The organism is Spirosoma oryzae (assembly GCF_003002825.1).
GTDB lineage: Bacteria > Bacteroidota > Bacteroidia > Cytophagales > Spirosomataceae > Spirosoma > Spirosoma oryzae.
The window spans coordinates 1-89101 of sequence record NZ_PVTE01000025.1; the positions used below are offsets into that span (position 1 = coordinate 1).

An 89101-nucleotide genomic window follows, 5' to 3' on the forward strand; every position below is an offset into this window, starting at 1 on the left:
ACCGTCACGCTGACGGGGCCTAACAACACCACCCTGTGTACGACCACAGCCAGCGCGTCAGGTACTTACTCGTGCAACGTGACCTTGCCGGCTGGCCCTGCCAGCATCACGGCGGTCGCCAGCAACGCGGGCGGTACGTCTGTACCAGCCGTGAGCAGCTTTACGGTCGTTGGCCCGGCCAGCCTGACGGTGGCCCAGCCCCAGCCGGGTCCGACCACGCAGCCCATCTCGGGCACGGCCACGCCGGGCAGCACGGTGACCATCACCGACCCCAACAATGCGACCCTGTGCACGACCACGGCCAGCGCATCGGGCACCTTCTCGTGCAATGTGACGGTGAGTCCGGGGGTAACACCGGTGACGGTAACGGCCTGCACCAGTGGCGGTTGTGCCACCCAGTCGGTGAGCGTGACGGCGGTCAGTCCACCGACGGTGGGTATCACCAGCCCGGCCAACAACGGCACGGCCACGACCAGTCCGACTGTCTCGGGCACGGCTACGCCCAACAGCACCGTCACGCTGACGGGGCCTAACAACACCACCCTGTGTACGACCACAGCCAGCGCGTCGGGTACTTACTCGTGCAACGTGACCTTGCCGGCTGGCCCTGCCAGCATCACGGCGGTCGCCAGCAACGCGGGCGGTACGTCTGTACCAGCCGTGAGCAGCTTTACGGTCGTTGGGCCGGCCAGCCTGACGGTGGCCCAGCCCCAGCCGGGTCCGACCACGCAGCCCATCTCGGGCACGGCCACGCCGGGCAGCACGGTGACCATCACCGACCCCAACAACGCCACCCTGTGTACGACCACGGCCAGCGCATCGGGCACCTTCTCGTGCAATGTGACGGTAAGCCCAGGCGTAACACCGGTGACGGTGACGGCCTGCACCAGCGGAGGCTGCGCCACCCAGTCGGTGAGCGTGACGGCGGTTAGTCCGCCGACGGTGGGCATCACCAGTCCGGCTAACAACGGCACGGCCACGACCTCGCCCACGGTATCGGGTACAGCCACGCCGGGTAGCGTGGTCACGCTGACAGGGCCTAACAACACGGTTCTGTGCTCAACGATGGCTACGGCGGCTGGTAACTACAACTGTTCGCTAACATTCTCGCCTGGTCCGAACAGCGTCACGGCTGTGGCTTGTAACGCGGGTGGCTGCTCGTCACCAGCAGTAACCAGCTTCACGGTAACGGGTTCAGTGCAACTGGCGGTACGCGTATTCCTTCAGGGGGCGCTGATCAACAGTACGACTACAGGCCGCATGCGGGATGATCTGCGATCGAAAGGGTTGATTCCAACCATCGAGCCGTATAGTGCTATGAACTATACGCACATCGGTGGCGGGGGCGAATCGATCACCAGCCCATCGGTATTGTCCGTAACGGGAGCCAATGCCATTGTCGATTGGGTCGTTGTCGAGCTTCGCGATGCGAACACTCCGTCGACGGTCATTGCGACCCGGTCTGCCCTGGTGCAGTCAGACGGAGACGTCGTGGCTACGGATGGTGTGTCGCCGGTTACGTTTGGTAGTGGTGTCGTATCTGGCCCTTCGTATTACGTGGCTGTGCGCCATCGTAACCACCTGGGCGCAATGACGGCCTCCGCGCTATCGACCAGTGCTAATTCAACGATTGTCGTTGACTTCACCAGTACGTCGACGCCCGTCTACCAGTATCCGGTCGGTAACCCGCTTCGTACGTCGGCACCAATGGCAATGCAGAGCGGTGTACCTGCGCTATGGGCCGGTAATACATCAGGTGATAGCCGAGTGATTATGCAAGGACCTGGTAACGATCCCGATCCAATTTTCTTCGATGTGATAAATGATCCGAACAACACCAGTGGATTCAGCAACTACGTGCGTAACAACGTGTATTCGCTGAGTGACGTTGACCTGAATGGTCGGGTGATTTTCCAGGGCCCCAACAACGAAGTCGATATTATCTTCTTCGAGGTGATGAGCCATCCGGATAATCAGGCGAACCAGTACGTCAACTTCATTATCCGCCAGCAACTTCCCTAGTCGGGGTGGCTCTCCGGCGATCCCGGAGAGCCACTACTAATCTTGTATTCACATCGCTCCCATGAAATATACTTATTTGTCTCATTTTGGCCGGATACTGCTTTGGATACTGCTGTGTCCATTGGCAGTGTCTGCTGCCACACCGGTCAGGTTTAAGATCGACCGGGACGCGACGGGCACGTACCGGGTCTATATGAACTCGACGACAGCCTACACGGGGAATCCGGCTCGGGTTGCGTCAGCGCAGGTTACGATTCAGGTACCTACCGGAAGTTTCACTGCTATTCCGCAGGGAACGGGTACGCCGACCATTACGGGAAACAATGGCATGGGATGGACAGCGTCGACCCGGGTGAACGCACCGTCTGAAAACCCTGGCGCTGACTATATTTCCTTTGGGTTTAGCCAGAGCGCTACGCCTACGCTGTTTAACATACCCGCCAATACGGATGTCCTGCTCTTCTCCTTTTCTGATAATGGCATCTGTCCGGGCGTAATCAAACTTTGGTCGCCGAGGGACCCTTTTCAGGGTTTCTCGACCACAACGAATCCTGGTAATCAGATCACGATCCTGGGGAACGGGGGGGACGCCTACGGTGGTAATCTGATTGATGCAACCAGTTGCGGTAGCCCCGATTTGATTAGCAGCGTGGGTCCCGTACCAGCACTGACAGCGGGTCAGACCTCAAGTCTGCCGGTGAGTTTGAGCAACGTAGGCACAGCTGCGGCACCTGGTCCAATTGGCTTTGCCACGACGCTGCCTACGGGGGTGAGTGCGCCCGCTACCTTCACCAGCAATGGCTTCGGTTGTACGACCACGGGTCAGAGCGTCAGTTGTAGCAGCCCCAGTTCACTGCCAGCTGGCGGCAACACTGCGTTTGCCATTCCCATCACGCCAGCCGCGTCGACGGTAGGCACCACGCCTGTTTTCTCGGGTACGGCCACGGGTACGTCGCCCGAGAGCAACACGGCTAACAACGCAGCTACACCGGTTGCTGCAAGTGCCCCCGTTCAGGCGGCCGGAGCCGGTTGTACAGCCCTGGATTGTAATACCGGTGTCCGTTACGGTCTGAAACTGGCGGCTGATGGGATCACCTATACGGTCTACATGAAGTCGGCTACGGCATATAGCGGTAGTCAGGCCCGTATCGCTACGGCGCAGGTGACAGTCAACTTCCCTGCTAGCACGCAGATCACCAACCTGCAAAACTTACAGACTGGTATGAGCTGGGTGATGAACGCACAGGTTAACACGCCGACGGAAGCCCCCAGTCGGGAATACATGTCCTTTGGCTACAGTCAAAGCGCCAGTCCCAGCCTATTCACGATTGCGTCGAACGCGGAGATACCGTTGTTTAGCTTCCAGCGGGTTGGTGCTTGTTCCGGCGACGTCCAGTTATGGAATACAACCGATCCATTCCAGGGACAATCAACGTCGACGAACCCCGGTAACCAGATGACTATCCTGGGCAATGGGGTAAGTAACGCGTGGATGTGTAACTACACATGCCCGGTTGTATGTCCGGCCCCCGTGCTCAGTCTGGTGAAGCAGGCTCCAGCCAGCATTACCCAGAATACACCGTTTGATTACAACTTTACCGTAACCAACAGCGGTAATCTGGCTACCAGTGGTGCCATTACGGTGACAGACGTACTGCCTGCCGGTTTGCAATTCGTATCAGGTAGCGGGAACGGCTGGACCTGTTCGGCATTGGGACAGACCGTTAGTTGTACGACGTCGAATCCAATTGCCATCAGTGCCAGCAGCAGTTTTATCATGACGGTGAATCCCACGCAGCTGGGCACTATCTCGAACAATGCTACGGTAACGGGCGGAGGCTCTACGACGGTTACGCCGTCGCAGCCCTGCGCTATTTGTCCACCCGGTTCGACCACATCGACCGTTGGTGCGCAGCCTTCGGATCTGTCGATTTCAATTACTCAGCCCGGTGCGCTGGTCGCTGGACAGGCGAACGCGCTAACGATTCCGTTGACAAATCTGGGACCAGGTGTCGCATCGGGTCCACAAACGATTACGCTGACAATGCCAGCGGGCGTAAGTGCTCCGGCGACATTCACGTCGGCAGGCGGTTGGGGTTGTTCGACGGCTGGTCAACAGGTCGTGTGTAGCAATCCGGCCAGCCTGAGTGCTAACCAAACCCTGCCGCTGGTGGTGCCTGTTATACCGTCTAGTACGCTCATCGGTAATACGCTGGTGTTCAGTGTGACGGCCGCAGCATCCAGCACGGAAACCAATCTGGCCAACAACACCACGACGATCACTACGTCGGCACCCGTGGTTGGCAGCGATCTGGCGATAGCGTTTGGTCAGTTGCCTACGCTGATTCCCGGTCAGGCGGGTTATCTGCCGATTACAATCACCAATGTAGGACAGGCCACCGCGCCCACTACCCTGACGGTAGCGGTAACCTTGCCTGCTGGCTTTTCGCTCAGTGCTGGCTCGTTGCCAGCGGGTTGGTCGTTACTCAGCAGCACGGCTGGCGCGAACGGCACTACTGTCGTTTCGTTGCAGTATACAGGCAGCACAGGATTGACCTCTGGCAGCAGTTTGTCCGCCAACCTGCCGGTAACGATTGCCGCCGGTACGTCGGGTACGGCTAATTTTGTAGCTACACTGACGCCAGTTGCATCGGAAAGCAACACGGCTAATAATACGGCCACGACGTCGGCTACGTTGGGATCGCCTGATTTGCAGGTTACCCTCAGTGGCCCCGTACCCGCACTGGTTGTTGGGCAGCCTTCTACCGTGACTGTAACCGTTCAAAACGTAGGGAATGCCGTCGCCAATGGGCCGATAACGGTTAAAACCAATATTCCGGCCGGGTATTCGATCAATCAGTCGACAATTCCGGCCGGTTGGTCTGTCCAGTCAGCGACTACAAACAGTGATGGTAGTACCACACTTGCGCTGGTTAGCAATGCAGCTAGCCTGACACCGACGCAAAGCGTTAGCTTCGAACTGGGAATTACACCCGGTACCAGCGTAGCAAACGTCACCGGAACGCTGTCGACAACGGCTGTTTCTGTCAATGGTGAAACCAATCTGCCCAACAACGTAGCCAGTGTTACGGTGACACCGATTGCTCCGCGTATCGTCACGAACCTGACGCTGCCTGCGCAGTTTACGGCGGGTCAGCCTACCAGCGCAACCATCGCGTTTAGTAACGCAGGTACGGCGGGCTACACGGGTCCGGTAACGGCGCAGATGACAATACCCAGTGGTGTCACGGCTGGAGCGCTGCCAACGGGCTGGTCGTACGCCGGACAGGTTGTGAACAGTAACGGGACAACGACCTATACGATTACCAATCCAAACGTCAGTCTACCGATCGGGGGTAGTACAACTGTCCTGGTACCGTTGACCGCGCCAACTAGTCTGGTGGGTCAGCAGCTTCCTGTAACGGTAGTGACGGCACCGAATCCGTCGATGCCATCCAATACGACGAGTACGACGCAGAGTAGTCCGGTAGTCGCGCAGCCGGCACCAAACGTGATTGTATCCATCGGTGTACCGAATCCAGGGCTGTCGGTCGGGCAGGTGTCGACCATACCCATTAGCTTCACGAACATTGGTAGTGGTAACGCCAATGGACCCATCAGCACGACAATTAGCTTGCCTGCCGGCGTATCCGTACTGGCTGGACAACTGCCTGCCGGCTGGGTCATCAGTGGTACCATGCCAGGACCGAACGGTAGTACGATCTACACGTTGACGAATCCGACAACGTCAATTCCGGCCAGTGGTGGGCAACTGCTACTTAACCTGCCGGTAACGGTTAGTCAGGCAGCGGCTGGCTCGAACAATCCGACGACTGCCACTATTCAGCCGACTGGCCAAACTACGCCAGGTACGACGACGACCAATGTGGTGGTAACGGCACCGAACGTAATACTCACGGTAGGGCCGCCGACGCCGTCGCTCGTTGTCGGGCAGACATCTGTGATCCCGGTCACAATTCAGAACACCGGGAACGGATCGGCTTACGGTCCGCTGACGGCGCAGGTGACACTACCCGCCGGAGTTACGTTTAATCAGTCGCAACTCAATTTGCCAGCCGGCTGGACGCTGGTTAGCAATACGCCTGGTCCAAACGGAACGACCAACCTGGTCTTCAGCAATCAGAATTCAACTGGGTTTGCGCCTGGTAGTTCGACGGCGCTGAATATTCCGGTTACACCGACCGGACCGACCGCCGGAACGACGGTTCCATTCAGCGGCACGATCGCACCCGTTCAGGGACAGACGACTGGTTCCAGCCAAACCAGCTACGGAACCGTACAACAAGCTCCGGCAGCTGACCTGACAATTAGTGGTGGACAGCCCCAGCCGAATCTGGTCGTTGGTCAAACATCGACGTTGCCCATCACTATTCAGAACGTAGGTAATGCAGCGTCGACGGCTCCGCTCTCCTTCTCGATGAGTTTGCCAGCGGGGGCAACGATCAACACGGCGCAGTTGCCGGTAGGTTGGAGTATCCAGTCGCAGTCGACGCAGTTGAATGGGTCAACGGTCGTGACGCTGGTCAATACAAGCCAGAGTCTGGCGGCTGGTCAAAGTACAACGGTAAATGTGCCTGTAACGCCTGCTGCCAACCTGACCGGTGCTACCCTGACCATCGGGCTGTATGTAAACCCAACCACGGGTGAAACGAATCTGAGCAACAACGCGGCTACCGTAACGACCACTGTACCCGTACAGGTGGCCCCCGCACCGGACCTGGCTGTAACGGTTCCGAATCAGTCATTTACGCTGATAGCCGGGCAAGTGTCTTCGGTCGCGTTCAACGTAGCGAATATTGGGAATGCAACGGCAACTGGTCCGCTTACGCTTCAGTTCACGATGCCGATCGGGTTCAGCACGCAGCCTGCGACGTTCTCGACGGGGGGCTGGGGTTGTTCAACCACGGGCAATGTGGTGTCCTGTACAAACACGACCGGTCTGGCAGTGGGCGCGTCGACGGCGCTGTCGATTCCTGTCCTACCAACGGGTACGACTGCCGGGATGACCAATCCTTCATTCGCCATCAACGTGACTCCGGCAACGGGCGAAACGGTACTGCCTAACAACGTCGGTGCGATCAACTACCAGGGTACGGTGCAGGGTGCCGATCTGGCAATTGGCTTCCCTAATCAGTCGTTTACGCTGACAGCTGGTCAGACGGCCAACGTGCTTGTGCAGGTGACCAATACCAGCCTGCTGGCACCGGCAACCGGTCCGCTTTCAGCAACGTTTACCATGCCGGTGAACTTCTCGATAGCCGCCAGTACGTTTATGACGAATGGCTGGACCTGCTCGCTGAGTGGTACTACGGTGGGCTGTACAACGCCTAATGGGTTAGCGCCGGGGGCGTCTACGACGCTGACAATGCCGGTGGTACCGCTGGCTGCTGCCGCCGGATCATCGAATCTGATCTTCGGCGCTGCTGTTGCGCCTGTGGCGGGTGAAACCAACCTGGCTAACAACGTCGCCAATCTAACGTATGCTGGTAGTGTATTGCCAGGTGGTGTTGTACTGGCTGTCAAAGCACTGTTGCAGGGAGCCTACGAATTGTCTACGGGCTTGATGCAGGATAAACTGCGTCAACAGAGTCTCGTTCCCTTAACGCAACCGTATGGTACGGTTGCTGGCGGTAATGCTGTCTATACCTTTATCGGTAGTGGCTTGGAGACGACGACGGCCAGTGTGTTGGCCATAACTGGTGCCAACGCCATTGTGGATTGGGTAATGGTTGAACTACGCAGCGCAACCAATTCGCAAACGGTGGTAGCGACGAAGCCCGCGCTGATTCAGCGGGATGGCGACGTCGTCAGCTCGACGGATGGTGTATCGCCCGTTCAATTCGCTAACCTGACCAGCGGCTCGTACTACGTAACAGTTCGCCATCGGAATCACCTGGGTGCTATGTCGGCACAGGCAATTACGCTGACCCCTAACCCGACCACCGTGGATATGACGAACATCGCCAACGTCTACAAAAAGCCTGGCTACGGTAATTACCCAGAGTATGTTCAGAATGGCAAGGCCATGTTGTGGGCAGGTAATACCGATGGCGATGCACAGGTGATCTTCCAGGGGCCGAACACGGATGTCGATCCGATCTTCTACCGTGTCATGAGTGCGACCGGGAATACGGGCTACATCGCCAACTATATCACGACCGGCTACGACGTAACGGACGTGAACATGGACGGTACGACGATTTTCCAGGGGCCTAACAACGAAGTTGACGTAATCTTCTTCAACGTTGTGGGGCATCCGGAAAATACCGGCCTGCTGGCTAACTACATTATTCAGCAACAATTGCCGTAGCGCTATGGGGGTTGGTTATCGGCCGATGACCAACCCCCATTCCTAACCAACCAAAATAAACTAGATCATCATGAAAAAGGTATTTCTCGGACGGCTCGTACTCGGGCTTGCAATAGCCAATACGTATTTCACAGCCCAGGCGCAGGTAAAGTTCAAACTAACCCGTGCCGATGAGGAAACATACATTGTCAGTATGGTTCCTCAGCAGACCGTTGCCGACCGTGGGTCAATCACGGGTACCATGCAGGTCAGCATGAAAATTAGAGCCGCTGAGGGCTTTGAACTGGGTGCTATCACGTCTCTTCAACCAGATGTAGCCTGGGATAAAGGAACATTGATAAAAAGCCCGGATGGTGCTCGGGACTACGATTATTTGTCTGTGGCACTACAGACGATGGCAACCCGGGGGCTTGCTTATGAGAAAGGAAAAGAAGTGCCCCTGTTCTCGTTCCGCAACGTTGGGCAACCCATATCGTCCATTCAGTTGCTTGACAACAGTACGGACCCGCTGCTCAAAGCGGCAACGAACCGCTTCAACGTACAAAATCACATCAGCGTGTTGGGGTACGGTCAGAAAAATGCCTACGTCGGCAATCTGGCCGATGAAAACCCCGGTAGTCAGAAAGTAGGGCTGCGGCAGATTTACCCGAACCCGGCAAAGGATCGTGCTACGGTTACCTGGGTCAATTATCTCGATGGCTTCGAGGGGCAGGTTACACTATTGATTGCCGATGCCACCGGGAAAGTAGTAAGTCAGGAAACAGCGTACATGCGGAGTGGTTCCAGCGCGAAGGAGATTACTGTCGAACAGCTTCCTGTAGGGCACTATATGGTCTACCTGGAGCGGGGCGGAGTTCGGCTGGGCGTAGGCCAGAAAATGCTGATAGCCCGGTAAGTGCTATATGATCCGGCAAGCTAACGCACAAATTCTACGATAACTACGGGGCTATTATGAAGAAATTAGGGATGCTTTTGTGGGTATTGCTGCTCGTTTCGATAAGCAGCAGATCTGCACTCGCGCAGGTAAAATATCGTGTCGGTCTGGACGCTGACAAACAGACGTACCGGGTTTATATGACATCTACGGACTCGTATACGGGGAATGCAGGGCGGATTAGTACGGCTCAGGTTACGCTACTGGCCCCACACAGGACAGGCAACGCGCAGTTCACGATTACGAACCTACAGGGTAAGGTCGTTGGGAACCAGTCGATGATCTGGAGCCAGAATGCCCGTGTCAACGCGCCGACCGAGAACCCCAGCGTCGATTATATATCATTCGGGTTCAGCGGTAGTGCCAGCCCCGTTTTGTTCGATATCCTCGCTAACCAGGAAATCGAGCTGTTCTCGTTCAAGAACACAGGGGGATGTTTAGGAACGGTAACCCTGTTTGAGAACCAGACCGATCCGTTCCGCACACCTAATTCGCAGAATACGAACCCAGGTAATCAAATGACCATTCTGGGCCGTGGCCCTGGTAATGCCTACACCGGTAACTACGGGGCAGGGGCTACCTGTACCGTCGACGTTCCGGACTTGACGGCCAGCATAACAGGCCCGTCAACACTGACCGCCGGCACGTCTGGGAATTATACGATCCAGGTAACGAATGTAGGCACGGCAAGCACGAGCGGTATCAGTACGGTAACGACCAATCTGCCCAATGGTCTGGCGTACGCCGGTGCGTCGGGAGCGGGCTGGGGTTGTAGCGTTGGTACACCGTCGGGCGGAACAACCCCCGTTAGCTGCACCACGACGGCTGTTCTGTCGGCGTCTGCCAGCAGTAGCGTGAATCTGTCACTGACGACTTCACTGACGACAGCGCAGACACTGACTATCGCAGGCGCGGTCAACGGTGGTAACGAAAGTAATACGAGTAACAATGCCTTCAGCCAGACGGTGTCTGTTCAGGCTACTCCGCCAGCGGGTACTGCTGACGTAACGGCAACCATTGCCGGTCCTGCAACGCTTGCTCCGGCAGCACCCGGTACGCTGACGCTGACGGTTAGTAACATAGGGAACAGTCTATACAGCGGGACAACGACGACTCAGACACTAGTGCCTGCGGGGCTTACCTACACGGGGGCTACGGGAACGGGCTGGACATGCGGAGGGGTGAGTCAGACGGGCGGTACTATGGTTACCTGTACGTCGGTGCAGCCAATCCCAGCCGGTAGTTCGTTGCCACCAATTTACATAGCTGTTTCGGGCGGTACCAGTCAGACCACTACAGTTCAGGTGCCTGTAAGCGGAACCGTGACGGGCGGTCCTAACGACAACGCGGCTAATAATACGTATGGACTCTCCATCAGTGTATCGGGTACGCCGACAGTGGGTATCATCACACCTGCCAACAATGGTACGGCGACGACTACACTAACCGTGTCGGGCACGGCTACGCCGGGTAGCCAGGTAACCATCACGGGACCAGGTAACAATATATTGTGCACCACCGTAGCCAGTGCATCCGGTAGCTATAGCTGTGTGGTAACGGTGTCGTCGGGACCTAATACTATTACGGCAATTGCCTGCAATGGGGGCGTTTGTTCGTCACCGGTAACAAGCAGCTTTACCGCCATTACACCGGTCGGTCCGCCCAGTCTGACGGTGGCTCAGCCCCAGCCAGGTTCCACTGTCCAGCCGATCTCGGGTACGGCTACGCCGGGTAGCGCAGTCGTTATCACCGGTCCGGGTAACATGACTTTGTGTGCCACTACGGCCAGTACATCGGGTACCTTCACGTGTTCCATTACAGTAAACCCCGGCGTAACGTCGGTAACGGTAACGGCCTGTAATGCGGGTGGCTGTGCCACGCAGCCGGTGAACGTGACGGCAGTCGGTACGCCGACAGTAGCTATCATCACACCCGCTAACAACGGTACGGCGACGACTACGCCAACCGTGTCGGGCACGGCCACGCCAGGGAGCCAGGTGACTATCACGGGACCAGGTAACAACATATTATGCACCACCGCAGCCAACGCATCAGGTAACTACAGTTGCATGGTAACGCTTTCACCAGGCCCTGTCAGTATCACGGCGGTCGCCAGCAACGCGGGGGGGACGTCTACGCCAGCGGTGAGCAGCTTTACCGTCGTTGGCCCTGCCAGTCTGACGGTGGCCCAGCCTCAGCCGGGTCCGACCACGCAGCCCATCTCGGGCACGGCCACCCCGGGCAGCACGGTGACCATCACCGGTCCGGGTAACGCCACCCTGTGCACGACCACGGCCAGCGCATCGGGCACCTTCTCGTGCAATGTGACGGTAAGCCCAGGCGTAACACCGGTGACGGTGACGGCCTGCACCAGTGGCGGTTGCGCCACCCAGTCGGTGAGCGTGACGGCGGTCAGTCCACCGACGGTTGGCATCAGCAGTCCGGCTAACAACGGTACGGCCACGACCAGCCCGACGGTCTCGGGCACGGCCACGCCCAACAGCACCGTCACGCTGACGGGGCCTAACAACACCACCCTGTGTACAACCACAGCCAGCGCGTCGGGGGCTTACTCGTGTAACGTGACCTTGCCGGCTGGCCCTGCCAGCATCACGGCGGTCGCCAGCAACGCGGGGGGGACGTCTACCCCGGCCGTGAGCAGCTTCACCGTCGTTGGGCCGGCCAGCCTGACGGTGGCCCAGCCCCAGCCGGGTCCGACCACGCAGCCCATCTCGGGCACGGCCACGCCGGGCAGCACGGTGACCATCACCGGTCCGGGTAACGCCACCCTGTGCACGACCACGGCCAGTACATCGGGTACCTTCTCGTGCAACGTGACGGTAAGTCCGGGGGTAACGCCGGTCACGGTGACGGCCTGCACCAGCGGAGGCTGCGCCACCCAGCCGGTGAACGTGACGGCAATCGCTACGGTACCGACTAGCGGAACGGCTGACCTCTCAACGACAATCAGTCTGTCTACCAAAGCGCCCAACCAGTTCGACGCGCTAACGGCAACTATCGTGGTAACTAACAGCGGCCCCAACTCGGCAACCGGTGTTGTCGACAGGATTACCTTACCCACCGGGCAACCCCTTACGTCACTATCGACCTTGGCTGGTACGTTCAATCAGACAACGGGCTTGTGGAACATCGGCACGCTTGCCGCTGGTCAGAGCGTGACGCTGACGATCGGTCTGTCGGCGGCTACGGGTGGCGTGTCCACGATACAGTCGGAAATTGTCGCATCCGGTCAGTATGACCCGGACTCGACGCCCAACAATCAGCAGTATGGCGAAGACGATCTGGCGGTGGCCTGCTTTTCGGTTCCTGTCGATCTATGCCAGGGCGAAACGTTTACCTTCTCCATTAGCGGCTCGTTTACATCGATCCAGTGGTACAGAAACGGGCAGCCAATCGCTCAGGCAACGACGACTAGTCTGGTAATCAATCAGGAAGGGACGTATACGGTCAGTACAAACGTGAACTGTCCAAGCGGTGGCTGCTGCCCACTGATCGTTCGGCTGCGACCTGCCGGTAGCTGCTGCCAGCCCGCCCGTTGTGTACCAATCGTTATCACCAAGCGAACCCGTTGAGTGGTATGGCCGGTTTGGGTGGACTACACGTCTGCAGGCACCTCGTCAGCGCGACTACCAGGTGGGGCCGGCTGGGCCTCACGCTGGTGTTCGTGCTGGCCGGGTTGCTGGCCAAGGCACAGGTAAGTTTGCGACTGGCGCTGGACGCAGATGGGCAAACCTACAACGTGTATATGCGCTCGGCGGTCAGCTACTCCGGTCGGTCAGCGTTGATGAGTACGGCGCAGGTAACGCTGGTCGTTCCTCACGGGTTAGGTGCGGAGCGGTTTGGTGTGGCCGATCTGACATCACCGATTCCGGGTATGATCTGGCGTCAGGGAGATCGGGTCGACGCCCCGGCCGAAAATCCGGAGCGGGATTACCTCTTTTTCAGTTTTATCAACAACAGTTCGCCAACCGTTTTATTCGACATAAAAGCAGGGCAGGACATCCTGTTGTTTCGATTCAAACGAACCGGTCCGTGTTCAACGCCAGCGCAGCTGATCAATAACAAGCTGGACGAGTTCAGGACGCCCAATTCGAAAGGAATAAACACCGGAAACAGTGTATCCATTCTGGGGGCTGGCGGAAATGTCTATTCAGGAAATGTCGGCGGGTTACCGACGGTCCAGATTCGTACGTCCGCCGATTCGGCTTGCGGCAATCAGCCGCTCGATCTGTATGCTGACTTGCCACCAGCGACACCTGCTGTTGTCTACAAGTACCAGTGGTTTGCCGACGATCAGCCAATCAGCGTACAGCTAGACGTGCCGACGTTCTCGTACGTTTTCCCGAATCAAGTAAAAGGGTACCAGGCGCGAATCCGGGTGAAGGTAACGGCCACGGGAACCGCAGCGTGTGACAATCAGCTGATTACCAATACTCGGTTCGTGTACGTCAAGGCCAGTCCCAACGCTCAGCTACTGTATACGGGTGAGAATTGCACACCGTTGCCTGTCACGCTAAGGGCTCAGTCAGTGTCGAAGGCGTCGTATCAGTGGGTACGGGACAATCAAGCCGTACCCACGGCTAATCTGCAATCGTTTACGGCTACGGCAAACGGGGTTTATTCGGTAAACGTGACGGTCAATGGGTGTACGGCTCCCTCCAGTACAGTCCGTCTGATGGATGTCAGTAAAGCGGAACGTACTCTGGTCAGTATTGGGCGAGTGCCCCCGTTGGTTGCCGGGCAGCCGGTAAAGCTGAATCCGCAAATTACGAACGCAAGCTCCTTTACCTGGTCTCCGGCTGATGAGCTGAGTTCGGCTGAGGTGGCTGATCCGGTCGCGACCCCGCAGACAACGACGAGTTATACGCTGACCGTACGAAGTGATCTGGGGTGCATGGCGAGCGATACGGTTACGCTGACGGTTGTACCAGCGCTTTTTATTCCGGGTGTGTTCACACCCAACAACGACGGGGTGAATGATACATGGCTCATACAGAATATCCGCTATCATCAACCGTGTCGGCTACAGGTTGTCAATCGGTGGGGTAATACCGTCTACGAAGCGTCGCCTTACCAGGAACCCTGGAATGCTGCCCCCAATGGCGAACCCGTAGAATCGGGATTGTATCAGTATGTATTGACTACCCCCTACATATCCTACTCGGGTAGTATACAGATAATCCGTTAACATAATCCGTAACCACTTACCAATCAATCCCTGTATGAACGAGGTCAATCAACTCATTGCATCCTACTTAAACGCGCGTGCTGCCGTATTGCGGATTGTCGAAGATAAAAAACTGAAGGCTTCCGGCCTGTCGAAGGATTTGCAGCTGTCCTGTAACGTGCTGAGACGAAAGCTGAAAACATCAGACTGGCGGGCCGACGAGCTGACTCAGCTTGCCAAGATTACAGGTATCTCTGTCGAGCTGGAAATATACCTCAAGCTGCTCAACGAGCGATTGCAGACTTTACCGGAGAACGACTGGAAACAACTTGTGCGGGAAACGCACATCGGTCAGCAGCGAATACAGTCGCTAATGAATGACTACTGTATATGGCAGCATGCGGAACTCTACCAGGTAAGCAATTTTCTGAACAAATACGTACCGACGACCACTACGTAGCGGAAAACCTGCTGCCTACAAATAATCGTTTCTAACCTCCTCAACCAACCGCTACCCATACCATGAATAGTTTTCTAGTCATATGGTCACTTACTGACCCGGCGACCACCAATAGCATTACTCCGTACACAAAATCCTGGTGGCTCTGGACTGCCTCCCTATCGTTAATTGGGCTGGTCTTCTTGTTGACTGTTGTTCTTATCATGCTGATTCATAACAGCGATAAGCTTTTTTCCGCGCTTGTTCCTGAGAAGCGCAGCCAAATACGATCAAACGAAGAAGTACACGAGCTACTGAGCGAATCTGCAAAAAGTAGCCTGTACTAACGTCGTAGGTATTGACTGTATTTACCCACTGATCGCTACTAAAATAGACAATACAAACGCGAACATTATATGGCCTGTAGTTACCACTTGATCGGTAGCTACAGGCCATATAGTTAGTAGCCCGGCTGACTTATTACACGCCCTTTCGTGCGCTGCGTGCGTCGTTCTGTTTCTGCCGTGCCCACTGTTGGTCGCTTTCACCAGGCCGTACAATCGGTACCTGTAAGCAGATGCTATGTGCCGGTAGTACCTGCCGCCAGTCGGCAATGAGCTGTTTATACGCCTGTCCGACCGGCCTGATCGTTCGGTTCAGGTCATAAAGACCCAGCGGATTAACGTTTCCGTTGGGTTCGCGCAGTGCCGTGTCCCAATCGACCTGATCGGTGAGTGAGTACCAGGTAAATCCCACGATTGGCACCCCGTCGTTGCGTACGCGTAGTACGTTAGCCCATTCCTTCCAGAGCCAGTTTACGGCTTCGTTCCCGTTCGGCCCCTGCCACAGATTTGTTTCGGTATGCATCACTGGCAGCCGGTATCGGTCATGGTACTGCGTTGTAATGACGTGGTAGCCAAATACTTCCCCGGATGCTACCGTAGTCCCATCGGCCGACACGCGGTGCTCGTTGGTTTTGTAGTAGTCGTTGCCCATAATGCAATACTGCTTCATGCTCTGCCCGAAAAAAAAGCTATATTCCTCGCGGGTCATGCCGTTGTCCATCAGGTACTCATACATCTCCGAATCGACCCGACGGCCGTAGTTTAAGTCGAGCGACAGAAAGCGTCGGGCGTTCATCAACTCCGCTGGTTTTATCGCGGCCGGATTTTCCGCGTGGAAATACTCCGACGATTCACTCTGAATAAAAATGGCATCCGGGCGTACGTCCAGAATGGCCTGCATAGCCAATACGTTCGCTTTTACAATGTGTTTCAACGCCGTCACGAAAGCCCGGTCGGTCGCCAGTTGCTCGTTCCACCAGCCATACAGCGCGGAGAAGGTAGCGCAGATATACATTTCGTTGATGGGCGTGTACAGTTGTACCCACGGATACCGTTGGGCGAACGCTTTGGCGTAGCCGGCAAACAGGTGGGGGAAGTCGGGGTTCTGGAAATTGCCCAACCAGTCGGGTAGCCCAAAATGACACAGGTCAACGATGGGGATGATGTCCCGGCGTAGTAAGTCGCCAAAGGTCTGATCACAGAATTCCCAGTCGTAGCGGCCGTCACCCAGAAATGTAGAAAAGATTGGCGGGCCGTAACGAAGAAAGTCGATGCCTAACTCCTGAACCAGGTCAAAATCGGTTTTCCAGTGGGTATAGTGGCCACATTTTGCCAGTTCGTCCACACGAACAGTCCCGTTTCTGATGGTGGGGTTACTGTTCTCGATACCGGTAGCAAACAGAAATTGCGTAACCATAACAAAGGAGGGTTTACACGTGGTTTAGTAGTGTGTGAGACTTCCTTTGTCACAGTTTGTTTTTTAAGAATCGATTAAAGCCATTTATGACGTTACGTAAACTTACTGCCCTTATGAACGACTCATCTTTCCGTGGTGGCCACTCATCACACGCACCGCCCCCTACTACCAGCCGAAGCGCTCCCGTTATAGACTATCCATACATAACCTACGTCAAGCTAGTAACCTCATCTATACCTACTAAAACGACGGCAATATGGAACAGCCCGTTCAATCCATAGTCGATGTATTTAAACACGAGAGCTGGTACATCGACGATTGGCAAATTCAGTTTCTACTGTCAGAAGGCCATCTGCACGAAATCCGTAAACTAGCACCGGTCAGCAACTGGTACGAGGATCAGACAATCGCTGCCGACTGTATGAACAAGCTGGCGGTTTGCTTCAACAGCGTTTATAAGTTTCATAAAACCTTTGGTTGTCTACCGATTATTGGCGACCGGCTATTCGATGAAGACACCGGGATGAAGATACATGATCGCTCTATCGACGGTACGCAGATGACCGTGACGTTTATTTTAGGTAGCTAATCAATTTGAAATGAGTAGGATAAAAGCGGTCTATACTACAGACTGCTTTTGTTTTGAACACTAAAACTAATATATTAGTTGTGAAACTAACTCATTAGTCATACCTTTCGACACAAAGACATTTACCAGCCATACCCAAGCCAATGCGCGAACTAACTAAAGCGGAAGAAGAGATCATGCGGGTGTTGTGGCACCTCAAAAAAGGATTTGTTAAAGACGTGTTGGCGGAGTTACCCGAGCCAAAGCCTGCCTATAACACGGTGTCGACAATCGTTCGAATTCTGGAGAAAAAGGAACTGGTTGGCTACACGGCTTACGGCAAAACGCATGAATACTTTCCGCTCATTTCGGAGGAGGAATATCGCCGTTTTCAGACGGAGCAGCTCATGGAGAACTATTTCGACAACTCGTTGAAAAAGTTGGTCTCGTTCTTCGTACAACAGAAAAATGTCAGCCTGTCGGAAGCTGACGACATCATCAAACTACTGAACCAGGAAAAAAAGCCATGAACGCGCTCGACTACCTGCTCAAAGCCAATATCTACGGGCTGCTCTTCGCCGGCTGCTACTTCCTGCTGCTACGTCGGCATACGTTCTTGCTGCTGAATCGGGCGTATCTGTTGTTGGCCGTCATACTGACGCTGACCTTGCCCTTGCTCAGCCTGACGCCCGAAGAAACAGCGCAACTGCCAGTGGCCGTACCAGTTGGCGTGTTAACGCTGCCCGTTGCGTCGGCATACACGGCAGTAGCGCTGCCCGTTCCTGACAAACCAAGTAGTCCTGACTGGACACAACTAGTGGTCATAGCCTACGGGCTGACCGCGCTTGGCTTACTCATGCGTTTAGGCAGGCGTGTTTACCGGATACACCAGTTGATTCGTCGATCGGTACGTCAGTCGTACGGTCGCTATACACTGGTGCTTCCGACTGATGCCAACAGCATAACCTTTTCCTTTTTTCGGTACATCGTTCTCAGTCCTGCCGACGCCGGTAATTCGCTGGTGCTTCGGCATGAGCAGGTGCATGCGCGGCAGTGGCACAGTGCCGACGTGATAGGCCTGGCTATTGTACGGGCGCTGGCCTGGGGCTGTCCGGTATTGTGGCTGTTTAACCGGGCGTTACGACAAGTCCATGAATTTCTGGCCGATAGATACGCGATCGAACAGGTTACACAGCCGACTGAATACGCCCGGTTTCTGGTCGATTACGCGTTCGGACTACGCCCCGAACCATTGACGAATGGGTTCTTCAATCCAACCTTGCTCAAGCAGCGGATTCAGATGCTGCAACGGCAGGCCACAACGCGTTGGGCACTGGGCAAGTACCTGGTGTTAGTACCCCTTTCATTGTTGCTGGTGGCGATGACGTCTGTACCGCACGAACTGAAAGCGCTGGTGCAGCAGGTTACTGATCAACGGATCGTTGTCAAAGGCCGGGTAACGAGTGCAATCGACGGAAAGGCCCTGCCCGGTGCGGACATCTATGTGAAGGGGAAACAAAGCGGCACGTCGACCAAGGTAAACGGAATGTACGCCATTAACGTAGCCGCTGACGAATCGCTGGTGTTCAGCTACGAGGGCTTCCAGACCGATATAGTGGCACTCGGTAGTTTGGCCAAGACCATAAAAAATGGTGTACTGGTGTTAAGCCCCCGTTTACGGCCGACGCCTGAAGACGAACTGCCCGCGATGGGTGCTACAGCCGATTATAAAGCCGTAAAGCCCAATCCAGCCATGCCGCTTTCTACTGTGCCACGTAGTATTGTGAAGAATGGCGAGACATACACGGCAACTTCGGAGCAGGCTACCTTTCCAACGGGCATTCCAGGGTTGATGAACTACGTAGCGCACAACCTGCGCTACCCAGCGAAGGCCAAAGCGGCTGGGGTCGAGGGCGATGTGTATGTTTTATTCACGGTTTCACCATCGGGCAAGGTAGTCGATGCCAGAGTCAATAAAGCGATCGCTTCACCCGGTGGCGGTTGCCGGGAGGAAGCCGTACGCATCGTCAGAGAGATGCCCGACTGGAGACCGGCCAAACAACAGGGACGCCCCGTAGCAGCCCGCTACCAACTGCCGATTCGGTTCGCGCTCGACCATACAGCGAAGATGCCGAAAACTCCGCAGGCTGTGCCGACTGACTCAGTACCCAGGAGCGGTAAGTTGTGGGCACCCAGCGGTGATTATCCCAGCTATTCAGCCAGTAAAGAGCGGCACAGCCTGCCACTGCCGGACTCGCTGCGGCTATTTCCCCATTCGAAAGCAACTGCACATTTCAGTAACCTTTCACAACCCGAGCCGCTGTATGTGATTGACGGTGTCATTCTAGAGAAGGGAAACATACGTGATGTATTCAAGCCTGAATTGATTGACAACGTCAGCGTATTGAAAGGCGATGCAGCAACGGCTACGTATGGTGAAAAAGGAAAGAATGGAGTGATTGAAATAACGACGAAAAAGCCATGACCATACTCGACTATCTATTTCGCTCGACATTGTATCTGCTACTGTTCGCGGGCTGCTACCAGTTATTGCTACGCCGAACTACCTACTTTGGATTGAATCGGGCGTATCTGTTGCTGACCCTGCTGGCGTCGGGCCTGTTGCCATTCGCCACTGTTCCTGAGTCGGCGGGGGAGACGTTATCGACGGGCGTTATTACGCTACCGGCAATCACCGTTGGTCGCGAGCCGCAGTTAGCCGATACCAACTGGTCTGTGCTTACGGTGCTGTGGGCTATCTATGGCGCAGGGGTACTCCTGATGCTGCTGCGACTAGCCTGGCGACTGGGATCGGTGCATCAACTGATCCGGCAGGGGGCAGCACAGCCACAAAATGGGTATACACTAATCCGGTTAGCCCATAATCAGATCGCGTCGTTCTCCTTCGGGCAGTATCTCGTCCTGAACCGCACCGACGCGCACAACCCACCCGACGCTTTACTCCGGCACGAGGAAGCGCATATTCGGCAGCGTCACACCATCGATGTACTGATTGTAGAATTTGCGCAGGCGCTGTTCTGGTTCAATCCGACGCTTTGGTATTATAAGCAAGCCGTGCAGGAAGTCCATGAATTTCTGGCTGACCGGGTTGCCGCCATACAGCTCCGTACGGGTTATGCGCATCAGCTTGTGTCTTACGCACTCGATACGCCGGTTGCTGCACTCACCACTCCTTTTTATCTATTCTCAACCCTCAAACAACGCATAACCATGTTACAAAAACCCGCTTCCCCCCGTCGGTTCCTACTCGGCTACGCACTGGTATTACCTTTGGCCGCTACCCTTGTGATGTGTACGCAATCGGAACGCGATCAGCCACTGACGCAGGACGAATCAACGAACAATGTATCCGTTCGCAAACCAGCGCGTATTGACGGTGAAGTGTACACTGTCGTTGAGCATCAGCCCGAATTCCCAGGTGGTATGAAAGCATTAAGTAAATACCTCTCGGAAAACTTAAAGTATCCATCTACCGCTGTGAAAGCCAATGCAGCAGGTAAAGTGTTCGTCAGCTTCATCGTAACCAAAACAGGAGAAATTGCGGATGTTCAACTCGTGAAGGGTATTGGCTTTGGAGCCGATGAAGAAGCCGTTCGAGTTGTTAACAAAATGCCCCGTTGGAAACCTGGGCGGCAGGGGGAAGAGTCATTAAATGTGCAGTATGTTTTACCAATCGATTTTGAGCTTGACTCGGTCAGCGAGCCGGATGGCTACCTCAAGGATATCAAAACCATCGTGCTGAATGGTAAAGAAGTAACCAAGGATGAGTTTAAGAACGTATCGACGGATGCCATAAAAAGCGTCGACGTCGATAAGGCGAATAGCACGATCAAGGTCACAACGAAATAGTCGGGCTTACGGCGTCGGTTGCCCGAAGGTAGTCTCGTGCAGCTGAACTGACCGCCCAAATGGTGTCCGGCGAATACGTAACTGAAGCAGGTTGTCGAAGTCGGTTCCCTTAATTATTGTCAGCGTTGGTGTAGCTCCTAATCCGCGTGCCAGTTCGAGTATGGTATTGCTGTGCCCAACGACCAGTACGGTTCTGTTGCGAATGAGGTTGATCTGGTCAACGCCCGCGCGGACGGGCGCTGCCGGGTAGCTTCCAATGGGAAGGTGCAGGCGTTGGGCAAGTGGCTCAGCCGTCTGGCGGGTTCGGCGGTACGGCGTAGTCAGGATCAGGTCGACATGGCGGTTCGCCAGCGTGTCGGCAAGGGCAACGGCCCGCATTTTGCCCGTGACTGACAAGTCTGTCGAATCAGATTCATCAACTTTTTCGGCATGACGTGCTACGTATACAGTTGTTGTTGAACAACTGGCGAACAAAGCGAACAGACCGATCATAACTAGTTTCATGTGTCCAATCGTTTGGAGTAGAACTGGTGTCAAAATGAGCTAATTAACTAATAGCGACATCGCTACGCTGAACGATTGGACAAATCAACGTGTACGTCTAATCGTCGCGGCCAAAGAGTGGCAATAAATTTTCTAGGTAAGGTCGATACGAAGGACCGATCGGAATTTTCGACTTGCCTATCCAAAACGTATTTCTATCGTACGTGGTTATCTTGTTAATGTTGATAATGTACGACTTATGAACCTGAATAAAAGCATGTTCCGGGAGCAGCTTTTTTATCGATGAGAGCCGCTCATTCGTCAACGTATATTGATTGTCTACATACAGTTTGGTGTATATACCGAAAGCCTCTATATAATCTATAGACTCATAATTAAAGCGTTGTACCTTTCGCCCTGTCTTTAAAAACACAGACGGACTTTCAGAAACAACAGTATGAGGTGCATTGATTTTAATCGTGCGGGAAAGGGCTATTTGCAATCGCTCATCGGTAAACGGTTTTAACAAATAATCAGACGCTTTACCAATTCGATAGCTCTCTACTGCGTATTCCGGATAAGCACTGGTAATTATGACGGGCGGTAAACGCATATCTACTTTGAGAAAGGCTAGTCCGGATTGATCCATAAGCCGAATGTCAAGGAACACTAAATCAATAGCTTCTGTCTTTAACATATGCGTAGCTTCATCCAACGTAGATGCAACACCAACGGATCTGAAAAAGAATAGTCTATTAAGCATGTTAATTAGATGGTCAGCATCGGCTCTGTTGTCGTCAATGATTAGAAATTGTCTTGTTCTCATAGGGAGTACGGGTGGATATGACTAATAATTGTGTTAACAATAACACACCTTTATTTGTGATACGTTTAGGGGGCATTATTGCCAGTAGGGGCAGATGTAGTGGCATTATCGGACAGGGCGTCGAGGTCGCCATCCAGCACCGACACCACCTTCTCCAGCCCGGTAAAAATACCCGATAACAGGTGCCGAAACTTCGCCGTGATGATTTCCTGATCTCCCGAGAAAAACTTTCTCGCCATCCGTCGTTCGTTGTCGGGCCTGCCGACCGTAAGCCGGGCTGGGTTGAGTACCGCATGGGTGGCGACGGTGTTGCGTAGCAGTTCCTGTAGGTTGGCCGGGTAAGTATCGACGGCTGCCGGATTGTACAGAACCAGTAGGGCTTGCAGGTCGGTGCGCAGGGGGCGCAGTACTTCCTTGGCGACCCGGTCTATCTCTTCGCCGTACAGGGTGCGGTGGGTGGTTGTTTCCTGGTTGCGAAGATGGGTAAGTACGTCCGAGATACGGGTCTTGTACCAGCCCATCTGTTGACAGATGATCTCGGCTTTCAGATACCCGGCTCCGCACAGGGCCAGTAGCTGCGACAGCACCAGCACGCGGTTGGGTGTGGTGTTGTTTTTGTGTAGCGCCAGCTCGTCTGGGATAATACCCTTTTCGCGCCACTGTTCGATGTCTTCTTCTGATTTACCCCACTCACGAGCGGTAATATGGGCGGCTAGTGCGGTGTACTGCATTATAGATCGGTGTCGTTGTCTTGTTTGATGAATACCTCGTCAATGAATTTAGCAAACCCAGATAGTATTGCTAGTGCGAGTGTTCCGAATAAAAGCACCATTAGTATATCGCCCATAGTATCACTGAGCAGAGCGTTTTTTACAAAGTCACGCAACATAGGCGTATAGGGTTATCCGTTGGTTCTGGCAGGCTTGGCGTGCTCCGGTTTGAGTACGACTACGTCGCGCACTGCCCCACCTGCGTTGATCTTGGCAACCATTGCATCGAGTAAGGGTACGGCCCACGACGGTATGTATTTGTCGGTGGTTTCGATAAAGACTTTGGGGAAATCGTACAGCCCACGACCCAGGCCGAACTGCACGGCACATCGCTTCATGGCGTCAATTATCTTACGCATATTTGAAATAGTAACCTTTGAGTGAACTGATTTGTCCTCTACATACGGCTGATACAGACCCATGAAGAAAGCCAAGCGCCTGTGCTGCGACTTGGATTGAACTGAATTGAGTTGATTCATTTGTCGCTATGTTGGTGGCAATGATCGGCTTAGTATTACCGGCTGGCTTATTGGTCTTGTGTCCTAGCCTGCCGCTAGGCTTACCTTTCTTGGCTGCTGATAGCTTGGCGCGTACCTCTGGGTTTGCCATGCCTCTCTTAGTGGATTCAGATACGACTCGACGATATTCATCTGTCATCTTTTTGCCTTTATTCCAAGGTTCGTGCAGCGACTTCATACCCTTGTTTGTTCCGGCTAGAATGCGACGATTAAGTCCGCCTTTGGATACGTGTGTTTCTAATTGTTCGATAAACAAAGTCTCTTTGTCGGTCAACTCATTAGCGGTGCAATGGCAAAGAATGGAGAATGTCAGATCATCGCTTCCATACTGTTTGCTGTGAACGTTGAGTAGAGTTGACGTATGGACTCCGGTAACGAGAGAATGCTTGTGTTGAATCTTTCTTCGATTCAGATTCTTCGTTGCGCCTACGTACATAGCGCGATTCATAGCCTTTGAGTATAGGCAATAGATACCCGGCGAACTGAAACAGTTCGGATTTTTGTGTGCTGCCATGATTTTTGGGAATAAAAAAAGCCCGGCCAATTTGGCCGGGCTACGTAATAGTGTATGTTGTTTACTTACGCGGGTACAGACGTGCTGGCCGGTAGCAGCAGTATGTTCGTGTCGTATATGTGTGGTCCGCCTATATAACTCTTTGATCCGAACAGGTTCATAAATTTCCACGTCTGCATTTTGGTGTAGCCATTCTCGTCAGCTTCGGCAGCAAATGAATCAGGGTCACGAAAAAAAGATAGATCACTGTATCTGTTGTGATCTTCTGCTAATAGTTTATACCCTTCACGGGTCAGCTTGACAAGCAGGTAATCGTTGAGATTGAATGGTATTGGTTCCATTGGAATGGTTTGTTTACATACTAATGATCGTGCAATGTTAAGCAGCAAGGGTTTGAGGCAGGGTTAGAAGTTTTGCGTCCGACCTGTGTACTAGACAGTGCCGGGCGTTTTTTATTATGCAAACGTTACTTCGATTTCACCGTACCGATCTTCCAGCACTTCTTGTATTTCTGTCTCGTCGGTTAATGGCGTGACGGGGTCAGCATTGTTGGTTAGTCCAGCTTCGTAAAAGTTGCAGGTGTTGCCATTCATTTCTACGGTTTTTGTTGCGATGTTTACAATTGCGGCTTTCATCGTGTTAGAAGTTTTCGTCGTCTGCTGTGTTGCTGACCGGCTGGGTTTGTAAGATAAGTTGATGGTGTGACAGCTAGTGTCACGTTCCGATTGGCTATTGCGTTGCAATGATTGTATCAATATCCAGTAACAGGGATTCGAGTCGCTGCCGTATCAACAGGAACAGCCACTTGTCATCCTCATCCAGCGGGTGGATGCGTGAACCACTGACGAAGTTACGCCAGCGCCAGGCGGCGGGTCGGGTGTCTTCGTCTTTCATCTCGTCGATTACCAGCCCCCTGGTGGATAGTACTTCCTGCGAACGCAGCAGATTCCTGATGGCTTCCTGCTTGGCGTCGTATGGCATGACCTTATCGAGTGCCTGGTGCATGGCGTCAGATAGCTGGGACAAACGGTTGATAACCGTGCGTAGTTCGATCGGTGAGAAATTAATCATTGGGTTGTTGGGTCGGTTACGGACCAGCTTGCGTTCTTCCCGCTCGGCCCGGCGAAACACCAGCATCTGATTGATTTTCTTCATCAGCTTTACCTCGGAAGCGAACCGATTGGAAACCAGCAGCGTAGACTCCAGCAGTACCAGTATATTTTCCTGTTGCCGTTTCTGCTGGTCGGTAATCTTTTCGGGCAGGCTGTAGCTGGGGTCGGCGTAGTAGTCCGGTATGACGCCTGATCGTCGCCAGTTATAGGGGGCGGAGCGCGAGAGGCCGAGCCGTCTGACGATTGTTTCGGCTAATTCTTCTGAGTAAATCATGGCGGTAAAGATACTCGCCATGATTTCACTTGTCAATCTGCTAATAAGCTGATAATTAACAACTTAAATACAGAAACTAGGACCATGAATTAGCTTGGCCTGCCAGTATTTGCATGTCCGAAGCGATCTCGCCGATCACGTTGTCGAGTAGAATCGCCTGACCCGTCGCCTGTCGGCCCCAATACGTATTGTTGTAGGCTTCGATGATAACTTCGTCTTTGGCTTTCAGCTTCTCAGCGAACCAGCTATCGACCATCCACCACTCATACACTTCGGGATACTTTGGGTCTGCCTTTTCCAGATCGTAGATGTCAGACTCTAACTCGTCAATCTCTTTTTGTAGTTGGTCGACGACAAGTTGATCTGGATAGCCATCTTCTGAATCCTGCACATCGGAAAGCTCATCTTCTTTGTCAGACAAGAGTAGTCTGAGTCCTATTATCTTATCTTCCTTTTCCGAATAACTACCAGTCCATTCTCCGGTAGATAAGTCTGCTGTGAACCCCTCCGGGTAACGATCCTCGAACGAGGGTACGTCGACATCGTTGCCCTCGTCTTTCAGGCGGAATAGGGCTTCGATCAGGCTGGTCTGTGGACCGCCGATGATGTAGCGGTTGACAAGTTTTTCGCAGATGTTTTGGTTTTCTATTGAGTGATAATCAATACGGTTTTCCATAATGGTACGAGCAAGAAAATTGATTAGAAAGTGACAGTTACTGTTGGTTTTGCTTTGAAAGACTCGGAGAGTGACTTGATCCACTCGTCTGCTGCGTCGGGTCGCAGGATCACCGACAGATCAGTGCGCGGTTTGGCGGTAATGCCGTCCCACTCGACCACGTACAGGCGAACGTTCTTTTTTAGCGGCAGCAGGGCGTAGGCCAGGCGTGGGTGTTCGGCGGAGAGTAGCCCTGATTTGGTAGCCGCTTCGACGTTGTGCTGGCCGAGCAGCCACGCGGCAGACGGCAGGTGCTTGCGACCCGTCAGCCGGAACCGGTCGGCGGGTCTGCGCAGGGGGATGCCGTGAATGACAGGGTGTTTACGCTTGATTTTCATGCTGCTACGGTACGGGTTGGCATTTGGAAGGTTCTTACTGTAGACTGTATCGCGTTGAGTGTCGATTCCAGATTATCGGTAATGTCATTTTCTGTCAGCCAGTCACGTTCGGCATAGTAGACATCGCGGCTGAATAGTGGCTCTATGAAACTGGTCTTACTTCGACATATCCGAACGTGAACCTGTCCGACATGGCCGCTCAACCAGTAAAAAGCACACATATCGGTGTCGTTGTTGATCTCGCAGCAGGTGCGGTGGATTTTGTCCAGTAGTAGCTGGTTTTGTGGGGTGGTTTTCATTGCGATAGTTGATTAAGAAAATTGATTGGCTGTCCGGTGGACGGTCCGCCGCAGCGGTCACGAACCCAACGTGGTCTGGATAGCCAGCCGGACAGTATGTACTCACATAAAGAAAAGGGCCGCTACAATCACGCAGATCATAACGGCCCGGCATAGCAGGTCAAACGTGTCATCGTTCATGGCGATGGTGGGTTATTATGGATACACTTTGTAGGGGTTGTTGACTGGGATGGGGTTCTTGAAGAACCACCAGAAGAAGAGCACCATGAAAATTACACCCAGAAAAGACAGCAGGTAGATCAGCGTCCAGGGGCCGGGGACGATTCGTTTCAGGTTCATGCTTCGTTCAGGCTTTGAATGGCTGGCAGGATGCGGTTGGCGGTTTCTTCGTGCAGGTCTGACCAGTCGAGCAGAATAAATTCGGGCAGGCTTTCTCCCACGGGCAGGTAGGTGGGCTTACCAGCTGGGGCGTAGTAGAATCGACCATTGATGCGGACGTACTCGAACGTGCCGTCGTTGGCGTACAGGTCCTCTGTACGGGTAGCGCAGGGTGCAGTTGCTGTTGACATGACAGATAAAATTGATTGGATTTACTGATGTTTACCCGTTTAGCTTATTGATTGCTGATGTTACATCATCCTCCCAGTTTGGGTTGAGTGTCTCCCACTCCAGATCAACAGGTATATCATCAATAGACACGGCTGCGAAGTTCAGTTTTCCTGTGTCAGAGCGATATGTTTTACCATCAAAGAGGACGTACTCGTGCTCCTGTTCACCGTCGTAGGCATAAAGGTTTCCGCTATGATTGACTATTTCTTGTGTCTTTGCCATGATAGGTATAATTGATTAGGCTGCGATTGACGAAAAAAGTGACTGCTGATTGATAGATGACAGGTACGCGGTGTACTGGTCTGCCATTGCATCGGCTACGCCTTGGTAGGTTTCAGAGCGAACTTTCCAGCGGTCTTCAGACGGGGGAAGTCTGTTCTGTCCCGAATCGGTCTGATTAGCCCAGCGTGGCTTGCCGTCTACCCAGCGCGGTTCTACGTAGGCTGTTCCGGCAAGCAGGGGCAGATTCTTTACCCAAAGGCAGGTCTTTTTACTGGCGTCGTGGCCGAACTGGTACGGCTGGATAATCTGATTAGGCTTGCCGATGTGCGTAGACAGACAGCCCACCGGATTTTCCATGCAGATGCTGTCTACCTTTGCTTTCCATAGTTTCTTTGCAAAATCGACGGCTTCTTCTCTGGCCTTGCGACGGGCTGCGCCAATCAGCGTTCCGGGTTTGATGTTCTTTGTCTGATGGTCTCTGTAAGCCCATTCAGCCGCTACTGTCAGGTAGGTGCATGGTGGGTGGCAGATAAATAGATCAAACCGGGCAAAACTGTGGTCATTAATTATATCCAGTATATCGCCCTGATAATGTGGACCTGCTACGTCAGATGGAAGCAGGTCGCAGCTCATGGCATCCCAGCCAAGCCGGATCAGCGCGTCGCGCACTTTGCCCGACGTTTCGCAACCGATGAGTGCTTTCATGTTTAATAAAATTGATTAACTACCAGATAAAGGCTCGGTTGCGCTGTTGTTGCTGGCGCTTTCTAATGTGAGTGATATTCAGCCGTGGTAGCCGCGCCGGAGTGCTGTTGCGTTTGGCGTAGCGGGCGGTGTTGTCGATGCGAAGTGATACAATGGCGTACATGCCGGAATCAGTTGACAGACTGGAGGGGTGGATGTAAACTCGCATAGGGGTATTGTTTATGGGGTTGAGCACGGCGTCGTTGCCGTAGTCGCTGGCCGGGGCGCGATCCCGATGCAGTCTGGTGCCGACGTGGCACGGGCTGATCCAGCGAGAAATAATTGTTAATCGTGTATATTGATCCAGCCACCGGCTATCCATCCGATAACCAGCAGTAGCATGTCTGCGGGCGCTTGATCGGCGGTCATCGTTACGTTGCCAGAGCGAATCAGGTATGAGACTTCTGCGTGGCTGCTATCTGCGTTGTAATCTACCCTTCTTTCGACGCCATCTATTCGGCAATAATTGTAAAGAAACTCATCGTCTGTGAAAGTTAATTTACGATTTTTATAAAGCACATCCTCGATTATATCGGTGAATGTGTGATACACGTCTTGCCATTTTACGGGTTTATTTTTCATGTTTTTAACAGGTTTTTGTGCGTATAATATGACAGAATACTAGTGCATAAAAAACACTGGCAATTGATAGTGCCAGCGTGAAAAGTTTGCCACCAGAACCGGCTATTATTCGCCCGATTGTTGAGCCGAAAGCGACGCAAAATAGGAGTGCGACAAGGCACAGAATAGGTAATTTAAACTGCTTCATATTTCTACTTTTTGGGCGAGTGATTAATAATTAACCACATCTGTTTTGCGGCGGCTCTCACTTTGTCGTACCAGGATTTATCCTTAAAAAAATAATCGCCTAAGTCGTATCCTAAGTCATATTCAATCTGCTCTAAAGATTGGTCGTAGTTGACTCGTTTTAGGACGTGAAAAAACATGTCCTGTTCAGATGCATGATCCATTTAAATAGTCATTTAGAGTCGCGGAGTTGCGATAGGGCCAGCAATCGGTTCGACCGTAGCAGCGTGTTTCACTGCGTTGCTGGCTAAGAAAATTGATTAGAAACGGGCAAATCTGGCGGCGGCTCGGTGCGCTTGTGGGTTGGTGTCGTACTGCATGAACTCGCCGACTGTATCGACGCCACACGTTGCCATATTGAACTGACGGACGGTGTAGCGTCGCTCTGTGTTCCATTCGCGCTGTTCACTGGTAACGAAGTAGATACCACCGGGTCCAATGTGAATTTTATCGCCAACGCGAGACCGAAAAGCGCGCATTGTGTTCCGGGAGAAGTAATAGCGGCCAGCGTCTCTGTCGGCGCGGCGTATGTCATCGACTGACCAGATACGTCTGCCGGGGCAGGGGCTTGACGGCAGGCAGGTGTTGAATGAGGGGTCCATTGCGATAGTGGTTTATAAAATTGATTAGATAGCTTACCCGCGCGGCGTCCGCTCATCAGCGTGACCGTAGCAAGCGGATCACGGACAGCCTTGCGGCTGTTTCGGTAGTTACTCGACAGTCATTGGTACACCCCAAAGGTCTTCGTCGTGGTGGAGTGTTATCTTGACTTCATCCTTGCCCTTCGGCATCGTGAGTCGTAGCTGATTGAGGAAAGAATCCCACGCATCCCAATACCATTCGTCGTCTGGCCCAGCTAGTAGTGACGCCATGTTTTCATCGAAATGAGTGTCTTTACTGTCTTCGTCGATGAATGTAGCGTAGGTTTTGGCGAATAGTTGAGGGATGTACTGGCCGTGATGACTGTCGATCATAAGCATCGAATGGGCCAGAAAATTGCCGTCGTCGTCGATCGGTAGTAAGTCTGCGTTTTCTTCTGAATATGCTGACATTGCGATAGTGGTTTACTGACTTGCCTCGTCAGCGCATAGGGTGTCATCCTATACGGACAGTGCCCGACACGGTGAGTATCGGGCACTGTTTCGGCGGTATTATCCTACCCATTGTTGAGGTTCAATTGGCATATTGAAATCTGCTAAGGCTTTCTTTTTGCCGAAGTTTATGGTATCATCGAATACATCTGAACAGTTCATGTATTCGCCCGAATCAACCCATTCCGTTGCCCATTACCATATTTTTTGTAGAATCTCTTCGTAGAGTATCTGTTCTCCTTTTGTATAGGTGAATATTGGACGAAGTAAAGAGCCGCTAATAATTGCGGCAGCATGAGCGTATGTGTGAGGTATTTCTTTGCAGATAAATGACATTGCCGTAGTGGTTTATGCAACGGCTTGAATAGCCATTACGGTGAAAATAATTGCGCCGATAAGGCACACGGCCAGAATAGGCCACATCATTTTAAGTCCATTCATTGCGATAGTGGTTTGTCTCATCAGCGCATGAGTTACCGGCTCATACGGACAGGCCACGCACTAGGGTAGTACGTGGCCTGTTTCGACAGTTTACAGATGTCAACTATTTTGCAGCAGTTGTTAGGATTGGCTTGCCGTTCTCAAAGCCGATGTTTTGAGAAGCGAAGTAGGCGGCTTTTGCAGCAGCAGCAGCAGCCGTAGCCGCCTTACGTTGGGTCGATGTCAGGCCGTCTTTGCCTACGACTTCCGGCTTTGCAGCTTTCTCCTTTTTGGGTTTGGCTGGTTTGCTCAGTTCGCGCTGTAAGCCACCGAGCAGACGGTTCTGGATCGTGTTGGACTGGCGCAGCGTAGCTATTTCGTCTACAATCGTATCGGCGTTGTCGATAGCCTGTTTGCGATAGTCGGATAGCATCCCGCCGTAGGCGGCTTTTTCAAAGGCCGTGCGGTACTCTTTGGTCGATACAAGGTCGGCGGAAGTGATAGCCGTCAGGTTACATTGATCGGCCAGGTATTTCTTAATACCTCCCTTAAAAAACTCCCACCTACCAGCCTTCAAAGGGCGTACAGATTCGATGGGTGCGCCGGTAGCCGTAGCGCCATACTGTTGAATTTCGCCTTTCTTGTCAAAGCGGATAGATACTTTGCTACCGTCTTTTTTGGTGCCGATAAAGAACGAAACAGCCGTAGGTAATGCGAAGGTGGTTTGGTTTTCCATTGTCGTAACTGATTTGATAAGTGAAATTGATTAGGTGATATGACGCAAAAGTCATAGTAGTCAGTAGCCGGTTCGACCGTAGTATCGTAGAGCAACACTACTGACTATACTCGTTAGAATCCTGTTCTAACCTACTTCCGATGTCCCGCCGATTGCCATATCTTGCCCGTTTCTAGTAGTGTAAGTACGTTGCGGGGATCACTGTCAACCGGATAAGTTAGTGCGGTTTAGGTAGGTGCTATCTGTATTGCTGTCGTAGGATTGTGTAAGGGTTTTGCCGTTCTTGGTTCGTCGTCGCTCGTCGGTCGCACTGAACGAATCAGGCAGTAGATAGAACGAAAGTCACCCGGTTAACTAGCAGTCAGCTAGATCATTCCCGCTTGCGTCGTAGTACGCAAAACAGACCGTTTTGTATGTCAAAGAACTTAGAACGGAATCGCTAAACCGTTCGCCTATCACTGTACGCCCCGATAGTTGAGCATTCTCATAGTCCGTGCCGTAGCACTTTCTATCCTGGTTTGACTCCCTGCCGTAGCAGTTCGACGACCAGAGGGCTAGCTGTCTTTCGACTGCCTTCCCGGTGAGGACAATACAAAGGTAGGAGAAAAAGTCCGGAATCCAAGCAGTAATCTATAGATAAGTAGAATAATTTCATTGAATAAGCAGAAGTCTATACGCGCATATATAGTACCCGTGGGCGCGGGTAGGTGACGTAGATCAACACGAACGATCAGGATGGGGCGAACTAGGCAGAACGAACCAATAAAAGCAGCAGGAGGAACAAAGGGGAAGAAAAGATAGAAAAGGGATAAGCCGTCACTTACGATCACTTACGATTACTTACAACCTATCCATATCATATCGTACACAGATAGTCAAGATAAATGACTGATTATCAGATATAATACCGTAGCCAATTGTAGCTGTAAAGCGTACACAATGACCACACAACGGCAGATCGGTACGTATGTATACGGGGTACGGGGTGCAGCAAAACGGGCAGAAAAACGGGAAGTGGCGGGGGGTGTTGACCCAGGCAGGGGGAGGGGGGCGAAAAACACGGGCTAACCCAGCATTTTCTGAACAGATCATTCTGCTCTTCGCTGGTGTTGTCGTCGTCTTTTTTCGCCGTGGTGGTTTGTGCAGGTTGATGGATGAAATAGTATCCTAAGAATACTAAGAAACAGGTCGTCGCAACTGGTTGATAGTCAATAGGGGGTTGCACTCATGGTGAGTGTACAAAATACTCTTGGTGAGTGTATGGGTAGTAGTATTGATTAGATCGGAAGAGTTGCTATCTTTGGTGTGTACACTCATGGTGAGTGTATGAGCTAATCAATTTTATCCTACAAACATGGCAGTACTAGCAAAACATCTCTTGGCAGCATTGAGCAAGATGACGCCAGAACGGTTGAATCAGCCTATAGCTGTGAACCGTGACGATATGGGCATCTCTGGTGTCGTCACCAAAATTCGTAAAGCAAAGGCTGACTTGCTTTACGATGGGGAGGACGATCCATCAATATTGAAGACTCGGAGTCAGCTTCGTGACGAAGGTTACGATAAGGAGGATATTGATCGGATGAGTGTCGAGATTCCGAAGGGGGCTTTGTATTTGGAGTTTTAATCAATACTATTTACCAGCATGGCTTTAGATGCGCGAGTAGTCGATGTAGTCGAGTATATGGGAGGTATAACGATTACACTGGAAGATAGAGAGAGTGGGAGTAATGAACGGGGGCAGAGTAGGATGGAGATACTAAACCATACTGTTGTTCCTAGGATGGGAGATTTGCTTTGGGGTGGATCGGATTCGGCTACCCTGGAAAGTGGCGGGGTGCAGTTTCCATACGTTCGGGAGGGATATACGAAACTCAGACAGAACTGGTGAAATGAAGAGCGAAGAATATTACACACTCGATAAGCTACGGCATTTAGTGGAAATCGGTCAGTTCGGTATGCCTATGGAGCAGGATCAATATTATGTGAGGATACTATGCCCGCTTGGTGTAATTGGAATACGGCCAATGAGTGTCTGTGTAGATTTTTGGGTTGAACGGGATGGTCGAGCTTGGGTGGAAACGAACGTACCATTCACGCCAACACCTAATGCGAACTTCGCTAAAGCTATTCGATGGACAGTACAACAGATTGTCAATCAGCTAACACAGCCAGACATTAAACAAGACTGACGAGCAGATCAACGCCTGCTACCAGTGCCTGCTCGATAACGGATTTTTGTAAACTAACTAATCAATTTTCTTATGCTACTTGGAGAGATGAATCAGCGGCTGGAAATGAACCGGCCAGAAGTGATAATGCGAATGAGTATGGGTGAACTATCGGCTCTACTGTTGTTCGTCGACCGGGAAGTGAGCATTGCCAATAAAATTGTTCGCAGGCATGAACGGCTCGCGCAGATGAAAATCAAAGAGAAGGTCGACCCGCAGGCGTATCAGCGGGCGCGTGACGATGTCGACTACTGGGCGATGGTTACCATTACGGTACAGAATGAACTTCGCCAGCGCGTGAAAGCCAACTTCATCCTAGAAAGACTAGTCGGTGAACAGCTCCCATCCTCAACGAAGATTGACTTCTCTGTATGAATCTGACCCAACATGAAGTTGACCTGCTGATCGGCAAGAGCTGGCCGGAGATCGTTGCCGTCAGGGAGGAACTTGACAAACTCGACAGGCGGCGGGATGAACTCGATCACCTCAACAGCGAGTACGAAGCTGGGGAGCCGGTGGCGGTATTGCTCATCGACCGGCATGGCATCGCCTACTTCAAACACCGCACCACTGGTCCCTCCGAACTATTCGAGCGGATCGTGCAGGAGTGCGCCGGGAGCTTGGTCAAAGAGCGCATCGCTATCTTCGATCAACACCGCACCAAAGTTATATCCGAAGTCATCGGTGATATAAGCGTTAAGCCAAAAGGCAAACAGGCGATAACACTAAAGGGAATGAACCAGAAACTGGACTCAATCAACAATGGTGACATAGTGGACCTTGCCAAATCAAAGCTGGCGGATGATGCCAGAGAGTGGCTGACAACGGAGCAGGTCGTTGACAGGGCAGGTATCGTCAAAGCCTACGTCAGTGCGTGGACAAAGAACAAAGGCTTTCATCGTAAGCGGGATGGACAGCGAATGCTGTATGGCGTGCCAGATGGATTTCAATTCAACCAATTATTCCTGAAAGGAGAGGGACTATAGCTATGGAAAAAGAAACTACAGTCAGTAAGTGGCGGATCGCCTTTCGGTGGGCGGTCGTCATTGCAGGTACGCCACTATGGCTCTCTTTGATGGTCGGTATGCAATGTATTCTTGGCGCTATATCAATGCCATTGGGCTTTATTGCTGGTATTGAGAATATGATCAAATACTGGGCAACAGGAAAGAAAGAATATCTATCCGAAGCCAAAGATGGATTTATCGCTATCGTTATACCCAGCGGATTTATCCTCTTCGGACTGATTCGATTTATCAAGACAGGGACGTTCGACGATGAGTAAGCCTAAACGTCTACAGGACTTCGAGGCTACCGACGAAAACCCCTTTCCACCCGAAGGAGTGGAGCATCGTACCAGCTACAAGAAAGGCACGACACGCGAAGTAATCGACGGGGTAGGTGAGGTGATGCAGCTCACCGGCCTTGCCCAGACTGTCAGCTACCGCGTCGACACGCTGCCCTTCGTCAAGGTGTACATGGGTAGCCTGCGCCAAACGTCGGAACTGTCGGTGCCCGCCACCAACCTGTACTGGTACGTGCTGGGTATGCTGCAACCGGGCCGGGACCGGGTCACCCTCGACATCGGCGAGTTCCTCGACTTCGCCCGATACACCCCGCCTGTCGCCACCGATGATGGGCCGGGTCGGCGCAGTACGGTCCACTACTACCGGGCTATCGCTGAACTGCTGGATCGGCAGTACTTGGCCCGCTGCCTGGGAGCCGAGCACACGTTCTTTATCAACACCAATCGCTTCTTCAACGGAGACAGGACGAAGCTATAAAAAAACAGCCCACTGGTAATACCGGTGGGCTGCACAAACCAATTGTTATTTTCTAGCTACTTGATCGAGAAATTACAATTGTCAGTAGCTCACGAACCTTTTCTTTCTGCCTAGTCAGCTTGTGTGATATACCTTGGTGGTGATCTATCAAGAGCAGTAACTCATCAATCTCCTTGATTTCTTGGTCGTAAACTACGCCACCGGCTACCATGCGTTCACCTTCTCGTGGTGCCCGAACGATTAGATGATACTCCAAATCAGGCTCTCCCTGATCTGTTGCTATCCGCTTCTGATCCAGATACTCAAATATCAGCCCCATGTTATTGCCTTGACTGTGCAGGGATGCGGACTGAAAGAGTGATTTGAGTAGTGAGTCACGAACATCGTCGCTGTTCTTCACTACCATCCGAAGGGCTGGCTCCAAGCCATGTCCTTTGCCACGGTCGATCACCGTGGATAGAATTTTACTTAGCATAACAGTTTAGTTTATGGGTGGCTACATTGCTCGAACCCGTATTAAAGTTACGCCAATGTTGTAGTATTATCAATATTTGTGTAGATAATTTTCTGTTTATAAGTTGATATTCTGATTGATAGTCGTAGCTTCGTCAAAAAAATGACGATTATGATTTCAATGCGAAACGGCCAATCGAACTACACCCCGCCCACAAAATTCAAAGAAAGAAAGGGTAAGCCACGCGTCAAGACCATGACTGTTCGCCGCGACACGCGCTTGTTTACAGGTAACATGCCCGGCGTCAGCACCCCGCACACACTGGATCAGGCGATCCGAAACTGCATCCGCGCAATGGGCAACCCCGGCCATATGCACCACCGGTTCTGGAATCAGGACAAGCTGGATATACTGCTGGCGGTTCAGAAGGGTGATCTGGCCCACGCACGTATTCGTTAGCGAAGTAATGTCTAATCAATTTTACATATCATGGTTACACTTGAACAAGGAATTGCTGAACACCGGGATCGGGTGAAGTTTGTTGGGTCGGAAGCTGTATCGCTGGGCGTGTTTGATCTTGGCATTAAAGAGATGATGTGCTATCTCTACCTGCCAGTAAAGATGATCGACAGTCGTTTGGTCGATATGGAGCCACGACTGGAAGTTCTCTATCCACTGCTGGATGCGGCTATTGATGATTACACGGCCAACTACGGTGAGGTGTACGAACGCTACATCTACGTCACTGCCAAGCGGCTGTTCGTAACGCCGGACAATATCGGCAACCGGCCAGGCTGGCACTGCGATGGATGGGGTACTGATGACATTAACTACATCTGGACCGACACACACCCAACGGTCTACAACCGCAGCAGCTTCTTTGTGCGAAAGAACGATGTCGATGCACTGGCCGATCTGGAGTCGCAGGCTATGCCGTCGAATGACTACACCCTCCCGGTGAACTCGCTGGTGCGTATCGACAGCCTGACACCACATCGGACACCAACGATTAACGAGTCAGGTATGCGGACGTTCGTGAAGATTTCCATCTCGCGTCACCGCTATAATCTGGAAGGCAACAGTCACAACTACCTCTTCGACTACGACTGGACATTGCATAGTCGTCGGGAGGTTCGCAACATGGAAAACGGTGATTTTATTGAGAGTAACTAATCAATTCAATTAATCATGGATCAACAACACGTACTGTTTATCGCAAAGGCTTGTCACGAAGCCAACCGGGTATGGTGCCAGTCAGAAGGCGACAACTCGCAAATGCACTGGGATTATGCCGAACAGTGGCAGCGCGACTCCGCCATCAAGGGGGTCGAGTTTCGTTTGAAAAACCCAGACGCTCCGGCATCTGCCCAGCACGACGCTTGGTCCGCTGATAAGAAAGCCGATGGATGGGTGTACGGCGAAGTAAAAGATGCTGCCGCCAAGACTCACCCCTGCTTGATTCCCTTCAACGAACTACCGGTATTTCAGCAAAAGAAGGACCGGCTGTTCCAAGCTATCGTCGACGCACTCAAATGATTATCCAGAAGCAGGCGCTGGTGTCAGAGTGTGGAACCTACCGCTATCACCTTTCCCGTAGCTGGGGAAACAATAGCGGTAGGAGTGTCCTCTTCGTGATGCTCAACCCATCGACAGCCGATGCCAGTATCGACGATCCGACCATTCGTCGGTGTATTCGATTTGCGCAGGACTGGGGCTATGATTCAATGAGCGTAGTAAATCTATTTGCGCTACGATCTACCGATCCGGGCCAATTGAAAAAGCACGACAACCCAATTGGCGAAGAGAACGAGGACTGGATCAAGTTCTTTTTCTACAACACCGATACGGTCGTGTTTGCGTGGGGTGCTCACGGCAAGCTGAATGACAGAGATAAACAGGTGATAGCTATAGCCGAGCACTGTAATGTCACGCCGTACTGCTTTAGCAAGACTAAAGACGGGCAACCTAAGCATCCGCTTTATATCGCAGCGTCTACACAACTTATTAAATTCTAATCAATTCAATTAATCATGGAAAAGACAATCGGAGAAACCCGTGTACGTACAGCGTTCAACCCCTCGGCAAACGGAGAGGTAGATCAGATCAAACAGAAAGCCGCCGAGCTTATCAATCTGATTGATGGAATGCGTACCGAAAAGCCGGGCATAGGCGGAGAGTTCGGCAGATTGAAAGCATTGGCGTTGACCTCAATCGAGGAGGGGGCCATGTGGGCGGTTAAAGCAGCGACAATCTAGTGCTGAACGAAGCTGTACTCGGCAAAAGGCCCACCTCGATGCCGGGCCGGGAAGAAGGGTACACCGTGCAGGTGCTCGTCTCGGAGAGCCGTCGCCTGCTGCTGTCCCGACTTTCCGGCCCCGCCCCACTACTGTGGACATGGGTGCAGCAGCAGCTAAAGCCGGGGCAGAACTACATCGAGATCAACCGCAAAACGTTCCTGCGTGAAACGGGCTACCAGTCGCCGAACACCTACAAGAAAGCCCGTGACCTGCTACTCTATCACAAGCTGCTGTACCCCACACGCCGGAAGGATGTCTTCTGGGTCAACACAAACTTTATCACTGCGCCATGACACTACGTCTATTCTCCTGTGTTTCTATCAGTGCCATGTTTGTCTTTATCCTGCTTGGTCAGGAGGCTCCGGCGTGGGCGGCCTCAATTGCTGGGGTCATGTGCTTTCTTGTGCTCCTGATCTGTCTGGTCTTGTCTGACGTACTTTCGGCGGTTCATCAGTTAATCAATATTCTTAATCAAAAAAGGAATCGACATGAATGACAATCAAAAGCAACTCGTCAATAAATACTTCCATGAGCTTGCGGTGTTGCCGCAGGAGGACCGGAGCATCATTGCCGAAATGCTGAACGAAGAATTTAATATGCGTCGCACTGGTCGGTCTACTCGTCAGATCGACGGCTGGGTTCAGGACTTCTTTACAAAGGGCTATTGCGATGTAGTCGATCATAGTAGCAAACTCAGTGGGCATAACGACGTTGCTGAAATCTGGATTGAAAGAATTATCCATCGACTCAATAGCGAGCACATGATGGACTCTAGCAGTATTCAAATTAAGGGGTGCCGAATAATCAACACATGGCACCGATCAAATAAACAATCAAACCAATAACACAATGCCAAACTGGTTCCTTGGAAAAATCCGCTACCAACAGCCCGTTGATGACGCTACGGTAGGCACGCGAAACGAAGAGTTCGCCAAGCAGAAGAACGTCACCGAGGCGTATCTGATCGACGCTGTCAGCTACACCGACGCCGAGACGCGGCTCTACGAAGAGGTGGCTGCCAACACGCCGGAGTTCGAGATCGTCGGTATCACCCGTATGAAGCTCGCCGACGTGTTACAGGTCGAAGATGGCGGGGATGTGTGGTACAAAGTGAAGGCGGTCTTTATCACAGAAAGCGAGAAGACCGGCAAACAGAAGCGCCACGCCACGGCAATCCTCATCAACGCACTCACGCCCAAGCAGGCATACGAACTGGTGGAGGCGTCTCTCAAATCATCGCTCGATCCCTTCGAGATCACCGACGTAAACGTGACCAAGATTCTCGACATCTTCCCTTACATCAAAAAACCAAATGAAGGAACAGGAGAAAATTGACCAGCTTGTCGCTCGCAAAAATGACGAGTACGCCTACGCCACCATGAGCCTGTGGATGGCCATCAAGTCAGGTCGTAACCTATTTGAGTGGTGGAAACTTCGGCGGCAATATGTTCGGACTAAAAAGTGGGTTGAGTTCAACGGTCGATGGGGATTCCGGTTGATGTTTCACTCCTGCGAATACGGCGACGATGGACGACCCTGCTTCAATATCCAGTTATTCTGGGGGTCGATCTGGTTGTACATCCCACTCTTCGTTAGTAAGTATCGGTGGGATAGTTTCGATGCTCCGCAGTACGGGGTGTACTGGTACGGGGAGTCCGGCCACCACTCGCTGGTTTTCGCTTGGAGTAGAAAGACCTATCATCTTTTCATGCCGTGGAATCTAAAGTGGTATCGCACAAGCCGACTGCTTGTCGACGGACAAACATGGGAGCATGAGTTCTACGACGAACGTGCAGACCCAGGCCAGTGGCAGAAGAATTGGGACTTAAAGAAAAATGGCGGGCACTACTGGAGTCAGGTATATCCATACACATATACCCTGAGAAACGGCACCGTGCAAAATCGTATGGCCACATTACATCAGGAGCAATGGGAATGGCGACCATCTTGGTTAATGTGGACAGATCGCTTCAACTTTGTTAGAACATGGATTTCCATTCGTTTCGACGGAGAGGTTGGCGAACGAACTGGTTCATGGAAAGGTGGCACTGTTGGCTGTAGCTTTGATATGGAGCCAAACGAAACTCCAGAAGAGGCTCTTCGTAGGATGGAAGCAACTAGAATTTTCAAATAAACAACATGAGCAAGCTACTATTTCTCTGGCTCTATCTGCCCCCACTGATCCTGATCGGCCTGCGGGTGCTGTCGTACTTCGCGCTGCCCGACCGGAAGATGAAGTATCGCACGATCCAGGAAGACATGCTGGATCATTCGGGCCTACTGCGCCGCATTCCGGCGTGGCTACTGATTCTGCTGCTGACCGTCGTGCCTTTCGTCAACCTGATCGTGGCGCTGATAATGCTGCTTATCCTGGTGATTGATCTGGTCGACAAGTGGCGGACGGCACGGGCCGCGCAGCAGGAATGGAATAAACAAAACAGGGTAGCCGACTCGACTACCCTGTAACCAATCTAATCAATTTCACGTATCAAACCGGACAACGGGCGGCAGGGTCAAATAAGTTCGCAGTTGCTACGTTGAATTGATTGATTGCAACTATAAGGTATTCTGGAAACGCCATCTCCGCTGGGGATGGCGTTCTTTTTTCTAATCAATTTTGTATATCGTATAAATTTCCCATCTGTCACCACCCCTTGGTGACCAACTGCATTTCGGGGCTGACTACTTTCGCCGACAGGCGAAAACAGGAAACGACGATGCGACCCATGCTGGTTGACTTTCGGGATGATGGAAAGGTCGACATCGACCGGGCCGTCTATGCCCTGCCCGAAATACAGGAACTCATCAAGGACTTTGGCAACCGCCACTACGTCGAAGTGCTGGTGCGGCTCTATATGTACCGCACGCCGATCAATCCCTACGCCCCCGCTGCCGAACGGGAAGCCAGAGCCATCGAGGATACCAACCGCTTCAACAAAGACGCCAAGGTTCATTCAGTGGTCTTCAAGTCGGGTCTGTGGCGTAAGGCCGTCGACCGCTTCAACCTGGAAAAGTACGACCCGATCTTCGATTCATTTATTGGGTTAGAACAGAAAATCGACGAGTTCAATCAGGCCATTGCCGCCACGCCAGTTTCTGAAATGGTTGAAGTTGAAAGTCCTAAGCGTGGACAAAAACAAAAACTGGTCGGCAGAGGAAAAAAGTCTATCGTCGAACAGGTGTTCACTGAACTGGCGACAGAAGAAGAGCCAGAAAAGATCACAAAGCGAGTCGATAACACAGAGATTATTCAGCGGATGGTTCGGGCATCAAGTGATGTTGAGAAACGCTACGAAGAACAGCGGGAGAAACTGTTGCGCACCAAATCAAGCAAAGGAGGGTCGGCTCAACGAGCTGCTGACTTCCGCCGAAACCTGAACCCAAATGGCTGAGACGAACCCCTACACAACCCCGCGTGCGCTCGCCGAGGACATTCTGGAAATGGCAGTTGGTGGCGGTATGCGCTCGGACGATCAGAACCTGGGGATGCGGCAGGTGCTCTACTGGATCAGCACGTTTGCCGCCGAACGCTACGCCGTGCTGGTCGAACAAGCTGGTGGTATCGCCAGCGCCATCGACTACCGGCTGTGGTCACCGCTTCGACTTGCAATCAACGAGGCTCCGCAGACCAGTGGCCCGCTCAACAACTATCCCAAGACGCTGGTGGTCGCCGATCTGCCAGCGGGCATTCTTTCCAGCGGCGGCAAGCTCATGCTCAACAATCTGTTCTGGGGAACCTACCAGCTTACCGAACTGCCACTCGACGTAGTGCGGCAGGGGTCGATTGCCTGGGGCCGGTTTGGAAAAGAGCAGTACGGCTGGGCCGTCGAAGGTAAGCGGCTTTACGCCAACCTGCCGCTGACGGCAGAGGGCGTCGGATTTCTGCGCGGACAGGCCGTCGTACTGCCGGAAGCAAGCGGCATGATTGACAATCCTGACATACAAATCCCGTGGCTGTCGGAATGGACAGCCGGACTGCGCCAGCAGTGTCTGACGCTCCTGCAACCAACCCTTTCACAAGCCCCCGACCAGATCAACAATGGAGCCGATCAACAAGCCGACAAACGTTAGACAAGCTATCTGGTGGACTATCAAGTGCCTGCTCGGCCTGGGTAGTATCCGCGACGGCAGTATCTGCTGGTTCTCGCGCACGTTTTTCGACGTACATGACTACCCACTCGACAAGGGTGGGTCGGGCTACCCAGATCATTTTTTCTCGCATCAGTGCCCAAGCTGCAACAAATCATTTTTCATCTAAACCATGAACTACCAGACACTGGATCAGCTTCGTCAACGCTGTGCCGCCGAACTCGTCGGCTTCGAGCCGGTGCGTGACGATCAGCTCCTGAGAACGTGGGTGTGGGATGCGCTGCGCAAGATCGACTCTGACCGCATCGGCGAGATTAAAGACACCTTCGTCGAGGTGATCGGCGGGTCAGGGATACTGCCCAATGATTTTCTGGGGCTGGTGGGTATGACCAGTGAGATGCCGGGCTACGACATCCGCCCCGGCCAGCGGCAGATCAGGGGTTGCCACGACGGCAGTGTGCATCTACACTACTACGCCCTGCCCCTCGACGAGCAGGGGTATCCGCTGATTCTCGACATCGCCGAAGAAGCTGTACTGGCATGGGTGAAATACAAACACATGGCACTCATGCAGCAGAAGATGACCTTCGGGCAGGGTAGTAACTTCCGCGCCGACCGTAGCTACAGGATCGACCGGGGGCTGGACGCCCAGAATAAAGCCGAAGCTGAATCACTGCTGGCCTCGGCCCGTGGCGAGGTAAATATGCTTTCGCTCTCCGAAGCGAATCGGCTGCGTCAGTTCCGCAGCAATGTAATGACTTATCGCAACTACCCCTAATGGCACCGATCCAGCGAGCTACCAATATCTTCACGTCGGGAATGCGGCAGGACTTACACCCCTCGGTTCAGCCAGCAGGGACGTACGTTCATGCCAATGGCTTCACGCTGCGCTTTGCCGAGACGGGCGGAATGGTGCTCACCGCCGAAGCGCCCCCGCAGCTACAGGCTATCCTTCCCTACGGGTCGGTCGTGCGGGGTGGGGCGCTGCTGCCCGACGAGCGGATATTGTTGCTTTTGAACATCGGCGGCTCGACGGCATCACCCGGCCCGCGCCGGGGTATGGTCGCTGTACTGGCGGGCGATCAGGTGTCGATACTCTTCGACGACCAGTATGATCCCAACGGTGACCGGCTGGCCTTTCCCGACGAGGAACTGGTGCGCGTCATCGTCGAGAAAGAATCGGCCTCGATTACGCGGCTGTATCTGAACGATACCGTCAACCCGCCCCGGTGCATCACGCTCGGCGAATACCCCGGCCCGGGTACTACCTACCCCCGCTCGTGGAGCGTTCACAGCTTTACCAACCAGCCGCCCGTTCAGTATGATCTTATCTACTTTCTGGGTACGGTGGCGGGCAGTTGCCAGACTGGCTTCTACCGGTACACGTACCGCTACAGCCGCCCCGGTGTTGTCTCGACGCCGTTTCCGCTGTCAACGCCGCTGACGCTGGCCGAGAAGTCGGGCACCGTCGACGTGCAGCTCGGCGCGTCGGGTATCACCACCGGTATGGGCCTTTCGTTTCGGGTGGACAGCCCCGACCGGCGCTGGCCGATGGTCGAGCTGCTGGTCAGCTACTCGCCCGATGGGACGGCATGGAGCAACCTGGTAGTCGGCGAACGCAAGGCAATTCCAGACAACGGTTCGGTGACGCTGAACCTGACCCGCCCATCGGGTACGGGTCTGTCGGTACCCCTCTCCGAATTGTCGGCCCAGACCTACCAGCAGATCGTCACGCGGGCCGCCGACATGGTTGCCGTCAAGCACAAATTGTTATTCGGAAATATACAGCTTTCGGTGCCCGGCCAGCCACCGGTCACGGGGGTGACGCTGTCGCCCGCCATCGAGAGCATGAGCTGCGACGACGTGCCCGACCTGATTCGTCCACCACTGGCCTACACCATCGCTGACTACACGTCGATTCTGGAGCGGCAGTACCAGCCCCGCAGTGGCTCGGTGGTGCGTACGCGCAGCTTCGCCGTGGATGGTGGCCTGCGCGACTACCGGTCGATCCAGTACGGCAATCGTCGGGTGGGGCTTCGCCGGGGAGAGCGGTATCCCTACGCGGTCGTGCTGTTCGATTTGCTGGGACAACCCAGCTTCGCCTGGCCGATCGGCACCTTCGAGGTGCCACAGTATTACGACGGCAGTAGCGGCACCGATGCCCCCAACACACCGCTGATTCAGATCACTACGCCCACCGGCCCGGCCTATCGGCTGCGGATCATGGGCTGCCGAGTCGATGGGCTGCAACTACCCGAGTCGATCCTGTTCGATTCGACGGGCAGACTGATCGTGTCGGGCTTCGCTATCGTGCGGGGTGATGCGTCGGGTCTGATCCGTCATCAGGGCGTCGTGCTGCCAGCGATCAGCGGGGTTGATAATCCCGACGAGATCAGTATGCTGCCCGACTGGCACAACACCTTTACGGCCCAACCCGAGAACGGACGCTTTCGGCTGCTGGGCAGTTCAGCCCAGGACGGCAAAGCCTATGTCCACCAGCCCGGCTGGGTGACCTACCACAGTCCCGACCTGCTGCTCGACGGCCTAATCGAAACCCAGCCAGTGGGGGCCAACCTGCGGCTTGTCGGTTCAGCCCACGGCCCCGACAACGGGCGGCAGGGCACGGTCATGCTGGCTGGCGGAAAGGATCACTACTACGTCAAGGCGTACACGTTCCGGCCCGACAACTTCCGGCCCGACGCGCCGGGACGCTGGAAGGTGAGCGAAACGTCGCCCGTCGCCTACGGCTACCGGCTGTCGACGCCGACCGACCTGGAGAAGTTCTACGCTGAAAATGCCAATATCAAGTTTCGCAATCAACTGGCCCCTAACATGGGCTACCCTACGGGTGGCGGGTTCAAGCAGGCCAAGGGAATCGGTCAGCTCGGCGCATGGCTGCTGCGGCTGCGGGGTAGCTCGCTGGCCGACAGGGGTGTCAGTGAGAGTCAGCCAGCGGGCGTAGGTATCGTCAACTACGAAGTGGCGACGCCCGACCTGAACCCGCTGGCGGCTAACTACGCCTGGACGGGACACTACCAGCCGATCACCCAGGCCGTACTCGACGACCTGCCGGTGACGCAGGACAGCGTCGGCAGGCGTACCTGGACGGTCAGCAACGTCGATGTATGGGGTGGGGATACCTACCTGTGCCGGGCGGATATGGCCCGCGTGCTGCCGCAGTACGACACGGCCTACGCCAGCGAGAACGACTACGCGCTGGGCTTGTTTCTGCCCATCGAAAGCAAATACAATCTGTACCTGCGCTACGGCAGGCGCTACGAGAAGGTAGCGACGATGCCGCAGCTCACGGCCCGCGACGGCTCACTACCCGAGTTCGCCCGTGGTATCAACGAGTTTCAGCCCGAAGAGTGGTTCATCAACCGGGGCGTGGTCATCAAAGAGTCAGTACATACTTTTCCTGTACTGCCGCCCGATACGCGGATCGAGACAAGCTGGTCGCAGGGTATCGCTTGGTCGAAGCTGAAAACCGATACCGAACTGCTCGATAACTACCGGCGCATCCCGGCCCAGAACCTGTTTCTGCTGGAAGGGGAGTACGGCGCTATCAACGGGCTGATAACGCTGTTCGATAATCTGTACGTGGGTCAGCAGCGGGCCGTCTCGCAGGTGAGTGTCGATCTGCGCGAGGTGATTCCTACCCAGTCTGGTCAGCCACTATCGGTGGCGACGGGCCGTGAGGTTGGCCCCGCCGAGTACCTGAGTCGGCAGACGGGATGGCAACGTCGGCAGCACGCCTGGTCATCGCCCCGCAGTTTTTATTTCGTCGATGCCCGCCAGCATAAGTTCTTTCGTTTCTCGCAGGCGGGCCTGGAGCCGATCAGTGACCGGGATGGCTATCATAACCAACTGTTGAGCGACGATCTGAACGGCTACACCGGCTGCTTCGACAGCCGTGACGACACGGTACACCTGCTGGGTCCACTTGGCCGGGTGGCCTACAACGAAGTACTCAACTGCTTTGTGTCCACCCACGAGAATAACCCCTCGGCCTGGCTCGACATCGGCGGAGTGCCCATGACCCAGCCAGCGGGCGAATACAATGTCGTGGTGCCCGGCAGGCTGAGTCGGAACCTGAGTCTGTCGTTTGTAGTCAACCCGGTGCCGGGCCAACCCAAAACGTTTGGCACCGGCATACTTACCTGCTCGCGGGCACTGTTCGATAGTCTGACAAACATTTCCGTGTCGACTGACCAGCAGCCACCGGCCATCATCGAAAAAAACCGGATGCGCTGGCGCGAAGGCCGGGTGTGGTTGCCGCTGCGGGCTATCGACGGCGGAGAGCCGCTGCGGGGCAGCACGATGAACGTGACCATTAACTTTTCCAATGTCGGCGGGCAGCCGGGCTACTGGCTGCTCAAATGGGAAACCGACTTTCGCATTCCTTTTCGCGCTTAACATACGACTATGCTATTCGATACCACCGCCCCCTCCAGTAGCTTCTGGACGCCACCCAAGCTGGCGACGGGCAAAGATAAATTCCTGCTCTCGCTGATGGGCTACGGGGCGGACGGCAGCCAGAACGGCTGGGGTAAGATCAGCTCGTGGATACCCGGCCTGAACGTGGCCGCTAACAACTCGGCGCAGATCACCGCCCGGCAGGCGGGCCTGGGTGACGTAGCCAACGCCATCGGCTCGGACATGGACAACCGGATGCAGAAGTTACAGGCGGGCGTCAACGTAGTCAAGGGGGCTGTCGGTGTAGCGACCGCCAACCCAGCCCTGATTCAATCGGGCGTGCAGGGGTTGACCCAGTCGATCTCCGGCCTTGCCAACGCGCAGGACGACCCGACCCAGTACACCAGAGGTACAACTGCCTACCAGCGGTTCTTCGATGGCGGCAAACTTTCTGTCAAGCCTGTGGGGCGGATGCCGGAAAAATCAGCAGCCCAGAAGAATGTCGATCAGGTTACCCGTCAGGCACAGGACAAAGCGGATATGTTCATGGTCGCCAATGGCTTTCGTCCGGCCAGTAGTCTGACCGGCATTAACGCCGATGAGTCCTACAGCAGCGACTACCAGCCAGTGAATATGACCGCGCCGCCCGTGCCGGTGAAGAATCCCGTGTCGGCTCCCGCAGATGGGTCACTACCCACACCCGCTGTCGGCACGCTGCCAACCCGGTCGAATGCGCGTAACTTTATTCGTGTCGATGACGAAACGTTTGGCGTTGCCAACGGGCAGCCGGTATCATCGGTGACGGGCGTTGTTGCGCCAGGCAAATCCGCCGTACCCAACGACCTGCGTGGTGCTATAGACACCGGCACTGACTGGACCCGTACTTGGATGGCCCGCCAAGCCGCACTGGGCAACGCCGCACTGCAACGAGATGACATGCAGGCCAGTACACGTATTGGCAAAACAGAGATAACGGCACCTTCCGACATGAACGCGATGGGTACAACCATCGGTGACGCGGCTGGTTATTACAATCCGAACACGGGGAAGTCACACATTTCTTCTGCTAACGACCCCGCCTATGCGTCGACGGCAGCAACCCACGAAGCAACCCATAACGCACAGGACCTACTGACGTATCGTAAGGACGGAAAGGACAGTGGCGCACTGCATAAAACGTACCAAGAAATTAGCGCCCGAATCCAACATCCAACTGGTCTCGCTAAAATGCTCACCTCCAAGCGCGCCCAGAACTACAACAGTTATCTGTCGAAACCAGAAGAGGCGCACGCCCGTATCATGCAATTGCGCCGTGAGCTTAATATGGCCCCCGATGCCAATATCGACAGAGAGACATTGTCAAAATACTTCAAGGGAAAGCCCAGTCAGGCAGCCAATGACCTGCGGGCTATACTCAGCGAGGATGACATCTACCAACTGCTGGACCCGAAGAAAGTGGTGAGCACACAACGGGAACGAAACGACGGGCAGCTCTATGCCGCATCGGGCGGGAAACTGCCGGGGGAGAATCGGTACCCGGCGAGCGACAAAGTATCGGAGGATGCGGTGATTATCGACAAGGCCACCGGCCAGAAACTCGGCGAGATGCGGCATGGGGAGCGCGTCTTCGACCAGGACGCTACCCGCACAATGGAAGCCCTCGTCGACAGGGGTGACCACGCATCGCTGGGCCGTTTCGTGCTGGCCGAAATGCTGACCCATCCCGACTACCAGGATCGGAATGCAGTGGCGGTTGCGTTTGCGGGTGGTGGGAAACTGACCGGCAGGCCCGTTGGTCGTTTGCCGGAGAAAGACAAAGCACAACGATACGCGGAACAGTCGGCATTCAACCGGCGCATTGACGAGCAAATGTTCAATGCGATCAATGGCTACGCGCCACTCAGTTCGTATACCGGTATTCAGGCGGGCAGTCAGCCCGTACCGGTCCCGGTTGATCGACCCGCCCCAATCCTGCCAGACCCAACGGGTAATGATATACCCGAGGTAACCGTCAGCGGCAAACGGACGACGGCTACGCAGCGACCCTACACGATGCTACCCGAAGGGGCGGCTTCCGCTGCCAGTCTGACGGGTATGGCTGACCGCGTTGTTGCGCCCCCCGTACTGGCTACACCTGCTGTCCCTTCTCATCCTTCTCCCGCTACTCCCGCTACTACTGCCACCTCGGAAAAGGTCAAGAAAGCAGGTGGTGGAGTCGATTGGTGGGGTATGGGCAGTGACGCGCTGCGAGCGGTGACAGCGGCAATAGGTGCAGGCCAGCCCCTGCCGACCCGACCCGTCAACCCAAATCTACAGCAGATGAGCCGGGAGCTGGCCGACCGCCAGAACGAAGGACTGTCGGGCCTGGAGCGTACCAACCTGCTGCGCCAGCAGGCCGACCAGCAGGGGCGTGACGTGCAGATGATCCGCGATACCATCGGTGGTGGTGGCAATGCAAACGCAGTACTCGCTGCCGTTGGAGCCGCCAGTGATCGAAGTAATGCGATGACCCAGCAGATCGAGGGGGTGGATCGCAGCCAGCGCCAGCAGAACCGGGAGAACTACTACCGCGACCTGATCGGCTCGCAGGCGGGCAGCGACGCCATCTTCGCCCAGCAGTACGCGCAGGCCGTGCAGCAGAAAGGAGCGTTCGCCCAGGCGATGGCTGCCAACCTGCAAAGCATGGCCGATCGCAGCCAGTACGACAAAGCCTACGGTGAAGGCTCGACCTACCACGACCTGATGACCCAGCTCCTGAAACGTACCGGCTCCCGGCGCGACTACGCCGACGCACCTGTCACCAGCCTAACCCCCAAACTGCCGTGAGAAACCGAGGATGGGGTGACGGAATGATCCGCTTCACAAAAGTAATGGCCATCTATACGGGGCTGTATTGGTGGAATTTTTTCTGGGCGATTGTTTTCATTCACTTACTGGGCATTTTAAAATGATAACTAACCCGTACTTTAACCCCTACAATGCAGCCCAGCAGTACCGACCGGGGATGCAGTCATCGCTGGCGCTGGCGCTGATGCCGACCGATAACTTCGCCCAGAAACGGGCGGACGCGGCGGCTACGTTCCAGTATGCTCAGTACGCCAACCAGCTCGCCGAGCAGGATGCCGCCCAGAAGGACAAGGCACTGGCCGATACGCAGGCCACGCTCGACGCCATCGACAAGCAGGGGCTGTTGCAGACCGACACGCGCCGGTTGAACGCGATGTACACCGAGCGGTGGCGCAAGCAGATTGAAGACGAGATCAAGAACAACTACGGGGGTGACATCGTCCGCTTCCAGCGGGAGCGGCAGCCGTATCTGGTCAAGAGTTTTCTATCTCAGCTCCAGAATGCACCGGAGTTTGCCGATGCGCTGGAGAACAAAGTTGCATATGCGCAAATCAAAGATGCGCAGGCGAAGGGTAAGCTGTTGATTGGTAATACCGATCAGGACTGGCGCGACTATCAGGAGGGTCGCCTGACCCGGCTTCCCTTCCGTGGGGCGTATGATGCGCCCAAGGAAGGATTCGATTACTTCGATAAGAACGTTCACCCCACCGCCCCATACGGTACGCGTGACGGCAAAGCTATCGAGGTAAGCCAGCAGGATTTGCTGAATCACTTGCTCTCGCAGGGTATGACCCCGCAGCAGGCAACCGACTACGTGGGTAAGCTCGGTTACCGGGGTGGTCGCTTCTGGAAGATGGAATCGCAGAAACCGTGGGATGCGCAGAAGACCGCCTTTGATCAGAATATGGACATTGCCAAGTTCAAGCAGACGGGAGCTAGTCAGGCGGAGACGGCCCGCCACAACCGGGCAATGGAAGCCCACGCCCGTCGCACCGAAAAGCAGAACGAGTCGAGTGGTGGCACCGGCATCGGTAACTTGACTACGGCAGACATTCTCTTCAATCCTCGGGCGGGCGGTGCTGTGCAGGACAACCGCTACGGGCGGGCACTGCTGGTCACCAAAGGCGTGTCGGGTGAGGTGGCCGACCAGGCAATGCGTTCAGCAGGCATCGACCCGCGCAACCGGGTGGCGGCACTCGACCGAACCGGCCAGCCCGAACTCAACGGCCGGCAGGTGTATCAGTCGAACGTAAAAGAGGTCTACACCCTCGACGGAAAACAGCGCATTCGATCGGAGAAGCCGATCATCTTTCAGCGCGTCGACGCCAGTGAGATCATTCACGATCCCGTCAGCGGCCAGCCTTTCATCAAGGGTAGCTACAAGGTAGCTGGTGGTGAGGGTCAGGAGCGAGAGGTGCTGATCCCACTCGCCAAATCCGTGGCTGCCTACGCTTCTGCCAATGCCCAGTCACCGGTCAACGACTCCAAGGCCGAAGCTGCCCAGAATGCCAGCTCACTGAACCGGGAAGCTGCCCGTCAGCAGCAACGCACCGGCAACGTGGCTACGGTAAATGATATTCTAAATTCCACCTGGTAGTATATGATGCCTTCCCCTACAACCCAAACTGTTTCGTCTAAACCCTCGCCCGGTGGCGCACTGCCTGCGACCCCGCAGCAGGCGCAGATCAACGCGGTCGGTATTCGTCAGCTTAGTCAGGCACTCCAGAATGCCGGGATGGACGGGGCGACCGCCCTGCGTCGTTACAACGATGCCGTCCGGCAGGGGCCACAGCAGACCGAGATCGCCTTGGGTAAACTCCAGCAGGTAGCCGACACCATCGGCTACGACGCGGACATTCGCTACGGGGTGTACCAGGCACCAAAGCCAGTAAGGCCCGCACCAACTCCAGAGCAGGAAGCGAAGTCGAGTACAGCAATAGAAACCGGCAAGGCATTCTGGAATGGACTTGTCGATGCAGCATCGGGTATTTCACGCTTGCCGCAGGCGGCTGTCGATACGTTTGTGATGGCTGATGCGCTGCGCAGCCCGGTACCAACACTGGCAATGCAGATCGCCGATAATCGTCCAGCGACAAAGGTTGTATCGGGAGGATTACAGGCGGTGGGGGACTTTGCGACCGCCATGCTCGATCACGCCAAAGTTGATCTCGATACGTCGGGCAAATACGATCAGGGGCTTATCGTCTCGGATGGCGAGGGAGGGTATAAGCTGGGTTCGCTCGAAGGGGCAGCCCACAGTATCGGTTCATCGGCGGCATTCATGGCGAGTATGCTGGGGCCTGGCCTTGCGGGAAAGGTCGGCACCAAACTTGGTATCGTTGGTAAAGCCCTGAAAGCGGCGCAGGCCGAAGGTAACGTCGAGCGGGTTGCCGAACTAACCCGGCAGGCGATCGGTACCGACAAGGCTACCCGCTTCCTCGGTGGGGTCGTCTCGCAGCTCCAGCCGCTGTATCAGGATGCGCTCGATGCCACGGGCAACCCGCAGCAGGCGGCCCGTTTCGCTGGACTGGTTGCGCCCGTCGTGGCCGCCGTCGATGCGTTTACCGGCGTAGAGTCGATGCTGGGCAAGAGCGAGCTGGCTGCCGCCCGTAAGGGTATGATCCGCGAGGCGCTGGGCCGGATGGGTACGGAAGTAACTGAGGATGCCATGATCCCTGCCGCCCGCAGCTTCATTGATAAGTTCGTCAAAGACCCACTGGTTACCGGAGCCAGAGAGATGGCAATCGAGGGCATCACCGAGACGGGTCAGGAAGCCTACACCAAACTCGTCGAGAACATTTTCGACGCTACCGACAAGCAGAGTAAGTTCGCCGAGCAGACGGGTGACACCACGCTACGGATGCTCAACTCACTGGCAATGGGCGGGGCGTTCGGTTTCGCGGCGGGCGGGGCGGGGCGGATGGCGCAGAATATCGGCGCTCACCACCCGGCAGCATTTGCTATGCTCCAGGACGCCTACCGGCAGGAGGGCAAAGTCGGCCTGCAATCGGCGCTCGATGATCTGGCCGATGGGGCCGACCGCATCAGTCGGGAGGGGGGCGACGGAGAGGGCATGAAGCAGCAGCTCGGTAAGATGGCGTCGGTCATTCAGAGTTTCAAAAACCCCTATACCGTAGCGCCGAAGACCCAGTTTCAGTACTACGACCTCAACTACAACCAGCTTCCCGATCAGCAGCAGCAGCTCGATGAACTGAGGGTTCGACGCGATGGACTAATAGGTGACCAACCTACCGACATCGACGAGCAAGGAAACCCCTACGCCGTCGATCCGGTCGTTGCCCAGCGCGAGCTAGCATTGCTCATGCCGCAAATCGAAGACCAAGGACGGCGGGTGTCGTATCTGGAAGGGGTGCGCGACCGGCTGGCCCAGACCGGCACCTATCAGGACTGGGGCAAAGGATTCGATCTGATCGGTAAGTTCCAGCCCGGCGACCGGGTGCGGGGTACCGACGCCGATACCCGCGACGATGTCGACGGAACGGTGGCGCAGGTATCACCCGATGGACAGACGGTAACCCTGGACGTAACAAACCCCGATGGTACAACCAGGTCTGTCGACGTTCGCGCTACCGAGGTGCGCGACGGGCAGATCGGCCCGGCCACTACGCCCGTGCAGGATACCGCGATGGGTGACATTGCGGTGGGTGACAGTATCCGTGACGGATTTCAGAACTACCAGCAGGACGACCGGGTCTACCAGCCCGGCGAGCGGGTGGTGCTGGCATCGAATCCCGATGCGTCGTTTCCGGTAACGGACGTAACGCCCAACGAGCAGGGCGACCCGGTGCTGACCATCCAGGGGCCGCAGGGTGAACTGTCCGGCACGATGGCCGAACTGACCGACAAGGCCAACCCGAACCGTCTCGTTGGTAGCTACTCGCCTACGCAGGCGCTGGCCGCCGAGGATGGCCGCAAGCAGGCAGCGGAGCGGCAGAAGAAGATCGACTCGCTCAACAAGAAAGTGCCCGCTGCCGTACGCACCGCGCTCGATGCGATGACGGACTCCGATCTGATCGCCCGCTATAATCAGGCTACCGATGCGAGCGAAAAGCAGTATATCGAACTGCTGGCCGAACAGCGATTCGGTACAGTCAATTTAAAATCAGTAACAGCAACCCAGGCGTCGGCAGCCCCCGACCCACTCGAAGCCGACACGCCTACGGTAGACCCCTACAATACGACCGCCGAAGACATCAGCGATGAGCAGTGGAATCAGCTCGCCGAAACCGACGAGATACCCGACGCCGTGGTTAACGATATGGCTGTGCGGCTGCTCGATGAGGTAAACTTCTCCGAGCGGCAACAGATGGTCTTCGAGCAGATGAACGACACCGAACTGCTGCGTTTGCAGGCGGCACTCGATTCGCTGACGGATAAACTTGCAACCGAACCTACTACCGACAATGGAAACCAAGACATCCCGATTTCAGAAAATCCAGACCGTACCCCAGACCCCATCGGAAGCCCTGGCGAAACTGCGCCAGTCGCTGTCGGGCCTGCCGCCGAAGGAGCGCCTGTGGGAGTCAGCGAAAGCCTACCGGTCGATCCTCAGCCAGTACGTACCGGGCTGGAAGAACAGCAGTCTGCTGATGTATCCGGCCAAAGTAGCCCTCCAGAGCCAGCGCCAGCAGCGGAGCCGGTCTGGCGTGACCCGGTTCGCCCGAATAAGCGGCGTGCCGCCCGTCCTGTAGAAAAGAAAGCCGCTGCCACTACAGCGCCGCTGACCGACACGGTGTACCGCGAGTTCAGACAGTCGCCCGCCGACTATGCCTTCCCCGCTGGTGTACTGGAGGGGATCGCCACGCGCATTCTCGATGGCTCGGTGACCAACCGAGACATGGCCGTCTACCAGAACCGCCGTACCGAGATCGACAACATTAAGGCCACGCTGCCCGCAACCACGGCGCAGGGAAAGGCGATCGACCAGGCCGAGGCAACGCTCGACGAGGATAGCGACGAGCTGGGAGAAACCATCGACCGATACGAACAGGAGCGCCAGCGGCGGGCGGCAGAAGACAGCGCCCCGTCCGATCAGCAGATCGACGAGCAGCTACGGAAGCTGGCCGCTGGCGACAAGAAAGCCCGCAGGCAGGCGGCAGTCCAGGCCATCAGCGAACCCATCGCTGATGGCGAAGAGATTGACATCGATGGCGACCTGTCACCCGAAGAGATCACTAGTGAAGCGGCTACGGCTACGCCCGCCGACGAGGTGAGTGTCGGTACGATCGGCACGACGGTGAAGGTGCTGCTGTCAGGGGGTAAGGCGACGCAGGGAGTAATTGTCGGTAAAGGGAAAGATGGCGATGTCATGGTGCGCCGGATGAACCGGCAGGGTACGATGGAAGAGGACTTTCCCCACCCACCGTCGAGCCTACTCTCGCCATCGGGTAAAGCGATCAGCATCGACCCAAGCCTTCCCGCCTACAACCCACCGACCGCGAGTGGACTCGACGCAAAAAAACTGGCCGCTGGTCAGCGCGTCATCGTGCCGGGCGCTACTACGCCACGGGTAGTAGCCGACATAGTATCGGTAAATCCTGACGGCAGCGCCGACGTGCGTGTCGTACTGTCGGGCGCTACGCGCACGGTTCCGGCCAGTCAGATGAGTGAGCCGACCGCGACTGAACTGACGCAGCTCAAAAATAAACTCGCCGAGCGGGCCGACACCGAACGACGACAGGGTATTCGTCGGCAGGTCGCGGACCAGGCCGCCACGCCAGTTGGCGAGCAGGCACTGTCTGAACTGAGTAAACAACTGCGCAAAGCGTTCCCCCGCCTACGGGTGGTGTTGCTGTCGGGCGCTGCCATGCAGGAGCAGTTCGGCACCAACGACCGGGGCCGGATTCAGACCGGTACGGTATACCTGAACACGGACGGAGCCACTGCCGATACGCCGATCCACGAGTTTGCCCACGCCTACATGGGGGTCATCAAGCGGGATATGCCATCGGTCTATGAACGCGGCCTGTCACTCGTTGAGGGAACCGAGTACGAAGCCCGCGTCAGACAGCAGTACCCCGAACTGACGAGCCGGGAAACGGTGCTCGACGAGGCGCTGGTCACGGCCATCGGCGAAAAGGGGGCAGGGATGCAGCAACCCTCGAAGCTGAGAAATTTTCTAACATGGGCCAAAGCGATGCTAACCAAGATCGGCAGTCGCCTGGGTATCCCTGTCTCGCTGGAAACCACACTGGACAGTTTCGCTACCGCCCGCGCCAGTGAACTGCTGTCTGGCTATAAACTCTCCGACTCGGCAGGGGAGGGGATCGACGCCAGCCACAAGGCGGGCGTTCCGCTGCCATCTGTCGTCGACGAGAACTGGCTGGTTGCCAACGGGTCAAATCTCGACAGCGCAGGCGGCAAGGAACTGGTCGAGAGTCGTCAGGTAATCTACGACCCGGTGACGGATACGTACAGCAAAGTGGAAGTCGACCTGACTACCGAAACGAACGACATCCGTAGTAGTCTTGGTGCCATAAAAAAGGAGGGTGGCTGGACGAACTGGCTGGTCGACCACGCCAACTTTCTCGACCCGCAGAATATGGGCCGGGTGCTGTTCGGCGAGAGCGAGCGGGGTAAGCAGTGGAAGGCGCTGATCGAAGGGCAACTGGCGATGGTGGCTCCCATGAAAGTGGCGGGACACGAAGCGTTCAAAACGTTCTACGCGCTGCTCGACGGGAAGACGACCTACCGGGGGGCGGCCAGTGCCGAGAGTGTCGAACGCTGGGATGTGACCGGTAGTGTGGCGGGGCAGGCAGCGAACCTGAAAATTCCTGTCGACATCGCCGTCGACATCGCCATGCAGTACCGCACGATCATCACCACCAAGGGGCACTTCGATCCCAAGCACCGGGAGAAGACGCGGGCCGGTATCGCGCCGACGATGCAGGTGCAGCTCCCCAACCCCGAAGACCCCAAGAACCCGATCATCGTCGATCTGGACAAGCAGCAGCTACGGGCGCTCGAAGACCGGGTCTTCAACCAGGACGCGTCCACGATGGCGCTCGTGCAGAAATGGAACGATCATACCAAAGCGATGTATGGCCCGCTGGCCCGCATCCGCCTGCTGATGACCGGCCAGACGCTCGATAACATCGCTGACTATTACCCGATTACCACGGCGTCGACCGAGCAGTCGATCATGGGTCGCAGCATCGAACGGTTCATCGACGATGCGGGCTACCTGAAAGACCGAAACTCCGGCGCTCCAGCCCGCATCCGTGCCGATGGGTTTCTGGCATCAGTGAATCGCTACCAGAATGCCGCCGAGGATTACGTGCAGCTCTCGCCGCTGTGGCAGAACCTGAAGGGACTCGCCCAGCGTCAGCAGCCACTCTTGAACCAGCTCGGCTACGACCGATTGCAGGGAGCCATCAACAAACTGGCTGACTCCTACGCAGCCCCCAACGCCGGGTCTATGAAGGTCGACTCGTGGTTCAGCTACGATCTGCGCAAGCTGCTCAAACTGGCAACACTCTCCCGATTTGCCTTCAACGTGGCGATTCCCTTAAAACAAACGACAGGATTTCTGTCGGCCTACGGATCGGGAGCCATCAAGCAGGAGTATCTGAACCGGGAGTGGTTCAACTACATGAAGCTGATCGGTCAGTCCTACGCGCTGGTCGGCAGGGGCGGGGCCGAGGGTAACTACGGATGGCTGGGCGGCGGCGACACTGCCTTCGACACCGGACAGGCGGAACTGCGCAGTATCGGCACGCCGGACGCTGCCGTACTGCTGTGGCGCTCACAGGGGCAGACCCATCCCGACATTCACTTCGACGAGTGGAGTCGGCTGAAAGACAACGCCGGAGCCAGATCACAACTGACTGCCAAGCTGCGCTCGTTCCTGGAAGAGTACGGATTGTCGATCTCCCAGCGAGCCGACTCCGCCGTGGTGTACGCGCTGTTCAACGCAGCCAAAGCGCAGGTCGCTGCCGAGTCACCGGAGATGCCACCTCAGCAGCAGCTCGCCGAAGCCGCCACCCGCGCCAAGGAAGCCCTGTATTATTCCAACCAGACCTTCGATAAGACCGACAAGGCAGCGGTGCAGTTCACGCAAACACCGGTCGAGCAGTACCTGCTGCTCTATAAGGGGCAGGGAGTAAAAATATTCAATACGCTCGCCCGTCGTCAGATCGAAGTCACCCAGGCGAAGAGTCCCGCCGAAAAAGCCAAAGCAAAGAATCGGCTGTACGCGGCCCTGACGATCAATGCCCTGATGGCTCCACTGATTACTACGGCGGTCGACATGAGCGTGGCGGCCCTTCGGAATCTGACGGCTCCTGGCGACGATAAAGACGAGGGGCTGTCGGAGGAAGAAAAGCAGCAGCAGGCGTTCGTCGACGGCGGGTTCGCCTACCTCTCGTCGGTACTCTCACAGGTACTACCCGCCGAGCTGGGTGAGATGGCGTCGGGTGTCGCTTACATGGCATCCAATCCCGTGTCGCGCCGGGAGTATCTGGACTCCAACCCACTGGGTAGCTACGCCGATCTGTACACGTCGCTGGCATCACTGGGGGTTGGGGCTACGATTCGCCGGTTCTCGACCGAAGAACGCTGGCAGAAAGAAATGACCAAGTCGTTTCAGCAGGCACTGCGGGCGGGGGCGGTCTTCACCGGTATGCCGATGGAAGCGGTGCGGCAGATCAACAACGGCATCGGCCAGCTATGGTTACCAGAAGAGAGGCCCCGTCGTCAGGGACGGCAGCGCGACAACGACTACGCCATCGAGTATCTGACCGGACAGGCAGGTAACTAGACAAGGAAGGGTGCTTTTTAAAAAAAGCACCCTTCCTGTTTGGGGGCTACTATCACCCCACACTCGCCATGCCAACCTCTATCGACCCGTTAACGACACTCGGTCGCTACCTTTTATTCATTGCCACGATTTTCTTATTCATGTTCGCAATAGACATAATTGTCCTTGTGCTCATGTGGTACATTTACAACCTCGGATTTCTGGCGGCCATAATATCTCTGTTAGTTGGGAGTGGCATCGTGTTAGTTGGACTGGGTGCGGCATTTCTATTGGGCATTGATTGGATACTTAGCCTGTGTCCATCTATCAGAGTAACGAAAATTTTGGTTCCAATTTTTTCAGTCATAAACCTGCTATTGATACTATTCCTCTTAATCAACACAAGCGTCAGGTTAAAGTCCTTTAGTTTTTATCCAATCCTTTGCGCCATCGCCTATTCGTTACTAACCTATGGGTACATGAAGGCTGCGCGAGAAAAAAATCAGTAAAAAAGTCGGTGTCATTGGTTTGAGTGGCAACGTCAGACCAGTTTAAAAAGAATGCCACAAATGATTCATAAGGGCAAAATCCGCTACCGTCCTCTCGGCAAATAGACCAATTACGTAGGGACAGAATGTATCGTTCGCCGTATCGATAACCAAGCGAATCTTGTCCAATAAATGTCGCCTGTATTTTCACTTTGAAAGGCGCTCGTTTATTTCGTTGATTACGTATTGCCAGATCGCATCATTGCTGCGCTTTTTATGGCTCTTCGCCACTAACATTGCGATTCGCAGACGCTGCTTCCTATCATTGGTAATTTCGAGACAAATTACATCACTGTAGATTTCGTCTACGATTTCCTTTGCTCTTGCTACAGTCATGGCGCTATTTAATTTTAGTGGAAGATAGTTTCTGTTCGTTGTAAATATAGCTAATCAATTTTATTATTCGCACCGGGGGGGTGGTGACGTTCACGGAGCCAGTCCCTTCTACTTTCGGTAGCTGTAGCTGCCGCCCCTGCTGGGCGGTCAGCCAGCCCCGATGCTCCAGCCAACGCTCTGTTTACAGCCGACATCTGACGCCACCCCCGCCCTGCGGATAACCGACACGACGCCGAACTACGACGCGCTCCGGTTTCGCTCCGGCTTTGGCGGGGCAAACCCGGCCCGTGATGCGGTGCGAGTAGCGATCAGCATCCTTTCCGCTCTTGACAATCAGCCCCGACTCGCCGAGACGACACTGCCGGGCGACATCTTCACGGGCGACAAAAGCTACGATCTGGCCTACCAGTTCGCCGATGGTTCGTATCAGCTCGTCGTCAGCGCCTATGGTACGTCAGGCATTCCGGTGATGCTCTATGACTACGTGATTTCCGCGATTGCCTATCCCGAAGGGGGGCGGCTGGAGGTCATGCGCGATCAGGTGTGGGTCGACGTAACGAATGTGTCGCTCATTCAGAACGGAGCGATCCGCTGGTCAGCCCCTTCATCGGCGAGTAGCTGGACGCTCTGGCGACTGCTGAACGCCGATGGGTCGACTGCTACCAGCGGGGTGATCGTACCGGTTAACCCAGTACCCTCGCCTGTACTGACTACCTCGTCGGGTGACGAACGACTCATTAGTCGGATGGTCTACCCGCTGCTTCTCGACGGACGCCTGCGCTATAAAATCGCCACGGCAGCTACGGGACTCTCCCGCGAATACACCCAGCCCGACTCGACGCACAATCAGGCGCGGCAGGCATCGTGGGCCAGACTCTACTACGCCTGGCAGGCGCTCGTGCTACGTGCGGACTGCGAAAGCCCCCAGGTAATCGAAGCCACGCTGGCCCGCCTGCATCGTCAGGCCGACCGGCTCTTATCGACTGTGCCATGTCCACTGAACTGATCGACGTACTACTGGCTGACTCGCCGCGCGATTATCAGCGTGACATACTGGTGATGCTCAAACTGGCCTGGCCGCTACTCAATGACTCCATGCGCCTACAGGTGCAACTCAACCTAACCGGACAGCGCCGATGAAATGCAACTGCAACTCGATCTACTGCGGCACGGACTGTCCATTCGGTGACGGCTGCCGGTCGCTACCTGCGCCGATGCGCCCCGTGGGTTTCAACCTTACGCCCGCTGCGCCAATCAGTCACGTATTCTCGGCGGTCGGTAAGCCCGACGATCCGGGCACAATTGATCTGCTGCTGCGCATCATCCGTACCCTGGGTGGTGGTACGCCCGTCACCCAGCCAACGCCCGTCGATCCCAGCATCCCGCCCGGTACGGGCAGCGGCTCGGGGTCTGGCACGGGAACAGGGTCAGGATCGGGCAGCGGTAGTGGGTCCGGCACCGGAACGGGTTCTGGTACGGGCGGACAGGGCGATCAGGGCACTACACCGGTAGTTCGCTACACGCCATCGACGGTAGCCCGTCAACCCGGCAGCTCCATCATCCTGCTGAATACCAACTACGGTAGTGCCAGTGACAACCTGACCTATTCGCTGCGCTTGCAGGCGGGCACGGACGGACTGGCTGGGGCCGTCGTCGCTTCCTTTGTCGAGACAGGTGGACCAAAATCCTTCGCCGTCGTACTGCCCGATACGTCGCTCACCTACGCGCTGAGTGTACAGCGCACCGGCCTGTCGATCACCCGCGTCAACGAACTGGGCCTGACTGTAACCGGCACGGGTACGGGTAGTGGATCAGGGTCTGGTACAGGGTCAGGATCGGGCAGCGGGTCCGGCACAGGTACGGGAACGGGCACGGGTACCGGATCGGGCAGCGCAGCGGGTCCAGCTAATCTGGTAACGCGCTTCTACGCAGCCACGAACCCCGATAACTCCTTCTCGTTTTACGCCGAAGGGTCGGGTGTCATCTACGTACAGGTCTACGGCATCAACGGCTCGCCGACACCCAACCCGTCCAAGCGGGCGATGGTAAAAGACAGCCGTGGTTACGATCGTCCCGGTCTGTTCTACGGCTACATGCCCTACGGTGGCTACTTCCCGGCAGGGGAGATGCCCAGTGGCGTCTACCAGGTGCAGGTCATCGACGAGACGGGCGGCATCGACCTATACACGATCACCATCACCTCGCAGGGTGTATTCACCCAGTTGAAGGGAACGCCAACCCCACCTCCACCACCGACCGGGTCGGGCAGCGGTTCGGGATCGGGTAGTGGATCGGGCAGCGGTAGTGGATCGGGAACAGGTAGCGGTAGTGGTGACGGTTCGCAACCAACGATTGTCTTCCAAGGGATCGTCACCGTCGACGAGTCGCAGCGCCCCGACCTGATGAACCTGCAAGCGACACCTTTCCAGAAGGCGGACGGTAGCTGGTGGTTCAGAGTGAAGGACATTGCCACCGGCAACTTCCAGAAATCTTACCGGAACATGGGTAGACACTATGTCAACCAGGCCCAGCTCGAAGCGGGTGAGTGGCCCTTCGGATTTCCGTTCGCCCCCACCTGCACGGAGATGTCGGCTCCATATACTGACGACAAGCTGGTGGGCATGGACAGTAAGGCCCACTGCGTACAAAAGATTTTCACGCGCTAATCAATAGTCTATAGCATGGCAACGCCAACCATCAATCGGATACTGCCACCCCGCGTGCCGGGAAATATGGGCTATCACGAAACAGCGCCCGACGTAACGGACGGTTCGCTGAACCTGAACTTCAAGAACGGGGAGCGGCTGATCGTCTCGCCCACGCGGGCCACGCCGAGCAGCAACTACACCGACAAGGGGGTAGCTATCAGTCTGAATATTGGCCAGCCGACGCCTCCCGAACTCAACGCGGGCAGGCGGTCGATGTTCGCCAATTTTGCCGCCATCCGCGACATCAACCCAGGCAAACACCTCTACGAGTTCACCAAAGAAGAATGCTATCAGGTTGCCCAAAATCTCTGGGCGACAAAGGGTCCGTTCAGCTTTGTCTGCGGAGAGGCAGGCGAGAACGAGAGTCAGTGGAAATTCCAGTATGACTACGCCCCCCAGCAATACCGGTGGGTGTACGAAGGGCTGGCAGTGCTGGCATCGCAGCAGCCGGGAATGGTCAACGGCGGACTGAACTACGCATCGGTGACAACCATCTGGCCGGGCAAGAGTAACGGCAACGGCGTTGTGGCTGACTACAATACGATTGTCGATGGGCTATCGTCGCCCGACAAAGCCCGCAACCTGATGGCTGCCTTCGAGTGGTACTTCAACCGGTACTACACGGGCAAACTCTACGAGACAGGGACGGTGCCGCTGACGAACGCCTACATCACCCAGAACGATACGTGGCTCCAGTACTGGATGTTGCGCCTACAGATGGAGCTGATTTCGGTGGCTAACGTAGGGGCGTTCCCCGATCCGCGCACGATGACGGTCTTTACCTGGCTGCGCTCGCAGGCGGGCCTGGACCCCTACACCGAAGCCTACCAGATGAATATAGGCGGACTACCCGCGATCGGTCGGGACTTCGTTACAGCTGACCCTAACATTCAGATGGTGCAGGTTAGGCGCGGTCTGCGACAGGGTAAGTATGTTTACTGCTGGGAGAACCCGTACCTGTTCGGTACGGATACCAACTACATCGGCGAGCCGAGCGACCGGATACAGTACCTGGCCTCGACGGGCGGCCGGAATATCATCTCGATCTACAACGCTGCCCCCTACAGTCCGACCCGCGCTCCCTACCCGCACCCGCAGATTCCCTACGGCTACAATGACATCGCCCTGATCTCGGGCAAGATGCACTGTCTGCAAACGGACTTCCTCAATAAGCGGCCCCAAGCCGTGCAGTGGAATGTCGACGGGGTGGCGGGGCCAGCCCCGAACCTGGGTTATATCCCGGCCTGTATCGACGGACACCTGCCGCACGTCGAAGCGGCAGTAGATGGCAACCGGGCGATCGTCGACATCTACCAGCCGGAAGGCAATGGTGGGCACGTCACCGTCCAGCTCGGCGGTAGCTTCGGTAACGTGACGCTGGACTACTGGCCCGGCGTCGACAATCAATTCCACCTGCAAATCTAAGTCCCATGTGCTGCAACGGACAACGCGCTTATCCCAGCGAAAATACCAATAACCTGATGCTGGTCATCGACAACCTGATTGCCCAGAGCAAGCAGCCCGGCAGTGGTGGTAGTGGCCTGATAACGATCACCCAGACGCTTGGTCCTGGCACCACGGCACTGGCGGCGGCTACCGTACCGGGTAAATGGAAAGCCTACCTGAACCTAGCGGGCACAAGTTTGCAGGCTTCGTTTTCGCTAACGATCACCCGGCCAGCCGGTGGGGGCAAGGCGGAACTGTCGCTCGACGAGTCGTCTATTTTCAGTAACACCAGTAACTACCAGGTCACCTTCGACAGCGACTCTTCGGGGCGGCTGTTGATTAGCTGCCCCACCTTTCCGGCAGCGGGCCTACCCGGTGCCGTAACCGCCAAGCTGGCAACCGAATCGCTACTGACACTAACTGCCTAGCCATGATCGCCTTTCTTTCCGGCGCGGCCAGCGCCATTTTCAACGTAGTGAAACTACTCTTTTCGAGCCGGGTGTTCCTGTTGCTGCTCTCTGGACTGCTGCTCTTTGCGCTGCTCTACGTCCTGCGCGATAAGTCGTCGGACAGGACCATAATCGCTTGGCAGCAGAAAACGATTCGCGGGCTGAAAGCCGACACGGCAGCCCGCAACGCTGAACTGCGCGTCGCCGATCAGCAGACGGTGCGGATCATCGTTCGTCGTGACACGATTATCAAGCGCCAGCGGATACTCGTTCAGTCGGCCCCCGTACCGGTACTGATCGACTCGGTGAGCAAAGTGCTGGATAGTCCGGTGCAACTTGTTTCGATTGAGCGTAACATTCACGGGCCGGACAGCTTGGTGCAGATCAGACTACCCGTGCCTGGCTTTCGACGGGCAGCGGGACTACTGCTGCTGGCAAAGACCGACTCGCTGGCGATGGCGCAGATGATCGACGGCTATCAGAAGCGGGACACTGCCTACCACCGGCTCGGCGAGCTGATCCAGTCGGTCAGGCCGACTACCCGCTGGAGCTGGCCTTGGACCTACTGGAAGCATTGGCGGCAGATCGACCAGCTCTACCAGTCGGTATACTACCCCATTTCGCAGCCCTACACACCATGAATACCATCCCAACTATCAACTCTTTTTCAACAATGCACCATGCAAGCGTTTCTGGCGCAACTCGAACTGCTCCTGTCGACCTTTCCGCCGACCGTCCTAAAGATTCTCTGCCCGATGGCGGGCAGTCTGTGCTCGGCCATTGTGCTGGCGATTGCCACCGATGTGGTCGCTACGCCCAAGCAGATCGCCGGGCAGTTCGTGGTGGGCTGGCTGGCGGGGGGCTTCTGCGGTCCACTGCTGTCACCCTACCTAAAGCTGCCTGACTACACGCTCGGCTTTGTGACGGGCGGTGTCGGATACTGGGGCTTTACCGAGTACCGAAAGAAAAAACTCAAAGAGATTATCGACAGACAGCCACCGCAAAACAACGCGAACGATGCTACTCCTTAACCCCGCCTACCAGTCCATCGCCGAATACATGCGGCTCTTTTCCAGTAACCTCTGGGACTTCTTTCTTTTTTTCTGGTACGGCTGCATTTGCGGCGGAGTGCTTATCTACTGGATGCAAACGTACCGCATCAGCAAGGGGCACAATATTTCGGGCATGACAGCAACCACGCTGACCTGGATGTACCTGCCGGTGATCTTTACCGCCAACGGGCACTGGCTGGTTACACTGTCGTTTCTGCCGATGATCGGCCTATCCGCCCTGCTGGGCTACAGTGCTATCTACCTCTACAACTGGCCGCTATACGAACAGTGGCTGGACGACAAGGAGGATGGTAAGGTAGCCGACCGACCACCGGTTGGCTACTGGACGAACTCGCGCTTGGGCCGTTACGCCCTCCAGACGCAGGCGGAGAACACATCCTGGCTAGTGCGCCACTACAGGCCACTGTTAGGTGCCGTAGCTTTCGTAGCCACACTATTCTTCGGCTTCTACCGGAGCGTGGAAAACTTTACGGCGGGGGTGGCTTCGGCGAGCCAGCAGACCAAGCAAGAAGTGAAGGCAGTGGTAAAAACCGAATTAGGGCAGGCTAAACAGGACATCAAAAAAGACATAGCTACTTCGACGGCATCGGTTACGGCTATCCAGACCGGCATCGCCGAAGACGTAGCTATCGCCCAGCAGCAGGTCGACACACTGAAAGGGCGGGTGGCTGGTACCGAAAAGAAAAGCGACGAAGCTACTCGCAGGTCAAAGCGGGCGGACGCCAAAGCCGACCGGGCCATGCAGTCGCCCTCGCTCTATGTCTACCCCATGCACCCACGAGTGCCGAACGGAAATGCGAATGAACGGCTGGACGTACCACCAAAACTACGGGGCCGAAAGACAGGCATGGTACTGGATGCCGATTCACTGGAACGGATACAGATGGCCCGCTACAACGTAGACGACTACAGCGATGCGAACCAGTAAAGAGATCGCCGATCAGCTCAATAAAAAAGGCTGGGCTACCGATGGTAGTCCTGGTTACACGGTGAAAGATAGCCTGCGCCGGTTTCAGGCGTCGCGGGTATTGCCCAACGGCGAACCCCTGTCTATTGATGGCGGCTACGGAGATCAAACGGAGGCGGCCCTGTTCGGTAGTTACATCCCTACCGGGATCAGCCTGCCAGTGCTGGCCGTTAAGGTAGCCACGGCGCTGGTCGGCGTTCGTGAAGTACCACTGGGTAGCAATAAAGGTCCGCAGGTAAGCATGATCCTGAACTGGGTAGGATTGAGCGGTGGCTACCCCTGGTGTGCCGCGAGCAGCTTCTTCTCCTACCAGCAGGCAGCCATGCAGCTTTGCATAAAAAACCCGCACCCCAAGAATGCGGGCGTGCTCAACCTTTGGGAGCTGGCTGGTTACAATGTACCGGGTATGCGCCGTATCACCAAAGCCGAAGCCATTACCAATCCATCACTGGTAACCATCGGGGCGCAGTTCATCCTCAAACTGGGCGATACGGCGGGGCACACGGGACTTGTGAGTGGGCGTAGCGGCCTTCGATTATCAACGGTGGAAGGCAATACGAACAATGATCTGGTGAGGGAGGGTGACGGGCAGTTCGCTATCAATCGCAGACGGATCGACGATAAGTCACTACTGGGCTTTATTCTTTACGACTAGAACAGTATTACCCGTTACGACATGGACGAACAAACCGAAGCCCTGCTTAAAAAAATTCTCGACGCTCTGGAGTCGGCTATTGTTGCTGCGCAGGCAACCCCTTAACTCACACTCGCTATGCTCTACAACAACGCCCTACTGGTCAAGATACTGGATGCGGTCGGTCGGCTAACGGCGGCAATCCTTTCGCGTCCGTCCGGCAATACCTCACGCGTCAAGAACTTCTACGATCAGAGTAACATTAGTTCCGGCCAGTCGTATCAACACAATTTTCAGACTGACTTTGGACAGCTACCGAACAGCTACCGGCTGCGGGTGACGGCTTGGGACACGGACGGCTACCAGATAGCAGGCATCAGGGCGACGCCAACTGACGGCAACAATGCCAAGGTGTACTTCGATGATGGGTCTAGTCCATTCACGGGCGACATCCAGTTCTACATAACCACCAATCCGTAAAATGAAGCCGATCCTTATCCTTACGCTACAGATAGTGCTCTCGTTTGCCGCTACGGCGCAGACCAAGCCGGTGACGACGACAGCGTTTCGCTCCTATAGCATAGCAACGGGCACCCGCCTGAACGCGATGTCCGACTCATTAACAAAACAGAGATTCGACATCAACGCGAATAAGACGGCGCTGGCGGCAACTGTGTCGGGTACGGCGGTTCAGTCAGCAGACGGCATCACGACGAGCTTTTCGATTGCCCACGGATTGCCGACGACGCCTGTTTTTGCCCAAGTGCAGGCCGAATCGGACGACGCCGACAATACCAATATCCTGAAAGTCACCAAGTCGTCAACGACCCTGACGGTATTCTATAAGGTCGCCCCGCCACCGGGCAACAACAATTTGCGCTGGAACTGGATCGCCCGGCTATAATCCCCACCACAACACACGACTATGGCAACAATAATCAAGACATTAGCCGAACTGAAAACCCGGCGTGGCACGGCAAACGCGACAATAGACCTAATCGGGCGAAACAATGCAACGGACGGTCTTGCGGGTGGCTGGTACTGGGACGATACGGCGACGGATGCCCCTGACGACAATCAGATCGTTCAAGTGACGGGCGTCGCCACGGGTCGCTGGAAACGGCTCAACGGTCTTGCGCCCGCCGGACTCACACCGCGCGGAGCTTGGGTAGCCAATACTGCCTACGCAGCCAACGACATCGTCACCAACGGGGGCAACACCTACCGGCGACTATCGGCGGGCACATCGGGGGCTAGTTTCGACCCGGCGATGTGGGAAGTGCTGGCCGCCAAGGGGGATACGGGTGAAATTACGAAAGCTGCTCTTGACTCAGCTATATCGGGGGTGTTTTCTCCACCTACGGTTGACGGCTATCTCTACCGAGCGAAGAACAACAACCTGAACCTAGTACAACCCTGCTTCGCTTTCGACCTGTCGGCAATCGCCTGGTCATCAGGGGCCAGTTTCACGTTTTCCTGCAAAATTGTTTCCAAGTCGGGCAACATCGTTTCGACTCCTCAGATTCGCACGTTCTGGAATAGTGTTACTACAATCAACGATATTACTGGGCCGTCACTTAACATATCGAAGTCCACGACATTACCAGCTAATCAAACCATTAGCTATACGGTAATCGGCACTACCAATTTCGCGAAAACAAGCTACGTACATGTGTTTCTGGACGTAATGTTGAGCGATGGGACGCTGGCTAGTGAGCTGCTGATCTACGACGCAGCATTCACGATTGCCGGTGGTACGGGCGTAAAACTGCCGGGATCGGACATCTACCGAGCGAACGGTACGGACACGATTACGGCTGTTACGGCCCTGACCGAAGCGGCAGCTACGAAAACGTACGTGGACCAGAAAAAGGTAGAGGCACTGGCCTATACCGATGCAGTGGTTGGACCCTTGAAGTCTACTCCGGTTGTCGCGAATCGGTATATAGGGGTGGCGAACACGGTCAATCCTACCTTAATGCAGCCGATTGTTGTGTTCGACACGAACGGCATTGACTGGGCTGTTAATGACACGGTAGCTTTCACCTGTAAGCTAATCTCCCGCAGTGGCAACATCACTAATATTGCCACAACCCGCGTGTTCATCAACGATGTGTCCGCACTTGACAGCACGAGTGGAAGCTCTGGCAACATGGGATCGGCTTCGGCCAGTCCGGTGACGGGTACAGCATTAGTCTACACGGCAACCAGGGCAGCAGCGGTGAAGGCTCGTTATATCCACGTCTATATCGACGTGACACTAACCGCTCCGACGACTCCAACTACGTTCGACATCTACGATGCAACCCTGACGGTGAAGGGTGTTCCAACCGTGCGGGTAACCGGGTCGGCCCTCTACATGGCTAACGCAAACGATACTGTTACTTCGTTTTCTTACTTCGATGATCAGTTAGCCAACGTTGGCTACGTCAATACACAGCGAGATGCCGCAAAAGCCTATGCTGATAGCCTGACCACTAACAAGCTGAAAGGAAAAAAATGGAACGCGTTGGGTGATAGTATAACCTACGGGCATGGCGTCGGTGTGAACGGGACCTACCGGGCAATACTGGCAACCCGGTGGGGTATGACGGCTCGAAATTACGGCATTTCGGGTACTTGTCTGGCGGGCACCAGTAACAGTTTCGGTGCGAGCATGGCGACTCGATACGGCGATATGGACGCAGATGCGGACTACATTACAGTGTTTGGCGGCACAAACGATTGGTCGGCAGCGATTGCGATTGGCACCAACGCAGACACGGTAGTCGACACGTTTAAGGGGGCGTTAAACGTGCTGTGCAAGGGGCTGATTGAGAAATATCCCACCAAGAAAATCGGGTTCATTACGCCCCTGAATCACCGCACGGCTACCAATTCAGGGGGGCTATCCGTGCTGAACTACGTAGACGCAACGATCGAAATATGCGCGCTGTGGGCAATCCCTGTGCTGGACTTGTATCGTCGTGGTGGTATTCTGCCAATCAATGCCACTCAACGGGGGTCCGTAATGTATGACAGCAATAACGACGGAATAGGCGACGATGTGCAGCACCCCGGCGCTGTTGGTCACGCGATATTGGCAGATCGAATCGAAGCCTTTCTACTAACCCTATAGCCACCCCTGCCATGCTCACCATCTTATCCGCACTCCGTTCTGTAACCATGTACACCCGTCCACTCCTCCCGTTCGTCCTGCTTGCCTGCACGAAATGGTAACAATCAAATAAACAGTTGTGAACCTACGATCCACCTTTCTTTTCGGCTTTCTGGTTGTCTCACTATCGGCTGTCGCCCAAACCAGACCGGTTACAATCAGCACGTTTCGGTCCTACACAATGGCAACGGACACCAAGATCGTATCACTATCGAATACGGCAGCACTGGCACTGTCGGCAGCTAACTCGGCGACGCTTACGGCGGCCAACGCATTGACTGCCGCGCAGGCCCGGCTATTGACTACTGACTTTGCTTCATGGACAACAGCACAGGCAACGACCGATCAGAATCAGAATACGGACATAGCCAACCGGTTGCTGACAACGACCTACAATAATAATCGGACAACCGACCAGCAGGCAACGACGAATGCCCAGTCGACAGCTACAAATGCACTCACGCTGGGACAGACCAATACCAGTTCGATTGCTAGTGTGTCGAATACTGCGGCCAACACGGGGTCAGTAGTAACGTCTGGCCGGTTAGCGAACACGAGTGGAACTAACACGGGGGATCAGCAGATCGTACTCAACGGTACGCAGCTTTATATCACCGGACCAACGGGCACGACGGTTACGCTGCCCAGCTCATCGAGCAGCGGTGCCAGTAATTTTGCGCTATCGTCGGCTTCACCCTGGATACCGGTAACGACCGGGGCTAGTTCGGCAACGATTGGCGATCTGCTGACCAGCGGCCTTGGCCTGCCGATCTTCAACCGAACACAGGCCACTCTGCAAACCTACATCAACGGGCTAGCAAACGTCACCACAAGCATTCCCCGGCTGTACCTGTACGGTAGTTACGACTTCTCTGCGCAGGCCAATACGCCCCTGACGATAAGCAAGAACATGGAACTGATCGGCGCAAACGGAGCGACATTCGACGGCGGCACGACGAACGGATTTCTTATGCTGTTCAACAACATCAACACCCGGCTGCTGGTCGAGAACATTACCTTTCGTTCCCGCGCCACGACGAGTCCATACGCGCTGGTGTACGCCAATGAGCAGGGTGACTCGCGCAACGTCACCTTTCGCAACTGCCGCTTCTCGGCACCGATGGGCAACTACAATGCCTTCGGGGCGAATACCTGGAACGGCTCGTCGGGCTGCTTCTATGACAACTGGCTGCTGGACAACTGCGTCGTCGACTCCGTTGGTCGGATGGGCTACGAATTTCTGGCGCACAAGAACGACGGGGTTATCCGCATTCGCAACCTGACTATGAATAACTGCCAGGCAAACAACGTCGGACTCTACAACCCCGCCAACGTAAGCAAGGCCAGCGCGACCATTAACGGCATGGGTGTCTCGCTGTCGGGTGATCTGGATGGCGTGCAACTCAAAGCGTTCAAGTCGCTCAATTGCCTGATCGGTATTGAGTCAGTATCGGCAAAAAACGTGTCGATCACCGATCCGTTCATTACCGGCACCCGGTCGATGACATACCTGGATGGCGGTGTGACGACGATCATCGGCGCGACAGGATTCTCGTTGACCGATGGCGGGAGTACGGACGGAGGATTGCCGGGTCGGTCGACAAGCAACGTGACCATCACGGGTGGTGAGGTGAACGTGGTCGGCAAAGGACTGGGTACTTACTACGCCGACCGGGTGACCATCACGGGCACCAAGTTTCTGGCCGGAGCCTACATGGAAGTGCAGCACGCCACGCGGCTAAACTTCAACAGCTTCGACTACGAGATGACGGGCCGAAACTTTATCGCTTCGTTCGAGGATGTCAAGAACAGTCAGATCAGAAACGTTCGGTTCAGTCGGGAAAACAACACGGTCACGCCCATCTACCAGCCGATCAATCTGGATGGCAATACCGCAGGTAACGTATTCTCCAATATCAGCATTATTACCAACACAGCCTACAACGGCGGCAACCCCGACAACTATTACAACGATCAGCAGCCGTTTCGGCTCCGCTACATCAACGAGGCCGGAACCAATAACTCGATTCGCGATATATTTCTGAACGGCATTAAGCAACCCGATTACGTCATCGAGAATATTCCGACGCTGGCTATTACAGCAGCGGGATCGTACACGGCGCTGACGCACATCGCCCGCATCAACATCAATCCCACGTCGGCAATAGCCTCGCTCACGTTGGTACTGCCGACGACTTCGCTCGACCGAAAAGACGTGGAGGTAAACTTCGGTGGCTCAATCAACTCGGGTACGGTAGTGACTACGCTGACTATCAACGGACCTGGCGGCACGACGCCCGTACAGAGCAACACGCCCGGCGCAGCATCTGCCGGGCAGGTATTCACCTACCGATGGGATTCGACGATAAGCCGTTATCGACGCATCAACTAATCAATTAACTTGTCCATGAAACGTTTCATTGCCTGTCTTTTTCTGTTCGCCAACGTGGCGATGGGCCAGAGCTGGGGGCCAATGCTGGACCAGCAAAACACAATGCTCAGTCAGCAGAACAACATGCTGACTAACCTGACTACCGATGGCTACATCACCCTGCCCGGCAACCTGACCACGCTGCTCGGCACCGGAACCCGTCAGCAGGTTCGTAACACATCCATCGGTAACGCCCACGAGATATGGGCAGGCACGCCCGATGGCAACCAGTTACTGACCATGCGGGGTGGTGAGTTTAGTATCACCGTTGCTGCTGCCGGGCAGGTGATCGCTATTCCTCACGGGCTGGGCTACGAGCCGAAGTTCTACATGGTCAACGTACTCAGTCCGTCCGGCTACGCCTACACGGCAACCAAGACGGCGACCTACCTGATCTTAACTATACCGAGTCAGCTTACACTGGGTACTACCTTTAAAGGACTCTGGCTGGCCCGGTAGTTATCATCTGAGCAGTACTGCTTATCTTGCTGTCTAATCAAAAATAATAACCAAAACAATGAAACAACTCCTGCTCACGCTCACCGCTGCACTCATTACACTGGCGTCGGTAGCCCAGACGCTACCCAAAGACACGACCGTTCGCGGCACGCAACCCAGGCTGGCAGCGCCCAATGGAGTCGACATTTACAGTGTGCCACCGGCTGGTCAGGGTCCAGTGTCACTTTTGTTTCAAACGGCTAGTAAAAGTGTCGCCGAGATTAGGTCTATGAACAGCATCACCCGTCAGCAGGCTCCGCAGGTTATCACTACGCCAGGCACCTATGCAGGCGGGTCTTGGTATCTGGATGTCACCGATAGATCATCCCCCGACAATACTGGAACGGTACTGGTCACCAGTAATGGGCTACGCTACAAACGACAGGGGGTAGATGTTATGGACCCTGGCTGGTTTGGCGCTGTACCCAATGACACTATTGACGATGCCCCCGCTATCCAAGCCGCTGAACGGCAGGCATTCATGGTTGGTGGTGTGGATAACTATCGCCGCCTTCCGGTGAAGCTGCGGCCCGGCGTCTACATCATTGGAACCACGCTAAACTTTACCAATGGGAATGGTATGATACTGATGGGTACAAAGGGGCGCTACCAGAACACGTTCCTGCAAGGCAGAACGGGCAATAAGCCTATCGTTGATTTTACGGGCGCTACGCTGTCCGGTCTGGTCGACATCAACCTTGGCTCGTTCAATGCCGATGCGAATGCATCGACCATTGGGGTTACTTTTGCACTATCCGGCGATAGCAATAACAACCAGCTTGGTGGTCTAAACTCCATGATGCGGAACGTGTCGATCATTCTCGCTGACATTATCGGGGCCAATGGTGGCATGGGTTCGGTCGGCCTTATCAATGTGCGCAGCGAAGAGTTTACGATGGAAGAAGTCTTTATTCGAGCTAACCTATCGACTGTATTCACCAATACCGCTTCGCTCCAGCCCGCTACCGGGTATGCCTTTACCGCCACCAGCGACTACGCCAATTTATTACAGGGAACCGGGAGCATGGGCGTAGTCAATATTCGCGGAGTTTCGTTCCAGAACTACGAAAAGACGAATCCGGCGATGTTGCTTAACGGGACTAACTCGGTCGACTTTCAGGGTTTTATCAGCCGAGCCTTTGTGACGCCTGGCCGCCCGCAGGATACCTATGAGACGGCCATTCGATGCACGCAGACAACGATTGGTCTACGGGTAAACGGTACGGTGGAATCATTCAGTCAGCTCCTGTCGGTTCAGAATGACTTTCAGAATGGTGAGTTTAACGTAGCCATCGCCAATCAGAGTAATCCATCTACGCCAGTCGTCCAACTGGACTCGGCTTACGGACGCATCAGAGGGAGTGTATTTCGTATTGCCATACCCAATGTATCGGAAAGGGATGGTCGCTATCTATTTTTCACAAAAGCCAAGACGGACGGAAACGAACCCGTGGCAGCCAGTATCGTCGATACGGACATTATCTGCCACGACATTTTCAACAATGCCTACCTATGCAGCCCACACCTGCTCAAAAATTGCGACGATGTAACATTCAGGGGGGCACTATCCGTTTCTGTCGATGGCGGCGTCGTTAAACAACTCGTCTCCCGCCCGGTCATCAGCGGTGGCGTGGGAAGCCTGAGCGCGGTAACCGTGTCGACATTTACCGTCGCCGACCGCACTGTCAGGTCTTCGCAGAATGCGGGCAGTTACACGGTACGGCTGACAGGTACAGTTACGGCGGGTGGCTACGGAGCGGGCTGCCGGGCAGTGGCACGTTATGTTGTGACGGCAAGCTATGTACAGAAGGCAGACGGAGCAGCCAATAATAGCTGGGTAACTACGGTTACGCTAGTGGACAAAACCAGCTATGCTCCGTCCTGTTTATCAATTGATGGGCTGACCGCCACCATCGACGAGTCGAATCCGAACGTCAAGAAGATAAAGCTGCTACCAACTGTCACTGGATTTGGCAATGGCGAACCAGTAAAGCTAGACTTCCGAACAGAGGTGCAGAGCGACTTCTACGTCAACCGATCTATGCTTATCGGTAACTAGGGCAACATGAATGGTGTCGTTCATGTTGCTGTCCGTGGAAATATTAACGGTACTTTGTATATTCACCCAAACCTACTCAATACTATATATCGTGAACGAAATCGTCCTTCATTCTGAATCTGAATCCGTCGAATCACTTTGCCGCCATGTTAGCAATTTACAGCGGGACAGGCGGGAGCAGGACGAACGCATCACCGAACTGGAGTTGATGCTCGACGAGTTGGCCGACGAGATGGGTAGTAAGGTGGGCCATCGCAAGGAGTACAAAAAGCACCGCCGTATCGTCGAACACCTGCTGGTCGACGCCTACGAACTGACCTCAGCGCAGGACATGTACTGGGTAGAGCCACCGACCATCGGCGGGGCAGGGGTGAAGCTGGAGTTGGGACCAGCCGGTGCGGGCGACCGCATCGGCTTTGGTACCGATCGCCGCCGACCCCACCGCACCGCGCAGGTCACGCTCTACTACCTCTTGAACCAGCACTGCGTTCACGCCAGTATGCGAAACCTGGAAAGTCTCTATGGTTACTCTCGCTTCCGCTTCCACGAGATCATGTCGCGGCTAGACGTAACACCCGGCCACAGGGCTATCCGGCTCCGTGTCGAGCGCGACTACCTCGATCAGCTCGGCCTGTTCAATGAGCCGCTAACCGACTACGACCCCCAGCTTACCAAGCCCATCAACGATCTAAAGCAGTACTGTCTGAACCGGGGCATAGCCTACCGGCGCTCGCTGCTCGATAGCCATGATTAAGCCCCTGCGGTTTCATTCTGATAACGGCGGTGGTGGCCTCGGCGAGATCGTCGACTTTCTGAATCACCCAGACTCGGCACAGGTGCGCTACCGCCCCGTGCTGCACGAGGAAATCCCCGAAGTCGGCGAGCCGGGCGACGTAACCTCGGACTCGGCCAGATGGTGGAGCCGTGAGCTGCTGCGCTGCACGACCCAGGGGTGGTCAGCCCCCGATGGCGTGTGGTTCAACCCCATCTATTATTTCTACCTCAACCACGTTCGTATCAGCTTCGTCGACGAGCAGACCCAGCTTCCGGTCGAAGAAGCCCCGCTCTACAACGATTCGGACAAAGCGGTCTTCGACGAGATATACTGGTCGCTGGCCCACAACCTACCGCTGGGCGCTATCCCCTCACTGCCGGGCGAAGAAGGAAAGAGGCTAACACGCAAAGAGAAGAAGGCCGAGAACAAACGGCGGTGGGCGCTCTACCGATCGCTGGAGAAGACCATGTCGGGTGTACTGAAAATGCCCGCCACCGATGTTATCGCCACCAAGGGTCGACGCAAACACTGGTCCTACAACATCCTCTGCGGGGTGATGGTGTGGGCTTTCTGCGTGCATATAAACGGCGATCTAGGATGCGGCTTCGACAGCAAGGATTCCCGCGAGGAAGGGCAGCGCGTCTTCCGTGGGGCGTACGATCGGCTGCACCCGTTCTGGAAACACCCCGAGCTGTACACCGACAAGGAGGGGGAGCTGTCTGCCTGCGTCTACCGCTACGATCAGGATGGTAATCTGGAAAAGCGGGAAGGCAACGTCATCCACTTTAAGGAACTCGACAAGCGGCCCGGTGCTTTTCGAGGACGTATCTACCGGATCGTGCTCTTCGACGAGGCCGGAAAATACCTGAACCTGAACAAAGTCATCGGCGCTACCCGCGACTGTCTGCGGGTGGGTACGTTCAAGTTCGGCACGATGCTCATCGGGGGTACGTGCGATCCGATTACCAACAAGTCGGATAGTTACCAGAAACTGTGGGAGCAGGCGGTACGCAAGGGCTGGAATAAAATCTTCATCCCCGCCTGCCGGATGGCCCCGCCGAACGTAAACTGGTTCACGGGTATCTCCGACGAGGTAGCAGCACGGGCGGCCTACATGGCCGAGCGGCAGCAGTTCATCGACGCGGGGGATATGGAAGGGTACTACCTGACCGTGCAGGAAAACCCGCTCGACGAGTTCGAGCTGTTCATGCTGCCGACGCTCTCCAACTATCCCTCTCACAAACTGCTCGAAGCAACGGTAAACATCGCGGGCTTCGGCGAGAACCTGCCCGTCAAACGTATTCGCCTGGAGTGGGAACTGAATACATTCGGCAAAAAGACCGGTACGGTACTGACCTACGACGACCCCAACGGGCCGTGGCTGATGCATGTCGACTACAGCCCCCATAAGGAACTCTCCGATCTCGATGTGGCGGGGATTGACTCGGTCTATAAAGACAACGCGCCACACTCGGAATCCAAGTGCGCTGTCGTCCTGTACCGGCGCGAGCATCACCGGCTGGAGCGGAGCGACCGGCCCATGCTGGTCTACTTCGACCGCCCGCTGCTTGACATCTTTTCCGATGAGGTCAAAAAGCTGATGGTCTGGACGGGCTGCCGGGTGATTCTGGAGCACAACGATAAATGGCTGGCCGACGACATCCTCAAAGAAAAGATACCCTCACCCAACGGTCCCGTGCTGCTGGGCGAGCAACTCATGTACTACAACGAAGAGCCGGGGCTTCGTAACTCGGACACGACCATTCTGACCCAGACCAAGCTGGCGCTCAAATGGATCAACGACGGTGGGTTGATGCGGGTGGTGTTCCAGTCGATTGTCGACGCGCTGAAAAACTGGCGGCAGAAAAACGACGACATAGCCAGCGCCCTGCACCTGTGTCTGATGGGCGTGGACACGCTGCGCGAAACCACCGTCGACGGCGAAGTCGAAGCGCAGACTGCCCCCCAGCCGTACCAGTTCGGCAATAATACCATCGGGACTGTCGCCGTGATGTCGGGCGGCATGGGTCTGATGGAAGCCATGAACTGGAACGGCGAAGGACTCGCCCCCTTCGGCATGGACAACCCCGCTTGGAACAACCCCTTCGCTAGTCGCAACCGGATGGCTGCGTAACGCTCGGCAAAGACTTGATAAGATCAATCATTGACTTCAACGTATAAGACATTGCCATTCCATCTGCTATGTCTGCTTCTTTGTCGGGGGTTGATTTGTAATTTCCGTTATACGGTATCGGTGTAATAGAGCACCAGAATGCTTTTTCGCGGGCCGATCTGCGTGGTCGGACGTAGTCATACTGATCGACTCTATATCCTTTATCGGCAAAAGTCTTTCTTATAATTGCTTCTGCATTCATAGTTAGTGTGAAGTTTCATATACACTGCAATATAGCTAATCAATTTTATTATTCGCACCGGGGGGGTGGTGACACTCACGGAGAGTGCGGTAAGGAGATTTGAGGTCATCCAGTCGGCAAACCTCGCAGGGTAATCAGCGGGCTGGGTAGCCCAATGAACGACGACCTTCAACCGCTCATTCCCCAAACGTCTTTCGAGACTACCGACCCGGTAGTCGCAGCCCCGGCGTCGGCACCTGTCGCGGCTCCGGTAACCACTGCACCCGCAGCGCCCATAGCAGCAACGCCTGCCGCCGAGCCAGCCGCCCCGGCTAATGACGCGGCTCCGCTCATTACCTCGGCTCCCGCCGAAGAGCCGTCTGCCGGGGCGATCATCGCCACCACCGCCGAGCCAACCGCTGATGCAGCCCCTGCCGCTACGGAAGCTACGCCCGATCCGGTAACGATTGCCACGGGCGAGAATCCCTTCGATTCGATTGACTTTGACGAGATGGAAACTGTAGCGCCTGCCGCTACACCCGCCGCCACTGCCGAGCAGACGCAGTACGATCTGATCGCACAGACGCTGGGTCTGGAAAAAGCGCCGACCAGTGCCGATGAGGCCCGTGCTGCGCTCGACGCCGAAGTGAACCGACGTATGGCTGTGGCGGGTAGCGATCCCATCCGGCAGATTGATGCCATGCTCGCTCTCGACAACGAGTCGCTGGTGCGCGGGGCGATGCTGCAAACCAAGAGTCCCTACCAAACTGACGAGATGGTCAATGCGCTGGTAGACGACATGATTACCAGTGGACAGATCGAGACGATGGCGGCTCAGATTCGCCAGCAACTCACCACGAATCGGGGCGTAAAGGAGGTCGAGATCAGCGGGCAGGTTGCCCAGCAGCAGCAGCAGCAGCAGGAAGCCCAGCGTCAGTACGAAGCGTCACGGCGCGAGGGGCAGCAGAAAGTCACCGAAGCTATCGTCGGACTGAAAGACCCGATGGGCCGGGCGTATCCCGAACGCATCCAGAACGCGATCACCAACTACATCCTGCAACCCGGCGAAGATGGCATCTCCGGTTACATGGCCGCTTTCATGGCTATGCCACCCGAATGGCACGCGCAGATGGCTGCCCAGCTTCACCCAAAGATCGGCCCGGTACTCACCCAGCAGATGGCCCAGCGCCAGCAGATGGCGGGGCAGAGCAACCTGCTAAAAGAACTCGAACACTCGACGCCCGACAACGGCGCTGGCGGTGCCGCATCGACGGGGCCAAAAGTGGTTGGCTCGGACGCCTTCACATTTTAAACCAATAAACCGAATTAACGACAATGGCCCGTATTAGAACTGCCCAATTTGGCTCCGGTACGATGAACATGGAATTTCTCGGACTGGCCCTGCAACGCCAGCCGCAGATGCTCCAGGAGTTCATCGTGAGCAAGTTCGGCTACTTACCGATGACGAGTCTGCTCTCGGGTATCTACGGCGATTCGCCTGCCGAAGAACTGACGCCCTCGAACATGATCCGCTGGCAGGTAGGTGGTATTCCCCAGAAACCCTTCTACGTCCTGTCTACCTCGGGTGACTTCCGCGTGGGTAGCAAGAACGCCGAGATCACCGTCACCGACTCCCAGCTTTGGGCGGGCGCTACGCTGCGACTCGAAGATGGACAGACGCTGCTTTACGTCACCGACCGAAAAGCGGGCAACGGTAACTCGTTCGCTCACTCGGTTCAGGTAGTCGGCAACAACGAAGCGGACACCGTCGATATGTCGCTGCTGGAGCGGGGCCGGGCGCTGAACTACGTCACCGCCCACTACGAGGAAGGCTCGGCAACGGGTCACCCGATTCACTGGGGCACGAGTGACCACTACATGGGGGCGCTCAACATCCAGCGCCACAAGTTCGAGATCACGGGCGACGCTATCACCGAAGCCATCATCATGGAAGTGATGAACGCCAAGGGCGAGATGTATCAGGGCTGGTTCCCCAACATCAAGACGGGCGGCAAGTCGCTGATCGACTACCACATGCTGGCGGGCGAGCGCGACCTGGTGTGGGGCAAGGCCAACTTCAACTTTGAGACGGGTCAGATTTTCAACACCACGGCGGGCGGCAAGCCTGTTCTGATGTCGGATGGCCTGGTGCGCCAGATGGACCAGTCACCGGTATGGAACTACTTCCCGACTGACTCGGCCAGCTCGATCCGGCAGATGCTGCAACGCATTCTTGTCCATATGTCCTACAACCAGGGGCAGGACACCATCGACTACATCGTGACCGGTGGGTCGGGGGCGAAGGCAGTGTTCGTCGAAGCGATGCGCGACTACATCGTCAGCGGCGGGGGCCGCATCAACATGACCCCCGAGAAGGCGGTCGTGAAGGTAGCAAACCTCGACGTGACCGAGTTCACCACGAGCTTCGGGTCGATCAAGTTCGTGCTCTCGCAGGCGTTCAACAACCCGATGCAGAAGACAACGGAGGTGACGATCATGGGCGTCAAGCTGCCCGCAGAGTCCTTCGATATGTACTTCTTCCCGGTCAAGCGCGAGAGCAACGGTAAGAACAACATCCGCACCTTCGCCAAAGCCAAGTCGGTGAACGGGCAGATGGTCAACCGCTCGCTGGTCGTGGGTCACATCCAGGGCATGACGGGCTTCGGTCTGCCGCAGTCGGATCGCAACCGGGCCGAGACGGCGATCTACAGCAACCTGATCGCCACAGGGCAGGACTCCGAGCAGTTCGAGGTGCTCTCGCAGAAGGGGCTGATTCTGACCAACCCCTCCGAGTGCGCCCGCTTGCAGGTGTTCCGTTCGTAAGTCTACGCAATTTTCTGTATCATTACAGGGGCGAGTGGCCTCATTCGCTCCTGTAATTTTTTCACGCTAACCACCTCGCAGGGTATCAGGCATGGCTATTGTCCACGTAATTCGATTTTCCAACAACCCGCAGATCAAGTCGTTCGGCGACACGCATCTGCCCGAACGCTTCACCGCCAAAGACCCCGACACGGGACTGGTGCGGGAGTTCACATTTAAAAACGCTTACGGTGCTGTGCAGGGCTTCACCATCGCCAATGGCGGGACGGAAGTCATCGACACCGAGAAGGACTACAACGAACACAACTACCAGTCGCTGCGGGCGCTGGTCGCTAACCCGCGCATGATTCCGCCCGGATCAGAATTTCGGCTGGTGAACCTGGAGTCGGAAGCTGAGGCACAGAAAGCCAACCGGGCGCTGCGGATGAAGGCGCTCAATATGATCGAGTCCAGCAAAGACAACGGTGGCCTGATCGGCTCGATTGCCCGTCGCCTCGGCATCAACAATGTCGGCTCATTGTCGGCGGGCGAACTACTGAACCGGGTCGAAGAACGGGCCGAAGCGGAACCGCAAACCGTGATTAGTATCATGCAGAATGCGTACCAGCCGGAGCTGTTCGAGTTTGACAAAGCCAAAGAGTCTGGGCTGATTCGCAACAAGAATGGCTTCTACTACTACGGCGAGATTCAGCTTGGTCTATCAGAAGCAGAGGTGGTCGCCTATTTCCTTAAAGACCAGAACCTCTACAGTGAGATCGTTCGGCGTAACCAGTCGAGCTACGGCCCGTCAGCCGTTCGGCTCGCTGATTCATTACGCAGCCAGGCAGCATCTGCTTGGCATAACGAACAGGGATCTGCGCAGCCACTGATCGCTACAGACGTGCAGAAAAACTCGGCCGCTAAGACAGAGACGCCAGCGAAGGGCGAAGAGACGCAGGCTGACCCCGAAGCAGTGAAGCTATTTGAGGATGCGAAGGCAGCGGGGGTGCTGGTCTTCGAGCAGAGCGACGACTACGGCGACTTCTATCAGTTCGGCGTGGCCTCGATGCTCGACGGGACGGGCGCTGATGCCGAGACGCAGGCGATAAACTTCCTGTCCCATCCGGCCAACAAAGGGATTGCTAAAGCGATGCGTAAGGCAATTGGTCAGAAAACCACTGTCGAAGCTATCTGATGAAAACATCCGCCGCCATCGCTGCCGTTCGCTTCTGGACCGATCAGTTCGCCGACTGGTTCAGTGACAGCGAGATCGTGACGGCGCTGAATCGGGCGGCGCTGGAGTGGGTCACGACACGCTACCAGATGGGGCTGACCACCGAGCGTCAGCGATCCGACCTGTCGGGTCTACTGCCACCGCCCGCCGAAGGATCGGGTCGTAAGCTGGTGGTTAGCCCCGACCTTCGGATGCTATACGTGCTGGCATTGACGGCGGAGTGGCGCGTGGGTAGTGACTACCCCAACCCTCCGGTTCCGGTGAAGCCCGTCGAAGTGGACAAGCTGGCGGTGACGCTGGGTTCGGTCTTCCACCGACCGACCAATGCCTACCCGATCTACACCACGGCCCGCGACCCGCTCGACGGCCTGACGCTGACGGTGTATTCTACCAGTGCTCCCGATAGGCTGCGGCTCTACTACCTGAAAGCACCAGTGGTGCTCGACGTAACGAAGCCTGACACGGAGTGGAGCGACTTCTCTGAAGCCGTGCAGCAGGAACTGATTCAGACGGCCAAGCGAATGTTGCTGGCTGCTCAGAATCCTGACTATGCGGTGCAGGTGCAGAGCGAAGAACCGCAGGCGTCGGGCGGAATGGGAATGCCGACTAACTAATTGATTCGTCTTTAATCGCTAAACAAACATGGCAAACATTCAGGAGTTCAAGAACTCACCAACCAACCCAACCTCGCTGCTGTTCGACAACTACCTGTCGTCGGTGCCCGGCCTGATGCCGGTAGTCAACCCTGACTTTCTGTTTGTGATCGGCGCGACAGGCGACGTAACGCTGGCAAACGGCGTACTGTCGGTGCGCGACGGTGCTGACGCCACGCCCGGCACGCGCTATGGCCGCTTTTCTTGGGACCGGATTCGGCAGGGAACATTCAAGGCCAGCAACAGCACCGTAGCAACGGCGAAGGTAGTCGACATCGACATCACCGACATCGACTTTCTCAACACCAACCCGACTGGACTAACGGGCGTGTACCTCGACTACCACGATGGTCGGCTGCTCGAACCCTACAAGGCGATGTACGTCATTAACTCGGCACCATCGGCCGGTGAGACTTCTGCCCAGCGGGCCGCAAAGATTGTTCGGATGGTCAACGCCGACCCCAACAGCCGGGTAACGGCCCAGGCTATCGCGTCCGGCACGGGAGCTGGTGCGCCACTGAGCCGCATTCGTTTCACCAGTAAGTACAAGGGTGAAGACATCAAGATCACGGGTGGTCAGGGTACGGGCACGGTGACGGTAGTTACGGCATCAGCACCGGAGTTCGGCACCAGCCAGTACCTGTCGGACAACAGAATCCCTGTATCGGACAAAGCGTTCTACGCGGGCCGTACCTACAAGGTGGTGTACTTCACCTATGACAGCCATATTGCTGCCGCCAACTTCGGTGATTTCAAAGGTGGTAGCGTAGGCAACAACGCGCAGGTGATTCAGCACACGCTGGTCGCCCTGTACTTCGAGGTCGGGGCGGCGGACGCCAAGCTGGCGACGTTTGATACGGCCCAGCAAGGCAAGCAGGTGCCCACCTCGGACTACCTGGCGAAAGGTGCCGCGCTCAACTTCGTCTAGGTCACGGACTAATCTTACCCTGCCGTTCGTCCGGCCCCACGCTGGGCTGGCGGACGGCAGTATTTTTTGTATCTTAGTCCCATGACTTACGACGATACGTATTACCTGCACTGTTCAGCCAAGGGACTCGGTGACGCGGTCAGTGCGCTCTACGTGGCAGCCCCCCTGTCTACCTACCTGCGGGAGCGGGACAGTAAGCTGGTACTGTGTACCGATCAGTCCGACTGGTTCTACCAGCACGTCAACGAACCAAATCTGTATTACGAGCCGTACCGGGAAGACGGCGTCGACATGAACGTCGACTACGACAAACAGCTCCGCGAGAGCCGCAGCCGAAAGCAGTGGTATCTGGACGCGGTTGTCAGGGAAGCGAGCTGGGTACGATCACCAGTTGCGATCAGGGCACCGCAGCTACATCCCTTCACCGGTAAGCTACCGGATGCCTATATGGAGCAGGGCTACGTCGTGCTGGCCCCTTACAGTGCATGGCATCACCGGGCGTGGCCGATCGTGCAGTGGATCAAGCTGGCCCGTGAGCTGGCGCTGGCGGGCTGGCGGGTGATGGTCATCGACCGGGAAGAGGACCGGCTGCGTGAACACTTCTCGACCGTGCCCTGCGAGTTCTTCTACGGCCAGTCGCCGGAGTGGGTAGCGAACGCAGTACGAGGAGCGGCGCTGGTGATCGGCAACGATTCGGGGATCGCGCACTTGGGCGGGCTATTCGCTGTGCCGACCATCGCTGTGATGGCCCAGCTATCCCCCGCACTGGTCTTTTCTCACACTGCCGTTCAGGCCGTCACACCCGACACCGGCTGCTCGCCCTGCGCATGGCTGGGTTCACGGGGATGGATCAATAGTTGCGACAGTCTTGGCTGCGCGGCCCTGCACTCGGTCAGCTTCAAACAGGTGTACAACAAGGCCATGACTGTTCTTCGTAATCAACGCTAATCAATTTTATGTACCATGAGTAATGTCGATCCGTTCGCGCCAGTTGAAAGAGGCAAGTGGATAAGCGTAAGTAGAGGCGTACCCGAAGAGGGCGAACCGTTCCTTTATCTGACAAGAAACAAGAAGATTATGGTTTGCCAGAATAGACCGATAGATGAGTGGTTCATAATGAAGTACGCAGTTACTCATTGGATGTATTTTCCTGAATTGCCTGACGTAGACTAATCAATAGTATTATTCCTGAATACCCCTATGGATACCCTGCTGCTACAAGGCTCCGCCAGTCCGATCATCACCACCTCGCAGGCACTACAAAATTCGGCGACCGCTCAGTTGCCGACGATGATCGTGCCCGACGAAGAGGAAGGATCGCCCGAATACGAACGAAAGCTCGACGAGTTATTCGACAAGCTACACAAAGCGTTCTACAGCCGGGGGCAGGGCCACGTTATCTACGACCGCAACCCGATGGGTAACTACAATATCTTCGAGGGGCGGCTCGATCAGCAGGCACATAACGATATACTCTCTCCTTACGGGGCGGGTGGCCTACAACGCTTGGAAGACTTCTCATTCTTCTCTGCCAACCACGGCATCCTGGAAGGGATGTTGCAGCAGGCGGGGCTAAAGTTCTCGATGGTGAGTAAGGGTCCAGCATGGGAAGATCAGCGTCGGGAGAAGACCGCGCAGGCAGGGGCAGAAGACACACTGCGGGCGGTGGCTAGTGGCATCAGCCAGCAGGCGGGGATGGATATGTCGCCCGCTCTGACTGATGAGAGTATATACGTACCGCAGAATCCATCGGAGTGGAACGAGAAGATACCCGCCCAGATGCAGCTCGAAGCCGAGGTATACACCCGGCTCGACGAAGCGATCACCCACGGGAAGGTGGAGAGCGAACTGCTGCGCTGCTTCCGCGATAAGTTTATCGTCAATACCGAGATCATGCACGTCTATCCCAAGAACGGACAGCCTCACGCCGAACGGCTGGGACTGGACGAGGTGAGCTTCTGGGGGCCGAAGGACGCGCAGTCGGCGGAGGATATGCAGGGCTGGGCGATCCGGCGCAACCTGACACTGACGCAGCTCGTAGCGAAGTACGGGGCGATGCTCGAAGAGATCGGCGATCTGGACTCGATTATGAAAACCATCGGCTCGGTGTCGAACCAGTCGGCGGACATGGTCATGCAGCAGTACCGTGACGGCACGATGAACGAGTTTCTCAACGGGAACGCGTCACCGATTATTCGTAACGGAAACGGCTATGATACCGGCCTCAGTACGATGGCAATCGAGCAGCGCATCTATGTACGGCTGCTCAAAAAAATTAACGTCATGCTGCTGGTCGACGTGGAGCTTGACGGATCGGCCTGCCCCGTGCGTGAGCTGACCAAGGAAGAGTACGCTTCGTACAAGAAGGGCCGCTACCCATACGCCGAACGTATTCAGTACATGCGACTGAGTAGCGATCAGTTCCAGAAAGCCAAAGCTGCCGGAGCCACTAGCCTGCGGGTGATTCTGGTGAATGAACTATGGGACAGCGTGCGGCTGGGCGATAAGAAAGTACTGTACCGTCGCCCGCTGCCGTGGCAGGAGCGCGAGCCGGGCCGACTCTCGACCCCGCAGTTCCCGATCAAAGCCCGCTTCGGAATGGATTCAAGTATGGTCACCAAGGGTCGTCCGATCCACGAGCTGTACACTAACTTTATGATCCTGGCCCGCAAGAAGCTGGCCCAGCTCGGTACCAAGTCGATCGCCTACGACATGACCCAGATGCCGAAGGGATACAACATCCAGCGGGTGCTGTGGGAGATGAACGAACTGGGTATCCTGTTCTTCAACGGCCAGCGTACCAACGGCCAGCCCACCAAAGACTCCTACCGGCACATGACCCCGGTTGATATGGGTGGCGTGGATGACGTGGTGAAACTGATTACGACGGCGTCGATGCTGCACGACATCTACGACCGGCTTTGCGGCATCAATCCGGCGCTGAAAGGTATGTTCCAGAACCGGGAAACGGCGGGGCAGACCCAGCTTGGACTGGGTCAGGGTACACTCGCCACGGCGCGTACCTTCTACGAGCATAGTCAGTTGGTGGAAGATGTACTCAACGGAATGGTGAGCCTGGGAAAATACCTCTGGCCGCGCCAGCCCATCCCACGGGCGAAGGGGGCGACACTGGAAACGGTGGGCATGATCCCGCTCTCGTACTACGGCGTCTACCTGGAGAATACCATCAAGAACGAGAAGGACAGGGAGATGATAATGGCGGCTGCCCAGCAGGCACTGTCATCGGGCAAGATCAACTGGGGTGAATACATCCAGACCTTTTATGCTGATGGGCCTGTCGACGCGCTGAATATTCTGAGCAACGGGCTGACCGCGTTTGAGAAAGTGCAAGCAGAGCAGCAGCAGCAGCAGGCGCAGATCGGTCAGGCGATGGCCGAAGCGCAGCAGGCGAAGGTGCAGATACCGCTGGAGGTAGCGAAGCTGCAAGGGGAGTTTGCTTTGCAGATCGAAAAGCTAAAGGAGGAATACAAATCTGGACGGACCCAGCAAGAGCTGACGTTCAAGGAAGACGCAAACGACATCAACAACCAGGTATCCGTCCAGCGTGATCTTATTCGCAATGCGGGTCAGCAGGAACTGTATCAACAGAGCCAGCCTGTATAGTATCTTCGCAAAGTTCCTTGTTGTAGTTTTCGTTGTATGGATCAGCTATCTCATACAAGGCTAGCCTGCACATTAGCGCATTCAACTGTGGGTCATTAAGTTGTGATGCTCTTTGTGCAACCTCTTCCAGTACACTTGCGAATATCCTGAGTGGAACTCTTAGTATCGCAGTCTGCGGATTTGGTACAATTTCTTTTAAAAGCTGTGGCGTGTTTACGCGCCATTTTGCTTTATGTATCGGCATGACATTATTTTGGTCTAAGGTTTTCTGGATGGTAAGGGTCTGTTAAATGCTCCGGCCACTTACCGTCTATGGTCTCAAAATAGAACACCACTTCCTTTGGTTGTTCGGTGACCAACCCGTACCGCTTGGCTATCTTGTACTGTGTCGAGTAATTATTAAGCGAGTCGATGAAACCAGCAACAAGACGGCGGAATGATTCCAGAGAGTCCGAGTGCTTGCTGATATTACACGAAGCACAGGCTGGCATCTGATTGGCTATGTTGAGTCGTTCAGGATGAAGACACCCATCCTGCACCCATTTGTTACTGACGCTATCCCATCTATGGTTTCGGCGTATAGGTAATAGTTCGTCCACATGCCAACCCTTGGTTAGTTCACATCCGCAGTAGGCACACTTACCGCCGTACTTATCGAACACCTGCTTGCGTTGTTTCTTTGTCATTGTAGTAAACGATTTTGATCCTGATCCCCTTGAACCTCGCCAACTCAATACACCCTGCTGTACCGGTACTGACACCATCCCAGAAAAAGATAGCCGCGTCAGCTACCTCTACCATCTGCGCATTCCGCAGGTGACCCGCAGACCGGCCATGTCGCCTCCAATCAGCCGGGAAGTCATGCACCGGCAGCCGGTTCTCCTGTGCCCACTGATAGCCAAGCAGATCGGCCCCTTTCGCACCACCACAGAGAATTGAAACGTTGTGGGTTCGCATCTTCTGCGATAGCATGGCTAGGCAGGTATCGTTCAGCAACTTGTAGTCGTTGAAGGTGCGCGTCCCGGCAATGATAACCTTAAACTCTTCTTCCATAGGCTAGTCTCAGTCTGGATATAGATCGTAGTCTCTACAGATTCGGTGCGCTTCCGGCAGGTGTAGCGTAGAGAAAAAGAGTTCGCCATCCTGTTTGTAGCTGCACCGATCATAGGTGTCACCCTTACGTATCTTACCTTTGTTGAGCCGAATGAGTACAACAATTACGCGCTTGTCGGCGAACGATATATGTCGTATTCCATCTTCTTTGATTGACTCCTTTATCCAATAACAAGAGTCGCAGTCATATTCCTTTCGGGCTTTCTGCGTGGTCTTTCCTAGAAAATCTGCCATTGTCTTATTCGTTTGCGATCATGTACGTGACAAGGCAGTAGTTCCTGACCACGTACTTCACTCCCTCTATTGTAAACTCTCCGTTACCGCCAGCCTGATGAACCAGTTGGGTCAGTAGCTGCGGTACGATCTGCTGCCGTATGGTGTCGAGGTCGATCTCCAGACCCCGCTCCATGTAGCGAACCAGTGCATGATCCGATACTTTGATCGGTTGCGGCTGGTCCAGTTCGGCCAGTATCTCTTTGAGCTTGGTCTCGTTCTTCTCGACGAGTCGCCGGGCGGTTTTGATCCGGCCGTTGGCGACATTAATCTTTCGCTGGTAACTCTTCGCCCGTTCTTCGAGCGCCTGTTGTTTGGTCATAGTAGATAACGCTGCTGCACCCGACTAATCCACCGCAGCGGCGGACCATCACGATGTTCAGATGCAGCAGCGCGTTTAAGTGGACGGTTTGTGGTGGACCCCGCTGCTGTATGCACATTCAGCTAATCTGATTTGGTGAATATAATTGATTAGAATCATTGTCTTTTTCGGGGAGGGAGAGGGAAACCCCCGGCTTTAGCCGGAGACTTTAGTTGCGATTCCTTTGTTGATATAGCCTTGCCAAATCTCA

83 protein-coding genes are annotated in these 89101 nt (G+C 55.3%); 58 read left to right on the forward strand and 25 right to left on the reverse strand.

Going from position 1 to position 89101, the window contains the following annotated elements; translation table 11 throughout:
- The 6 genes from CLV58_RS28475 to CLV58_RS22170 form a co-directional block, all read left to right on the forward strand.
- Positions 1-2022 (forward strand): Ig-like domain-containing protein (locus CLV58_RS28475; RefSeq protein WP_211300891.1); only part of this gene is annotated, 2022 nt, incomplete at its 5' end.
- Positions 2023-2215: 193 nt separating this feature from the next.
- Positions 2216-8353 carry a beta strand repeat-containing protein gene (locus CLV58_RS22150; RefSeq protein ID WP_170108759.1) on the forward strand — a complete coding sequence of 2046 codons (6138 nt, stop codon included), beginning with the start codon at positions 2216-2218 and terminating at the stop codon, positions 8351-8353.
- 70 nt (positions 8354-8423) lie between these two features.
- Positions 8424-9248 (forward strand): T9SS type A sorting domain-containing protein, encoded by an 825-nt coding sequence (locus CLV58_RS22155; protein WP_106140026.1) that lies wholly within the window; start codon positions 8424-8426, stop codon positions 9246-9248.
- 179 nt (positions 9249-9427) lie between these two features.
- Entirely contained in the window at positions 9428-12880 is a 3453-nt protein-coding gene (locus CLV58_RS22160) for a beta strand repeat-containing protein (RefSeq protein ID WP_170108760.1), read from the forward strand.
- Between the two features lie 5 nt (positions 12881-12885).
- Positions 12886-14496: a T9SS type B sorting domain-containing protein gene (locus CLV58_RS22165; protein WP_106140028.1), complete on the forward strand. Its 1611-nt coding sequence runs from the start codon at positions 12886-12888 to the stop codon at positions 14494-14496.
- A gap of 34 nt (positions 14497-14530) precedes the next feature.
- Positions 14531-14935: a hypothetical protein gene (locus CLV58_RS22170; RefSeq protein WP_106140029.1), complete on the forward strand. Its 405-nt coding sequence runs from the start codon at positions 14531-14533 to the stop codon at positions 14933-14935.
- Positions 14936-15394: 459 nt separating this feature from the next.
- On the opposite strand, the gene CLV58_RS22180 is transcribed toward CLV58_RS22170, so the two are convergent.
- Positions 15395-16675: a family 1 glycosylhydrolase gene (locus CLV58_RS22180; protein ID WP_106140031.1), complete on the reverse strand. Its 1281-nt coding sequence runs from the start codon at positions 16673-16675 to the stop codon at positions 15395-15397.
- 256 nt (positions 16676-16931) lie between these two features.
- Here CLV58_RS22180 and CLV58_RS22185 point away from each other — a divergent pair, with 256 nt between their 5' ends.
- From CLV58_RS22185 to CLV58_RS22200, 4 genes are all read left to right on the forward strand, one after another.
- Entirely contained in the window at positions 16932-17264 is a 333-nt protein-coding gene (locus tag CLV58_RS22185; protein WP_106140032.1) for a hypothetical protein, read from the forward strand.
- Positions 17265-17407: 143 nt separating this feature from the next.
- Positions 17408-17773, forward strand: a complete 366-nt coding sequence (locus CLV58_RS22190; RefSeq protein ID WP_106140033.1) for a BlaI/MecI/CopY family transcriptional regulator — start codon at positions 17408-17410, stop codon at positions 17771-17773.
- Positions 17770-19728: a TonB family protein gene (locus CLV58_RS22195; RefSeq protein WP_106140034.1), complete on the forward strand. Its 1959-nt coding sequence runs from the start codon at positions 17770-17772 to the stop codon at positions 19726-19728. The genes CLV58_RS22190 and CLV58_RS22195 overlap by 4 nt, the downstream gene beginning before the upstream one ends.
- Complete coding sequence (locus CLV58_RS22200) at positions 19725-21113, forward strand: M56 family metallopeptidase (RefSeq protein WP_106140035.1); 1389 nt, start codon at positions 19725-19727, stop codon at positions 21111-21113. Before CLV58_RS22195 ends, CLV58_RS22200 begins: the two co-directional genes overlap by 4 nt.
- Positions 21114-21119: 6 nt before the next feature.
- Here the strand turns inward: CLV58_RS22200 and CLV58_RS22205 are convergent, their stop codons facing one another.
- The 20 genes from CLV58_RS22205 to CLV58_RS22295 form a co-directional block, all read right to left on the reverse strand.
- A complete protein-coding gene (locus CLV58_RS22205; RefSeq protein ID WP_106140036.1) occupies positions 21120-21617 on the reverse strand; it encodes a SixA phosphatase family protein in 498 nt (165 codons plus the stop codon).
- A 97-nt stretch (positions 21618-21714) separates the two neighbouring features.
- Entirely contained in the window at positions 21715-22422 is a 708-nt protein-coding gene (locus tag CLV58_RS22210) for a LytR/AlgR family response regulator transcription factor (protein WP_106140037.1), read from the reverse strand.
- A 65-nt stretch (positions 22423-22487) separates the two neighbouring features.
- The gene (locus tag CLV58_RS22215; RefSeq protein WP_106140038.1) at positions 22488-23153 is read right to left on the reverse strand and encodes a hypothetical protein; all 666 of its coding nucleotides are present in this window, start codon (positions 23151-23153) and stop codon (positions 22488-22490) included.
- A gap of 170 nt (positions 23154-23323) precedes the next feature.
- A complete protein-coding gene (locus tag CLV58_RS22220) occupies positions 23324-23551 on the reverse strand; it encodes a Rad52/Rad22 family DNA repair protein (RefSeq protein ID WP_342748942.1) in 228 nt (75 codons plus the stop codon).
- Positions 23544-24224, reverse strand: a complete 681-nt coding sequence (locus tag CLV58_RS22225) for a GIY-YIG nuclease family protein (protein WP_146141506.1) — start codon at positions 24222-24224, stop codon at positions 23544-23546. The genes CLV58_RS22220 and CLV58_RS22225 overlap by 8 nt, the downstream gene beginning before the upstream one ends.
- Before the next feature lie 65 nt (positions 24225-24289).
- On the reverse strand, positions 24290-24565 hold the full coding sequence (locus tag CLV58_RS22230) for a hypothetical protein (RefSeq protein ID WP_106140040.1): 276 nt from the start codon (positions 24563-24565) through the stop codon (positions 24290-24292).
- A 114-nt stretch (positions 24566-24679) separates the two neighbouring features.
- Positions 24680-24859, reverse strand: a complete 180-nt coding sequence (locus tag CLV58_RS22235) for a hypothetical protein (protein ID WP_106140041.1) — start codon at positions 24857-24859, stop codon at positions 24680-24682.
- A gap of 94 nt (positions 24860-24953) precedes the next feature.
- The gene (locus tag CLV58_RS22240) at positions 24954-25631 is read right to left on the reverse strand and encodes a hypothetical protein (protein WP_106140042.1); all 678 of its coding nucleotides are present in this window, start codon (positions 25629-25631) and stop codon (positions 24954-24956) included.
- A 55-nt stretch (positions 25632-25686) separates the two neighbouring features.
- Complete coding sequence (locus CLV58_RS22245; protein WP_106140043.1) at positions 25687-26286, reverse strand: hypothetical protein; 600 nt, start codon at positions 26284-26286, stop codon at positions 25687-25689.
- A 23-nt stretch (positions 26287-26309) separates the two neighbouring features.
- A complete protein-coding gene (locus tag CLV58_RS22250; protein ID WP_106140044.1) occupies positions 26310-26663 on the reverse strand; it encodes a hypothetical protein in 354 nt (117 codons plus the stop codon).
- Complete coding sequence (locus tag CLV58_RS22255; protein ID WP_106140045.1) at positions 26660-26962, reverse strand: hypothetical protein; 303 nt, start codon at positions 26960-26962, stop codon at positions 26660-26662. The genes CLV58_RS22250 and CLV58_RS22255 overlap by 4 nt, the downstream gene beginning before the upstream one ends.
- A gap of 195 nt (positions 26963-27157) precedes the next feature.
- Entirely contained in the window at positions 27158-27301 is a 144-nt protein-coding gene (locus CLV58_RS28480; RefSeq protein ID WP_170108763.1) for a hypothetical protein, read from the reverse strand.
- On the reverse strand, positions 27298-27531 hold the full coding sequence (locus CLV58_RS22260) for a hypothetical protein (RefSeq protein ID WP_106140046.1): 234 nt from the start codon (positions 27529-27531) through the stop codon (positions 27298-27300). The genes CLV58_RS28480 and CLV58_RS22260 overlap by 4 nt, the downstream gene beginning before the upstream one ends.
- A gap of 31 nt (positions 27532-27562) precedes the next feature.
- Positions 27563-27793 carry a hypothetical protein gene (locus CLV58_RS22265; protein WP_106140047.1) on the reverse strand — a complete coding sequence of 77 codons (231 nt, stop codon included), beginning with the start codon at positions 27791-27793 and terminating at the stop codon, positions 27563-27565.
- 15 nt (positions 27794-27808) lie between these two features.
- The gene (locus CLV58_RS22270) at positions 27809-28498 is read right to left on the reverse strand and encodes a hypothetical protein (protein ID WP_106140048.1); all 690 of its coding nucleotides are present in this window, start codon (positions 28496-28498) and stop codon (positions 27809-27811) included.
- A 19-nt stretch (positions 28499-28517) separates the two neighbouring features.
- Positions 28518-28706, reverse strand: a complete 189-nt coding sequence (locus CLV58_RS28155; RefSeq protein WP_146141507.1) for a hypothetical protein — start codon at positions 28704-28706, stop codon at positions 28518-28520.
- 116 nt (positions 28707-28822) lie between these two features.
- Complete coding sequence (locus tag CLV58_RS22275) at positions 28823-29119, reverse strand: hypothetical protein (protein WP_106140049.1); 297 nt, start codon at positions 29117-29119, stop codon at positions 28823-28825.
- 485 nt (positions 29120-29604) lie between these two features.
- Complete coding sequence (locus CLV58_RS29235; protein ID WP_425443547.1) at positions 29605-29946, reverse strand: DUF7447 family protein; 342 nt, start codon at positions 29944-29946, stop codon at positions 29605-29607.
- 108 nt (positions 29947-30054) lie between these two features.
- Entirely contained in the window at positions 30055-30396 is a 342-nt protein-coding gene (locus tag CLV58_RS22290; RefSeq protein ID WP_106140052.1) for a single stranded DNA-binding domain-containing protein, read from the reverse strand.
- Positions 30397-30979: 583 nt separating this feature from the next.
- Positions 30980-31591: a hypothetical protein gene (locus CLV58_RS22295; RefSeq protein ID WP_106140053.1), complete on the reverse strand. Its 612-nt coding sequence runs from the start codon at positions 31589-31591 to the stop codon at positions 30980-30982.
- Positions 31592-32945: 1354 nt separating this feature from the next.
- On the opposite strand from CLV58_RS22295, the gene CLV58_RS22305 reads away from it, so the two are divergent.
- From CLV58_RS22305 to CLV58_RS22335, 5 genes are all read left to right on the forward strand, one after another.
- A complete protein-coding gene (locus CLV58_RS22305; RefSeq protein WP_106140055.1) occupies positions 32946-33218 on the forward strand; it encodes a hypothetical protein in 273 nt (90 codons plus the stop codon).
- A 637-nt stretch (positions 33219-33855) separates the two neighbouring features.
- Positions 33856-34197, forward strand: a complete 342-nt coding sequence (locus CLV58_RS22320; RefSeq protein ID WP_106140058.1) for a hypothetical protein — start codon at positions 33856-33858, stop codon at positions 34195-34197.
- Positions 34194-34808: a hypothetical protein gene (locus CLV58_RS22325; RefSeq protein ID WP_106140059.1), complete on the forward strand. Its 615-nt coding sequence runs from the start codon at positions 34194-34196 to the stop codon at positions 34806-34808. The genes CLV58_RS22320 and CLV58_RS22325 overlap by 4 nt, the downstream gene beginning before the upstream one ends.
- Positions 34809-34810: 2 nt before the next feature.
- A complete protein-coding gene (locus CLV58_RS22330) occupies positions 34811-35107 on the forward strand; it encodes a hypothetical protein (protein ID WP_106140060.1) in 297 nt (98 codons plus the stop codon).
- A complete protein-coding gene (locus CLV58_RS22335) occupies positions 35100-35606 on the forward strand; it encodes a hypothetical protein (protein WP_106140061.1) in 507 nt (168 codons plus the stop codon). Before CLV58_RS22330 ends, CLV58_RS22335 begins: the two co-directional genes overlap by 8 nt.
- Before the next feature lie 52 nt (positions 35607-35658).
- Here the strand turns inward: CLV58_RS22335 and CLV58_RS22340 are convergent, their stop codons facing one another.
- A complete protein-coding gene (locus tag CLV58_RS22340; protein ID WP_106140062.1) occupies positions 35659-36081 on the reverse strand; it encodes a hypothetical protein in 423 nt (140 codons plus the stop codon).
- Between the two features lie 234 nt (positions 36082-36315).
- Here CLV58_RS22340 and CLV58_RS22345 point away from each other — a divergent pair, with 234 nt between their 5' ends.
- From CLV58_RS22345 to CLV58_RS22570, 43 genes are all read left to right on the forward strand, one after another.
- The gene (locus CLV58_RS22345; RefSeq protein ID WP_146141508.1) at positions 36316-36519 is read left to right on the forward strand and encodes a hypothetical protein; all 204 of its coding nucleotides are present in this window, start codon (positions 36316-36318) and stop codon (positions 36517-36519) included.
- 30 nt (positions 36520-36549) lie between these two features.
- Positions 36550-37233 (forward strand): hypothetical protein, encoded by a 684-nt coding sequence (locus CLV58_RS22350; RefSeq protein ID WP_106140064.1) that lies wholly within the window; start codon positions 36550-36552, stop codon positions 37231-37233.
- A 15-nt stretch (positions 37234-37248) separates the two neighbouring features.
- The gene (locus tag CLV58_RS22355; RefSeq protein WP_106140065.1) at positions 37249-37596 is read left to right on the forward strand and encodes a RyR domain-containing protein; all 348 of its coding nucleotides are present in this window, start codon (positions 37249-37251) and stop codon (positions 37594-37596) included.
- Positions 37593-38075, forward strand: coding sequence for a DUF1643 domain-containing protein (locus CLV58_RS22360; RefSeq protein ID WP_106140066.1), 483 nt, complete (start codon positions 37593-37595; stop codon positions 38073-38075). Before CLV58_RS22355 ends, CLV58_RS22360 begins: the two co-directional genes overlap by 4 nt.
- Before the next feature lie 15 nt (positions 38076-38090).
- Entirely contained in the window at positions 38091-38315 is a 225-nt protein-coding gene (locus tag CLV58_RS22365; protein ID WP_106140067.1) for an Acb2/Tad1 domain-containing protein, read from the forward strand.
- On the forward strand, positions 38315-38650 hold the full coding sequence (locus CLV58_RS22370) for a hypothetical protein (protein WP_106140068.1): 336 nt from the start codon (positions 38315-38317) through the stop codon (positions 38648-38650). The genes CLV58_RS22365 and CLV58_RS22370 overlap by 1 nt, the downstream gene beginning before the upstream one ends.
- Positions 38651-38845: 195 nt before the next feature.
- A complete protein-coding gene (locus CLV58_RS22380; protein WP_106140070.1) occupies positions 38846-39202 on the forward strand; it encodes a hypothetical protein in 357 nt (118 codons plus the stop codon).
- Positions 39203-39206: 4 nt separating this feature from the next.
- The gene (locus CLV58_RS22385) at positions 39207-39692 is read left to right on the forward strand and encodes a DUF4494 domain-containing protein (protein ID WP_106140071.1); all 486 of its coding nucleotides are present in this window, start codon (positions 39207-39209) and stop codon (positions 39690-39692) included.
- Positions 39670-40491 (forward strand): hypothetical protein, encoded by an 822-nt coding sequence (locus tag CLV58_RS22390; protein WP_106140072.1) that lies wholly within the window; start codon positions 39670-39672, stop codon positions 40489-40491. The genes CLV58_RS22385 and CLV58_RS22390 overlap by 23 nt, the downstream gene beginning before the upstream one ends.
- Positions 40492-40496: 5 nt before the next feature.
- Positions 40497-40823, forward strand: a complete 327-nt coding sequence (locus tag CLV58_RS22395; RefSeq protein WP_106140073.1) for a hypothetical protein — start codon at positions 40497-40499, stop codon at positions 40821-40823.
- Positions 40824-41014: 191 nt separating this feature from the next.
- Positions 41015-41749, forward strand: coding sequence for a hypothetical protein (locus tag CLV58_RS22400; protein ID WP_146141509.1), 735 nt, complete (start codon positions 41015-41017; stop codon positions 41747-41749).
- Positions 41742-42428: a hypothetical protein gene (locus CLV58_RS22405; protein WP_106140075.1), complete on the forward strand. Its 687-nt coding sequence runs from the start codon at positions 41742-41744 to the stop codon at positions 42426-42428. Before CLV58_RS22400 ends, CLV58_RS22405 begins: the two co-directional genes overlap by 8 nt.
- Positions 42397-42615, forward strand: a complete 219-nt coding sequence (locus tag CLV58_RS22410) for a hypothetical protein (RefSeq protein WP_106140076.1) — start codon at positions 42397-42399, stop codon at positions 42613-42615. Before CLV58_RS22405 ends, CLV58_RS22410 begins: the two co-directional genes overlap by 32 nt.
- A 3-nt stretch (positions 42616-42618) precedes the next feature.
- Positions 42619-43224, forward strand: a complete 606-nt coding sequence (locus CLV58_RS22415) for a hypothetical protein (protein WP_106140077.1) — start codon at positions 42619-42621, stop codon at positions 43222-43224.
- Complete coding sequence (locus CLV58_RS22420; RefSeq protein ID WP_106140078.1) at positions 43224-46862, forward strand: hypothetical protein; 3639 nt, start codon at positions 43224-43226, stop codon at positions 46860-46862. The genes CLV58_RS22415 and CLV58_RS22420 overlap by 1 nt, the downstream gene beginning before the upstream one ends.
- A gap of 9 nt (positions 46863-46871) precedes the next feature.
- Positions 46872-49688 carry a hypothetical protein gene (locus CLV58_RS22425; protein WP_106140079.1) on the forward strand — a complete coding sequence of 939 codons (2817 nt, stop codon included), beginning with the start codon at positions 46872-46874 and terminating at the stop codon, positions 49686-49688.
- Positions 49689-49809: 121 nt separating this feature from the next.
- A complete protein-coding gene (locus CLV58_RS22430; RefSeq protein ID WP_106140080.1) occupies positions 49810-51306 on the forward strand; it encodes a hypothetical protein in 1497 nt (498 codons plus the stop codon).
- 3 nt (positions 51307-51309) lie between these two features.
- Positions 51310-58488, forward strand: a complete 7179-nt coding sequence (locus CLV58_RS22435; protein WP_106140081.1) for a hypothetical protein — start codon at positions 51310-51312, stop codon at positions 58486-58488.
- 1023 nt (positions 58489-59511) lie between these two features.
- The gene (locus CLV58_RS22450) at positions 59512-60357 is read left to right on the forward strand and encodes a hypothetical protein (RefSeq protein WP_106140084.1); all 846 of its coding nucleotides are present in this window, start codon (positions 59512-59514) and stop codon (positions 60355-60357) included.
- On the forward strand, positions 60342-60491 hold the full coding sequence (locus tag CLV58_RS28485; protein WP_170108764.1) for a hypothetical protein: 150 nt from the start codon (positions 60342-60344) through the stop codon (positions 60489-60491). Before CLV58_RS22450 ends, CLV58_RS28485 begins: the two co-directional genes overlap by 16 nt.
- Entirely contained in the window at positions 60488-62017 is a 1530-nt protein-coding gene (locus CLV58_RS28675) for a hypothetical protein (RefSeq protein ID WP_211300892.1), read from the forward strand. Before CLV58_RS28485 ends, CLV58_RS28675 begins: the two co-directional genes overlap by 4 nt.
- A 15-nt stretch (positions 62018-62032) precedes the next feature.
- Positions 62033-63484, forward strand: coding sequence for a hypothetical protein (locus CLV58_RS22465; RefSeq protein ID WP_106140085.1), 1452 nt, complete (start codon positions 62033-62035; stop codon positions 63482-63484).
- A gap of 5 nt (positions 63485-63489) precedes the next feature.
- A complete protein-coding gene (locus CLV58_RS22470) occupies positions 63490-63933 on the forward strand; it encodes a hypothetical protein (protein ID WP_106140086.1) in 444 nt (147 codons plus the stop codon).
- A 2-nt stretch (positions 63934-63935) separates the two neighbouring features.
- Positions 63936-64595 carry a hypothetical protein gene (locus CLV58_RS22475; protein WP_106140087.1) on the forward strand — a complete coding sequence of 220 codons (660 nt, stop codon included), beginning with the start codon at positions 63936-63938 and terminating at the stop codon, positions 64593-64595.
- A 39-nt stretch (positions 64596-64634) separates the two neighbouring features.
- The gene (locus CLV58_RS22480; RefSeq protein ID WP_106140088.1) at positions 64635-64985 is read left to right on the forward strand and encodes a hypothetical protein; all 351 of its coding nucleotides are present in this window, start codon (positions 64635-64637) and stop codon (positions 64983-64985) included.
- Positions 64972-65955, forward strand: coding sequence for a DUF1542 domain-containing protein (locus tag CLV58_RS22485; protein ID WP_106140089.1), 984 nt, complete (start codon positions 64972-64974; stop codon positions 65953-65955). Before CLV58_RS22480 ends, CLV58_RS22485 begins: the two co-directional genes overlap by 14 nt.
- On the forward strand, positions 65942-66649 hold the full coding sequence (locus CLV58_RS22490) for a hypothetical protein (RefSeq protein ID WP_106140090.1): 708 nt from the start codon (positions 65942-65944) through the stop codon (positions 66647-66649). The genes CLV58_RS22485 and CLV58_RS22490 overlap by 14 nt, the downstream gene beginning before the upstream one ends.
- Positions 66650-66766: 117 nt before the next feature.
- Positions 66767-67108, forward strand: a complete 342-nt coding sequence (locus CLV58_RS22495) for a hypothetical protein (protein WP_106140091.1) — start codon at positions 66767-66769, stop codon at positions 67106-67108.
- A gap of 1 nt (position 67109) precedes the next feature.
- A complete protein-coding gene (locus CLV58_RS22500; protein ID WP_106140092.1) occupies positions 67110-67532 on the forward strand; it encodes a hypothetical protein in 423 nt (140 codons plus the stop codon).
- Positions 67533-67553: 21 nt separating this feature from the next.
- A complete protein-coding gene (locus CLV58_RS22505) occupies positions 67554-69746 on the forward strand; it encodes a GDSL-type esterase/lipase family protein (RefSeq protein ID WP_106140093.1) in 2193 nt (730 codons plus the stop codon).
- Positions 69747-69864: 118 nt separating this feature from the next.
- Positions 69865-72177, forward strand: a complete 2313-nt coding sequence (locus CLV58_RS22510) for a hypothetical protein (RefSeq protein ID WP_146141510.1) — start codon at positions 69865-69867, stop codon at positions 72175-72177.
- A gap of 15 nt (positions 72178-72192) precedes the next feature.
- Positions 72193-72675, forward strand: a complete 483-nt coding sequence (locus CLV58_RS22515; protein WP_106140095.1) for a hypothetical protein — start codon at positions 72193-72195, stop codon at positions 72673-72675.
- A gap of 58 nt (positions 72676-72733) precedes the next feature.
- A complete protein-coding gene (locus CLV58_RS22520) occupies positions 72734-74773 on the forward strand; it encodes a hypothetical protein (protein WP_106140096.1) in 2040 nt (679 codons plus the stop codon).
- A gap of 91 nt (positions 74774-74864) precedes the next feature.
- Complete coding sequence (locus CLV58_RS22525; protein WP_146141511.1) at positions 74865-75527, forward strand: hypothetical protein; 663 nt, start codon at positions 74865-74867, stop codon at positions 75525-75527.
- On the forward strand, positions 75520-77682 hold the full coding sequence (locus CLV58_RS22530; RefSeq protein WP_106140098.1) for a hypothetical protein: 2163 nt from the start codon (positions 75520-75522) through the stop codon (positions 77680-77682). The genes CLV58_RS22525 and CLV58_RS22530 overlap by 8 nt, the downstream gene beginning before the upstream one ends.
- A 395-nt stretch (positions 77683-78077) precedes the next feature.
- Positions 78078-79214 (forward strand): hypothetical protein, encoded by a 1137-nt coding sequence (locus CLV58_RS22535; protein WP_106140099.1) that lies wholly within the window; start codon positions 78078-78080, stop codon positions 79212-79214.
- 23 nt (positions 79215-79237) lie between these two features.
- A complete protein-coding gene (locus CLV58_RS22540; RefSeq protein ID WP_106140100.1) occupies positions 79238-80725 on the forward strand; it encodes a hypothetical protein in 1488 nt (495 codons plus the stop codon).
- A gap of 91 nt (positions 80726-80816) precedes the next feature.
- The gene (locus CLV58_RS22545) at positions 80817-81899 is read left to right on the forward strand and encodes a hypothetical protein (RefSeq protein WP_106140101.1); all 1083 of its coding nucleotides are present in this window, start codon (positions 80817-80819) and stop codon (positions 81897-81899) included.
- Entirely contained in the window at positions 81899-82552 is a 654-nt protein-coding gene (locus CLV58_RS22550; protein WP_106140102.1) for a hypothetical protein, read from the forward strand. The genes CLV58_RS22545 and CLV58_RS22550 overlap by 1 nt, the downstream gene beginning before the upstream one ends.
- Before the next feature lie 28 nt (positions 82553-82580).
- Positions 82581-83519 (forward strand): hypothetical protein, encoded by a 939-nt coding sequence (locus CLV58_RS22555; RefSeq protein WP_106140103.1) that lies wholly within the window; start codon positions 82581-82583, stop codon positions 83517-83519.
- Between the two features lie 81 nt (positions 83520-83600).
- Entirely contained in the window at positions 83601-84467 is an 867-nt protein-coding gene (locus CLV58_RS22560; RefSeq protein ID WP_106140104.1) for a glycosyltransferase family 9 protein, read from the forward strand.
- A 15-nt stretch (positions 84468-84482) separates the two neighbouring features.
- Positions 84483-84692 carry a DUF551 domain-containing protein gene (locus tag CLV58_RS29240; RefSeq protein WP_106140105.1) on the forward strand — a complete coding sequence of 70 codons (210 nt, stop codon included), beginning with the start codon at positions 84483-84485 and terminating at the stop codon, positions 84690-84692.
- Positions 84693-84719: 27 nt separating this feature from the next.
- The gene (locus CLV58_RS22570; RefSeq protein ID WP_106140106.1) at positions 84720-87143 is read left to right on the forward strand and encodes a hypothetical protein; all 2424 of its coding nucleotides are present in this window, start codon (positions 84720-84722) and stop codon (positions 87141-87143) included.
- Positions 87144-87391: 248 nt separating this feature from the next.
- Here the strand turns inward: CLV58_RS22570 and CLV58_RS28490 are convergent, their stop codons facing one another.
- The 3 genes from CLV58_RS28490 to CLV58_RS22590 form a co-directional block, all read right to left on the reverse strand.
- Positions 87392-87829 (reverse strand): HNH endonuclease, encoded by a 438-nt coding sequence (locus CLV58_RS28490; RefSeq protein ID WP_170108765.1) that lies wholly within the window; start codon positions 87827-87829, stop codon positions 87392-87394.
- Entirely contained in the window at positions 87795-88196 is a 402-nt protein-coding gene (locus CLV58_RS22580; RefSeq protein WP_106140108.1) for a DUF2493 domain-containing protein, read from the reverse strand. Before CLV58_RS22580 ends, CLV58_RS28490 begins: the two co-directional genes overlap by 35 nt.
- 298 nt (positions 88197-88494) lie before the next feature.
- Positions 88495-88851 (reverse strand): hypothetical protein, encoded by a 357-nt coding sequence (locus tag CLV58_RS22590; protein ID WP_106140110.1) that lies wholly within the window; start codon positions 88849-88851, stop codon positions 88495-88497.
- Positions 88852-89101 lie beyond the last annotated feature (250 nt).

Coding starts and splice junctions, on each gene's coding strand:
- CLV58_RS22150 (WP_170108759.1), top strand. CDS start 2,216: ATGAACTCGACGACAGCCTACACGGGGAATCCGGCTCGGGTTGCGTCA.
- CLV58_RS22155 (WP_106140026.1), top strand. CDS start 8,424: ATGAAAAAGGTATTTCTCGGACGGCTCGTACTCGGGCTTGCAATAGCC.
- CLV58_RS22160 (WP_170108760.1), top strand. CDS start 9,428: ATGACATCTACGGACTCGTATACGGGGAATGCAGGGCGGATTAGTACG.
- CLV58_RS22165 (WP_106140028.1), top strand. CDS start 12,886: ATGGCCGGTTTGGGTGGACTACACGTCTGCAGGCACCTCGTCAGCGCG.
- CLV58_RS22170 (WP_106140029.1), top strand. CDS start 14,531: ATGAACGAGGTCAATCAACTCATTGCATCCTACTTAAACGCGCGTGCT.
- CLV58_RS22180 (WP_106140031.1), bottom strand. CDS start 16,675: ATGGTTACGCAATTTCTGTTTGCTACCGGTATCGAGAACAGTAACCCC.
- CLV58_RS22185 (WP_106140032.1), top strand. CDS start 16,932: ATGGAACAGCCCGTTCAATCCATAGTCGATGTATTTAAACACGAGAGC.
- CLV58_RS22190 (WP_106140033.1), top strand. CDS start 17,408: ATGCGCGAACTAACTAAAGCGGAAGAAGAGATCATGCGGGTGTTGTGG.
- CLV58_RS22195 (WP_106140034.1), top strand. CDS start 17,770: ATGAACGCGCTCGACTACCTGCTCAAAGCCAATATCTACGGGCTGCTC.
- CLV58_RS22200 (WP_106140035.1), top strand. CDS start 19,725: ATGACCATACTCGACTATCTATTTCGCTCGACATTGTATCTGCTACTG.
- CLV58_RS22205 (WP_106140036.1), bottom strand. CDS start 21,617: ATGAAACTAGTTATGATCGGTCTGTTCGCTTTGTTCGCCAGTTGTTCA.
- CLV58_RS22210 (WP_106140037.1), bottom strand. CDS start 22,422: ATGAGAACAAGACAATTTCTAATCATTGACGACAACAGAGCCGATGCT.
- CLV58_RS22215 (WP_106140038.1), bottom strand. CDS start 23,153: ATGCAGTACACCGCACTAGCCGCCCATATTACCGCTCGTGAGTGGGGT.
- CLV58_RS22220 (WP_342748942.1), bottom strand. CDS start 23,551: ATGCGTAAGATAATTGACGCCATGAAGCGATGTGCCGTGCAGTTCGGC.
- CLV58_RS22225 (WP_146141506.1), bottom strand. CDS start 24,224: ATGGCAGCACACAAAAATCCGAACTGTTTCAGTTCGCCGGGTATCTAT.
- CLV58_RS22230 (WP_106140040.1), bottom strand. CDS start 24,565: ATGGAACCAATACCATTCAATCTCAACGATTACCTGCTTGTCAAGCTG.
- CLV58_RS22235 (WP_106140041.1), bottom strand. CDS start 24,859: ATGAAAGCCGCAATTGTAAACATCGCAACAAAAACCGTAGAAATGAAT.
- CLV58_RS22240 (WP_106140042.1), bottom strand. CDS start 25,631: ATGGCGAGTATCTTTACCGCCATGATTTACTCAGAAGAATTAGCCGAA.
- CLV58_RS22245 (WP_106140043.1), bottom strand. CDS start 26,286: ATGGAAAACCGTATTGATTATCACTCAATAGAAAACCAAAACATCTGC.
- CLV58_RS22250 (WP_106140044.1), bottom strand. CDS start 26,663: ATGAAAATCAAGCGTAAACACCCTGTCATTCACGGCATCCCCCTGCGC.
- CLV58_RS22255 (WP_106140045.1), bottom strand. CDS start 26,962: ATGAAAACCACCCCACAAAACCAGCTACTACTGGACAAAATCCACCGC.
- CLV58_RS28480 (WP_170108763.1), bottom strand. CDS start 27,301: ATGAACCTGAAACGAATCGTCCCCGGCCCCTGGACGCTGATCTACCTG.
- CLV58_RS22260 (WP_106140046.1), bottom strand. CDS start 27,531: ATGTCAACAGCAACTGCACCCTGCGCTACCCGTACAGAGGACCTGTAC.
- CLV58_RS22265 (WP_106140047.1), bottom strand. CDS start 27,793: ATGGCAAAGACACAAGAAATAGTCAATCATAGCGGAAACCTTTATGCC.
- CLV58_RS22270 (WP_106140048.1), bottom strand. CDS start 28,498: ATGAAAGCACTCATCGGTTGCGAAACGTCGGGCAAAGTGCGCGACGCG.
- CLV58_RS28155 (WP_146141507.1), bottom strand. CDS start 28,706: ATGCGAGTTTACATCCACCCCTCCAGTCTGTCAACTGATTCCGGCATG.
- CLV58_RS22275 (WP_106140049.1), bottom strand. CDS start 29,119: ATGAAAAATAAACCCGTAAAATGGCAAGACGTGTATCACACATTCACC.
- CLV58_RS29235 (WP_425443547.1), bottom strand. CDS start 29,946: ATGGACCCCTCATTCAACACCTGCCTGCCGTCAAGCCCCTGCCCCGGC.
- CLV58_RS22290 (WP_106140052.1), bottom strand. CDS start 30,396: ATGTCAGCATATTCAGAAGAAAACGCAGACTTACTACCGATCGACGAC.
- CLV58_RS22295 (WP_106140053.1), bottom strand. CDS start 31,591: ATGGAAAACCAAACCACCTTCGCATTACCTACGGCTGTTTCGTTCTTT.
- CLV58_RS22305 (WP_106140055.1), top strand. CDS start 32,946: ATGGCAGTACTAGCAAAACATCTCTTGGCAGCATTGAGCAAGATGACG.
- CLV58_RS22320 (WP_106140058.1), top strand. CDS start 33,856: ATGCTACTTGGAGAGATGAATCAGCGGCTGGAAATGAACCGGCCAGAA.
- CLV58_RS22325 (WP_106140059.1), top strand. CDS start 34,194: ATGAATCTGACCCAACATGAAGTTGACCTGCTGATCGGCAAGAGCTGG.
- CLV58_RS22330 (WP_106140060.1), top strand. CDS start 34,811: ATGGAAAAAGAAACTACAGTCAGTAAGTGGCGGATCGCCTTTCGGTGG.
- CLV58_RS22335 (WP_106140061.1), top strand. CDS start 35,100: ATGAGTAAGCCTAAACGTCTACAGGACTTCGAGGCTACCGACGAAAAC.
- CLV58_RS22340 (WP_106140062.1), bottom strand. CDS start 36,081: ATGCTAAGTAAAATTCTATCCACGGTGATCGACCGTGGCAAAGGACAT.
- CLV58_RS22345 (WP_146141508.1), top strand. CDS start 36,316: ATGACTGTTCGCCGCGACACGCGCTTGTTTACAGGTAACATGCCCGGC.
- CLV58_RS22350 (WP_106140064.1), top strand. CDS start 36,550: ATGGTTACACTTGAACAAGGAATTGCTGAACACCGGGATCGGGTGAAG.
- CLV58_RS22355 (WP_106140065.1), top strand. CDS start 37,249: ATGGATCAACAACACGTACTGTTTATCGCAAAGGCTTGTCACGAAGCC.
- CLV58_RS22360 (WP_106140066.1), top strand. CDS start 37,593: ATGATTATCCAGAAGCAGGCGCTGGTGTCAGAGTGTGGAACCTACCGC.
- CLV58_RS22365 (WP_106140067.1), top strand. CDS start 38,091: ATGGAAAAGACAATCGGAGAAACCCGTGTACGTACAGCGTTCAACCCC.
- CLV58_RS22380 (WP_106140070.1), top strand. CDS start 38,846: ATGAATGACAATCAAAAGCAACTCGTCAATAAATACTTCCATGAGCTT.
- CLV58_RS22385 (WP_106140071.1), top strand. CDS start 39,207: ATGCCAAACTGGTTCCTTGGAAAAATCCGCTACCAACAGCCCGTTGAT.
- CLV58_RS22390 (WP_106140072.1), top strand. CDS start 39,670: ATGAAGGAACAGGAGAAAATTGACCAGCTTGTCGCTCGCAAAAATGAC.
- CLV58_RS22395 (WP_106140073.1), top strand. CDS start 40,497: ATGAGCAAGCTACTATTTCTCTGGCTCTATCTGCCCCCACTGATCCTG.
- CLV58_RS22405 (WP_106140075.1), top strand. CDS start 41,742: ATGGCTGAGACGAACCCCTACACAACCCCGCGTGCGCTCGCCGAGGAC.
- CLV58_RS22410 (WP_106140076.1), top strand. CDS start 42,397: ATGGAGCCGATCAACAAGCCGACAAACGTTAGACAAGCTATCTGGTGG.
- CLV58_RS22415 (WP_106140077.1), top strand. CDS start 42,619: ATGAACTACCAGACACTGGATCAGCTTCGTCAACGCTGTGCCGCCGAA.
- CLV58_RS22420 (WP_106140078.1), top strand. CDS start 43,224: ATGGCACCGATCCAGCGAGCTACCAATATCTTCACGTCGGGAATGCGG.
- CLV58_RS22425 (WP_106140079.1), top strand. CDS start 46,872: ATGCTATTCGATACCACCGCCCCCTCCAGTAGCTTCTGGACGCCACCC.
- CLV58_RS22430 (WP_106140080.1), top strand. CDS start 49,810: ATGATAACTAACCCGTACTTTAACCCCTACAATGCAGCCCAGCAGTAC.
- CLV58_RS22435 (WP_106140081.1), top strand. CDS start 51,310: ATGATGCCTTCCCCTACAACCCAAACTGTTTCGTCTAAACCCTCGCCC.
- CLV58_RS22450 (WP_106140084.1), top strand. CDS start 59,512: ATGCTCCAGCCAACGCTCTGTTTACAGCCGACATCTGACGCCACCCCC.
- CLV58_RS28485 (WP_170108764.1), top strand. CDS start 60,342: ATGTCCACTGAACTGATCGACGTACTACTGGCTGACTCGCCGCGCGAT.
- CLV58_RS28675 (WP_211300892.1), top strand. CDS start 60,488: ATGAAATGCAACTGCAACTCGATCTACTGCGGCACGGACTGTCCATTC.
- CLV58_RS22465 (WP_106140085.1), top strand. CDS start 62,033: ATGGCAACGCCAACCATCAATCGGATACTGCCACCCCGCGTGCCGGGA.
- CLV58_RS22470 (WP_106140086.1), top strand. CDS start 63,490: ATGTGCTGCAACGGACAACGCGCTTATCCCAGCGAAAATACCAATAAC.
- CLV58_RS22475 (WP_106140087.1), top strand. CDS start 63,936: ATGATCGCCTTTCTTTCCGGCGCGGCCAGCGCCATTTTCAACGTAGTG.
- CLV58_RS22480 (WP_106140088.1), top strand. CDS start 64,635: ATGCAAGCGTTTCTGGCGCAACTCGAACTGCTCCTGTCGACCTTTCCG.
- CLV58_RS22485 (WP_106140089.1), top strand. CDS start 64,972: ATGCTACTCCTTAACCCCGCCTACCAGTCCATCGCCGAATACATGCGG.
- CLV58_RS22490 (WP_106140090.1), top strand. CDS start 65,942: ATGCGAACCAGTAAAGAGATCGCCGATCAGCTCAATAAAAAAGGCTGG.
- CLV58_RS22495 (WP_106140091.1), top strand. CDS start 66,767: ATGCTCTACAACAACGCCCTACTGGTCAAGATACTGGATGCGGTCGGT.
- CLV58_RS22500 (WP_106140092.1), top strand. CDS start 67,110: ATGAAGCCGATCCTTATCCTTACGCTACAGATAGTGCTCTCGTTTGCC.
- CLV58_RS22505 (WP_106140093.1), top strand. CDS start 67,554: ATGGCAACAATAATCAAGACATTAGCCGAACTGAAAACCCGGCGTGGC.
- CLV58_RS22515 (WP_106140095.1), top strand. CDS start 72,193: ATGAAACGTTTCATTGCCTGTCTTTTTCTGTTCGCCAACGTGGCGATG.
- CLV58_RS22520 (WP_106140096.1), top strand. CDS start 72,734: ATGAAACAACTCCTGCTCACGCTCACCGCTGCACTCATTACACTGGCG.
- CLV58_RS22530 (WP_106140098.1), top strand. CDS start 75,520: ATGATTAAGCCCCTGCGGTTTCATTCTGATAACGGCGGTGGTGGCCTC.
- CLV58_RS22535 (WP_106140099.1), top strand. CDS start 78,078: ATGAACGACGACCTTCAACCGCTCATTCCCCAAACGTCTTTCGAGACT.
- CLV58_RS22540 (WP_106140100.1), top strand. CDS start 79,238: ATGGCCCGTATTAGAACTGCCCAATTTGGCTCCGGTACGATGAACATG.
- CLV58_RS22545 (WP_106140101.1), top strand. CDS start 80,817: ATGGCTATTGTCCACGTAATTCGATTTTCCAACAACCCGCAGATCAAG.
- CLV58_RS22550 (WP_106140102.1), top strand. CDS start 81,899: ATGAAAACATCCGCCGCCATCGCTGCCGTTCGCTTCTGGACCGATCAG.
- CLV58_RS22555 (WP_106140103.1), top strand. CDS start 82,581: ATGGCAAACATTCAGGAGTTCAAGAACTCACCAACCAACCCAACCTCG.
- CLV58_RS22560 (WP_106140104.1), top strand. CDS start 83,601: ATGACTTACGACGATACGTATTACCTGCACTGTTCAGCCAAGGGACTC.
- CLV58_RS29240 (WP_106140105.1), top strand. CDS start 84,483: ATGAGTAATGTCGATCCGTTCGCGCCAGTTGAAAGAGGCAAGTGGATA.
- CLV58_RS22570 (WP_106140106.1), top strand. CDS start 84,720: ATGGATACCCTGCTGCTACAAGGCTCCGCCAGTCCGATCATCACCACC.
- CLV58_RS28490 (WP_170108765.1), bottom strand. CDS start 87,829: ATGACAAAGAAACAACGCAAGCAGGTGTTCGATAAGTACGGCGGTAAG.
- CLV58_RS22580 (WP_106140108.1), bottom strand. CDS start 88,196: ATGGAAGAAGAGTTTAAGGTTATCATTGCCGGGACGCGCACCTTCAAC.
- CLV58_RS22590 (WP_106140110.1), bottom strand. CDS start 88,851: ATGACCAAACAACAGGCGCTCGAAGAACGGGCGAAGAGTTACCAGCGA.